Source organism: Vibrio owensii CAIM 1854 = LMG 25443 (assembly GCF_000817815.1).
Lineage (GTDB): Bacteria > Pseudomonadota > Gammaproteobacteria > Enterobacterales > Vibrionaceae > Vibrio > Vibrio owensii.
Window position 1 is genome coordinate 173,015 of the sequence record NZ_JPRD01000008.1, and the last position, 80,830, is coordinate 253,844.

General features: G+C 42.3%; 72 protein-coding genes and 9 pseudogenes (1 of these 81 only partly in view). 53 read left to right on the top strand and 28 right to left on the bottom strand.

The genetic code is table 11. The features are described 5' to 3' along the window. The 3 genes from gnd to H735_RS04415 form a co-directional block, all read left to right on the top strand. Positions 1–674, top strand: partial view of a decarboxylating NADP(+)-dependent phosphogluconate dehydrogenase gene (gene gnd / locus H735_RS04405; protein WP_005442184.1) — the 3' portion only. 775 nt of this gene lie to the left of the window's left edge; 674 of the gene's 1,449 nt are visible here — the last part of the coding sequence; its start codon lies off the left edge, out of view; it ends in the stop codon at positions 672–674. A 199-nt stretch (positions 675–873) separates the two neighbouring features. After that, positions 874–1,716 (top strand): hypothetical protein, encoded by an 843-nt coding sequence (locus H735_RS04410; RefSeq protein WP_020197502.1) that lies wholly within the window; start codon positions 874–876, stop codon positions 1,714–1,716. After that, on the top strand, positions 1,709–2,242 hold the full coding sequence (locus H735_RS04415) for a hypothetical protein (protein ID WP_020197503.1): 534 nt from the start codon (positions 1,709–1,711) through the stop codon (positions 2,240–2,242). Before H735_RS04410 ends, H735_RS04415 begins: the two co-directional genes overlap by 8 nt. A 14-nt stretch (positions 2,243–2,256) precedes the next feature. Here H735_RS04415 and H735_RS04420 read toward each other — a convergent pair whose 3' ends face one another. Continuing rightward, positions 2,257–2,463 (bottom strand): hypothetical protein, encoded by a 207-nt coding sequence (locus tag H735_RS04420; RefSeq protein ID WP_020197504.1) that lies wholly within the window; start codon positions 2,461–2,463, stop codon positions 2,257–2,259. Positions 2,464–2,734: 271 nt separating this feature from the next. Here H735_RS04420 and H735_RS04425 point away from each other — a divergent pair, with 271 nt between their 5' ends. Next, positions 2,735–4,255: a DUF1254 domain-containing protein gene (locus H735_RS04425; protein ID WP_020197505.1), complete on the top strand. Its 1,521-nt coding sequence runs from the start codon at positions 2,735–2,737 to the stop codon at positions 4,253–4,255. Positions 4,256–4,354: 99 nt separating this feature from the next. Here H735_RS04425 and H735_RS04430 read toward each other — a convergent pair whose 3' ends face one another. Next, the gene (locus tag H735_RS04430) at positions 4,355–5,257 is read right to left on the bottom strand and encodes a LysR family transcriptional regulator (protein WP_020197506.1); all 903 of its coding nucleotides are present in this window, start codon (positions 5,255–5,257) and stop codon (positions 4,355–4,357) included. Positions 5,258–5,599: 342 nt separating this feature from the next. On the opposite strand from H735_RS04430, the gene H735_RS31305 reads away from it, so the two are divergent. Beyond that, positions 5,600–5,737: a hypothetical protein gene (locus H735_RS31305; RefSeq protein ID WP_009704374.1), complete on the top strand. Its 138-nt coding sequence runs from the start codon at positions 5,600–5,602 to the stop codon at positions 5,735–5,737. 63 nt (positions 5,738–5,800) lie between these two features. Here H735_RS31305 and H735_RS04435 read toward each other — a convergent pair whose 3' ends face one another. After that, positions 5,801–7,564 carry a sigma-54-dependent Fis family transcriptional regulator gene (locus H735_RS04435; RefSeq protein WP_020197507.1) on the bottom strand — a complete coding sequence of 588 codons (1,764 nt, stop codon included), beginning with the start codon at positions 7,562–7,564 and terminating at the stop codon, positions 5,801–5,803. Between the two features lie 248 nt (positions 7,565–7,812). Here H735_RS04435 and exaC point away from each other — a divergent pair, with 248 nt between their 5' ends. Further along, positions 7,813–9,333, top strand: a complete 1,521-nt coding sequence (gene exaC, locus H735_RS04440; RefSeq protein ID WP_020197508.1) for an acetaldehyde dehydrogenase ExaC — start codon at positions 7,813–7,815, stop codon at positions 9,331–9,333. Positions 9,334–9,406: 73 nt separating this feature from the next. On the opposite strand, the gene H735_RS04445 is transcribed toward exaC, so the two are convergent. Continuing rightward, a complete protein-coding gene (locus H735_RS04445) occupies positions 9,407–10,507 on the bottom strand; it encodes an alkene reductase (RefSeq protein WP_020197509.1) in 1,101 nt (366 codons plus the stop codon). Positions 10,508–10,819: 312 nt separating this feature from the next. Between H735_RS04445 and H735_RS04450 the strand changes: the two genes are divergently transcribed. From H735_RS04450 to H735_RS04460, 3 genes are all read left to right on the top strand, one after another. After that, positions 10,820–11,590, top strand: coding sequence for an efflux RND transporter periplasmic adaptor subunit (locus H735_RS04450; RefSeq protein ID WP_020197510.1), 771 nt, complete (start codon positions 10,820–10,822; stop codon positions 11,588–11,590). Next, positions 11,587–14,634 (top strand): efflux RND transporter permease subunit, encoded by a 3,048-nt coding sequence (locus H735_RS04455; protein ID WP_020197511.1) that lies wholly within the window; start codon positions 11,587–11,589, stop codon positions 14,632–14,634. Before H735_RS04450 ends, H735_RS04455 begins: the two co-directional genes overlap by 4 nt. A gap of 213 nt (positions 14,635–14,847) precedes the next feature. Continuing rightward, positions 14,848–15,819 (top strand): TAXI family TRAP transporter solute-binding subunit, encoded by a 972-nt coding sequence (locus H735_RS04460; protein ID WP_009704380.1) that lies wholly within the window; start codon positions 14,848–14,850, stop codon positions 15,817–15,819. Positions 15,820–15,917: 98 nt separating this feature from the next. Here H735_RS04460 and H735_RS04465 read toward each other — a convergent pair whose 3' ends face one another. The 4 genes from H735_RS04465 to H735_RS04480 form a co-directional block, all read right to left on the bottom strand. After that, positions 15,918–16,688 (bottom strand): sulfite exporter TauE/SafE family protein, encoded by a 771-nt coding sequence (locus tag H735_RS04465; protein WP_020197512.1) that lies wholly within the window; start codon positions 16,686–16,688, stop codon positions 15,918–15,920. Between the two features lie 154 nt (positions 16,689–16,842). Beyond that, a complete protein-coding gene (locus H735_RS04470; RefSeq protein ID WP_020197513.1) occupies positions 16,843–18,369 on the bottom strand; it encodes a tripartite tricarboxylate transporter permease in 1,527 nt (508 codons plus the stop codon). Positions 18,370–18,389: 20 nt separating this feature from the next. Further along, positions 18,390–18,884: a tripartite tricarboxylate transporter TctB family protein gene (locus H735_RS04475; RefSeq protein WP_020197514.1), complete on the bottom strand. Its 495-nt coding sequence runs from the start codon at positions 18,882–18,884 to the stop codon at positions 18,390–18,392. Positions 18,885–19,114: 230 nt separating this feature from the next. Continuing rightward, on the bottom strand, positions 19,115–20,089 hold the full coding sequence (locus tag H735_RS04480; RefSeq protein WP_020197515.1) for a tripartite tricarboxylate transporter substrate binding protein: 975 nt from the start codon (positions 20,087–20,089) through the stop codon (positions 19,115–19,117). 284 nt (positions 20,090–20,373) lie between these two features. On the opposite strand from H735_RS04480, the pseudogene H735_RS31525 reads away from it, so the two are divergent. Both H735_RS31525 and H735_RS04485 read left to right on the top strand, forming a co-directional pair. Beyond that, a pseudogene (locus tag H735_RS31525) lies at positions 20,374–20,481 on the top strand (GFA family protein); the annotation flags it as partial. Between the two features lie 663 nt (positions 20,482–21,144). Continuing rightward, on the top strand, positions 21,145–21,918 hold the full coding sequence (locus H735_RS04485; RefSeq protein WP_020197516.1) for a DeoR/GlpR family DNA-binding transcription regulator: 774 nt from the start codon (positions 21,145–21,147) through the stop codon (positions 21,916–21,918). Here the strand turns inward: H735_RS04485 and H735_RS04490 are convergent. The 3 genes from H735_RS04490 to gatZ all read right to left on the bottom strand — a co-directional run bounded on the left by H735_RS04490 (position 21,915) and on the right by gatZ (position 24,701). Then, positions 21,915–22,574 (bottom strand): HAD-IA family hydrolase, encoded by a 660-nt coding sequence (locus H735_RS04490; RefSeq protein ID WP_020197517.1) that lies wholly within the window; start codon positions 22,572–22,574, stop codon positions 21,915–21,917. The two genes, H735_RS04485 and H735_RS04490, sit on opposite strands and share 4 nt — an antisense overlap. Positions 22,575–22,584: 10 nt before the next feature. Further along, positions 22,585–23,376 (bottom strand): DeoR/GlpR family DNA-binding transcription regulator, encoded by a 792-nt coding sequence (locus tag H735_RS04495; RefSeq protein WP_020197518.1) that lies wholly within the window; start codon positions 23,374–23,376, stop codon positions 22,585–22,587. Between the two features lie 65 nt (positions 23,377–23,441). Further along, a complete protein-coding gene (gatZ, locus tag H735_RS04500) occupies positions 23,442–24,701 on the bottom strand; it encodes a tagatose-bisphosphate aldolase subunit GatZ (RefSeq protein WP_020197519.1) in 1,260 nt (419 codons plus the stop codon). A gap of 209 nt (positions 24,702–24,910) precedes the next feature. On the opposite strand from gatZ, the gene gatA reads away from it, so the two are divergent. From gatA to gatY, 5 genes are all read left to right on the top strand, one after another. Then, entirely contained in the window at positions 24,911–25,375 is a 465-nt protein-coding gene (gene gatA / locus H735_RS04505) for a PTS galactitol transporter subunit IIA (protein WP_020197520.1), read from the top strand. 2 nt (positions 25,376–25,377) lie between these two features. Further along, the gene (gene gatB, locus H735_RS04510) at positions 25,378–25,659 is read left to right on the top strand and encodes a PTS galactitol transporter subunit IIB (protein WP_020197521.1); all 282 of its coding nucleotides are present in this window, start codon (positions 25,378–25,380) and stop codon (positions 25,657–25,659) included. A 60-nt stretch (positions 25,660–25,719) separates the two neighbouring features. Next, positions 25,720–27,090, top strand: a complete 1,371-nt coding sequence (locus tag H735_RS04515; protein WP_020197522.1) for a PTS galactitol transporter subunit IIC — start codon at positions 25,720–25,722, stop codon at positions 27,088–27,090. A 106-nt stretch (positions 27,091–27,196) separates the two neighbouring features. After that, positions 27,197–28,261 carry an alcohol dehydrogenase catalytic domain-containing protein gene (locus H735_RS04520; RefSeq protein WP_020197523.1) on the top strand — a complete coding sequence of 355 codons (1,065 nt, stop codon included), beginning with the start codon at positions 27,197–27,199 and terminating at the stop codon, positions 28,259–28,261. Then, the gene (gene gatY, locus H735_RS04525) at positions 28,254–29,111 is read left to right on the top strand and encodes a tagatose-bisphosphate aldolase subunit GatY (protein ID WP_027726815.1); all 858 of its coding nucleotides are present in this window, start codon (positions 28,254–28,256) and stop codon (positions 29,109–29,111) included. The genes H735_RS04520 and gatY overlap by 8 nt, the downstream gene beginning before the upstream one ends. 388 nt (positions 29,112–29,499) lie before the next feature. Here gatY and H735_RS04530 read toward each other — a convergent pair whose 3' ends face one another. Continuing rightward, entirely contained in the window at positions 29,500–30,048 is a 549-nt protein-coding gene (locus H735_RS04530) for a hypothetical protein (RefSeq protein ID WP_020197525.1), read from the bottom strand. 675 nt (positions 30,049–30,723) lie between these two features. Between H735_RS04530 and H735_RS04540 the strand changes: the two genes are divergently transcribed. Beyond that, the gene (locus H735_RS04540; RefSeq protein ID WP_020197527.1) at positions 30,724–31,392 is read left to right on the top strand and encodes an inovirus Gp2 family protein; all 669 of its coding nucleotides are present in this window, start codon (positions 30,724–30,726) and stop codon (positions 31,390–31,392) included. Between the two features lie 103 nt (positions 31,393–31,495). Here the strand turns inward: H735_RS04540 and H735_RS04545 are convergent, their stop codons facing one another. The 4 genes from H735_RS04545 to radC all read right to left on the bottom strand — a co-directional run bounded on the left by H735_RS04545 (position 31,496) and on the right by radC (position 34,486). Next, positions 31,496–32,650: a hypothetical protein gene (locus H735_RS04545; protein ID WP_020197528.1), complete on the bottom strand. Its 1,155-nt coding sequence runs from the start codon at positions 32,648–32,650 to the stop codon at positions 31,496–31,498. Next, a complete protein-coding gene (locus tag H735_RS04550; protein ID WP_020197529.1) occupies positions 32,647–33,471 on the bottom strand; it encodes a helix-turn-helix transcriptional regulator in 825 nt (274 codons plus the stop codon). Before H735_RS04550 ends, H735_RS04545 begins: the two co-directional genes overlap by 4 nt. A 113-nt stretch (positions 33,472–33,584) precedes the next feature. Continuing rightward, positions 33,585–34,016: a DUF2787 domain-containing protein gene (locus H735_RS04555; protein ID WP_027726864.1), complete on the bottom strand. Its 432-nt coding sequence runs from the start codon at positions 34,014–34,016 to the stop codon at positions 33,585–33,587. After that, positions 34,013–34,486 (bottom strand): RadC family protein, encoded by a 474-nt coding sequence (radC, locus tag H735_RS04560; protein ID WP_020198086.1) that lies wholly within the window; start codon positions 34,484–34,486, stop codon positions 34,013–34,015. Before radC ends, H735_RS04555 begins: the two co-directional genes overlap by 4 nt. A 145-nt stretch (positions 34,487–34,631) precedes the next feature. Between radC and H735_RS04565 the strand changes: the two genes are divergently transcribed. Together H735_RS04565 and H735_RS04570 are read left to right on the top strand one after the other, a co-directional pair. Then, positions 34,632–34,808 (top strand): AlpA family transcriptional regulator, encoded by a 177-nt coding sequence (locus tag H735_RS04565; RefSeq protein WP_020198138.1) that lies wholly within the window; start codon positions 34,632–34,634, stop codon positions 34,806–34,808. Between the two features lie 125 nt (positions 34,809–34,933). Beyond that, positions 34,934–36,036, top strand: a pseudogene (locus H735_RS04570) (IS256 family transposase). 301 nt (positions 36,037–36,337) lie between these two features. On the opposite strand, the gene H735_RS04575 reads toward H735_RS04570, so the two are convergent. Further along, the gene (locus H735_RS04575; protein WP_020197727.1) at positions 36,338–37,270 is read right to left on the bottom strand and encodes a LysR family transcriptional regulator; all 933 of its coding nucleotides are present in this window, start codon (positions 37,268–37,270) and stop codon (positions 36,338–36,340) included. 175 nt (positions 37,271–37,445) lie between these two features. Between H735_RS04575 and H735_RS04580 the strand changes: the two genes are divergently transcribed. From H735_RS04580 to H735_RS31530, 3 genes and pseudogenes are all read left to right on the top strand, one after another. After that, a complete protein-coding gene (locus H735_RS04580; RefSeq protein WP_020197726.1) occupies positions 37,446–38,678 on the top strand; it encodes an anaerobic sulfatase maturase in 1,233 nt (410 codons plus the stop codon). A 5-nt stretch (positions 38,679–38,683) separates the two neighbouring features. Further along, positions 38,684–41,053 (top strand): arylsulfatase, encoded by a 2,370-nt coding sequence (locus tag H735_RS04585; protein WP_020197725.1) that lies wholly within the window; start codon positions 38,684–38,686, stop codon positions 41,051–41,053. 505 nt (positions 41,054–41,558) lie between these two features. Then, positions 41,559–42,232: pseudogene (locus H735_RS31530) on the top strand (transposase); the annotation flags it as partial. Here H735_RS31530 and H735_RS29850 read toward each other — a convergent pair. Further along, a pseudogene (locus H735_RS29850) lies at positions 42,158–43,259 on the bottom strand (IS91 family transposase); the annotation flags it as partial. The pseudogenes H735_RS31530 and H735_RS29850 overlap by 75 nt on opposite strands. 188 nt (positions 43,260–43,447) lie before the next feature. Further along, positions 43,448–43,570: pseudogene (locus H735_RS30720) on the bottom strand (IS5/IS1182 family transposase); the annotation flags it as partial. A 460-nt stretch (positions 43,571–44,030) separates the two neighbouring features. Here H735_RS30720 and H735_RS04595 point away from each other — a divergent pair. The 10 genes from H735_RS04595 (at position 44,031) to H735_RS04640 (ending at position 52,864) form a co-directional block, all read left to right on the top strand. Next, positions 44,031–45,014 carry a 6-phosphofructokinase gene (locus tag H735_RS04595; protein WP_020197722.1) on the top strand — a complete coding sequence of 328 codons (984 nt, stop codon included), beginning with the start codon at positions 44,031–44,033 and terminating at the stop codon, positions 45,012–45,014. A 25-nt stretch (positions 45,015–45,039) separates the two neighbouring features. Further along, positions 45,040–45,339, top strand: a complete 300-nt coding sequence (locus tag H735_RS04600; protein WP_020197721.1) for a PTS sugar transporter subunit IIB — start codon at positions 45,040–45,042, stop codon at positions 45,337–45,339. A gap of 92 nt (positions 45,340–45,431) precedes the next feature. After that, a complete protein-coding gene (locus H735_RS04605) occupies positions 45,432–46,802 on the top strand; it encodes a PTS sugar transporter subunit IIC (protein WP_020197720.1) in 1,371 nt (456 codons plus the stop codon). Next, on the top strand, positions 46,789–47,634 hold the full coding sequence (locus H735_RS04610) for a class II fructose-bisphosphate aldolase (RefSeq protein ID WP_020197719.1): 846 nt from the start codon (positions 46,789–46,791) through the stop codon (positions 47,632–47,634). The genes H735_RS04605 and H735_RS04610 overlap by 14 nt, the downstream gene beginning before the upstream one ends. Positions 47,635–47,675: 41 nt before the next feature. Next, complete coding sequence (locus H735_RS04615; RefSeq protein WP_020197718.1) at positions 47,676–47,939, top strand: hypothetical protein; 264 nt, start codon at positions 47,676–47,678, stop codon at positions 47,937–47,939. A gap of 13 nt (positions 47,940–47,952) precedes the next feature. Beyond that, positions 47,953–48,390 carry a PTS sugar transporter subunit IIA gene (locus tag H735_RS04620; RefSeq protein WP_020197717.1) on the top strand — a complete coding sequence of 146 codons (438 nt, stop codon included), beginning with the start codon at positions 47,953–47,955 and terminating at the stop codon, positions 48,388–48,390. Beyond that, complete coding sequence (locus tag H735_RS04625) at positions 48,387–48,929, top strand: P-loop nucleotide/nucleoside kinase family protein (RefSeq protein WP_020197716.1); 543 nt, start codon at positions 48,387–48,389, stop codon at positions 48,927–48,929. Before H735_RS04620 ends, H735_RS04625 begins: the two co-directional genes overlap by 4 nt. Before the next feature lie 241 nt (positions 48,930–49,170). Then, complete coding sequence (gene pepT, locus H735_RS04630; RefSeq protein ID WP_020197715.1) at positions 49,171–50,406, top strand: peptidase T; 1,236 nt, start codon at positions 49,171–49,173, stop codon at positions 50,404–50,406. Continuing rightward, positions 50,406–51,770 (top strand): C4-dicarboxylate transporter DcuC, encoded by a 1,365-nt coding sequence (gene dcuC, locus H735_RS04635; protein ID WP_020197714.1) that lies wholly within the window; start codon positions 50,406–50,408, stop codon positions 51,768–51,770. Before pepT ends, dcuC begins: the two co-directional genes overlap by 1 nt. A gap of 218 nt (positions 51,771–51,988) precedes the next feature. Beyond that, positions 51,989–52,864 carry an endonuclease/exonuclease/phosphatase family protein gene (locus H735_RS04640; protein WP_020197713.1) on the top strand — a complete coding sequence of 292 codons (876 nt, stop codon included), beginning with the start codon at positions 51,989–51,991 and terminating at the stop codon, positions 52,862–52,864. Positions 52,865–52,928: 64 nt separating this feature from the next. On the opposite strand, the gene H735_RS04645 is transcribed toward H735_RS04640, so the two are convergent. The 3 genes from H735_RS04645 to H735_RS04660 all read right to left on the bottom strand — a co-directional run bounded on the left by H735_RS04645 (position 52,929) and on the right by H735_RS04660 (position 57,568). Beyond that, a complete protein-coding gene (locus H735_RS04645; RefSeq protein WP_020197712.1) occupies positions 52,929–53,696 on the bottom strand; it encodes a carboxylesterase family protein in 768 nt (255 codons plus the stop codon). Positions 53,697–54,834: 1,138 nt separating this feature from the next. Next, entirely contained in the window at positions 54,835–55,866 is a 1,032-nt protein-coding gene (locus H735_RS04655) for a LacI family DNA-binding transcriptional regulator (RefSeq protein ID WP_020197711.1), read from the bottom strand. After that, a complete protein-coding gene (locus H735_RS04660) occupies positions 55,838–57,568 on the bottom strand; it encodes a solute:sodium symporter family transporter (protein WP_020197710.1) in 1,731 nt (576 codons plus the stop codon). The genes H735_RS04655 and H735_RS04660 overlap by 29 nt, the downstream gene beginning before the upstream one ends. 227 nt (positions 57,569–57,795) lie before the next feature. Here H735_RS04660 and H735_RS04665 point away from each other — a divergent pair, with 227 nt between their 5' ends. From H735_RS04665 to tnpA, 10 genes and pseudogenes are all read left to right on the top strand, one after another. Then, positions 57,796–59,535 carry an IlvD/Edd family dehydratase gene (locus tag H735_RS04665; protein ID WP_227741566.1) on the top strand — a complete coding sequence of 580 codons (1,740 nt, stop codon included), beginning with the start codon at positions 57,796–57,798 and terminating at the stop codon, positions 59,533–59,535. 10 nt (positions 59,536–59,545) lie between these two features. Further along, entirely contained in the window at positions 59,546–60,337 is a 792-nt protein-coding gene (locus H735_RS04670) for an HpcH/HpaI aldolase family protein (RefSeq protein WP_020197708.1), read from the top strand. Then, complete coding sequence (locus H735_RS04675; RefSeq protein ID WP_020197707.1) at positions 60,337–61,233, top strand: aldose 1-epimerase; 897 nt, start codon at positions 60,337–60,339, stop codon at positions 61,231–61,233. Before H735_RS04670 ends, H735_RS04675 begins: the two co-directional genes overlap by 1 nt. Further along, positions 61,226–62,101, top strand: a complete 876-nt coding sequence (locus H735_RS04680) for an SMP-30/gluconolactonase/LRE family protein (protein WP_020197706.1) — start codon at positions 61,226–61,228, stop codon at positions 62,099–62,101. Before H735_RS04675 ends, H735_RS04680 begins: the two co-directional genes overlap by 8 nt. A 1-nt stretch (position 62,102) precedes the next feature. Next, positions 62,103–62,972 carry an NAD(P)-dependent oxidoreductase gene (locus H735_RS04685; RefSeq protein WP_020197705.1) on the top strand — a complete coding sequence of 290 codons (870 nt, stop codon included), beginning with the start codon at positions 62,103–62,105 and terminating at the stop codon, positions 62,970–62,972. A 55-nt stretch (positions 62,973–63,027) separates the two neighbouring features. After that, the gene (locus tag H735_RS04690; RefSeq protein WP_020197704.1) at positions 63,028–63,795 is read left to right on the top strand and encodes an SDR family NAD(P)-dependent oxidoreductase; all 768 of its coding nucleotides are present in this window, start codon (positions 63,028–63,030) and stop codon (positions 63,793–63,795) included. A 24-nt stretch (positions 63,796–63,819) separates the two neighbouring features. Continuing rightward, complete coding sequence (locus H735_RS04695; RefSeq protein ID WP_020197703.1) at positions 63,820–64,713, top strand: sulfite exporter TauE/SafE family protein; 894 nt, start codon at positions 63,820–63,822, stop codon at positions 64,711–64,713. A 654-nt stretch (positions 64,714–65,367) separates the two neighbouring features. Next, the gene (locus H735_RS04700) at positions 65,368–65,592 is read left to right on the top strand and encodes a hypothetical protein (RefSeq protein ID WP_020197702.1); all 225 of its coding nucleotides are present in this window, start codon (positions 65,368–65,370) and stop codon (positions 65,590–65,592) included. Between the two features lie 113 nt (positions 65,593–65,705). Further along, positions 65,706–66,188: a DUF2787 domain-containing protein gene (locus tag H735_RS04705; RefSeq protein ID WP_020197701.1), complete on the top strand. Its 483-nt coding sequence runs from the start codon at positions 65,706–65,708 to the stop codon at positions 66,186–66,188. 182 nt (positions 66,189–66,370) lie between these two features. After that, a pseudogene (tnpA, locus tag H735_RS29855) lies at positions 66,371–66,827 on the top strand (IS200/IS605 family transposase). A gap of 101 nt (positions 66,828–66,928) precedes the next feature. Here the strand turns inward: tnpA and H735_RS04710 are convergent. Next, complete coding sequence (locus tag H735_RS04710; protein ID WP_020197082.1) at positions 66,929–67,561, bottom strand: hypothetical protein; 633 nt, start codon at positions 67,559–67,561, stop codon at positions 66,929–66,931. Between the two features lie 323 nt (positions 67,562–67,884). On the opposite strand from H735_RS04710, the gene H735_RS04715 reads away from it, so the two are divergent. The 5 genes and pseudogenes from H735_RS04715 (at position 67,885) to H735_RS04730 (ending at position 73,816) form a co-directional block, all read left to right on the top strand. After that, positions 67,885–69,156, top strand: a complete 1,272-nt coding sequence (locus tag H735_RS04715; RefSeq protein ID WP_020197080.1) for an anaerobic sulfatase maturase — start codon at positions 67,885–67,887, stop codon at positions 69,154–69,156. 9 nt (positions 69,157–69,165) lie between these two features. Beyond that, positions 69,166–71,550 (top strand): arylsulfatase, encoded by a 2,385-nt coding sequence (locus H735_RS04720; RefSeq protein WP_020197079.1) that lies wholly within the window; start codon positions 69,166–69,168, stop codon positions 71,548–71,550. A gap of 83 nt (positions 71,551–71,633) precedes the next feature. Further along, positions 71,634–71,744: pseudogene (locus H735_RS31535) on the top strand (helix-turn-helix domain-containing protein); the annotation flags it as partial. A gap of 352 nt (positions 71,745–72,096) precedes the next feature. Further along, entirely contained in the window at positions 72,097–72,693 is a 597-nt protein-coding gene (locus H735_RS04725) for a DUF2913 family protein (protein ID WP_042979536.1), read from the top strand. Positions 72,694–73,156: 463 nt separating this feature from the next. Then, entirely contained in the window at positions 73,157–73,816 is a 660-nt protein-coding gene (locus H735_RS04730; RefSeq protein WP_020198094.1) for a hypothetical protein, read from the top strand. Positions 73,817–74,254: 438 nt separating this feature from the next. On the opposite strand, the pseudogene H735_RS32055 reads toward H735_RS04730, so the two are convergent. Next, positions 74,255–75,085: pseudogene (locus H735_RS32055) on the bottom strand (LysR family transcriptional regulator). Between the two features lie 337 nt (positions 75,086–75,422). Here H735_RS32055 and H735_RS04740 point away from each other — a divergent pair. Next, positions 75,423–76,283: a 2-keto-4-pentenoate hydratase gene (locus H735_RS04740; protein ID WP_020198097.1), complete on the top strand. Its 861-nt coding sequence runs from the start codon at positions 75,423–75,425 to the stop codon at positions 76,281–76,283. Between the two features lie 118 nt (positions 76,284–76,401). Continuing rightward, positions 76,402–77,284 (top strand): annotated as a pseudogene (locus H735_RS31990) (transposase). 17 nt (positions 77,285–77,301) lie between these two features. On the opposite strand, the gene H735_RS04750 reads toward H735_RS31990, so the two are convergent. Then, positions 77,302–77,547 (bottom strand): hypothetical protein, encoded by a 246-nt coding sequence (locus H735_RS04750; RefSeq protein ID WP_020198099.1) that lies wholly within the window; start codon positions 77,545–77,547, stop codon positions 77,302–77,304. Beyond that, a complete protein-coding gene (locus tag H735_RS04755; RefSeq protein WP_152447707.1) occupies positions 77,547–77,801 on the bottom strand; it encodes a hypothetical protein in 255 nt (84 codons plus the stop codon). The genes H735_RS04750 and H735_RS04755 overlap by 1 nt, the downstream gene beginning before the upstream one ends. A gap of 85 nt (positions 77,802–77,886) precedes the next feature. Between H735_RS04755 and H735_RS04760 the strand changes: the two genes are divergently transcribed. Continuing rightward, positions 77,887–78,066 (top strand): hypothetical protein, encoded by a 180-nt coding sequence (locus H735_RS04760; RefSeq protein WP_020198101.1) that lies wholly within the window; start codon positions 77,887–77,889, stop codon positions 78,064–78,066. A gap of 15 nt (positions 78,067–78,081) precedes the next feature. Here H735_RS04760 and H735_RS30725 read toward each other — a convergent pair whose 3' ends face one another. Next, on the bottom strand, positions 78,082–78,210 hold the full coding sequence (locus tag H735_RS30725) for a YHYH domain-containing protein (protein ID WP_020198102.1): 129 nt from the start codon (positions 78,208–78,210) through the stop codon (positions 78,082–78,084). Between the two features lie 163 nt (positions 78,211–78,373). Here H735_RS30725 and H735_RS04765 point away from each other — a divergent pair, with 163 nt between their 5' ends. From H735_RS04765 to H735_RS04775, 3 genes are all read left to right on the top strand, one after another. After that, entirely contained in the window at positions 78,374–78,997 is a 624-nt protein-coding gene (locus H735_RS04765) for a hypothetical protein (protein ID WP_020198103.1), read from the top strand. A gap of 78 nt (positions 78,998–79,075) precedes the next feature. Then, positions 79,076–79,672, top strand: coding sequence for a hypothetical protein (locus tag H735_RS29595; RefSeq protein ID WP_020198104.1), 597 nt, complete (start codon positions 79,076–79,078; stop codon positions 79,670–79,672). Further along, positions 79,672–80,016, top strand: a complete 345-nt coding sequence (locus H735_RS04775; protein ID WP_020198105.1) for a 5-methylcytosine restriction system specificity protein McrC — start codon at positions 79,672–79,674, stop codon at positions 80,014–80,016. The genes H735_RS29595 and H735_RS04775 overlap by 1 nt, the downstream gene beginning before the upstream one ends. A gap of 122 nt (positions 80,017–80,138) precedes the next feature. Here H735_RS04775 and H735_RS04780 read toward each other — a convergent pair. Continuing rightward, positions 80,139–80,830: tyrosine-type recombinase/integrase (locus H735_RS04780; RefSeq protein ID WP_042979565.1), on the bottom strand; the 692-nt coding region annotated here is incomplete at its 5' end.

An 80,830-nucleotide genomic window follows, 5' to 3' on the forward strand; every position in this document is an offset into this window, starting at 1 on the left:
AAAAAGGTACTGGTAAATGGACTGGTATCAACGCACTAGACCTAGGTATTCCACTAACGCTTATCTCTGAGTCTGTATTCTCTCGTTGTCTATCTGCACTGAAAGACCAACGTGTTGAAGCTGAGTCTCTATTCGGTAAGACAATCACTCCAGTTGAAGGCGACAAGCAAGAGTGGGTTGATGCACTACGTCAAGCGCTACTAGCTTCTAAGATCATCTCTTACGCTCAAGGCTTCATGCTAATGCGCGAAGCGTCTAACGAGAACGGTTGGGACCTAAACTACGGTAACGTAGCTCTAATGTGGCGTGGTGGTTGTATCATCCGTTCTGCGTTCCTAGGCAACATCCGTGATGCGTACGAAGCGAACCCAGATATCGCATTCCTAGGTTCTGATGAGTACTTCAAAAACATCCTACAAGGCAGCCTAGCAGCATGGCGTAAAGTAGCAGCGAAATCTCTAGAGTCTGGCATCCCAATGCCATGTACGATTTCTGCGCTATCTTTCCTAGACGGTTACACAACAGCTCGTCTACCAGCAAACCTGCTTCAAGCTCAACGTGACTACTTCGGTGCTCACACTTACGAGCGTATCGACCGTCCACGTGGTGAATTCTTCCACACTAACTGGACTGGTACAGGCGGCGACACAGCGTCTACAACTTACGACGTTTAATCCCCGGTCAGTAAGCTGATCAAAGCAAAAGGATGCCCAAGTGGCATCCTTTTTTATTACCTGCAATTCGTGAGAGAGATACTACTAAAACTAACAGTTTCACAATGGTTTGAAGTCAAACGCAGTTCTCACAAATGGAGAAGAACCTTTCAGCACTCTCCTTAAAATACTTCTCAACATCAGGTTTGGGAATAAGAGTATGGCAAGCGATAGATTTCAGTGTTTGAGCAAGAGAAACAAAAGTCAAAGAGATCAATGTCTAAAGTCTTTAGACATGCATGAAGTAGATATTTATGTACTAGACCAAAAGGGACTCGTCGATCTTTGGTTATTTGAAAAGAAAATGAAAGGGTTAAATGAACAGCAAATAACCGACTTAATAACGGGAATGGAGTTGGTAGAGGTTATCAGTGCAAAGGGAAGTTTAATACATGACTTATCTGCGTTTTATCTCTTAGCTGAGGACCTTAAGAAAGGTGGTTCAATACTAGGGAAGTATGAAATCACAAAGAAGGGAGCACAAAGTTATATTAGTTTTTCTGGCAACCATAAATTACGTAGTATTATCAAACAGTCAAGGTATTTATCCTCGAATGCAAAGATGCTGGCTTTGGGGATAGGAAAACTTGGCTTAAAGGCTGCTGCAAAAGGTGGTGTGATCTTAACGGTTATTTATTCTGTGCCTTTCAGAACACTAGAACTTGCTCTCAAAAAAGACTACTTACTGTCTAACTGGGTTGTAAATGTTTCAACTGATATTGTAATAGCCGCTATTTCTGGAGTACTGGGCTATTTCGCTGGTGTAATGATTTCTGCTGTGACAACTACGGTATTAGTGCCAATAGGATTCGGTATCGCTGTCGCAGCAATCTTCGGATTATTTTTAGAGTATTTGGAGGGCGAATACCTAGTTAAAAAGAGACTGATCGCTCAGTTAAACAGTTTTGTTGAGGCTCAAGTAAAACATGAAAGCGATATGAAGATTCAAAGATATAAATCAGCTCGAGCTATGAATCAGTTTCTAAGGTTTAACAATGGATGATACGCCAAGCATAAAAAAAGTTAGCCTGGTCGCTCTTGTTATCAGCTTGATTACCTGTGGCATTGCTTTTACGTTGCTCAGTGATCATTTCGAATCTCTAAGCTTACAGGTTCAATTAGCTAAGCAATATCAAATAATCTACATTAATACGCGCTATGTAATCGTTATTGGCGCTAGTATCACTATTCTTGTAAGTTGTGTTTATGCCATATACAAAGCAAAGATAGGCAAAGCCGTGTCGACGGCATTAAGTCGTTCGCTTGAAGTTATGTTGTTGTCAGCAATAGCTCTAGCGTGGCCCGCTTCTCTTATAGAGCAAGAAAGATTAATTTCACTCGCGACAGGTCAAGGCTACTATGAATGCCCGTTATTTTCTTTAGCATCGAGTAAGCCGAGCATTGAGGTAATGGTCAGAGAGCCTGAGTTATGTCGAGATGAGACGATGTTGACTATGACCGAAGACGGCAACTTATATCAACTTGATGAAATAAATGCTTATCTGAAGTCTAGGAGCATTGTTCATTAGTACTCAAAGAGCGCCTAAGCGCTCTTTTCTTTTACATTGCCTTTTGGGTGATGGCCGAATCTGTCATTCAAGTAGAGCAATCCACTGACGAAAAGTGCCACAACGGAAACCGTAAAGAGGGCATACATACTTAATACCCAAGCGAATGTGGCTGTCAGAAAGGCAATGAAGGAAAACATTCTGCTGAATGACATTACATGACCTAATTTTTTACTTTTCATAACGCCTCCCAGAGCTTAGTGGGTAGAGCCAGAGTACTTTCACTCCGCATTTGTATTGTCTCTTTTTTGCTCAGAAGATACCCAAAAAGTAGGCTAAATATTTCTCAAAAAAGATTAAATATTGACCTGGTAGACAGTTTTTAATAGCCAATTGTTGTGAGTTTCATTGCATAGCATTTTGGACAGCATTTTTGATTCTGTTGAGCGTCAAAAATGATTTTTATCTTTGACTAAAGTAAATGCATCCCAACTGAAAACGCAGGAAACTCTTATGTTAAAGACTCAACTTAAACGTGTCGCATTGATTACCAGCCTATTGGTTTCATCATCAGTGATGGCAAGCTCTGGCGCTTACAACACTGACATTCCATCAAGCATCATGACACCTGATAAGGTTGAAACCAGCATTGGTACTCTGAATTTCAAGGATGGCGTGCCAAGCCAACAAACCATGGATACGCTGTACGACAATCTCGATACCATGCGTGCGACAGAAGTGTTTATGAACGCGATTCCTATGGCCTCTATGGAAGCACTGAGAGTCGGGCATGAGAAGATGAGTCTAACCAGTTCAAATCAGGTGATGCTGTTTGATGATCTGATGGACTCAAACCCGCTATTTTTAACGGGTAACACAGACACGGTTTACGCATCGGCGTTTCTTGATTTAGAACGTGATGGTCCAACGGTTGTGGAAATCCCGCCGGGCATGGGGCCAACCACAGTCAATGATGCTTTCTTCCGTTTCGTGACCGATATGGGCGTTGTAGGCCCAGATAAAGGTAAGGGTGGCAAATACCTCATCTTGCCACCAAATTACGATGGTCCAGTACCTGAGGGTTACCATGTCTCCCAATCGACAAGTTATACCAACTGGTTTATTGCGCGTGGCTTCCTGAAAGATGGTAAGACGGATGCCGCGGTTAACTCATACCACACAGGTTTGAAGATTTACCCACTGGCGAAGAAAGGCGAACAACCGAAGATGGAATTCATCTCTGGTAGTGGTAAGTCTTTCAATACTATCCATGCGAACGACGACCATTTCTATGATGAAATCAAAACGGTGATCGACAAAGAGCCGATTGAATTCATCGACCCAGAAATGCGTGGTTTGATTGCGACCATCGGTATTCAGAAGGGCAAACCATTTGCACCGGATGCTCGCATGCAAAAGATCCTTGAAGATGGTGCTGCTATTGGTAATGCAACGGCACGTGCTCTGATGTTTAACCCACGCACCGAGAATGCATATATTTGGAACGACCGTAACTGGAAGACCGCATTTATTGGCAACGACTACCAGTGGTTAATTGAAGAAGGTAACGGTGGACGAAACTTAGACGCACGTACCTATTTCTTCTACATGGCAACGGTTAACACGCCTGCAATGGCATTGAAGATGGTTGGTAAAGGATCGAAATACGCGATTGTCGATAAGTCTGCACAAGGCGAGTACTTTGATGGCGGCAAGAATTACAAGCTGACGATTCCAGCCAATGTGCCAGCGAAGAACTTCTGGTCTGTGGTGGCTTACGATACGCAAACACGTTCGGAGCTACAAACGAGCCAACCGTTCCCAAGTAAGAACGACAAACGTGATGAGATGATTGCTAACTCAGATGGCTCGATAGATTTGTACTTTGGCCCGAAAGCACCAAAAGGCAAAGAAGCAAACTGGATTCAAACCGTACCCAATAAAGGTTGGTTCACCATCTTGCGTGTATATGGTCCACTAGAACCTTGGTACGACGGTACTTGGAAGCCAAGTGATATCACTGAGGTTAAATAAGATAAGAGCTTAAGTCCTAGAAGCTGAAGAAGTAAGCCGACCTGTTTATTGGTCGGCTTTTTTGTATTCGTTGACGATGTGGCAATTGAATTTAGTGGTTTATCTAAGTGCTTGTTTAATAAATACTTCTACTTGCGCGATGATTGGATGTTGGTAGAAGGCACGATGGTACTGAATGCCAACGTCAAACATCATGGGTTTACCTTCCAATTTCAAAGGCAATCGACGAATGCCTGCGGGTAGCTCTTGGTCATCGATATACATTCCAACAAATACATACGGGCTGACTTTGACACAATTTAGCGCAGCACTCATGGAGGAGACCGTCAGTTTTTGTTCTAGATTCACGCCAGTCAACTTACGCATTCGCTCGTAATAAGCGCTCACATCGAGCGATCCCATTGAGACGCGCACAGTATCTAGGTTCTCCATATCGCTCAGCTCAATTTCTTGTTGTTGACTGAGTGGGTGTTGATCATTGACGTAAGCGAAAATCGGCACTGAGCTGACTTTGCGTTCTACCATCCTTTCATTGAGTTCATTCGGAAAACCACCAATACCAATCGCGACAGCACCACGTTTGGGGTTTTCTATGCTTTCAATCGACCAATCAATAAAGGCGATCTTAGGCTTTTGCTCTTCTGTTGTGAGGGCGGTGACCAAAGGAATCGTCAACATGGCAGAAAGAGGATTGATAATGCTGAATAGGTATTCGTTCGCATGCTGATTCGCATTGTAGCTTTGTGCCATTTGCGGTATCTGCTCAAGTTGTTCTAACGGCTCGCTTATGGCTTCACATAGCTGCTGGCAAAGGAGAGTGGGGGTGTAGAATCCTTTCTCTGCATTGAACAGTTCGTTATCAAATCGCTGGCGACATTCGGCGAGCTGTCGAGTAAAAGTCGCTTTGCTGATGTCGAGGGTGTGACACACTTTTGCCTGCGTTTTCTGCTGGCTGAGCAGATAAAGAAAGCGATACAAATTTAAATCAATGGTATTTTTCACGAAGTAAGCGCCTCAAAACATTGAGCTTTAAGTATCAACGCCTCTCATCCTCTGTTCCAATAAAATCTGCATCATTTTTTTCTTTTGTGACATAGAGTTAGCTCGTAAGGGTATGGTGTATCAATACTGATATCGAAACTAAGATTACGTAAAAGATGAAAAACAGTGTTAGGTAAGCCCTTGATCTCCTCCTATAATTAGCTTGCATATGGAGGATGTTTAGTAGACAAACATACTCTATTTTTTGAAACCTACAACAAGGAACCGGCATAAGTCGTTTTTGCTGGTGTTGTTTACATTTACCAAGAAGGTGATTTAACACTATTAATTGAGGTTCTTACGATGACTCTTAACAAGTACTTTGTTTTCATTCCGGCAGATATGGATCAGGAAACGCACAAGGAACAGAAAGTGAATTCTGAAACGGAAACTCAACGTCAGGCATTAGTAAAACAGGCGCAGCAAGAAGGCGGACTGTAAGGCTAGGTTTCAAAATAAGAAGAGCACCCAAAGAGGTGCTCTTTTTTTATCTCTTACATTTCATTATTTCAGCATACCAAGGCTCTTGAGTTTGCGATAAATGGTATTGCGACTCAGACCCAGCATGCGCGAGGTTTTACTGATGTTGCCTTGGTTTGCTTGGTAGGTTTTCACCAACTTATCTTCCACAGTCGTACGCATGTCTCTGGTTTTTGACGTATCCACTTCTCCGATAACGCTTGCTTGGCTCAGCTTTTTGGCAAGATGGTTAGGTACGTGGCTAAGCTCGAGTTGCGCTTCTCCTTGCGCCATTAAGGCTGACACTTTGATTAAGCTGTCGAGCTCACGCAGATTCCCCGGCCAACCATAGCCCAACATTAATGACAGCAGGTGAGGGCAAATGCTTTGTTCAGACTCGGCGTGACGACGATGAATGTTTTCAATCAGTGCTTGTTTGTCGCTACGCTCTTGGAAACGAGGCAATTCGACGATGAGTCCGTTTAGGCGGTAATAAAGATCCTGACGAAACTCACCTTGTTCAACCAAGAGCTCTAAGTCTTTGTGTGTAGCGGCGATGATTTGTGTATCCACTTGGATGGTTTGGTTAGAGCCGACAGGCAACACGGTTTTGTCTTGGAGCACATGCAGCAGTCGGCTTTGCGCTTCTAATGGTAAGTCTGCGATTTCATCTAAGAACAAGATGCCTTTGTGCGCTTGACGGATCTTACCTTGGTAGCCTTTGTTGTTTGCTCCGGTGAATGCGCCTGCAACATAACCAAACAGTTCGGATTCGACCAAGTCTTTCGGCAGCGCACCGCAGTTCACGGAAACCAAGGGGCCGTTTTTTCTCTGGCTGTTTTTATGCAGAGCTTTAACAAACTCATTTTTACCTACGCCCGTTTCGCCAAGGATCAACAAGCTAATGTCTTTATCGATAACGCGATTGGCTTGCTGCCAACAGTGCTCGACGGTGGTATCGCCGTAATGCAGGTCATTCGAGGCAGAAATGGCACGGGATGATGTTTTTCGCTCCGATAGTGGCTGAGTTTTGAAGACTAAAGATTGGTTACTGGCAGAATCGTCAAGTATGGAGGCAAGTTGTTGTCCAACAACATTGGTTTGATCCAGCAGTTGTGAGGCAACTTGGTTATGAGCCAGAATCTGACCCTCTTCATTGGCGATGATGATGCCTTGCCAACCGCTATTCAGTAGACCTTGCTCACAAGCTAAATCAACTCGAATGTGCCCTTGAGGGATTTGGTTGAGTAGTTGGTTCTCCACTTGTTGAACCATGTTTTGCACTAAAACCTGTGTTGAAAAGTCATGCTTCTTTTGTTCACTGGTGATGTCCAGAACCCCAATTAAGTTACCCAAATGATCAAAGATAGGGCTTGCTGAACAACTGATGAAACGGTGATGTTGTATGAAGTGCTGGTCACCAATCACAGAGACCGGTTTTGCTTCCACTAATGCTGTACCAATGGCATTCGTACCTTTTAGCTTTTCTTGCCAGCATGCACCAGAACTGAGAGCAATCTCGGTCAACTTTTCGCGGAATTTAGGTTGTCCCCAGCTACCGATGATCACGCCATCTGCATCGGTCAAGATTAGGCGACTGTCGCTGTGCGCAAACAACTGGTTAAACAGGGGCAGAGCGAATTGTTTGACCGCATCGATTAGGAAATTTAGCTGGTGGCGTCTGTCTTCAAGAAACGCGGAAGTTACGCGAATATCGTCTGGCCGACGTCGCTGTTTTAAACCGGCTTGCTCACTTCTATCCCATGAAGTGGAAAGCCAATTGCTGTTGGTAATGTGTTGAAGTTCCATGACTGTACCATTTTGTCACAGTGAGGGTGTGCCATTTTGGAACACTTGAACACTGGTGTTCACACCATACATCCGCTCAAACGTCACTCACTTGGTTTGTTATCGCTTGGTAATCATAGTTTTACATTTAATTAACAACAAGACGCGCGTTGTTGGCATGTGACTTGAGTAATGAAGTGAACAAAACAACAGAGTTGAACACTCGGTTGTTTAAAACAAAAAACTGAACGAGAACAAAAGGAAGAGTTATGATTTATGCACAGCCAGGTAGTGAAAATGCCATCGTTAATTTCAAATCGCATTACGACAACTACATCGGTGGCGAATGGGTAAAACCAACGGGTGGTGAATACTTTGACAATACATCGCCAATCAATGGTCAAGCGTATTGTAAGGTGGCTCGTTCCGGAGAAGCAGACATCAACCTTGCACTGGATGCTGCACATGGCATAAGAGCGCAATGGGCGAAAACCAGTGTGACTGAACGTTCGAACATCCTACTTAAGATTGCAGATCGCATTGAGCAACACCTTGAAGAGTTGGCTGTGGCAGAAACATGGGAAAACGGCAAACCCGTCCGTGAAACGCTAGCAGCAGACTTGCCTTTGGTCGTCGACCATTTCCGCTACTTTGCAGGTTGTATCCGCGCTCAAGAAGGCAGTGCGGCTGAGTTAGATGAGCATACCGCAAGTTATCACTTCCCTGAGCCGATTGGGGTAGTTGGGCAGATCATCCCTTGGAACTTCCCAATGTTGATGGCGGCTTGGAAGTTGGCTCCAGCATTGGCTGCGGGCTGTTGTGTCGTGCTAAAACCTGCCGAACAAACGCCGACTTCGATTCTCGTTCTGATGGAGAAAATCGGTGATCTTCTGCCTGCTGGCGTAGTGAACGTAGTCAATGGCTTTGGCTCAGAAGCAGGGCAAGCACTAGCGACCAGTAACCGAATCGCTAAGTTGGCATTTACGGGTTCAACAGAAGTCGGTAACCATATTCTGAAATGTGCCGCAGAGAACCTTATTCCATCGACGGTTGAGCTTGGTGGTAAATCTCCAAATATCTACTTCCCAGATGTGTTTGATCATGAAGACGAATACCTAGATAAGTGTATTGAAGGCACTTTGCTTGCGTTCTTCAACCAAGGCGAGGTGTGTACCTGTCCATCACGTGTGTTAGTGCATGAGTCTGTGTACGACAAGTTTATCGCTAAAGTTGCGGAGCGCGCGCAGACAATCAAGCAGGGTAACCCACTCGATACCGATACTCAGGTTGGCGCTCAAGCCTCGCAAGAGCAGTTCGATAAGATCCTGAGTTACCTAGAAATCGGTCGTCAAGAAGGCGCGAAAGTCGTGTTTGGTGGCGATGTAGCGAAACAAGAAAACGACTTGGAGCAGGGCTACTACATTCAACCGACTTTGTTACAAGGTCACAACAAGATGCGCGTATTCCAAGAAGAGATCTTCGGCCCAGTCATCGCAGTGACCACCTTCAAAGATGAAGCGGAAGCACTAGCGATTGCCAATGACACGGAATATGGCTTGGGTGCAGGTGTGTGGACGCGAGACCAAAACCTCGCTTATCGCATGGGACGAAACATCGAAGCAGGGCGCATTTGGATTAACTGCTATCACGCATATCCTGCACATGCTGCGTTTGGTGGTTACAAGAAATCAGGTATCGGCCGTGAAACCCATAAGATGATGCTCGATCACTATCAGAATACGAAAAACCTACTCATTAGCTACGACGTCAACCCGCTAGGCTTCTTCTAAACAAAACGCCTTTTAAGGCAACAGAAAAAGCAGTAAAACAAAGCCCCGAATTTTCGGGGCTTTTTATGATCACTTATGCGGTCGCGCAAGGGTAATCGGTGTAACCTTTTTCATCACCGCCGTAGAAGGTGGAATGCGCATCGTAACCAACTGGCGTTAGCTCGATGCCGTTTTCCACGCGGTAGACGAAGTCTGGGTTAGTGATGAACGGTTGGCCGAACGCCACTAAATCCACTAAGCCAGACTCTAACAATGCTTGGCCTTTTTCTGCGGTGAGTTTACCTGCAACCATGATTGGGTTTGGGTACACCTCACGAACTTGTTTGCGGAAGACATCCGTTGCTTCAGTGTAGTTAGAGATATTCTCACTGAAGTGAATGTAAGCAAGGTTCATCGGTGCAAGCTTCTCTAGTGCCTTCACTGTTAACTCAACAATTTCGTCATCAACGATGTTTGAGCCTTCGGTAACGAAAGGAGACAGGCGGATAGCTGTTTTATCGCCGCCAATTTCCTTTGCGATCGCTTCGGTCACTTCCAACATAAAGCGCATGCGATTTTCTTGAGAGCCACCGTATTCGTCATCACGTTGGTTAGATGCTTTGCGCATAAACTGATCAAGTAAGTAACCATGAGCTCCGTGGATCTCAACACCATCAAAGCCAGCTTCCATCGCGTTTTTCGCCGCTTGCACAAAATCTGTAGTGGTTTGTTTGATGTCATCTTCACTTAATGCGCGCGGCATTGAGGTTTCGATCATACCAAACCCGCCTTCTGGAAGAGGGCCAAACACCATGTCTGGTTCTTTGATTGCAGAAGCCGATACAGGTTGTTCACCAGCGATTGTGTCGTGGCTACGACGACCTACATGCCAAAGTTGAATAAAGACTTTACCGCCAGCCTTATGTACCGCGTCGGTGGTCTTTTTCCAGCCTTCAATGTGTTCTTGAGTGTAAATACCCGGTGTCATTGAGTAGCCGCGACCTACTGCTGAAATTGGTGCGCCTTCAGTAATGATCAAACCTGCTGTGGCGCGTTGTTGGTAATAAGTTGCCATCATATCGTTTGGCACGTCGCCCGGTTGTGAAGTGCGTGAGCGAGTCATTGGTGCCATCGCGATGCGGTTGTTTACAGCAAAATCGCCGAATTGGAATGCGTTGAAAAGTGCGTTGCTCATAAGAAGCTCCTATTTCGAATTGCCCTCAGTCTACTCTTTTGATGATTTGCAATTAACGGCAGTAATGGCAAAAGGCTTTTGTTAAATCAACAAAAATAGAAAGGGTAATTGCAGCAATAGGGACTCACTTTTTTTCCACACCGCCGCTGATAATTTATATATCAAGCATCAATGAATAAATGCGTTAACTGTTGGCTTTGCTTTTGGTTAATGCCTTATTAAACATCAATGGCTTGTATGTTCAACTCAGTGGCTCCTTTCGGACAGAACAATTACACAAGTCATTGGGTTCATCGGAAATGAGATAACTAAATGAAAAAAAGATCCGTATTAATACCCTTGTTTCTCCTATCAAGTGCAGCTCATGCGGCGAGCGATTATGTCGTTGGTCAATTGATTCCTGAAAAAAGCGTCGTGGTAAAAAGTGAAGTCGTCGGCGTGGTGGATTCTTATCGCTACGATAACGGTGATGTTGTGACTCAAGGGCAGGAGCTTTTATCTTTATCCTCGGAAGATTACGCATTGAGTTTGGACTTAGCCCGTAACGAGTTAGAGGTGAGTCGTGCCGAGTTGGAGATTCAAGAGAAACAACTAAAACGTTATCAATCCCTTCTGACCAGCAATGGCGTCTCGGCAAGTGACGTGGACAACCAAATTCGCGTGACCAACATTGGTCGAGCTCAATTCAACGTAAGCAATACACACTACAAAATCGCCGCACGAACACTGGATAAAGCTTCTCCTGATGCGCCTTTTGATGGAGTAATCATCAATCGCTCTGTTGAGTTAGGGCAGTTGATTTCGGTGGGCGATGCGCTCTTTACCATCGCTGATATGAAGCGATTGAAAGTGCGATTCCGCCTGTTAGAAATTGATTTCAACAAGTTCAGCAAAGGCGAGCAGGTTAAGGTTGAAGTGCCTTCTGTTGAGCAAACACTAGATGGCACCATCACTTTGCTTTCTCCTGCTTTCCAAAACAGTGAGCCGGGCTTCCTTGTCGAAGTGACGGTCGATAACGCCAACGGCGAGCTTAATCCGGGCATGGAATCGTACGTGTATTTCAATGATCAGGAGGCACTGTGAATTTCTTCTTAGATTTGCTCTCTCATCGAAAGTTTGCGTCTAAAATCCTGACCATTTTGATCATCAGCATTGGTGCCCTTACTGCCTACAATCTTCCCCTTGTTGAGAAGCCTCGATTTGACTTAGGAAAAGGCGATATCGTCACGGTTTATCCTGGTGCCAGTGCGAAAGACATTGAAAGCAACATCACCAGTAAAATTGAGAAAGAACTGTTGTCTATTTCAGGCTTGAAAGAGTTCACCTCCACGTCGGAAACGGGCGTCTCAAACATCAGTGTGGTGTTGGACAGCAATGTCTCTGATCCGAATGCTGTTTACCAAGACATTCGAGATGCGTTGGCAAGGGTAACTGATTTACCCGCTGGTGTGACCGAAGCGCCAACGTTGTCGATCAAAAAATCGTACAGCTTGGATTTCATGGTGGCCGGTATCTCTGGCGATGTTGGTTATAAGGCACTGCGAGATAAAGCCAAAGACCTAGAGTTGGCCTTGCGACGTGTCGAAGGGATTGGTGAAGTTTACACTGTTGATTTACGTGCGCCAGAATTCTTAATCCAACTCGAACCAATTTCTTTGAGGCGCTACGGCTTAACATTGGATCAAGTGGCGGCATTGATTGCAGAGCGTAATACGCTGATCAGCGGTGGTCGTCTAGAAACCTTAAAGAACAACCCTGAACTGATGACCTCTGCCGAGCTGGATAGTATTGAAGAGCTGCGTGAAATGTTCATCTCATTCAGCCCAAATATTCAGCTTAAAGACGTTGCAGGTCTCATTGAGGATGGGTTTGAAAAAGGCGAGGTTTATGGCTCAATCAACGGTAACAAGAGCATTCTTTTTGACTTAAGAACCAATGAAAGTGCGGACGTTATTAGCACCTCTAACGCGGTGAAAGCTCTGATTGCAAATCAGCAAAAACTGCTCGGTGACAAATACACTATCGCCATCGGTTCTGACTTATCCGAAGACATCCAAGAGAAAGCGCGTATCGTGCAAGACAACGGCTTGGTTGGACTTGGTTTGGTGCTGATTACGTTGGCGCTTTTCCTTGATAGACGCATTGCATTTTGGGTCGCGGTTTCTATTCCTGTATGTATCTTTGGCACGCTGGCTTTGCTGCCTCCTTTCGGGCAGATTCTCGATGTGTTCACTATGTCCGCCTTAATTCTGATTGTCGGAATAATTGTCGATGATGCCGTGGTGGTGAGCGATAAAATCGTGGCATTAGTTGAAGAGGGTTATCCGGTTGATAAGGCCGTCACACAAGGGGTGAAGAGTGTATTCCCAGCGGTGTTGGCAAGCATTTTATCGACCATGATTGCCTTTATACCTTTGCTCTTCTTGCCGGGAAACAGCGGCAAATTGGTGTATGTGATTCCGCTTACGGTCATTATTGCGTTGTGCTTTTCGTTTATCGACGCGCTGTTCTTTATTCCTGCCCATTTAAAAGGCATTTTGAGCAAGAAGAGTCAGGTAAAGAAAAAGCCATTTTTAGATTTAAGCGCGCTGAATCGTTTGATTGAATTTGTCATTCGAAACAGCAAGGTCGCGTTGCCATGCATTACAGTCGTGATTCTGACTTTAGGAGCCATTTCATATAAGAGTTTGAGTTTCTTGTTCTTCCCAACAGACGGCGCGTATTTGATAGAAATCAGTGCTGAGTCGAATCCAGAGTTGGATTTGGATGACGTCTGGAAAGAAACACAACAGCTCGAAGCGCTGATCAAAAGCACTGAAGAGGTGAATTATTGGTATGGCGAAGTAAGCTCACCAAATAGCTATTGGGTGATTTCATTAACGCCACCAAACAGCCGAACAAGAACTGCAGAACAAATCGTCGAAGAGTGGGAAGAGAAAGCGACGCAAATTACTGGTTTGGCTCAAATTGAGTTCGATATTGATGGCGGCGGTCCTCCGGTAGGACGTCCGGTGGATTTGCGTGTCGTTGGCGGGACGGATGAAGGGCGAGAAAAGCTTGCTAATGATTTGACGGCGTACATTGAGTCATTGGAAGGGACGAGCCGAGTACGACGTGATTTAAATGCACCAGCACCACAAATTCAAGCTGAGCTGCAACATCATTGGCTCAAGTACTACGGCATCAGTGCCAACAAGGTCGGCGATATCATTAAGTTTGCGATTGACGGTCAACGCGTGACGCGGATCTTTAATGGTGAAGAAGAAGTGTATTTCCGAGTCGCGCTAGAAGAAGACGACAAATCCTTAAAAGAACTGGATAACATTTTAGTTCGTGCCAGTAATAACAAACTGGTGCCACTAAGTGAGCTGGTGCGCTGGAAAAATGCCGATGCAGAAGCGCAAATCAAACACTTCAATGGAGAGCGAGTGATTCGTGTGTCGTCAGGTGTCGATTCGACCGTGACCGATCCAGTTGCCGTTTTTGCTGCGGTTCAAGAAACCTTTGCCAATAAAGAATACGGCGGTGCTTCTATCATTGCGACAGGGCAGATCTTAGAAACACAAGAAGCGCAACAAGGCTTTATGATCGCGATTAGCGTGGCGTTTATTGGTATTGCGTTGCTTCTGATTCTTCTGTTTGACCGAATGCGTGAAACCTTGATTGTGTTAACGGTGATTCCATTTGGCATCGCAGGCGCGCTGTTCATTCTGTTCTTACACAATCAGGTGCTGAGCTTTTTCTCCATCATCGGGATGATTGCCTTGATTGGTATTATGGTTAACAACAGCTTGGTGCTGATTTGGCACTTCAAAGAACACGAAGCGGAATGTAACGATACCAACTTGCTAGATTTTGTCATTAGCGGAACGCAAAGCCGCGTAAGACCAATTACCTTAACCACAATCACAACGGTTGCAGGCCTTATTCCGCTTGCGTATGGCTTAGGTGGTTACGATAACTACATGTCACCGATGGCGCTGGTGGTCGGTTGGGGCTGTGTGATCTCAATGATCGTCACACTTACCGTGATTCCATCCATTTATCTATGGACACACAGGAAAGGGAATCAAAGTGCCTCCGCAACCAATGACAACGGTGAAGAGAAAACCTTAGCGCTCGATTAAGTACGCTTGAAACACCGAACAGCCCGCAGGCAAACTCTGCGGGCTTTTTTATTTGGAATAAAACTAAAGTCGTACACGGTTCATAATTGCTTACCGATCAAAGCCTTTTGCGGCGTGGTGATTATTCTCAGGATGTGATCTCGAACGTTATCAACTTGTTAACGGTTGCTATACTTATCTGGCCATAAACAAAGGAAAAAATAAGGACGTTCAATGTTAAAGCTCAAGCAAATTGCTGTCGCGGCTTCTCTGGCTGCACTAAGTGCAAGTTTTTCAGTTTCTGCTAAAGATACGTTCGTAACCATTGGTACGGGCGGTGTAACTGGCGTGTACTACCCAACGGGTGGTGCTATTTGTCGTTTGGTGAACAAATCACGTGCTGACCATGGCATCCGTTGTTCAGTAGAAAGTACCGGTGGTTCTATCTACAACATCAATACCATTCGGGCAGGTGAGTTGGATTTAGGTATCGCTCAGTCAGACTGGCAGTACCATGCTTATAACGGTACGAGCAAGTTTGAAGATAAAGGACCATTCAAAGAGCTTCGTGCTGTGTTCTCTGTTCACCCAGAACCGTTCACCGTTGTGGCTCGTAAAGACGCGAATATCACAACGTTTGATGACCTAAAAGGCAAGCGAGTGAACATTGGTAACCCAGGCTCTGGTCAGCGCGGTACAATGGAAGTGTTGATGAAAGAGTACGGCTGGACGAATGACGATTTCAAACTGGTGTCTGAGTTAAAAGCATCAGAGCAGTCGAAAGCATTGTGTGACAACAAGATCGACGCGATGATCTACACAGTAGGTCACCCAAGTGGTGCGATTAAAGAGGCGACTACCTCGTGTGATAGCAACATCGTAACGGTAGCTGGCCCACAAGTTGAGAAGTTGGTTTCTGATAACAGCTTCTACCGTATTGCAAACGTACCGGGTGGCATGTACCGCGGTTCAGAAAGCGATGTACAAACCTTTGGTGTGGGTGCGACGTTTGTTTCTTCAACGGCAGTGCCAGACGAAGTTGTTTACAACGTAGTGAAAGCGGTATTCGAAAACTTTGACGATTTCCGCCGTCTACACCCAGCATTCGCCAACTTGAAGAAAGAAGAAATGGTGAAAGATGGTCTATCTGCGCCGCTTCATCCAGGTGCTGAGAAGTACTACAAAGAAGTGGGTTTGATTAAGTAATTTCCACTTAGAACTAATAAAAACGCCATCGTAGTTTGCGATGGCGTTTTGGTTTGTGAGCAATGAGCGCTTGGCTTTGGTTATATCGTGGTATTGAGTTAGGCATAGACATCTACGAAGAAGTAAATGGTAATCGCGATAGAAGATAGGGCAACGAAGCCTTTTACATGACTAGGATTCAACCGGCGAGATACACGCGCTGCCAAGTAGCCGCCAACCAATGTGCCAACCATTACAACGCTGCCTTTGGTCCAATCGATTGAACCGTTAGCAACAAAGATCACGATGGCAATCAGAGAAACACAGGTCGAAACCAGCAGCTTAAGCCCGTTCATTAAGTTGATGTCTTGGTGCCCTGCAACCACTAAATAACTTAATACGATCACGCCTAGTCCGGCATTGAAGAAGCCGCCATAAGCAGAGACACCAATCAAAAGAAGACTTAATGCAATCACACCCAGAATGCCGGCGTGTTTGGTCTCTTTGGTCAGAAATTTAATCAACGCGGTCATGCGTGAGCCAGTTAAAAAGAGCACGGTTGCGAATAAAAGTAGCCATGGAATCGCTTCAAGAAAAACAGATTCCGGCGTATTTAGCAGAAGGTAAGCACCGACTGCACCACCAATCAAACTGAAAGAGATAGTGAAAGCGAGTTCTTGCTTGTTCTTCATGATTTCTTCGCGAAAACCGATTGCACCACTGATGTAACCTGCGCAAGAAGCATAAGTATTCGTCGCGTTCGCCATGATAGGAGGCACGCCAACCGCCATCAAGGCAGGGAAGGTTATGAAGCTACCACCACCGGCGACGGAGTTCATGATCCCACCCACGACGCCTGCGGCAAACAAGAGAGCAAATTCCAGCAGCATAAAAAATCCTTTTTTGTTCTTATAATTTTTGTTTCTGAACGGTTAACACTACGCAACTCACCCAAAGAAATAAAGTAGCGATTAGTCCAAGAAAAAAGCCACCGCAGAGGGTGGCTTGGTTTCAAAGGTCTATCTTGAGGGAGAGATAGAATGCTTATTGCTCAATTTTTACTGGTTGTGCTTTAAGCTTTTGAAAAAGTTTTACAAACAGCGGACTGCCAAGTACCAATACTGCAAGCACTGTGAATGTCAGTGTGATTGGGCGTTCCCATAAGAAGCTCAGTTCACCGTCGGAAATTATCAATGCACGACGCAGGTTCTCTTCCATTAATCCACCAAGGATAAAGCCAAGCAACAGCGGTGCGAGAGGGAAGTTTGCTAACCTTAGTGCGATGGCAGCCATTGCCACAAGTAGCATCACAAACACGTCCATGGTGTTGAAAGAAACCAGATACACACCCGTAATGGAGAAGAACAGAATCATCGGCAACAACACGGTTCTTGGTACTGCTAACAACTTCGAGATGTATGGGATCAGCGGTAGGTTAAGAATCACCAACACAATGTTGCCGAAGTACATGGAGATAATTACCGACCAGAACACATCTGGATGTTCAACAAACAGACGAGGACCTGGTTGAATACCGTAAGCGATTAATGCTCCTAGCATGATTGCGGTTGTACCAGAGCCCGGAATACCAAGGGTCAAAAGAGGAACGAAAGAACCACTTGATGCTGCGTTGTTCGCTGACTCCGGAGCCACCAAACCTCGGATGCTGCCTTTACCAAACTGCTCTTTTTTATCCTTTGGAGCAAGGTTACGTTCCATGCCGTAGCTTAAGAAGGCGGCGATGGTTGCACCTGCGCCCGGAAGAACACCTGTAAAGAAGCCAAGGATTGAAGAGCGAATAGAAACAGGCGCTACTTCTTTGATTTCTTCCTTGGTGACTTTCATCGAGCCAATGTTGCTCAGCTTATCTTGTTCCTCATCACGCGTATCTTCAGAAGGCTTCAAAATACCCATCAACGTTTCACCAAGCGCAAAGGTCGCCATCGCCAACAATAGGAAGCTAAAGCCATCCATCAAATCCGTTAGACCAAAGGTGAAGCGTTCGACACCGACGCCTTTATCAATGCCGACTGTAGACAACATCAAGCCTAGAATGGTCATCATCCATGCTTTTATTACTTGTCCTTTGCCAGCGAACGCAGCCACTGCGGATAAGCCAAGAAGCATTAGCGCAAAGTAGTCAGAAGATTGGAAGCTTAACGAGACGTTAGCCAATGCTGGTGCCGCTACAAGCAGCATTATTGCTGAAAGAGTGCCACCAGTGAAAGAAGAGTAAGCCGCCAGTGCAAGTGCTTTACCTGCTTGTCCTTTCTGCGCCATTGGGTAGCCATCAAACGCGGTAACTACGGTTGAAGAACAACCCGGTGCGTTGATAAGAATAGAGGAAGTTGAACCACCAAATACCGCACCATAGTAAACACCTGCCATCAGAATCAGACCCGAAGATGGATCCAAACCATAGGTGATAGGAATCATCAGAGCGATGGCAGAAATAGGACCAAGCCCCGGTAGCATGCCGATAAACGTACCAACAAAACAGCCAACAATCACCATCATGATGTTCATTGGCATCACGGCGGTGGATAAACCTTGTAGAATTCCATCTAACATAATTCAGTCCTTTCTTTTGACTACCAGATGGTGAAAATCAGACCAGGCTCAAGGTAGATATCCAGACCTTGAGTGAGCAACAAGTAAAACGCGATAACGAACGAGAATGAGGCTCCAAACAACACCGATTTACGTCGTTCGCCAAGAAGGTAAAAGCCCGCAAGCAGGAAGAATCCTGTCGCTAATACAAAGCCGATGTAAGTCAAACCCAGACCATAAAGCGCCATCAAAACTAAAAAGGCGATAAGCAATTTCCAGTTGAATGACATCACAGCGCCGCTTTGTTTATCGGGCTGACCAGTGACCAATAGCATTAGCGCTAAACCAATCCCGACGTAGGTCAGAATGGTCGGTAAAGTGCGAGCCGTGAAGGGTTCGTATTCATCCCCGGGAAAGAGAGGGATTTGCGTAGTTTGGTAGCCATAGCATAGGCAAAACAACAAAAAGATCATCGCGCCAACACGATCGCGGCACAGCAAGTTCTCTTTGGTAAAAATATTGGTTGAATGAGACATATCCAACTCCTAGAACAACAGGAAAAGACCGTATATGGGCGTTAATGAAGAAGGACCAAGTCATTAACAATTAAGCGCATCGCTGCTAGTCGAGTTACTTAGTGTTTACCAATCAATAAACAAAGGAGTTTTTACTTGTCGAATATCGACAATGCCCATATACGGTGAAATTAGAGTGCAAATACAACGGGGCTAGGGATAGCTAACCCCACAAACTCGGATGGGAGTTATTACTTTTTAAGGAAACCTAATTCGCGCATTAGATCGCCCATTTGCTGCTCTTGCTCTTCTAGGAACGCGAAGAACTCTTTATCCGCTTTGTAGTTGTCAATCCAACCATTACGGTCACGAACAACTTGCCATTCGTCCGTTTTGTACATCTTGGTCAGAGCTGCGTTCCATTCATCGAGCTTGGCTTGGCTCGTGCCAGGAGCGGCAAAGAAACCACGCCAGTTCGCGAACACAGTCTCATTGCCATATTCTTTCAGGGTAGGGATGTTTGGTGCAGCGTCTAGACGTTTTGGTGCCGTAATCGCCAGTACTTTTACCTGACCAGATTTCGACATCTCTAATACTTCGCCAAGACCGGTTGAAAGCAATTGTGTTTCGCCAGACAGAAGCGCTGCCATTGCTTTGCCGCCAGCGTCATACGCGATGTAGCGAACTTTACGCGCGTCAAAACCTTCGCCTTTAAATGCAGCTGCGACGACAAGGTGATCCATCGAGCCACGAGCAGAACCGCCGGCGATTTTTACTTTACGTGGGTTAGATTCGAAATCTTTGACCACATCTTCCCATGTGTTGTACTTCGAATCCGCGGAGGTCACGATAGCGCCGTAATCAGCAATCGTTGCGGCTACTGGTATGAGATCTCGGAAAGATTGCGGGAAGATACCCGTCAGTGAACGAACAACGATTGGGGTTGAGTTCACCATCAACGTATCAGGTTGGCGCTCAGCGGTTTCGATGAGGTGTGCAATGGCTTTACCACCACCGCCACCAGAGAGGTTTTGGAAAGAGACATTTTCAACGATGTCGGATTTAACCAGCACATCACCTGTACCACGAGCCGTCATATCCCAGCCACCACCAGCACCACCAGGGATTAGAAAGTGGATTTTTTCAACATCAGCAGCAAAAGCGTGGAAAGAAAATGAGGCTGCAATGATGGATGCGGCGAGCGTTGGTTTGAGTACCTTTAACATGTTTCACGTTCCTTATGTTGGTGACTCTCTTGTTTTGAAGAGTCTTATTATTTGTTCTCCTAACGAGGTAGGGAGACTCGCTAGTGATGAGCTAAAGGTTAATAAGGTGTTAACGTGATGTCTCTAATGCGTAGATAAAGAGAATATTGAGCATAAGCGACATTTTGTTCATAAAGTTCACGCAAACATGCCGGCCGGAGAATGTGGTGAAAGACTAGGTTGGTCACATCAATTAAGAGTCTAAAACCGTCATAATGATGGAGATTGAATAGGGAGGAACAGCGATGAAAGGAACATGTTTATGTGGCGCTATTGAAGTGACTGCACCTCAGCACAATGAAGTGAGCTTTTGTCATTGCGATATGTGTCGAAAATGGTCAAGTGGGCCGATGGATTGAGTTGTTAAATTATTGAAATATAAAGAATTAATTTTTAATATGTTGTTTGTGGGGTATCAGGTGGGGTATCAAAAGCACTAATTGTATTTCGAGGTATCAAACATATTTCGAACACGCTTATAACCACAACAGTTTCAATGTGAAGATCTTAACATTTTATTTTTGGTACTAAAATGTTAGTGCTTCTAAGCCACATTCGTTACCTTGATTGATGAAGCTCTTATTTAATCATAAAACAAGGTTTAACGATGATGGCCAACTTAGTTTGAATCTAACGTTGGCCTGATGAAATATTCTACTTTGCTGTTGTGGAGATTGAATATTGGACTTGGTATTGCAAGGTATATGAGAGTTGTCGAGAATGACGTGTTGTTCATTTTGATGTTTATCCATCTAACTCTGTTTTTGTTGAAGTGGCTTTAATTCGTTGGCTCCCTTCGAATACGAAAATGAACATAACTATAATTAAAAGTGTAAAACCAAATTGAAACTAGCTGATAACTAAGTTAATAGAGGCGTCTGTTATATCTGAACGAGTGCAATAAACCAGGTCGGGTAACAATAAGAACTCGCATGTATACAAGCCACAGCTTTCGTTATATTATCGAAGTTGAAAGTATACGAAAGTCCACTTGAAACAGACGATGAGAAGCAAAAATGAATCAGTTGGAACGGCGTGAACACATTCTTCAAGCTTTAGAACTTAATGGTCAGGTGCTGGTTAAAGAAATGTCCAGTTCTCTTGGAACATCGGAAGTTACTCTTCGCACTGACTTAAAAGCACTTGAAAAAGAGGGTAAATTAAAGCGTTTCTTTGGTGGAGCTCAATCAATTAAGCACTTACCTTTGCTGCAAGTTGATACGGAAGTACAAATTGATAAGCGCTACGAAATCAATAGTGAATCTAAACAACGTATCGCCAGTGCTGCGGCCAAGTTAGTTTCTCCCGCAGACACAATCATTTTGGACAGCGGTAGTACCACGCACTTAATTGCAGAACGGCTGGCTGAGACTGGCGGTAATACTGTCATTACCAACAATCTTGCTGCCTGTACCGCGCTAATGGAAGCAGAAGACACAGTCTTAGTTGTGATTGGCGGTACATACAGAAACAAAACCAAATCGCTGCATGGCTTTCGTGCAGAACAGTGTTTAGACGGCGTACAAGCGGATGTCCTTTTTGTCGGTGCTGATGGATTAGATCCAGAGAAGGGGATTACAACGTTTAACGAAGGCTACACAATCACGGGTATCATGGCTAATTGTGTAAAGAAAGTAGTAGCCGTCGTGGATTCGACTAAATTAGGCCGAATTGGATTCAATAAGGTTCTCGACATCTCTCGAATTGATACCCTAATCATTGACACTGGTATCACTGAAGAGCAGAAAGCCAAGTTTGAGATTGGTGGAATAGAAGTTATTGTCGTTTAGCGAAGGATCAACTGCCAATTGGTATCTGTTTCAGCAATATCTAGGTCGTTATACTTTGATATTATAGCTGAAACAGCCAATTGTTTGAATTTTTCGTGGTTGGTAATGGCAATAACCTGCGCCCTTGCTGATAAGCCAGACCAAATGCCTGCCAAAGCATCTTCAAATACAATACAATCTCGCACATCCAATTTAAGACGTTCAGCTCCCAGAAAGTAAGGCTCTGGATTCGGCTTACCATTTTTAATATCTTCTGCTGTAACTAACATGTCAGGTTGTGGAATTCCTCCTGCTAACATACGAGCTTTAGCTACGGACCTATTGCCGGACGTAACGATCCCCCACGGAATACCTTTTTCTTTGAGAAGTTGGATGAACTCAATAGCACCTTCAATTGCCACAATACCCTCCGTATCATTAGTTTCTCGTTCTTTGAGCCACTCAATTTCATGTTGGATAATAAGCTTCGGTTTATGACACAAGAACTCCTTGATGCACTCGCTTGCTGGCCGCCCATGGATAGACTTGAGTACAAGTTCTCTGTTTAATCCGTGACGTTCGGCTAGGCTTGTCCAAGCTCGGTTCACGGAAAGTATTGAGTCAACTAGGGTGCCATCTAGATCGAATAAACACCCACTAAAGTTAATACGTTTCACTATTGTTCCTCTATGCCAAAACAACTTGAGTACCGTTGTCCTCAAATCGTTTGATCACTTCTTCTGGAATATTTTTATCCGTAATGAGAATTTTGATTTGTTCGGGTAGAAGTACTTGATTGAAGCCTGCTCTCTTCAATTTTGATGAGTCAGCTAGCATGACTACTGATTTAGCACACTCAGCAATAACCTGAGTCACCCTATACCCCTCGTTGAAAGTAGTGCTGCCTTTTAGCGGGTCTAGTCCGTCAGCGCCAATAAACGCAATATCTGCACAAACCTCAGAAAAGAACTCTTCTGCCTTGTTTCCATGAATAGACTGAGACACTGAACGGTAAACTCCACCACATATTGCAAGTGTAATTGAGGTAACTCCGGCTAGTGTGGTCGCTGCAGCAAGGTTATTCGTGATGATGGTAAGGTTACCCTTTTGGGCGAGCTGTTTGGCGAGCAAATGTGTTGTACTTCCGCTATCGATAATAATCGTAGCGTTCTTTGATACCATTTCTGCCGCCTTCTTCGCAATATCAAGCTTGGCTACATCATTTATCTTATAGCGCTGTTTGACTGCCAACTCACTGTCCCAGTTAGACTTCTCGTTTTGAACATTTTTGATGAGTGAGGGAAGGGCTGCGCCACCGAAGAAACGCTCGAGCTTCCCGGCTTCTTCTAAGACAGAAAGATCGTGTCGGATGGTAACGTGAGAAGCCTCAAGCTCTTTGACTAAATTCTTGATCTCAACCGTGCCTTTTGTAGCCAAAAAAGTGAGAATCTTTTGTCGTCTTGCGTCTGCTTTCATCATGTTTATCTCTATGTCTACACGCAAACAAAGCGCTTAGAGCGCTTTGTTTGTCGTTCATTGCTTCATTACTTACACGCTGATGAATACTGTTCAACGACTTCTTGAATCTTGTCGATGATCAGCTCGCAAGGATTGGCTTCAATCAAGCCGTTGCTTACTTTGCAATACTGATTTGGCATGTACTGGCTAAGCATTGTTAGAGGAATGCTTACTTCATTTAAGTTATCTAACAAACGAGCCTGAGCAGTGTGTATGCGCTCGTCTGTCCAGTAATAACGAATACGGTCAGAGAAACTGAAATGCAGGTTATTCATGATGTCTGAGTGTTTGTCACCATAGTAAGACTTCCAGTACTGAGGACTATCTAGAAGAACGTTATCAATAACGGTTTTGAACTGGCTGCATTGCTCTGGCTTGATCAATTGACTTTCAATATCTGCCAACGCAAACAATGCTTCACGTAATGCAAATGTAAGGGCAGGGCCAACTTTCAAAATAGAATAATGCGTTTGGACTAGGTCTTTCAGGTGTTCTTGAGTTTGGTAGTCAGTTGAGTGCGCTTCATAAATCCAAGGCGTATTTTGTATATACGCTGAAATTTCGGCGGCATCTTCTTTGGCATAGCGAATAACGTTACTATGGTCAAACTCAACACCAGGTTGAACAACAATCCCAACAACGCGATCCAGCGCATCTCTTATGCCTAGAGCTTCAAAAGCGGTAACATGAGTATCAATAGTATTTCGAACATCTACCAGTTTGGTGACGTGAACCGTGTCGATCGCAGTTGCTTCACCACCTGGTACAGGCACTTCCGTACCAATGATGTAGGTCAGTTTTGCTCGGTTTTCATCCGAAACTGTTTCTTCTGCTACCTTGCACAGCTCAGCAGCCCGCTTGGCTACAATTTCTGGATCTAGTGGTACTGCGTCGTCTGCACAAGACATAGATGCATCTAAATGAATCTTGGTAAAACCAGCCTCAACATACTCTTTGATAAGCATACGTGATTTTTCCATAGCTTCAGCGGCGTTTTCTTTTTGCCAGCAATTCGGCCCTAAGTGGTCACCGCCTAAAATGATACGGTTTATTGGAAAGTTCACTTTACTTGCGATTTCGTAAATGTAACTTACGAAGTCTTTCGGCTTCATTCCGGTATAGCCACCAAACTGATTCACTTGGTTTGAAGTTGCTTCTATTACAACAAGTTGATCGGTTTTCAACTCATAGCGAAGCGTTGCTTCGATTACCATAGGGTGCGCAGAACACACGGAATAAATGCCTAAATCATTGTTTTCCTTATGCGCCTTTACAAATTTTTTCATCGTTAACCTCTACAAATCTTTTGTTACTCAAAGCCAAATAATAGCCATATGAAAGTGATTAAATCTTCGGCGAATATAACAATGAAACTACCGTATGTCTTCATTGGATTTCGTTTATTTTCGAATGATTTAAATTTGTGCACCAGATCTCTTTTGTATTCGAAAGCTTGGAGTATGATCATTTCGAAACAAAAGTAAGGGCATAAAGGATGATTGAAACTCAACTATTGGTTAATGCTGATATCGGATTTGATACCTGCGAAGAGGTTTTAGATCACATCAGCGAGTTACTGACGAAAGAAGGTTACGTGAAGGAAAGCTACCATGCCGCTATTCACGAACGCGAGTCAGTTTTCCCTACAGGTATCGACTTAGGTTTTGGCGCAGTAGCTATCCCACACTGTGATGCAACACATGCGAACAAACCTTGCGTTTACTTAATTAAACCGAATAAACCAGTTCCATTTGCACGTGCTGATGACGACGGAGAGCTGGAAGCAGAGTTAATCATTGCACTGGTAGTTACAGACCCTGCTGAGCAAATGCAACTTCTGCGAGCGCTGTTCACCTCTTTACAAAACGAAGAGTTTTTCAACGAGCTTAAAGGCGCAATAACAATTGACGGGTTAGCTGAGACATTCAGCAACACCATTTTGAAATCCAATGAGGAATAACTATGAAAAAAGTAATCGTGGCATGTGGTGGAGCTGTAGCAACATCAACAATGGCGGCTGAAGAAATTAAAGATCTATGCGAAGAAAACAACATAGAAATCGAAATAGTTCAGTGCCGTGTAAACGAAATAGACACTTACATTACTGATGAAGTGACACTTATATGCACAACAGCAAAAGTTGACCGTACTTTTGGCGAGCTACCTCTTTTTCATGGTATGCCATTTATTTCAGGTGTTGGTGCTGACGAGCTTAAAGAAAAAATGCTCGCTGTTCTTGCGTAAACATCTAGATTGCTTCGCCGCGCTGATACGCGGTGAGCACGAACTAAGGAATCCCTCATCATGTTGAATGAAATAATTAGATATGTGCTGGATCTGGGTCCAACAGTAATGTTGCCTATCGTTATTATGCTCTTCTCTATGGCTTTGGGCATGAAGCTTGGCGATGCTTTTAAATCTGGTCTGCATATTGGTATCGGTTTCGTAGGTATCGGGCTGGTCATTGGCTTAATGCTTGACTCTATCGGTCCTGCGGCTCAAGAAATGACAAAAAATTTCGGTATCCAGCTAAGCGTCATTGATTTAGGTTGGCCAGGTACCGCACCTATCACATGGGCAAGTGAAATGGCTCTTATCGCAATTCCAATTGCGATTGCTGTAAACATCCTGATGCTTTTAACCAAGATGACTCGCGTAGTGAACGTGGACATCTGGAACGTATGGCACATGACATTTACAGGTGCTCTAGTACACATGGCTACCGGTAGCTATGTGTTGGGTATTGTTGGTGTAGTGGTGCATGCAGCGTTTGCATACAAACTTGGTGATTGGTTTGCGAAAGACACTAAAGGTTACTTTGGCCTAGACGGTATTGCGGTTCCGCATGGTACATCGGCTTACTGTGGTCCAATCGCCGTAATGGTTGACGCAATCATAGAAAAAATCCCAGGGTTACGCGACATTCACTTTTCAACTGACGGCATCCAAAAGAAATTCGGTGCATTCGGTGAGCCAGTAGTTGTCGGCTTCCTAATGGGTATCGCTATCGGTGTCCTCGCAGGTTACGACCTTCAAAACATTCTCCATCTGGCAGTTAAAACTGCAGCAGTAATGCTATTGATGCCTCGCGTAATCAAACCAATCATGGATGGTCTGAACCCAATTGCTAAGCAAGCTCGTAGCCGCCTGCAAAGCAAATTCGGTGGTGAAGATTACCTAATCGGTCTTGACCCAGCATTATTACTTGGTCAAACAAACGTTGTATCAGCGAGCTTGTTATTCATCCCATTAACTATCTTTATCGCTGTTTTGCTACCAGGTAATGCGATTCTGCCGTTCGGTGACTTAGCAACAATCGGTTTCTTCGTAGCGATGGGTGTGGCTGTTCACAATGGTAACTTGTTCCGCGCGATTATCTCTGGCTCAGTGATCATGACAGGTACTTTGTGGATCGCTACTCAAACTATCCCTTATCTGACTCAACTTGGCCAAGCTACAGGTCATGTGTCTGGCGACAAGTTAATCGGCTCACTTGATCAAGGTGGTGCACCGATTACTTATATCCTTATCCAACTTTTCAAACTTGAAAATCTAGGTGGCTTAATTGTTATCGGCGGTATCTACGCAGTTGCTGTCGCGATGACTTGGGCTCGCGCTAAGAAATACGAAAAGAGTGTTAAGGAAGAAAAAAGTTTAGAAGAAGCTAAAGCTTAACTTTCAGGCTGGCAGGGGAGTGCTGCCAGCCGTCTCTTTCCTCGTTATTCAGTTATCTATTAACCATACACATTTACCAATGTGGGAGTCGTTGCGAGTAAATTATATGATTATTAATAACCATCATGTTGAAGTTATAGAAAATGAAAAACTTCAAGTCACGCCATATGACATGCCTAAATTGACAAGCGACGAAGTTCTTGTTGAGGTTCATTATTCAGGACTGTGTGGCTCTGATGTTCCACGTGTATTTAACAACGGTGCACACTTTTATCCAGTGACTTTAGGTCACGAGTTCTCAGGAAAAATCGTTGCTACCGGCGAGAATGCTGACAAATTCCATGAAGGTGACAAAGTCTGTTGTGCGCCACTGGTTCCTTGCTTAGATTGCGAAGTGTGTAGCAAGGGGCTTTATTCTCTTTGTAACAATTACTCATTCATCGGTTCTCGCCGCCAAGGAGGAAACGCTCGATTTGTAGCAATTCCTCAGAAGTGCTGTTTCAAACTTCCATCTTCAGTGTCTTTGGTTGAAGGCGCTTTTTTTGAGCCAATTACAGTAGGTTTACATCCAATTGTGATGGCTGGTGGCTGTAAAGACAAACATGTCATCGTTATCGGTGCAGGCACAATTGGTCTACTTACAATCCAAGTAGCAAAAGCGTTAGGTGCGGCATCTGTTACCGCGATCGATATCTGTGATGAAAAATTAAAAAGCGCGTTAGAACTAGGTGCAACTCGCGTTGTTAATTCTCTAAGTAAAGAGCAAGTGGCTGAGTTTAAGGAAGAATCTCAATCGACCTTAAAGCAAATGATCATTGAGATCGCAGGTGTTCCAGAAACATTCAAACTAAGTCTTGAAGTAGCCGGTCCTCGAGCCAGCGTATATCTCGTAGGAACAATCCATAAAGATTTCTCAATCGCCTTTAAAGAATATGAGCAGATTCTACGTAAAGAACTCTCCGTTGTTGGTAGCTGGATGAACTATTCGTTCCCTTACCCTGGTGAAGAGTGGGACATCGCCTGTCGTCTGTTCTCCGAAGGGAGGATCAATACAGACAAATTGCTAGATGGTATCTACTTACCTGATGGCTACATCGAACGTGTTACCAACCTTCCAAACGAGCCAATGGCTGGCAAAATTCTACTAAGCTGGGGTCAAGATGATGAATAACATTATTAACAGCAACTACTGGTTACAGCAGGCACGCAAAGACGGCTATGCCATTCCGGCGTTTAACTTTCATAATCTAGAAACTGTCCAAGTGATTTTAGATACGGCGAAAGAGCTTCAATCTCCAGTTATCTTAGCCGGCACCCCAGGGACATATGGCTACGGCGGCGCTCGTGAATTACTACACATGGTTAACGCGGCAGCAAATGAACGCAACATGCAGGTGGTTGTTCATCTTGATCACCACCACGATATTCCGGATATTCGACAAAAAGTAGAATTAGGCATCCGCTCTGCTATGATAGATGGAAGTGCACTGCCGCTTAAAGACAACATCGCAGTGACACAAGAGGTGATTCGTTTCTGTCACGCTTACGGTTGTTCAGTGGAAGCTGAGCTTGGTCAATTGGTAGGGCAGGAAGACGATTTGATCGTGGAATCTGTGAACGATCCGTATACAGACCCTGAAGATGCCCGCTTATTTGTTGAAAAGACTAGTGTGGATTCTTTAGCTATCGCGATAGGTACAGCTCATGGCATGTATAAAGAAGAGCCGAAACTAGACTTTGACCGTCTTGAAACAATCGCAGGTCTCGTAGACATCCCTCTAGTTCTTCATGGTGCATCGGGCGTCCCATGCGCTGACGTTCAACGCTGTATTGATTTGGGTATTGCGAAAGTAAATGTAGCTACCGAATTAAAAATCGCATACTCGGATGCGCTAAAAGAGGTACTGAAAACCAAACCTTCAGTGAACGACCCTCGCGTTTACAACGAGCAACCGAAACTTGCTATGGCGCAAGTAGTTAAAGACAAAATCTTGATGTGTCGCAGCGAGGGTAAGCTCTAAACATGCAGTCCCCCCCCTATTAGACTGCTCCTGAGACCAGAGGCTACTTGTTAGCCTCTTTTTTGTTAGGTCTAAACCACCTGCTTTAGTAGGTGGTAATTTACATGACATGGATTTGTATACTTTTTGATTTCAGTAAGAAATGCGTCGTTGAGTGCGGATGCGAATCAACTAACTAATGCTAGACTTGGTGGTTCAATTCTCGAGACGTTAGAAAGGTGATAATGTTCTGTCAATAGAACTCATACATTGACGTCACCGGAGAGAAGGTGCAACTGACAGATACCAGAGCGGATTCTGTCACCTCAGCTTAAACTCATTGGTATACTTCAAAAAATTTGTTAAGAGCTTGCGTTGCAATCACATCAAAAGAAACAAGATTTATGTTTCAATTAATGGATGAATTTTCTTTCTTAAACAACCTAGCATGCTCTTGATCAATAATTTTTTGTAGGGTAGTGCTGATATTGCTGTAGCTGTGGTTCACAATTTGGTCTAGATTATTCTTTGTCTCTGGTAGCATTGTCGTAGAAAAAGAAACCTTTCCATTGTTTCGATTTTTCTTGCTGCTCCATTTCTTGCTTATTTTCGAAATAATTGCTTGTTGTTCAAGATTCGAGATCAGTAGATCTAAAATTGCTTGAGATAACGTGGTTGGGTCATTAACTGTGCAGTGTTCAAAGATTGAAATTTCTTTATCTATATCATCTATTTTGATTAATTCATCATAGAAGAATTGACTTTTTCTTGTCGATTCTTCCTTGTTTTTAGCTTTGCTAATGAACTGTTTAAATTTATTTTTACCAAAAACTCGCAGCCATTCATTATGTAACTCTCTTAGATAAATGTCTATTACATAAAATAGTATACATTTATGGTTTATGAAATTAATTACTTGCTCTTGATGATTTTTGTAGATTATTTGGATTAATATCAAATAAATCTAGTACTTTGTCTCTTGTGTTATTCTTGATTAAAAAAGAATTAACTTCAGTGATTGTTGTTTTTTATCGTCTGGTAAACATTTATTGTATCGAATGAATTTATTCATGAATTTGTTTGAATCATCAACTAGAAGATTGACGGACTTATTTCTTCCTTCGCCAGTGTAAGAGTTACTTTTAATATAAATAAAATGTGTGGCATTAATAATATCGATGCTTTGCCTTATTTTTATCTCTTTAATTACCATGAGTCTTCTACCTTTTTGTTGGTGCAATGTTACAAAACGTGCTGGTTATAATGTGGTCATATGCGAAAGATAGTGCAAGTATTTGCTAGGTTTTTGCGCGGAATTTATGATGACTTTTCACAGATTTTTACGCTGCTTACAACTGGTTTACTTGGGTTTTAAAGGAGTATGTCATCACTTTCTATGACTCTAACTTCCGAGTTGATGAACAGTGTAAGCCCTTTTCATTTACTACCTTCACTGAAAGAAAACCTGTCGGTAATGTTTAATATATATCACTACCTATATCTACCTATCACTACTCATCTATATCCATCTATACCTATATCCATATCTACTATATCTCTAAGATAACAACTCATTGAGTATCTACTAAAAAATAACAGAGAACTCTCCTCTATGAACAAGAGGAGAACTCACATGATAAATCGTAAAAACAAACTACTTAAACAAAAAGAATTCAAAGGTATAAATCTAACGTCCAGAGAAAAGGAATTGTTAGAGGATAGAGTAAACAAGATTTATGAAGTGTTGAATCAAGCTACAAGCCGCTTTCCTAGAACGTTTGCTTTTAGAGTAGACCTCAGATTTCCTCATGGTTATAAGTTTGGTGAGACATTCCCTTATATGAAGAAATTCTTTGGTTCTTTAGAAAGTCAAATAGCAGAGGAATTAAAAAGAAGAAAAAGGAGGTTTAGCTCTGTTAGTGAAGAGAGGCTTCGATATATATGGTGTAAAGAAATCGATAAATCAGAGAATCCACACTATCATCTGGTGATTTTCCTCAACAAAGATAACTTCCAAAGTTTAGGCGATTTTAAACGTGTGATTAAAGATGAGTGTAAATGTAAGCACTTATACCAAATGTTATTATGTGTTTGGTCACGAGTATTAGGTATTGAACTTGAAGAGGCTCATAAAGCGGTACACATACCAGAAAATGCATCGTATAAAGTTCGCTCTTTTGAAGGGGAAGTGGTAGCGGGAAATGATGACTTCACAAAGTTGTTTAATCGTTCTATTTATTTAGCTAAAGCTCGTACTCAAGCGATAGGAGTATCTAGGATTTTTGGCAGAAGTAGTAAGTAATTTATCGTACATTATGACGAGTATGCATGCAGATGTGAATAATGACGTTTTGAGTAAAAAAAGAATAGGGAGCGTATGACTCCCTATTCTTTATATTACGTTGTTATTTACTTAACGTTACACATGCATTGTATGAAAAGTTAGCCGGTGATGGTGTTATAGTATTAACTGTAACGCAGTCATCGACATTACCTTCAAAGTTAACATCTGTTAGGCGGTATTCGAAACTAATACCATCTTCGCGCTGTTCAACAGATACGATTTCTCCGTATTTAAACTTGCCAGTATATTCGAATGTCATCGGGCGACCTTGATAATCCACAGCACTTGCGCCTACTGGATATACACTCCCGATAGAGTCTTTCGATACATCTACAGAGATTCCTGCTGTGTATTTAAACACAGGTAGGTCTTTGTTAGGCAGTACGCCGTCACCATCGCTATCAATGAAGTAATCGATGTGCGGAATATCAAACTCAAGAGTGTTATCAGCGAAATACTTTTGGGTGTTTTCATAAGCGTCAGTTTTATAGAGTGCAAGGTTATAGGTATTCAGTGCTTGTTTCATTTCCTCAAACTGGACCGACTCCGGTTCTAACAACACCTGACCAATTTCATCAATTTGCTCCTCTAACGTGAGTTTGTTGTCGGTAGCCATTTTTAAAGTACTGGCAGAGATAACCAGTAGTAACGTACTGGTATCGCCAGAGTTAGATAGGTTGGTGTTGTAGAAGTTAATATGATCTGACCACTGTTCAGGGGCATAGCTGTAAAGTTTCAGTAAGTCAGAAGTCGCTTTGTCTACCGCTTCGTTAAACTCAGTGCCAGCTTGTACTTGTGCCATGACAGATTGCTTCATCGCGGCAGTTGCAACGTTGAAGTTCACTTGTGTAGTTGCATTCATATCGACGAATGCACTCATACTCATCTGTTCGTCAGCATGGTTTGTTAGTTCGTTAAAGTAATAGCCGTGGGCAACGAGCTCAGTATACGGAGTGCTAAATCGCTCTTTCACGCTGTAGTTACCTTCATAATCTTCGATTTGAGTCGTGTAGCTGCGACCAGTTGGCTGGAGGTTTTGATTAAGCTCTTTGATAGTAACAACAGAGCCCGGCTGTAGAGGACCTTTCTGTACAGCACCACTAAATTGATACTGCTGACCAGAACCACTGTTATGTCCGTCTGATGAGCCTCCACACCCTGTTAAGGCGACAGGTACAACAAGCGCGGTGGCAAGTAAGGTTTTAGATAGGTTCATTCTATTTCTCCATAATGAGTGTAAGAGGGTGGTATCGTGTTGAGTTCAACGTGAATGTCAGTCACATCAAATAGTTGCTGAACGTCCAAAGACAGTAGCGTTGCGTCGGTTTGGAGATCGAAGCGAAAGCTCGACATCGTGGCTTCATGGATGCTGCTTAGGGCGAGGGTGTTTAGTTTGGTATGTGCGTGTTTACGCCAAACGAGATATGCGTTTCCGTGATGAAGTACAAGACCGACTGGTTGAACGTTAGCTAGATGTAGATGGTGGTCACCGTCGTTTATCTTTAGTGAGATAAGACGCTGCTGAAGCGTCGCTAAACAAACAATTTGGAACACACCAACGTTGATGTATAGCGGCTCACCGCTCATCGCAGTGTCAGTAACATGCACTTTGGATGACCAATGACTTTGGATGTCTTTTATGTTTTCAGGTGCAATACCTGAGAGAAAGTTATCCAGTAGAGGTGTAAGGCTGTTAGGCAGTTGATGCTTGGTTGACTCGATTAACCAATAGAGCAGCACTGCTTCATGAGCAGTGGTACTCAATGCAAGCGTTTCGGCTTTTTGGTAACCAAAAGGTTTATCGCGGTCATCTATCATGATATCTGGAAACATGGCACAAATAGCGGACAGATTGCGTTGGATAGTGCGTAAGGAGCGCTCTAAACCAAGCGGTGAAAGCTGAGCTTGGATTTGTTTCGCGGTGATTTTCTTATTGTATGGAATAAGGTTGTAAATCGCCAAGATAAGCTCAAGGTGGTATTGAGTTTGGTTAGGTTGCGTCATGGTAAGCTCAACGAGGTTCGTTCTGTTGGGCATGACGATATCAAAAAGGTGCGACAAAGCTTGTCGTATCAATGTCTTAGGCTAAATTGCTACGACGAACTCTATCGCACTTGCGCCATGATGTGTCGTAATGAAGGGGAAGAAGGTCACTTTCCAACGATAGATAAATGGATCTCATCAAAAACTACTTTTGAAAGGTGATGAGCGAACGTTTTCATCCATATCTGCAAAAGATCTAGAACCTCTGGATGATTGAGATTAGTTGAGCCAGTATCCGGTTGGTAACACCAACCATTTGCTAAATGGAAACAAAGCTCAGGCTCTACTGAGTGCGCACCTTCAAATGGGTAAGAAAAGCTCGCAAAGAAGACAACTTGCCAAGGCTCTGAACTTGAAGCGCGTTTGAACTGCACTTCAACAGGATGTACTCCTTGACCATTCCGATAATAGTTCAGTTGACGACAATTCAAGACTAGCCGCTTTGCCTCATCGGATAAGTTGTAACGCGTGAACAACGCTTCTAGTTGTTGATGAAGTTGAGGTACTAACGAAACGTCCCCATAAGTTGAATTGATCATAACCATCCCTTCTCTGCAAAAGAGACACTGCTTTCTCCAACCACAATGTGATCCAGAACCCTGACATCCACTAACGCTAAAGTATCGACAAGCTTACGTGTAATGCGTCGATCTGCCTGAGATGGCGATGGATCGCCTGATGGATGGTTGTGCGCCAGAATGACGGCGGCAGCGTTGGCCTCCAAGACGGTTTTGACAACCTCGCGTGGATAAATACTGGCTGAGTCAATCGTTCCGTTGAAGAGCGGCTTGAACTCAATGACGCGGTGCTGACTATCAAGCAGTAGTAGCGCGAATACTTCGTGTTCTGCGCTGGCTAATTTGAATTGAACATATTCTTTTGTTGCATCCGTATTACAAAGGGCATCGCCGCGGACATAGCGGTTAGCTAGGATTTCTGCAGCATGCTCTAGGATTTCATTTTCTTGGTATTTCTGTTGTTTTTGGTAGTGAAGGTTATCGGTCGACATAGGTCCTCCAAGAGTGAAACGATAGGAACTTCACTAAGAGGACATATATCTGAAAGTGATTGATTTGATGGGAGAGAAAGAGCTCTGAACGTTTTTTCTAACACACAGCGTTATCCCATGGGTAAAAGAAATAGGAGTAGTTCCCATGAGATTTTTAAAGCTGAAAGAAGTAATGGAAAAGACCGCCCTGAGCCGTTCGGCCATCTATAGAAAAATGAGCGAAGATGCGTTCCCTAAATCAGTCAATTTAGGTGACCGCGCGGTAGCGTGGGTAGAAAGTGAAGTCGACGATTGGATGGAGAGTATTGTCGAATTACGATAGTTTTTATAGGAGTCAACCTACTAAAACGAGCTATGCTGATTTCTGGTGTATGAAAGAGAAAGGAAGTTGCGGTGTAATCTGTTGATGCAGTTCTCCCAAGAACGATTAACAGAAAGGTGCACCGCATGACTGATAATACTATTGTTTCACTGAATACACCACAAGACCCGCTTACAGAACTGATACGTCAAGGGGCGAGAGATTTGATTGTACAAGCTGTTGAAGCTGAGCTTCAGTAGCTACTTGCCCAACATCAGAATGTAATGGTTGACGGCAAACAAGCCATTGTCCGCAACGGCTTCTTACCTGAGCGAACCTTACAGACTAGTATTGGAGATGTCGAAGTTCAGCTCCCTAAGGTTCGTGATTGCTCAGGTAATGGCGTCAAATTTAATAGCAACTTTATACCACCGTATCTCAAGCGAACAAAGAGTGTTGCAACACTGCTCCCGTTACTCTATCTCAAGGGGATATCTACGGGCGATATGTTACCTGCTCTGGAATCTTTACTTGGTAAGGGTGCGAAAGGCCTGTCGGCCAACAGTATCTGTCGTCTCAAAGAGCGTTGGTATGCTGAATACGAACAGTGGCACAAGTGTGACCTCAGTAGGCGTCGCTATGTTTACGTTTGGGCTGACGGTGTTTATTGTCACATTAGGATGGACGATAAGCTCTGCTTACTTGTCATTGTTGGTGTCGATGACACTGGACGCAAAGAAGTCCTTGGTGTTCTGGATGGTCATCGAGAGTCCTAAGCAAGTTGGACGGAACTCATTAAGCAACTACGAGCTTGGCTTCTGGAAAGCTGTGGTTAAGTTCTGGCCCAAAACGACTCAGCAACGGTGCTGGGTACATAAGATAGCGAATGTGCTTAACAAAGTGCCTAAAAGCGTACAACCACGAATGAAGGAAGCACTGCAAGATATCTGGATGGCAGAAACTAGAGATGATGCTTCTCAACCTTCCAAAAACGCTTTGAAGCCAAGTATCCCAAGGCAACCGACTGTTTGGTGAAAGATAAATCTGAAATGCTGGCGTTCTACCGAACAAGACAAAGAACTGTGGAAACAGAAAGACTACGTTGATGATGGCCTTCAAGTTAATGCGCAGTGCAGAGACGAAGTGGCGTCGTCTACGAGGTTTTGCACTTCTAGCGCATGTTGTGAAAGATGTTCGCTTCATCAATGGAGTAAAAGAAATGGAGACTCATCAACAGGCTACTGCATGATCTCCATACACCACATTTGACAATAGCTCTCCCAGAAAAAAGGATCGCTCAAATGTGTGTAGTCACTAGTTGGCTATCAAACTGTACTGGTTCCTGTACGTCTTACTTTTATATAATCCCCGAGTTAGTGAAATATAAATAGTCTCAAGAAATATAATAGATGATCTAGTCAAAAATATCTTAGTCATTACAGTTCTTAGAACCCAAAGCTCAATTTCAATTTACTACAGGTAAATAAAAAGCAATTCAACCCCAAAATGAACTGTGTCAAAGTTGAGGTTATCTAAGAAAATGTTAGAAATTAGACCAAGCATTCCTCGTTGATTTGTATAGTTCTGCGCATTAGGCTTGATACTTCATTGTGCAGCCAGTTGATCAATGGGTCATTACGTTTTGTATTGTCATACAAAAAACCGAATTCCTTTTGTCGCAACGCTTCAAAAGCGTGATCGTTAGAAGTTAAATAAGAGAAAGAAGGGCCGAGACTGTTGGCCAAATATTTAGAACAAGGGAATAGGAATTCACTGAACTTTAAAGCTTTTAGTAACACACTTAAATGTGCTGTGCGAAGTCCGATTTTAACTTCGATTCCTTTTTTTTTCAGGTGCTGTGAAAGATGGTCTTGGGTATCATTCCAGTATTTCATTGTATGTATAGCTAAAGGATACCGATTCACTTCTTCAGCAACAATATCTTTTCCTGCTAGAGGATGTAAACTATGGCAAGCAAGTACAAAACTATCTTTCTCTCCTCTTTTTTGAATAAGGTTTTTAGGCAAATCTAACGGGAAGTAATGAATGCCGTAATCAACGCGAGCATTGCTTATAGATTGAGGCGTCGTATCGTGCCAATCTTCTATTGAGAAACTTAAATTCGGAGCTTGTTTAGCGAGGTGTTCCAATAAAATTGGAGCAAACCATTGGGCAATAGATGCATTCATCGCTATTACGACGTGCCGATTTAACGTTAATGGATCAATTGAATTGTTTTGAGTGAGGCTTTCTAAATCCGCAACAAGATGAATTACTTTTTCACGTAATTCATCTCCTTTCGAAGTCAGTACCATTTGACCATTTTTTCTTATTAGCAAATCGTCCTTAAATATTTCTCGAAGACTTCTAAGTGTTCGGCTCACAGCTGAAGCACTTGTATTCAATTGAATCGCAGTGTTGTTGATACTTCGAGTTTCCAATAGACAACACAAAGGCTTAAGCAAATTGTAGTTGAAACTCATAAACAGTTTTGCCCTTAATTATCATATTTGATAGATCGAGCTTACCATTGTTGACAATTGTTGACAATTTTTAATGTTGTTAAGATTTCGCGATGTAATTACATATCAGTTTATGTTTTCAAACTGACGAATAAGAAAATGTCTATGTAATAGACAGACATAGATGGTGAAGCGAATGACAGGTATACACACGACGGTAAAGGTTATCGGATCAAAATGTAATTATGATTGCCAATATTGTTTTTATCTTGAAAAAGATATCGTACTTAATTCAAGAAAAATCATGAGTTTGGATGTTTTGGAAAGTTATATTAGAAACTATATTTCTGATCAAATGACACCAGTCGTCGAATTTGCTTGGCATGGTGGCGAGCCGACATTAGCTGGACTGGACTTTTTTAAACAAGCTGTAGCTCTGCAGAAGCAATATGCAGGCAATAAGCTCATCAAAAACACACTACAAACCAATGGTTCTAGGCTTGATACAGAGTGGTGTCTGTTCTTTAAAGAAAACAATTTTCTAATAGGACTCAGTTTTGATGGGCCCGAGTACTTACAAGCAACCTATCGCACCAAACAAGGTAAGAGCGTCTTTAAAGAAAACCTGCAGGCTCTCAAGCTCCTGCAAAAAATGAATGTGGAACACAATGTTCTGGCATGTGTTACACAAAGCTATACCAAATATGCTGCCGACATTTATGCTTTTTTCAAAAAACACAAAGTAAAACATCTTCAGTTTTCTCCAGTCGTAGAATCTTCACCTTCGGAGGCAGAACAATTCCGTGGACAACACTTTGCTGGAAATCTTATTTTTTCAACATCGGACGCAACGAAAGAACGCAAACCAATGCCATGGTCCGTTGAAAGTAAAGATTATGGTCAGTTCCTTGTTGATATTTTTAACCTTTGGGTCAAACACGATGTCGGCAATGTATTTATCTCGAATTTCGAACAAGCTCTAACTCAATATGTTGGTAACGAATCTCCCAACTGTATTCACGCCAAAGAATGCGGTTCATCTTATGCTGTTGAATCCAATGGCGACGTCTATTTTTGTGACCACGTTGCGTATCCAGAGTCTAACCTCGGCAATATCACGAAACAGACTCTGCTAGATATCAAACAAAACTCTGCTCGGTTTGATTTTAATAAGCAGACTCGCCTTTCAGCTCGTTGTAAACAGTGCCGATATTTAAAATTGTGTAATGGCGGTTGCCCTAAACACAGATACCTGACTTCTAGCGGTGAGCATGAAAATGTTCTCTGTGAAGGCTATTTCTACTTTTTCCAACAAATAGAAAAATATTTGCAAGCAATGATTGCGTTGTTAGCGAATGGCTATCCTGCAAGCTATATCATGCAAGCGTTGGATGGACCATTACTTCTGAAATCCTCAAACAAAAGGTAATTTATATGGATGTGTTTAAAACCACATTAACTGTCAGTAGCTTACTTGCGCCGTGTTTAACGTCGGCTCAAGCTATTGACAGAACTCAGCTTCCGGTTGCTGATATAGAACCTCAAACTTATGATCAACTTGATGTACGTGACGTTAAGCGCCCTGCAATTGTTCATCGAGTTTCTGCGCCAAATGATGCGCCCAACGTACTGGTTATTTTATTGGATGATGTTGGTTTTAGTCAGGCGTCATTGTTCGGTGGTGCTGTTGAGATGCCAACCTTAGATGCGCTTGCTGAACAAGGTCTGATATATAATCAGTTCCACACGACAGGTGTCAGTTCAGCCACTCGTACTGCGTTGTTAACAGGGCGAAATCATCACCAAAATAACATGGGTTCCATTGCTGAAACTTCAACAGCATTTCCGGGCAACACAGGGGCAAGACCAAACTATATTGCTGCACTACCTAAGATACTGAAATACAATGGCTATAGCACAGCCATGTTTGGCAAAAATCATGAGATCCCACCATGGGAGACCGGCTCAGCTGCCAACCAGCGCTTATGGCCGACACAAATTGGTTTCGACAAATTCTATGGTTTCTTTGGTGGTGAAACGGATCAGTTCCAACCAGTGTTAATTGATGGCAATACTCGCATAAAAACACCCAGAAAAGAAAACTATCACTTCACAACGGATATGACTAACCAAACTATCCAGTGGTTGAACATGCAACACAGTTACAACGCTGATAAGCCGTTTTTTGCATACTATGCTCCAGGTGCTGCTCATGCTCCTCACCAGGCACCAAAAGAATGGATTGATAAGTTTAAAGGCCAGTTCTCAATGGGGTGGGATAAGCTTCGTCAAGAGACTTTTGAAAGACAAAAGGCTTCAGGCATTATTCCAAAAGACACCATCTTGCCGCCAATGCCAGAGCGTGTGCCTCGCTGGGATTCTTTAACTAAAGATGAGAAACGTATATTTGAACGTCAAATGGAAGTTTATGCAGGCTTCCTAGCTCATACGGATCACGAGATCGGCCGAGTTATCGATACACTAAAGAAAAACGGTGAATTTGATAACACCTTAATTTTTTACATTGTTGGTGATAATGGTGCGAGTGGTGAAGGTAACCGTAATGGTAGCTTTAACTCTCTGGCTTTCTACAATGGTGTAGAAGAAGACCCTCAATATGTTTTGGATAATATTGATAAGCTTGGTGGTCCGGATAGTTTTGGTCATTATGCTGCGGGTTGGTCTATTGCCGGTGATACGCCATTCGTATGGATGAAAGGTATGGCTTCTGACTATGGCGGCACACGAAATGGTATGGTAGTAAGTTGGCCTAAAGGTATTAAGCAGGGGGAAAATAACATCCGTGAAGAGTGGTCGCATGTCATTGATATCACGCCAACAGTTCTGGATGCAGCGAAGCTTCCACAACCTAAAGTGGTCGACGGTATAAAGCAAATACCGATTTCAGGTGTGAGCTTCTCTAAAACGTTTACTAACTCAAACGCTACTGATCAACATCGTACTCAGTACTTTGAGCTTGGTGGTAACCGAGCGGTTTACCATGACGGTTGGTTAGCTCGCGTACTTCATTTCCCTGTGTGGGAGGACTCGAAAAAGTTCTCGACTTTGCAAGAAGATAAATGGGAGCTGTTTGATACCCGTAAAGACTGGTCACTCGCGACAGACTTAGCGAAATCAAATCCTAAAAAGCTTGAGGAGATGAAAAAGCTATTTGATAAAGAGGCTGAGGTTAACCATGTATATCCTATTGATGATCGCACTTTTGAGCGCATGAATGCTGAGATTGCAGGTCGTCCGGATGCATTGTTTGGTAAAAAGAGTTTAACGTTATACGAAGGCGCAAAAGGTATTCCTGAAAACTCATTCCTTAATATCAAAAATAAATCATTTGATATTGTTGCTAAAGTGTCAACTGATGATGTAGCGGATACTCATGGTGTCATTATCGCTCAAGGTGGTAACTTCGGGGGGTGGACGCTTTATGTAAAAGATGGCGTGCCAACCTTTGAATACAACTGGTTAACTTATGAATATACCAAGCTGACAGGCTCAAAACTGCAAGCAGGCGATAACGACATTACCGTGAAGTTCCGTTATGACGAAGATGGCGTTGGCGGTAAAGGTAATATCGCAGGCACGGGCAAAGGTGGTAATGCCTACCTGTACGTTAATGATAAGTTGGTCACCAAGAAAGTGATTCCAAACACCAATAGCCGCTTATATTCATTAGATGATGGTGTTGGCATTGGTGAAGATGAAGGTGGTGCTGTTAGCCGTGATTATCAGGCTCCATTTGAATTCAATCAGCATATTGAAAGTGTAACAACTTCCCTGATTGAGTAGTGTGTATGAAATTCCCTACTAACAAAGTTAGTAGGGAATTTTTTATTTTTGTTCAAGAATTGGTTTTGACACATGAAACCATCGAAGATGGAAAAAACGATGAGCCTGTATTCATTATCATTTAATTTAAATGGATAGGACAAGCTGTTTGATCAGAGCTACAACAAAATGAATCGTTTAAGGAAGAGTATCATTCTCTTGATCTAGTTCTCTCTTTCAAACTCCAGAATACTTCACTCGCGTTGCACTTAGTGTTCTAACAGACGTCTAGAAGGTGTTAAATGAGGCTCCTTTGCGACGACTTAGAAGAGTGAAGTGCAACAAAAGATATAACATTAAACCTAAACAGAATGGTGGAGGACGGTACTCTTTTTGTCGTCAGGTTCCGAACGTAATGTGTAAATGTTTGGATTCTTTTTCGAAAAAACAAACCTTATCCTCAGCTCCGTTTGGTAGGGCTTATGGCTTTTATGTTAAGAGTCTCATGAGATGCCGTCAATGAGCCATTAACTCTATTTTTAAGCTCGCCAACCACCGTTGTTATACCCTCATTATTCCTGCATTAGTTAACGTTGCATTCACAATAAAGACTAAAGAAACAACTCAACATCTAGCTACTAATGCTACTGAGTTGAAGGTTTATTGCGAAGGCGAGTGGTAAGTAAAAAACCAAAAAGCGTCGAGTCTGAAGAAAGTTAATATTATCGGTCGATACAAACATGCATTAAATCTTGTAACCGAATTAGGTTTTTCAAATGTCAGTGACGGAGAAGTATTTCTAAACTTACTCAAACAAAGCCACCGAAGAATCGTTGAAATATCTGGTGGCGGTGCCGACGATACCAATCTTTTTTGTGAGTTCATTTGCATAAAGTGAACTGTTGCGTTCATCCCTACGAGGGAGAATGCTGCGTTCTGGGAACAAGGCATCGTCCGCAATTTAGTAGCCTGTTACCAAAAGCTATATAGTTCAAATAAGCATTGGAAAAGTAAGTAGAGCTATCATAAACGCTCACTCTCAGATACGGTGATGTTCCATGCAAAATATTGCTCGGTGGCACACTAACCCAAAGAAATTACAATGCTGAGGTCGGCGAAACCTACGTCATGACCTGTAAAGCCTTTGTACTGTTTGGCATACGTGAGCAGCTCTTCCTTTTTCGAACTTGTCTTTTCTAGGGTTAAATACACCAGTGGAAGAAGACGCTCTCGCTTTCTGTTGGACAGAAAACTGTAGTAACGCACCACTTTAAAATGGTGCTGCGGGATACGGCTTACGTACCGTAATATCATCTCTTCTTGCGTTAACGTCTTCGTTTTGTGCTTTCCATCTAGATGATCGAGATATCTAAACACAATGGTGCCGCCACTGTCGCGGCGTGATCTCGACGGACGTTTCAGGTAACGGCCTAGGTATTTCACCGTTAGTTTTAGCTCTTGTGTTTTCCTTGCAAAGTGAATATTCCAGTAGTGTTGATATTGACGCTCTAAGAAGAAGTGCCATTGACGAGAGTCTTGGATGTGAAACGTGCTCGATGTTGATAAGTTGAGCTCGCTGTACTTCCGTCTGAGTAGCCCTATCAAGCACTGGCGCCAGTGATACTCCACATGCTTCTTTTTAAAGTAGATAGGTTGCCAAGCGTTGTGTTTATCTAAGCCGCCACGAGTGACGGATAAGTGAATGTGCGGGTGCCAGTTTAACCCTCTGCCATAGGTATGAAGGGCGTCGAACACCCCAATTTCTAGTCCGTGCTTTTTGCCCACTTAAGCAGCGTATCTGTTGCGAGTGAGAACAAACCATTAAGCAATGCTGGATTGGCTTCAAAGACTGGTCAAAGCTCGCTCGGTATGGTGAACGTGATGTGTTGATGCACACAGTCTGGTATAACATCAAGCTTAGCATTTATCCACTGCTCGGTGGATTTAGTGCCACAAGAGCTGCAAGCCTTCGTCTTGCAGCTTTGACAGATAACCTTAGTATGCGGGCAGTTCGGAGTGTCGCAGTCGTAGTGTTTGGCGCCCACTAGGTTACTGACACACGCGGGCATACGTTCTTCGCAAGTGATTTGCCAGAGGCTAAAAGTCTGAGCATGCATCCACAGTACCTTTTCCCAAACGTTGTCCTTTTCGAACAAGAGTTTGTGGCTCGAGGAACAAACTCTTTTGGCGTGTGTCGGCGACGCTTGCGATGGGAATATTGAACCAATGAAAGACCTAAATAGAAGAGAGGTGATAGAGTTAATTGTAGGTTGATAAGGAAAGGATAGCGCACAATGAATGATAGTAAAATCAATGACCTAATAGCGCCCTAACTCGATGTGCAGCATCGCTATCTTGTTCTTTGGCGATATATTTTGTCTTGTCACAGATTCAACATCGAGAATATGAATTGCCTTGTTTACTCTGCTTCCATTCGTGAATGGCTTCTTCATCAATCAAGAAGGTGAGTGAACCACGGTTGATTAGGGCTTTATTGTACTGCTTCCAGATAGTTGTTTTATTACGAGGTTTAGACATGAGGCTGCGACGATTAATGGGAGTAGTGGAGCAGAGCGTAGCTTCTTGATTTGGTTCCTTTGATTTAAGCAACAAGGCTTATTGCACTACCTTAAATTTAAAGATATACACAGAGCAAATATAAGTAACGTATATTTTATTTGCATTAATTATTAATATGATGCAGATTAAAAAAATTAGTTTGATAAACCTCACAAATATTCATTAATTAATAACTAATACATAGAGGTAAATTATTCTCAACCAATAAAAAACTAATTTTCTTTAAAGCCTTTACATATCTAGCTTTCTTTTTATTTTACCCTTAATAAATGCGTGACGCCTGTCACACGTATGAGGTGCCAAATCCATTATATCGAATGGCGATACTATATAATGCAGGTTCATTGTGTGATCTGTTACGCAAATTTATTTTTACAAAGGAGAATAATAATAATAAAAATAAAAAGGAGGCGCTAATATGCGAATAGGTATTGTATTAAGCGGTGGTGATGGAGTTGGAATAAACAACTTTGTTTATCAAATCGCCCGTTTATCACAAGCTAATATTGTCATCTATAACGGCGGCATTAACGGTTTATTATTAGATAAAAAAATCGAAATGTCATTTCGAGATCTAGCCGATTTCTCCACGTCTTCAATGCCAATCATTAGTTCAGGCCGTACAAGCCGAATGTTAGTTGAAGATGAATATTTAACGATAGCCACACGATTAAAACGGGCAAAGATTGATGTGCTAGTTTTGGCTGGTGGTGATGGTTCATTACAGTTTCTGGATAAACTCAGCCGTTATGATGTTAATTGCTTTGGCGTTGGCATGACAGTAGATAATGATATTTCCGGCTCAGAATACACTATTGGATTTTCCACAGCCTGTCAGCAGGTATTGAATGAGGTTGTCAAACTTCGCCAAACAGGACGAGCCTTGCCAAATCGTATCTTCATGATTGAAGTATTAGGGGCATATTCAGGCGAGTTAACGTTACAATCCGCGATCAAATCTAACGCAGATCTGGCGTTAATTCCAGAGAATCAACTAACGATTGAGGAAATTGCGCACCGCATTAACGAAAAGCTCACCTTACAAAACAGCGTTATCGTTCTCTGCGCAGAGAGCTACACCAAAGAATATATGTCCGGTTTTCAAGGTGCGATTAATACTCTCGCGTCTCAAATTGAGCCATTGCTTAACGGTAATCATATCCGCAAGACGATGTTGGGTTTTGGTCTACGCAGTGGTGAATTGACTACCGAAGAGATTTACCAAGGTACGGTTTTAGCGAATGAAATTGTTCGTTGTATTGATAGCAATATGAGAAATAAAGTTATTGTAGTCAATGCAAGCAATAAAGCGATACCTATCGATCTAGGCAGTATGTCTAGCCGAATAGTTGATACAGAAGGTCATTATTTCCAACTTGCAAAAAGACTTGGAATTATTTAATCAATCCAATATTAGGAGCAATAAAATGCTTAAAGTTTGGTGTGTTTGTGGTTGCGGTCTTGGTTCTAGCTTTGCTCTAGAAATGACAGCTAAACCCGTACTAAAAAAATTAGAACTCGATGCAGAAGTTGATCATACAACAGTGTCAGATGTTCTATCTAAAAAACCTGATTTAATCTTAACGTCATCCACTTTTGCAGAAGCAATTAAGTCTTCAGCATCAGAAAAGCAAGCAAAGAGAATTATAACCATTAATAAGTTTACAGATAAAAAAGAAATGGAAGAAAAAATCGCGGCTTTCGCTAAAGAGCACGGATTAATTTAAACAGCCTTACATAAAACAAAATAAATACAAATTGACTATCAATTTAGCTTGGTAGTCAAAAATCCCTACACCCCAAAAAAGTGGATCTTATTATGAATGCTTTATTTGAATTTATAGTTAAAGACCTTTTAGGCCAAGCATCTATATTAATTGCTTTTATCGCAATGCTCGGATTAATACTACAGAAAAAACCAACAGGCGCAATAGCCAAAGGGACGTTTAATACCATGCTTGGCTTTTTGGTCATGATGGCAGGCATCAACATCATCGTAGAAACTCTTACGTTTCTGAATGATATATTCACTCATGGCTTTGGAATGACGGGTTATATCACGGATGTAGCCGCCATCGCGGGCGTTGCTAACAAACAACTTGGTAGCGAAGTTGCTTTAACATTGATTGTTATTTTTGCAACAAACATTCTTATCGCTCGCTTCACGCCGTGGAAGTACATTTTCCTTACAGGCCAAGCGTTATTGTGGATGAGTACCATTGGTACCGTGATTGGTTATAAGGCGGGGTTAACTGGACTTCCTCTTATCCTTACTGGCGGTATTTTCGGGGGTATCATGGCGGTTTCTATGCCAGCTATTGCGCAACCCGTAGTTAGAAAAATCACAGGTAATGATGAAATTGCTTTGGGTCACTTCTGTACTATTGGTTATTTGGTTCAGGCCGCCGTTGCTAAAGTGGTCGGTAAAGACTCTAAATCAACAGAAGATATTGAACTCCCTAAAGGCTTTTCTTTTTTAAATGACACTTACATGTCTATGGCTGTCATTATGATCCCGATGTATCTGATCCCTGCTATCGCTGCGGGTTCAGATTACATAACCCAATACGCTAGCGGCATGAATTACTTAATGTACGCATTCATTCAAGCCATTACGTTTGTTGCGGGTGTTTACGTGCTCTATGCGGGAGTTCGTTTGTTGCTTCAAGAACTCGTTCCAGCATTCCAAGGCATTGCAATGCGCCTCGTTCCAAATGCGAAACCTGCACTTGATTGCCCTGTGTTGTTCCCTTACGCACCTAACGCTGTGATCATCGGCTTTCTAGCAACAACAGTAGGTTCAGTTATCGGTATGTTGGTATTTCCAATGTTCGGCATGGCTATGATCCTTCCTGGTCTATTAACCAACTTCTTCGCGGGTGGTACTGCGGGAATTTTTGGTAACGCTATCGGTGGGCGTCGCGGTGCAATGATCGGCGGTGTCGTGCACGGCCTGTTTATTACATTCCTTCCTGCAATCTTGATCCCACTGCTCGAAACATACGGCTTTGTTGGTGTGACGTTCAGTGATTCGGATGTTATCTCAACAGGCTTACTGCTTGGCAATGCGTTTAATGGCAACTGGCTATTCGTATTCGGGTTTGTCGCATTCATCGTCGCTATTACCACTTATGTTCATCGTTCTATAGACAAAGAGATTAACAAGGAAATTAACCATGAAACTGTATAATTTTAACGAATTGTTCCCCATTGCAGAAGTGCGAAAAATGAACGCGCTAGGTTCATTCAACGTGCACTGTATTGAAATGCTGATTGCTTACTTTGACGCTGCAAAGCAAGAAAACTCACCGCTCATGTTACAAATATCAACAGGAACAGCTAAGTATCTTGGTTATGAATTGCTCGTTGATTCAATCAAGTCATTAGCGGCTTCAACTGGAGTGCCAACGTGCCTACATTTAGATCATTGTTCTAATTTAGATGACATTCAACGTGCTATTGATGCTGGTTTTAGCAGTGTTATGTATGATGGCTCGCACCTGCCATTTGAAGAAAACCTAGCAAATACTCAAAAAGTGATCCAAATGGCTCATCCAGTCAGCGTAACTGTTGAAGCAGAACTTGGGGCAATCGGTGGATCTGAAGACGGTAAAGCGGTTGAGCTTGACAACGCTGCTTTTACGTCAGTCGATGAAGTGGCACGATTCGTTGATGGTGCACCAGTCGATCTCCTAGCTGTAAGCATTGGCTCTGTTCATGGCTCGTACACAGCCAAAACGGATATTCAACATGACCTACTTGCCCACATCAAAGAATGCTCTGGAAAAACGCGTCTAGTACTGCACGGTGGTACAGGCGTGAGTGACGAAGATATGAGGCTCGTCGTTCGTAACGGCATTGATAAGGTTAACGTTGGTACTGAAATGCTTGTCCGTTGGAATCAAGCTGTTAAATGCGCCTTTGATGAAAACAAAGAGAATGCATCTTGTCGTAACTTCTTCGTTGGTGGACGCGAAGCGGTGAAAAATGTAGTTGCTGGAAAAATCCGTTTGTTTAAATAACACAATAATCGCCCCGTTTCGGCGGGGCATTGGGGGCTAATATGGGCTTATTAGATTTTTTTAAAAACAAGAACGCGAGTACCATTAATGAAGAGGAAATTCTTGCGCTTGAATTAGAAATCGATGAATTAGAAGTTCGATTTGAACAAGAACCAGACGCTATTTACGTAAGGACCGCTTTATTAAGTGCTTTGTCAAAAGCAGCATCGACCTATTCTCAACACCCCAAGTGGCGTAATAAAGTGCCTAACATTATTGACCGTCTAAACGAACTAAGAGCGCAAGCGCGTTCAAACTTTCAATAATAGGAGTTCACTCATGTTAAAAGAAATACTCATGCAAGCAGACGCAATCCAATTGCAAGTTGAGCCGAACGACTGGGAAGATGCAATCGCATTCGCTGCTTTGCCGTTAGTCAAAAATGGCTTTATCGAAAAAAGCTACTTTGAGGCAATCGTTAATTCAACATTAGAGAACGGCGCTTATTATGTGTTTGAAGATGAACGTTTTGCCCTACCTCATGCCCGACCAGAAGACGGCGTAAACAAAGTTGGCTTTAGCCTTGTGACGTTTAAAAATCCAATCTCTATAAATGGCTCACCAGAGATCGATTTCATGATCATGTTGTGCGCCGTCGATAGCGATAGCCATATCAAAGAAGGTTTACAACCCATCATGGAAATGCTAAGCGACGAACAAACGCTCAATACCATCACAACCACTAATAAAATTGACGAGGTACTAGCGTTATTATGAAAACCGTCATTCTAGTTAATGGTATCCCTGCATCGGGTAAAAGTACACTGGCTCTTTTAATTGCCAATACGTTTAACTTTCCCTACCTATCCATTGACACGATTAAAGAACCGTTCATGGATATGCACGAAACCATCACCAGAGAATACAACCGTGAACTAGGTAAGGCTGCATATAAAGTCATTTGGGATACGGTGACTCAAGCACCTGAGAATTGTATTTATGTGATTGATGCATGGTTCGGTTTTCAACCTAAAGAGTTACTTCAATATTATTTAGAAATGGCTAATGTTGATAACATCATTGAAATTTGGAATCAAATATCACCTGAACTTGTAGTGAAACGCTATCAAGAAAGGCTAACTCAACGTAAGAAGGGGCACCCTAGCGCGGATTATCTTCCAGAACTCGCAGAGTTAGCAACCAAAGCCAAACCTATGTATGGTGCTCAATCTTATGTTGTTTCTCAAGATGAATTACTTGATGGAGAACAACTGTTGAAGCGGATCGAAGACCTCATTTCTCACGCAAGTTTCTAACTTGCACTATGCTCCCTCAGCATTTTGCCCCTTTATTATTTGGGGCTTTTTTATCTCTTTGGATACCATATAGGTATAGATGTTCGGTTATTATTTCAACGCCCAAGCATAGTTAATGTAAATGAATAATTGTTGGCGAAATTTTAGTTTTCATTAAAGATGATGAACTCTTTAACAAGGTTATCGTTTTTTATCTTTTATATTTAATATTCTTTTTCTTTTATCGAAGGTGAGTAGAAAAATGAATATTAGTGAACGTTTTATCAATTATACAAAAATAAATACAACAACAAATCCGGAGAAAGGTTCCTTAGGGATCATGCCATCATCTGATGGACAATGGATCCTCGCCAATAAGTTAAAAGATGAATTAGAATCGCTTAACGGAGTTTCAAATATTGAACTTAAAGAAAATGGAATTCTAACAGCAGAGATTCCTTCCAATACATCAAAAAAAGTTCCTACAATCGCATTCTTTGCTCATTTAGATACAAGCTCTGAACATACTAATGATACTAATGCGAGTTTAATTGACTACTTAGGTGGAGATATTCAACTAAAAAATGGTTTAAGTATCAGAGTATTGGAAAACCCTGAATTAAAAAATTATATAGGTGACAAAATATTTGTTACGGATGGAACTAGCCTGTTAGGTGCAGACGACAAAGCTGCAATCGCAGCAATCATGGAAATGCTAGAGTATTTCTCAAAAAACACAGAAGAAAAACATGGGACAATAAGAGTTGCATTTCTTCCGGACGAAGAACAAGGATTGTTAGGCGCGAAAGCGTTTAAATCTCCAAATTTCGCGGATTTTGGTTATACGCTTGATTGTTGTGGAATTGGGGAGTTTGTATGTGAAAACTGGAATGCAGGTAATGCTGTCGTTGAGTTTGTCGGTCAGTCTGCGCACCCTATGAATAGTAAAGGGAACTTGAAAAACTCAATTCTAATTGCTCAAAAATTTATGCAGTTATTTCCTAGTACGGAAACCCCGGAAGTGACGGAAGGGAAAGAAGGATATTACTGGATGAAAAAAATGTCTGGTAATAGCGCAAAGACATTATTGAATATTGATATCAGAGACTTTTCAGTACAGGGATACGAAAAACGAAAACAATTCATTAGAGATGCTGTACATTCATTTAAGTTATTGTATGGGCAAGAAACAATTAAATTGTCTATATCTGATAGATATAAGAATGTGGCAAGCTTTCTGAACGAGAGCGACGGTTCATCGACTCCAGTGAGTTTAGCTTTAGAGGCATATCGGGAAAATAACATAAAACCAAAATTGATACCGATGCGTGGCGGATACGATGGTGCTGTCCTTTCTGAATTTGGAATTCCATGTCCGAACATTTTTACGGGTGCTCATAACTTTCACTCCATATATGAGTATTTGCCATTAAAAAGCCTAATCTCAGCTTCAAGCGTTATTAAATCTATTGTTAAGAACAACGCGAGGGCTAAGTAATGCCCATCATTTGTGTTTTGATTACTGTTTTTATTACAGCAAAATTAATTTTGAAAGGATATAAAACAGAATTCATTTTACTAGCTTCTGGTTTGTTTTTGATGGCATTAACTTCGCTCTTCGGTTGGGGAGAAGTGTTACCTAACAATGTCAAAAGCACTAATGTCGTTATCTTCGACTTATTTAGATATATACAATGGCTGATGGGGTTAAGGGCAGGACAGCTAGGGCTTATGATCATGGCGCTGGTTGGATTTGCTGAATATATGAGCTTCATCGGCGCAGATAAAGTTATAGTCCAACAAGCAATTAGACCGTTGTCCAAAGTTAACAATAAGCACCTACTGGTGTTTCTTGCGTACATAATGGGAGCATCTCTTCAACTAGCGATCCCAAGCGCTACTGCTCTTGCTGTGCTTTTAATGGTGACTCTTTTCCCAATAATGATCGGTCTAGGAATATCTAGAGGAACTTCAGCTGCGGTAATTGCTTCTACATTAGCAACTACGTTTACACCAATAGGTGTCGATGCTATTCGAGCAAGTGCCGCTTTGAACATAGATCTGATGAATTATGTCATTAACTATCAAGCTCCAACATCGATCGTCGCAACGCTGACAATAGGAGTTTCGCATATGTTCTGGCAAAAGCATATGGACGCAAAAGGCGGTACTTCTACCGATAACTCACAATTGATGCAAAACAAGCAAGAAATTGGAGAGGACGCCCCAGGCGTGTACGTTATTTTACCATTACTCCCAATTATTTTTTCTGTGGTATTTAGTGGCTTGGCAATTAGTTTTGTAAAGCTAGATGTCACGACAATAGTACTTATATCTATGGCCATAGCTATGACTTTTGAAAAGTTTAGAGGACGTTCGTTGAAGGAGATCAGTGACGGTTTTAATGTCTTTATGAAAGGCATGGGGAATGCGTTTACTACTGTCGTGTTCTTGTTGGTTTCAGCAGGAGTATTTGCTTATGGGATTCAATCAACAGGCTCTATTGATTTGATGGTTGAAGGCGCTAAAGCTGCGGGCATGCCTTATGTATTGTTGACGTTATTGTTCTGTGTAGTTGTAGGAGTTGCATCTGTAGTTATGGGATCGGGTAATGCGGCATTTCTATCTTTTGTTGAGATAATCCCTTCAGTTGCGTCTTCTTTTGGCGTGAATCCGGCTTCTATGATGCTGCCAGTCCAACAGGTGAGCGCTATGGGACGAGCGGCCTCGCCAGTAGCTGCCTGTGTTATAGTATCGGCAAGCGGAGCGAAGTTGTCTGTTTTCGAAATTGTTAAACGTACAGCCCCTCCTGTTAGTATCGGCTTCATTGTTCACTTCATTGCCGTTCTTGCATTTGTATAATGTGAGAGTAAAAGTAAACTGATAATTTTCACTTCTTAACTTCAAGAATGCCGGGATGAGATATTCCCGGTTGTTTGCGTAACTGCCGTTTCCCTCTTTGTAAGAAAATTCTTATTTTTCCCGTTGCTGAACTTTATAAATAAAAATAAGTGGTATTTCACAAAAATAAATTATTTCATTGGCAAGATGTATTTCCGTTCAAAAATAAGGAGATATCCATGAAGTATATTACTTTTCTGTTGCTTTTTTTTCTTTGCAGACCTGCATTGTCTGCTGATACGATTCTTGCTCCAGAACTAGGTGGAGTTAAAAATATAACTTTTCATGATCCACAACCGGCCATTAAAGTTGCTACATATAACATTGCTGCTGCACGTGTTGGGAGTGTTGAAGAGCTAACAAAGGCTATTGCTAAAATAGATGCAGATGTTATTGCTCTACAAGAGGTAGATAAGTTTACTGAACGAAGTGGGAAAGTTGATCAACTTGCAAGGATTGCAGGGAAATTAAAAATGAAGTACTCGTTTGGAAAGGCAATCGACTTTCAAGGCGGAGAATATGGGGTAGGAATATTAACAAAGTTTCCTATTCTTAAGAAACAAGTCTTTGAACTGCCGTCAGGAAATGGAGAACAAAGAGTCTTATTGGCTGTAGAAGTTAAGCCAGAAGGTTTCACTTCTCCTATTGTTATCTTTTCGACCCATTTGGATTGGAAAGAGGACCCGCAGACTAGGATAGAACAAATTCGAGAAATTCAAAACATAACTATCGGGAATACTGAATCCGTTATCGAGGACATGCCATCGAAAATCAAAATTCTAGCGGGTGATTTTAATGATACTTCGAATAGCAGAGTTTTAAATGAACTTCAACGTTATTGGGATATGGTAACGTTAGAGAATCAAGACATGCGCACTTGGCCAGCAATAAACCCTGCACTTGATATCGACCACATTTTTACATTTAAAGGTCAAAAGTGGTCTGTGAACCAAATTAACATCCCCAACCAGAGTCAGCAGGTGAACAGCATTAACTGGCCAAAAACGAGCGATCATATTCCGGTTTTAGTGTCTATACGTTTAAATGAACAGTGATTGTTCGGTGTTATCCTTACCTTAGGCATTCGCACATTTGTGGGCGAATGCCTTTAATTTCACTTTATCGATGATGGCTGATTAACCACTTGTAAAGCTGCTCATCCTTAAACGCTGTCAGCCATGAATCAGCATGTTCTCCCGTTGGTATTTCGGTATAGCGAATTTCTTTAGTTGTTCCTCCCGCTCGGATTAGTGCGTCGATCATTTCGCGACTATAATCGACACTTGTTGTAGTATCTTCATCTCCATGAAATGCCCATATGGGTAACCCTATTAAACGATTTGCATCTGCTGGGCTACTAGAACCTGCAATTGGCACTATAGCTGCAAACAACTCAGGACGTTGTAGGGCCGCGTTCCAAACTCCTTGGCCTCCACGACTCAAACCTGTAATGTAAATTCGAGATGAATCTACATTTTTGTCTTTTTCAATTAGAGCATCAATTAAGCTTAGAAGAGCTGTCATTGATACTGTTGATTGTGTTGTAGAGTAGTCGTAAGGCTCAATACTTGTACTTGCCCAACGTATTTCGGCTGGAGTTTGTGGTGCGAGCACAATTGCTTTTTGAATTGCTTGTATTTTCGGGCTTGCGAAGTAGTCTGGTCCTATATTTTTTCCTTTATACAATTGCGCTTTGTTATCAATACCTGCTTCTCCCGTTCCATGTAAATGAATAATTAAAGGAAGTTTTTCTTTACTCTTGGGATGATATATTTGATAGGGTAAATTGAAGCTTTCATGAACATAATGCTGTTCTTCCCAAGAGGTTGCGTATGCTGACGCACTGAACATTGAAAATAATCCAAAAGAAATGATTAATGACTTCATACTCGAGAGTTCCTTGTTTATTGATATAAAAGTCGATTATCGCATTTTGAATTATATATATTGTGACCGAAGTAAGGTAATTGCAATGACTGACAATAATATGACTATAACTAAAGAGATAAGAATGATTACTATGTATTTTATCTTTATGAGTCCCAATTTTTCTATTTAAATATGCAAATAAAGCCATTTGTTAAGTTGAGTTGTTTTTTATATTTTTGGGGCCTAATTTAATTATAAATAATGCTTGAAGTAGCTAAAGAAGTTTAAGAATTAATGTTGTGATCTAGTCCTTGAGTAAAGTAAATCGCATTTCGTTCTTCATGCCAATACAACAATTCATTTCAACGGCTCAGAGGTGAGAGTGTGATGCATTGTCATTTTGTGATGGTAGAAGTGAGTTGATCTTGGTGATACATCAATAATTTATTAGTTCTAACATCAAAAGTATCTCATCTGACAGCTTATATTGATTATGTTTGTCATTCCTTAGGATGAACGAGTACAATTTCGAGAATGCAGTCAAGAGTTTCAGCACACGTAGTCAGCATGTATCTATGATGTCACCGATTGAGTTACTAGCGTGGTAGTACAACAGTATCAATCACTTTGAGGTTCATTCTAAAGAACCTTCCCTGGCTCTTAATCAACGCTGCTGATGACTTTGTTAAATTGATCTCGAAAAATTAGAGGTGGGATATCACAGCCGCAACCGACAGTAGGGGGGGATGATACTGCGGTCTTGGTTGCGAGGCCGAGATTTTGGGCACGGCGACTCACTTCTAATATACAGAAAATTAAGTTAATCAAGTGTTTACTGACTTAGCTTTCGATGAAATCGTGCTGCACTTTTGTGATTTCGCGAAGTACGAAGAGCTATTTTTCGGAATCCCACTTCATCTTAGGGTCTGGCTCTGTGTTAGAATAATCAACACCGTTTAAGGTGCTAAACTGTTTGCTCTATAGGCGTATAAATTAACGCTTTGAGTTGCGGGTTTTGTGAGTAACGACACGCGGCCGTTTGCGAAACTTTCGGTGTTTAACCATAAAAAACCGCTCTATTAGACCCTAGAGCGAATTTAACAAGGCAGGTATACCTATTAGAACAAGGTTAAGGACCTCCATGAGTATTGGAAAATTAGTATATTAATTTTGTTGAGCCTCTAGGGATGATGCTATAACCAGTGTCTATGTTTTTTTCTAATGGTGATGTGCTATCAAAACTTGCGAATGTTAATTCTGCCAACTTTTGTGCCATTTGTTCACTGTGTAGGTTTACGCTAGATAAAGTAATTGGTGCTAAGCATGCACTGATCGAAAAGTCACCAAAACCAATTACGCTCATTTGTTCAGGGATTTTTATACCTCGTTCATGCGCTTCGATCATAGAACCGATCCCTATAGCGTCGTTAGTTGCCACTATACCGTCAATACCTCTATGCTTAGCAAGAGCTTGAGATAAATGTCTGCGAGCGTCTTCATATGAGTTACGGCTATATGGAATATCAATGAGTATCGGGGTACACCCACCTTCGAAATTGCTTATAGCTTTACAATAACCGTTATAGCGCTTTTGAGCTCGGATATCATCCTCAAATCTAGTTGCAAAAAAAGCAATTTTTCTGCAGCCTGAATCTCTTAAATACTGCGTCGCATCAAAACCTGATTTTTCTTGGTCAAACCCTACTTGTAGAGAGAATGTGCCACCTAAATCCATCATTTGAATGACAGTAGAAGACGTATTGTTGAGCATTTTTTCCGAGCTTTCTGTATGCTCTTGTCCGGTGATAATCAGCGTAGAGGGCGACCATTCAAGCATAGAGCGAATTTGTTCTTCTTCTTTGATTAAGTTGTGATCATGAGACGCAATTTTCAATTGAAAACCTTTATTGCTAACGATTTCTTCAAGTCGTTGTAAAATGTCACTAAAAACTTCGTTAGAGATTGAAGGTACAATTATTGATATTGTCTTGCTTTTACTGCCAGTAAATTGACTCGCAATCTTGTTGTAGACATACCCAAGCTCGTCTATTGATTTCTGAATTTTATCGCCTGTTTTCTTAGAGACTTTTTCTGGTTTTCTTATATAAAGAGAAACCGTAGACGGAGATACTTTCGCATGAAGTGCAACATCATCAATCTTAACCGTTTGAGTGGCTTTTTTTCGCATAAGAACGTAAACCTGAAAACTTAACGAGTTTAACAATAATCACCATCGCACCAGTGACGATAGCAGCAACCAAATAAGGGTAGGAGGTTGGTAACCCATCAGGGTTAGCAATCCCAAGTGGCGATAGCGTAACATAAATTAGAATTAAAGCCGCAACCATAAAGACACTATAAGCTTCTGCGTAACGCCATTTCGACATAGGAATCTGAGGTTTGCTCATTTTCTCGACATAAGCATGACTTGGTGAGAAATGACCGATAAGCAACATAATCGAAATTTCCAGTACGAACAATATCCCCATTAGGTGGATGTAGTGAACGGTAATCACATCCTTGAAGATAAAGTTGTAAGCACTGTAAACAACGATATGGAAGGGTAGGATAAACTTCGCTGCTTTCGCTGGCACCTTAGTCGTTAAAAAGCCAACTAACACAATCGCGATAACTGGAATATTATAGAAGCCGGTGAATCGACGCAGCAGATCAAAGATACCGCTTGGGAACTCCAACAATAAAGGAGAGATAATAATAGAGATTAGCGCGAAACCGAGTGACGTCATTTTACCGACTCTAACCAGTTTCTTCTCATCATTGCACTTCATTAATGGGCTGTAGAAATCGAGCGCAAACAAGGTCGCACTTGCGTTCACAATACTATTAAAGTGGCTGATCACCGTACCAAACAAGGCTGCAGCAAATAGACCCGTTAACCACCAAGGAAGGATCAACTTCACCAGCGTTGGGTATGCTAAGTCAGGCAGTTCTAGAGTGTCACCGTAAATCTTAAAAGCGATCAGCCCTGGCAGCACCATAACGATAGGCACAATCAGTTTGATAGAGCCTGCGAATAACACGCCTTTTTGGCCTTCAGAAAGAGACTTAGCACCAAGGGTACGTTGAATGATCATCTGGTTGGTACACCAGTAGAATAAGTTCGCCGCAATCATGCCAGTAAAGATGGTTGAGAATGGGACGCTGCTATCTGCGTCACCAATGGCGTTGAGTTGTTCTGGGTTACTCTTTATTAGTTCTTCTATTCCAGTTAGCGCACTGCCATCCCCTAGCATCATTAAACCCAAAACAGGAATAAGCAGAGAGGCGAGTAGTAACAGAACTCCGTTAATCGTATCTGAAATTGCGACTGCTTTTAGCCCGCCAATTGCGGCATATAGCCCACCTACAGCACCCATGGCCAATGACAACCCGGCGATTACCCAGAAGTAATCGATATTGACCATCTCTTGTATGTGAAACATTTTCTCAATGGTGATTGAGCCGAGATAAAGACTCACCGGGTTGGCCATAATGACGTAGCCAATCAGACACATCATGCTGATCATACGGCGGGTGTGGGCGTCAAATCGTTCTTCCAAAAATTCAGGAATGGTGGTTAGCCCTCGCTTCAAGTACCTAGGAAGAAAGAACAGCGCCATGATGATAGTCGCGATGGCGGCTGTACTCTCCCAAGCCATACCACTGATATCAAATCGATATGCGTTGCCATTTAGCCCAATCAGTTGCTCGGCAGATAAATTAGACAGCAGCAATGAACCTACAATGAAATATGCAGATAACCCTCTACCAGCTAAGAAAAAACCGGATACGCCTTCTTCACTTACTCCCTTTGTTTTTTGGTAAGAATATAGCGCTACAATTGCTGTGAAGAGCAAAAAACTGAATGTAATAAAAAGTGAGTGACTCATTGAAAATACCAAATTGATAGCGTTTACGATGAAAATATCTTCATTTATGGGCTTTTTCATTCTGTTTTTGGTGGTAAATTGACTTGAAACAATAAAAACGCACTCACATTTAAGGTTTCTTGATAGAGATCTCATTATCGTTTTTTTGTCGTTGAGATCGTAGCGCTACGAAATTAGAGTCAGCTCTAAGAAATACGAATAACAAGTTGGAAAATATGTTTAATAGAGTGAATTTGAAGAAACGCGATATTTCGGAACTACGAAGCCAACGTTGGTACGCACCAGATACGATTCGAGCGTTTGCTCATCGTCAACGCAGCCAACAGATGGGCCTGAATCGCGAAGAGTTCATGGGTAAACCCGTTATTGGCATTATCAATACGTGGAGTGACCTAAGCCCTTGTCACTCTCACCTGAGAGAGCGCGCAGAAGCAGTTAAACGAGCAGTGTGGGCATCAGGTGGTTACCCAGTAGAACTCCCTGCGCTTTCGGTAGGTGAAGTACTGGTCAAACCAACGACGATGTTATACCGCAATTTCCTTGCGATGGAAGCAGAAGAATTACTGCGTCAACACCCGATTGATGGTGCTATTTTGATGGGTGGTTGTGATAAATCGACACCGGCTCTATTAATGGGCGCAATTTCAATGGATATTCCGATGTTGTTTTGCCCAGCAGGACCTATGTCTTCAGGTAAATGGCGCGGTACAACAACAGGTGCAGGTACTCACACTAAGAAATACTGGGACCAACTTCGTTTAGGTGCGATCACTCAACACGATTGGGTTGAGTTAGAGGGCGCAATGACTCGTTCAATCGGTACTTGTAACACTATGGGTACTGCATCAACGATGACTTCTATTGCTGATGCAATCGGCTTTATGATTCCAGGTGCTTCTTCTATTCCTGCTGCAGACTCCCGCCATACACAAATGGCTGCGCAGTGCGGTAAAACGATTGTCGACATGGTTTGGTATGACCATAAGCCGTCTTCTTGGCTAACTCGCGAAAACTTCCTGAACGGTATCGTTGCTTACATGGCTGTAGGTGGTTCAACAAACGCAGCCATTCACCTGATTGCGATGGCTAACCGAGCGAAAATTAAGATCACGCTTGATGATATGGAAGAAATTGCTCGTAAAGTACCTGTACTTGCGAACTTATTCCCATCGGGTGATCAGCTTATGGAAGAGTTTTTCTTTGCTGGCGGCCTAATGGCTCAACTGAAGAAAATCAGTCAATTCTTACACCTTGACGTAACGGGTGTGCTCAACACGCCAATGAGTAGCTGGCTCGAACACGCTGATTGTTACGATGACAACGTTATCCGTGACCTAGAAAACCCGGTAGTGCCACTCTCTCAAGGCTGCGCACTATCTGTTCTTAAAGGCAACTTATGCCCGAACGGTGCGGTAATGAAATCTTCAGCGGCACTGCCTGAACTGCGTAAGCACCGTGGTCGTGCGCTTGTGTTCGATAACCATCAAGATTTATCAGACACCATCGATCAACCAGACTTAGATGTGACTAAAGACACAGTCATCATCCTAAGAAACGCTGGGCCAGTTGGTGCTCCGGGTATGCCGGAATGGGGCAACCTTCCAATTCCTAAGAAACTTCTTAAAGAGGGCGTTACTGACATGGTTCGAATTACCGATGCACGCATGTCAGGCACACACTACGGCACTTGTATCTTACACGTTGCGCCAGAATCAGCAGTAGGTGGTCCACTCGCATTGGTGAAAACTGACGACATCATCGAGCTCGATATTGAAGCAGGCACACTGAACATGCTGGTGTCTGAAGAAGAGCTAGCAAATCGCCGTGAGAACCTGAAGCCAACACACAAAACATTCGAGCGTTCGTACGCTGCGCTATACCAGCAACACGTAACTCAAGCAGACGAAGGGTGTGATTTCGATTTCCTTCAAGCGGGCAGCGACGTTCCAGAACCACCAATTCACTAAGGTATAAACAATGAACAAATTTAAAAACGCAATTGAAGCTGGTGACGTACAGCTTGGTACTTGGATGATGACAGGCAGCGATACCGTTGCTGAAGCGATGGCGACAGTGGGCTTTGACTTCTTGGTTCTTGACCAAGAGCACGTGCCAGTAGACTCACTCGATGCAGTCCGCATTGACCGTGCTGTTCGCAACGCATCAAACAAAACAGTACCGCTTTACCGCCTAGCGTGGAATGACGTGGTGTTGATTAAGCGTGCTCTTGATGGTGGTGCAAACTCACTAATGGTGCCGTTCATTAACACAGCAGAAGAAGCAAAAGCGGCAGTAGAAGCGGCTTACTACCCACCACTAGGTAAACGTGGTTTTGCAGCTGTTCACCGCGCTTCTATGTACGGTTCAAACTCTGATTTCCTACGTGAAGCGAACGAAGAACTATGCTTCATTTTACAGATGGAAACACCAGAGGCAATCGACAATATGGAAGAGATTGCAGCGGTTGAAGGTGTGACTGGCTTCTTCATCGGCCCTGGTGATATGTCTGCGGCAATGGGTCATACGGGCAACCCCTCTCACCCTGAGGTACAAGCAAAAATCGCACAAGGTCTAGATAAAGCTAAAACACTGGGCCTACCTTGCGGGATTGTTGGCGGCACACCTGAACTGGCGAACAAATACCAAGAAATGGGCTTCTCATTCGTCGCGCTAGGTTCTGATATGAGCTACCTAATGGCTCGTGCAAAAGAGCAGCTAGCAGCTATCCGCGGTGAAGAAATCACAGTATCAGGCGGTGAGGTTTACTAATGCTTAATGTCGTCACTAAAACTCAAGGCGAACTTGTACTTAAAGTCGCTCCACAACTTGGCGGTGCAATCGCAGGCTTAACCTATCGAGGTATCGATATTTTAAGACCGTTACCCAATCAAGATGATGTGATTGTGAATCAGTCGGGCAGTTTTCCTCTTGTGCCTTACTCCAACCGAATCGGGCTGGGTAAATTTGAGTTTGGTGGCGAGCGTTATGAGCTAATTAAAAACTTTGGGGACCACCCACACTCCATTCATGGGAACGCTTGGAAAGGCGAATGGGTAGTGGCAGAAGAGTCTACGACAGGGTGTGTCCTCAAGTTTTTACATCAAGCTGATTTGAAAGAATACCACCACTGGCCTTGGCCTTATCAAGCAACTCAAACGTTTGAACTGCTTGAAAATGAACTGAGAGTAACACTGAAATATTTCAATCTAGCAGAGCGCACTGTGCCTGTTGGCCTTGGTTTCCACCCTTACTTTGCCAATGCTGACCGAAGCTTGATTCAACTTAACGCAGACAAGGTTTTACTCAACGATGAAAACACCTTGCCATGTGCCACCGTTGATGTGCCTAAAGAGTGGGATTTCAGTACTTTACGACGCCCTCAACCAGAGTCAGTCGATAACTGTTTCTCAGGTTGGGATGGTCACGCCAATGTGATTTGGCCTGAACAAGGTATCAGAGCGGAAATGAGTTCTCCGGATGCAAGTAATGTGATTGTGTTCGTGCCAGGAGCAGAGAAAAACTTTGTTGCTATCGAGCCAGTAACGAATGTGAACAACGCAATTAATGACCTCACCAGTGGTGAAAGTGACCAGGCAATGAAGCTAGTCGATGCTGGTCAGTCCGTATCAATGACAATGATTATTAAGGTTTCAGACTATGAGTAATCCAGAAGTCTTATTCGATTACATCGGGCATTTACCTGAATGCCCAACTTGGGATGCCAAGAACCAAACTCTGCTTTGGACAGACATTCTAGAACACGAGATCCATCGTTTCTGCCCTGCGAGCAAAGCTCACACTGTACTGAACTTCGATGAAGAAGTGGGTTGTTTTGCTCTACGTGAAAAAGGCGGCTTCATTGCAGCTATGCGTACAGGCATCTTCCTTACTGATGACAGCGGCAAGATCGAAAAGCAAGTATGTGAAAACCCAAACAACCCGTTTGTTGCGCGTTTCAATGACGGTGGTGTTGACCAAAATGGCCGCTTCTATGCGGGCACTTACTGGGGCCCAAGAACGTTTAACGGTGCAATGTTGATGCGTATTGATGCCTCGCTTACACCAAAGGTTGTGCAGTGCGACATTCTTGGTGCTAACGGCCTTGCATTCAGCCCTGACAAAAAGTGGATGTACACCACTGACACCCCTAACCATGTGATGTACCGAACCCCTCTACTGGCGGACGGTGAGCTGGGAATGCGTGAAGTGTTTAAGACTTTCCCTCAAGGCAATGGTCGTCCTGACGGTGCGGCAGTTGATGTGGAAGGTTGTTATTGGACGGCACTGTTTGATGGTCACCGTATCGCAAGAATCAGCCCTGAAGGCGAGCTCCTTGAAGAGTACCCACTGCCAGTGCGCTGCCCAACCATGGTCTGCTTTGGTGGTGACGATATGAAGACACTCTTCATTACAACTACTCGTGAAAACATGGAACAGGAAGAACTTGAAGAGCGCCCACTTTCCGGTGCGATCTTCACAATGAGAACCAACGTGGCCGGTATGGTCAAACCAACATTTTTAGAGAACGAATAATATGCAAACTATTGGATTTATTGGCCTAGGTCTTATGGGTGAAGCGATGTCAAAGAACATCGTTCAAAAACACGAAGGTAAAGTTTTTGTTTACGACCTAAACAAAGAGCAAGTCGCTAAGCTCGTGGACGCTGGCGCAACAGCAGCAGACAGCATCGCAGAAGTTGCGAAAAAAGCCGACGTTATCATCTCAATGGTACCGAAGTCAGTTCACGTACAAGCCGTTTACAAAGAGCTTATCCCTGAACTATCTGAGCGCCATATTACCATCGACATGTCGACTATCGATCCAAGCGTGTCTATCGAAGTATCGAAGCAAGTCGCTGAAACAGGCGCAATCATGCTAGATGCACCAGTAGTTAAATCAGTACCGGCAGCCATCGCTGCTGACTTAGGTATCTACATCGGTGGTGACAAAGCTGCATACGAAAAAGTAGAACACATCTTGGCAATGATGGGTTCAAACCAAATCCACCTTGGTGACAATGGCCGTGGTCTTGTGATGAAAATTCTTCACAACAACCTAGTTGGCGGCATTCAAAACGCGATGAACGAAATGGTTGCAGCCGCTGAGCACTACGGCATCGAAAAAGACGACTTTGGTACTGCATGTTCTTACGGTGGTGCGTCGAACTTTTACATGACAGGCAAGCTTCCTGCTGTCGCTAAGCAAGATTACACCACTGCGTTTTCTTTAGAGAACATGGCAAAAGACGTTCACATCATGAAATCAATGATGGAAGAGTCAGGCTTGATACTACCAGGTGTAGACATCGTTAAGGCAGTATACGACCAAGGTTTAGAAGCGGGTATCGGCGGTGAAGACTTCTGTGCCACTTACAAAGTTGTTCAACAAAATTCAAAAGCATAACTAATTTGACCTCCGGCTATCGGCTGGAGGTAATTTCCAATCGAGGCAAAAGAAAATGAATTACGCAGAAAATGTAAAATACGCATCTCTTGAAGGCAAAGTTGCTGTAATTACGGGGGGGGCAAGTGGCATCGGTGAAGAGCTGGTACGCAGCTTTGTAAGCCAAGGCTCTAAAGTTGCTTTCCTAGATTACGACAAAGAAGCAGGAGAGAAACTGGCTGAAGAACTTGGTTGCCTATTCCTGTTCTGTGATGTGACCAACACTGAACTGCTTCAAAACTGTTTCCAAGAAGTGTCTAAGCACTACGGCACGGTTGATATCCTGTTGAACAACGCTGGTTCTGATGACCACCACACTATCGATGATCTAACAGAAGAATACTTCGACAACCGCATCAACATGAACCTACGTCACCAGTTGTTTGCGATTCAAAGCGTTATTGATGGCATGACAGAAAAAGGCGCTGGCTCAATCATCAACATGGGTTCAATCAACTGGATGCGTGGCCGTCCAGGTCGTGTGTGTTACTCACTGTCTAAAGCGGCTATCCACGGTTTCACTCGTACTCTAGCTCAAGAACTAGGTGAGCGTGGTATTCGTGTGAACAGCCTTGTTCCAGGCGCAATTCGTACACCTAAGCAAGACGCAATGTGGGCAAAACTAGACCCATCAGCAGTAAACCAATTCGTAGAACTTCAAGCGCTTAAATTCCGCTTAGATGGAACTCACTGTGCTCGACTAGCGTTGTTCCTAGGTTCGGATGAATCTTGTGGTTGTACTGGCCAAGACTTCGTAGTGGATGCAGGTCTAACTCTTAACTAATTATAATTAAATGGATTTTTAGCAATGTCATTTTTTGATTTAACAACTCCAGATGGAGATGCACTAAGCGGTACAACGGTAATAACTGTTGTGGGTCTTATGTTCATGTACACATTTGTCGGCATTTGTGCGGGCTTTGGTGGCGGTTTAACGACGATGCCATTGGTATCAATGCTTTTACCAGTAAAAATGGCGGCACCGATGTCCGTTATGGTTGGTACCGCAACAGCTCTTTACGCGACATGGTTATCTCGTAAAGAGACTGACTGGAAATCAGCAATGGTTCTGATTGGTTTCTCTATCTTAGGTGTACCAGTAGGCATTTACGCACTGTCTTACCTACCAGACAGCATCATGAAAATGGGCCTAGGTATTTTCCTAATCGTGTACTCTTTCTACAGCCTATTTGTTCCACGTATACCGGTTTACGATAGAAACTGGATTGCAGCGCCAATGGGTGCAGTCGCGGGTGCGTTAGGTGCAGCGTTCTCTACGAATGGTCCACCGGTTGTTATCTACGGTATGCTTCGTAACCTTGGTCCCGCGGCTTTCCGTGGCACATTGAACGCGTTCTTTACTGCAAACAACCTAACGATCATTGGTGGTTTGGCAACAAGCGGTATTCTGACTGTTGATACAGTGAAGCTAGTAATGTTCGCTATCCCGACTATGATTCTAGGCTCTGTTGTTGGTCAGTACGTTCATAAACGCATTCCAACATCAGTGTTCCGCCTAATGGTATTTGTACTACTGATTGCTTCTGGTGCAATGCTAATTAAAGGTGCTGCTGACTTACCTGCTGCTCTTTGTCTAGGTGTTGCATTTGGTGCGCTTGCTATCTGCCAGCTTGCTTTCGGCAAGAAAGTAGCGGCTATCCGTAAAGCGGATGAAGAAGGAAAAGCTAAAGGTGCTGCATAGTCAGAGCTTAACAACTCCCTTTTGAGGTCGAATAAAAAGCCCTGTGCTATTACGGCTCTAAATAGTGCAGAGCTTTTGTTTTTGTTAGGTCATTTATAAATTAAGAAGTGTGTATCTGAAGCATTGTCGATTCAGGCTGAGTGTTACGAGTATTCTCAAGGACTTAGGGGCGCTACTTTTGTTTGATACTATATAGAGTGAATATATCAGTGGACCTTATACCTGTTTTCCAAAACAAAGCTAGGAAATCTCGAATAAGATCAAAAGCGCTTGTCTAAATAGGGAGAGATGAGCGTTCTTAGTTTATTGATCTATGTCTAGTCTATCCCGCGGATATTTAATTAGCTGTAGGTTATTTATAATCAGACATGTGGCTGTATTGATTAAACTTTCTTGTGACAGCTTATCTAGGTCAATGTTTTGACTGTTCTACTTGCTTTTAACTTCAAAGCTTATCGTTTTTTCTGTTCAAAAGTTAGCTTTGCATTTTTAGTATGAGAAAGCTTTTACTTTGATTTGAGCTGTTTACGAATATATATCATCTAGATGTGCAGGCTTCTCTTACAAGAAATAGAGAAGCTCAACATCATATTATTTCACAGAAGGGGTTGCCGATGGCAACCCCTTTTTACGCTCAATGGTAAAGGAGTTTTTATGTCATGGTATCAAACAGTTGGCAAAGCGGTTGCTGGAACAGCAAGCGTAGCAGGAGTGATCACCGCAGCCCCAGTATTTGGTGCAATTGGAACCATCACCGCTGGTGGTATTGTTGTGTCTGCTTTTGTTGGTACATCCGCAGCATTAATAGAACAAGCCGTGCAATCGACACGCACAGAACATCCCATGGTGACATCGAATGAATACTCTGACGAACAGTGAGAGGTTAAACCGTTACGTTATTAACCGTCTTTAGAAGAGACGGTTTTTCAACCTCACACCGTCATTTCAACTTTTCATGGCTTTCTATCTTACTACCAGTAGGAGGACTCATTATGTCCAAACAATCTTCAATCCGAACTCAAATCGGCTTCCTTACTCATCGTATTTCAGGCAAAGCGTTTTCAGTATCGGACCGCTTAGCGACATGCCTTGTCGAGACGATCGCATCTTATATCACGCTTAAGGTCGAAGTTTCAGAGTCGTTACTCTCTAGTCATCGCGTGGTATTTAATTTTCGTGATAAAAGCTACAGTGCTGAAGGAGGCGGCTTTCACCCTGTTGAAATTTGTTTGCTTCGAAGTGCTGATGGCGATTGGCAATACCAATACGTGACCGATTTTGCTTACATTGGAAATCATTATCCGGAGTTAGAAAAAGCACTGGATTTTGATTTCCACAGCTGCGGAGCGTATTCGTGCGGTATTCCTATGCGAAACCAACAAGAGGCAAATGAACTTTATCAATTGTGGGAGCATAACTTTTTGGCGTATTTGGAAATGGACGCTTACGACGATATCAGCATAACGCCAGCTTAAGTACTGGCTCTTTTTCATTGATTTAACCGTGACACAACGTCACGGTTTTTTGTATAGAGAAAACCCCTAGCTAGGCTGGGGGGACCGTAAAGCTTACAGTTATATACCTCCTTTCAATTTGAAAAAAACGTCTTGCGGTCTGGCAACTGCAAGAGTTAATTAAGAATTGAAAGGGGGTCCCAATGGGGGACGAAAAGAGCTTAGCGCATACGCGATGGAACTGTAAATATCATGTGGGTTTTGCACCGAAGTACTGAAGGCTGGTGTTCTATGGTGAGAAACGAAGGGCAGTAGGCGAGATACTTAGAAAACTATGTGAATGGAAGAACGCGAATATTATTGACGCGGAATGCTGTGCAGATCATGATCATCTAGAGATACCACCTAAGATGAGCGTTTCATCCTTTATGGGGTATTTGAAAGGAAAAAGTAGCCTGGTGCCTCTATAAGTGATTTGGAGATTTGAGGTTTAAGTACAGGAATCGAGAATTTTGCTGTCGAGGGTATTATGCCGATACGGTAGGAAAAAATGCCGGCAAGATACAAAGTTACATAAAGCACCAATTAGAGTAGGATAAAATGGGTGACCAATTGTTGGTCCCGTATTCAGGTAGCCCGTTTACGGGACGCAGGAAATAGCCCTATGCTGCTAGGGCACTGCCAGTAAGAGAGCCTTATAGGCGCATATGAAAAACCACCGGCTATGTCAGTCGATTATTTTTATTGTTTGAAAATATCGACTAATAACAATTTTTAATTATATTAAAAATAATTTTTATTAAAGGGTTGTGCTTTTCGGTTTGCCTGCAATAAAAAGAGTAAGCAATGTTAAAATTAACGCCATTTGGGTAAGGAATGATTTTAAAATTGTCATTTAAGTATCGTAATGGCAATTGAATTGCAATTTTTGATTTTTCTGCAATATCCAACGCTGATTTCAATTTGTCTACCCTAATTTTATACGAAATATCTCCTCGGCTTTCAGGTGGCAGTATTTCCTCAAAACGATAATTAAACTCATTCCAACTCGGTACATCAATGAAAACAAAAGGAATTTTCTTGAGCTCATCCCAAGTGTCTATGTGATGTTTACGATGGATCGCAGCAGAAATTTGATCGATTTTAAGTGTCGTCTGATAGATATCTTTCAGGATGCGTTCATTTTGTAAATGAATAGCGCAATCTACATTTCCTTGTAATAAACTCTCCAAACTGTCTTGGTTCCAAGTTGAGAGTTTTAATTTTGCTTTTGGAAATTGGTTTAGCAATTTGGGATAAATACAGTCGACAATTCGTTCATATTCTGCATCCGCAATCACTATATGAATGAGTTCTCGATATTCTAAAGGCTCAAACTCTATAGGTTTATTCACAACACGGACTAATTGTAAATAAGACGCCTCTAACTCAGGATAAATTTGCTCTAGATAATACGAAGGTTCAAAACCATTTTTCGTTTTAACAAAGAGTACTTCGGAAAATGCTTAACTTAGCGACATCTTTACTGATTGCACTTTCTGATTTGCCTAAGATCTTCGCAACAATTCGCATGCTTTTGTGCTTCTTCAACAAGATTAGCAAGTTAATCAAATTTAAGTTTACTCTGCTTTCCATTTTGTCATACCGCATATTCCGTGAATGATTAATTTTCACACTCTACACTACTTCGGTCTTCTTTACCTAGATGAGAACCGATATGACGTTAGAAAATGAGAACGTTACAGGTGTTTATTCACCACAACTACAACTTCCTAAGCTTACTCATGATGTTTATCGCTTCCATGCTGTATCGAAGCCAGCTGCATCACGTTGCAATTTAGATTGCACTTACTGCTTTTACCTACATAAAGCATCGTTATTGGAGCAAACCGATCAAGCTAAAATGAGTGATGAAACGCTAGAACGATATATCCAACAATACATTGAAGCGCAAACTGGTGATGAGGTCATATTCACCTGGCAAGGTGGCGAACCCACACTCATGGGATTGGATTTTTTTGAAAAAGTAATCGCACTGCAAAAGCGTTACAAAAAGCCGAAACAAACGATTCTCAATGATCTGCAAACAAATGGCATCTTACTTAACGAGACGTGGTGTAAATTTCTAAAAAAAAACCAATTCTTAGTGGGAATTTCTATTGATGGCCCAAAGCATCTTCACGATCAACACCGCTTAAGCCGTTCAGGAAAGTCTTCTTTTGGCAAGGTGATGACGGCAGTACGTTTATTAAAACAGTTTCAAATTGAGTTCAATGCGTTATGCGTGGTCAACCAAGACAACGGCGCTTTCCCATTAGATGTTTATCGATTTCTCCGTGATCACGTTCAACCCCGAGTCATTCAGTTTATTCCGTGTGTAGAACCAAAAGCTTTTACGCACACCGCACCAATAAAGTGGGGTAGAGAGACGCTCATTCAAATCGGCAATCCGGCACTGGCCCCCAAACAACTAGATGCTTACGTAACCGAATGGTCTGTAGGCGCAGGGCAATGGGGGACATTCTTAACAACCATCTGGGATGAATGGTTTCAGCATGACTTTGGGAAAGTATTCATCGACCAGTTCGAGAACGTGATTTCACAGATGTTTGGCTATGGTGCCCAAAAATGTGTTTCCGCTGAGTTTTGTGGCAAGGCCGTTGCTATTGAGCACAACGGCGATATCTATTCTTGCGACCATTTCGTCTACCCCGAATATAATCTTGGCAACATCGCCAACACTCACATGGGCGATTTGGTGTTTTCAAGCAAGCAACAAGCTTTTGGCACATTCAAAACCAACGACTTACCGTCCGATTGTCGTCAGTGTTTCTTTCTGTCTCTCTGTTTTGGCGAGTGTCCTAAAAACCGTTTTACCAAAACCACAAAAGGTGAACTAGGGCTTAATTATTTGTGTCCTGGCTTAAAAAAATTCTATAGCAAAGTGGTTAACCACCACGCTTCACTCCAACAACGTCTACAACTCTAAGGAACCTTTATGAAAACCAAAATAAAGCCCGTGGTCGCCCTCACCAGCCTGATTATGTCAGCTTCAGGTTATGCTGCGCCCCCGCATACGATTGATCGTACTGTGTTACCTATCCAACAAACAGCCGAATTCAATGGTCAAGTTGGTAAGTCCTTTGATCAATCCAAATCGGATTACCCACAACCTATTAAGGCTCCAGCAGGTGCACCTAACGTTGTGGTGATCATGTTAGATGACTTGGGCTTTGGTCAGGCAGGTCGATTTGGTGGCCTTATTCCAACACCAAATATCGATAAGCTAGCCGCGCGTGGTGTGACCTACAATAACTTCCACACCACTGGCATCAGCTCCCCAACTCGTGCTGCCTTACTCACTGGGCGTAACCACCACCAAGTTGGCTTTGGTACCATTTCAGAACTCTCGACGGGCTTTCCGGGTTACAATTCTATCTGGCCAAAATCAGTAACTAGCATTGCAGAAGTACTGAAAGTCAATGGCTATAGCACCAGCGCATTTGGTAAATGGCATAACACGCCAGACTGGGAAACCTCTCCAGCAGGACCATTTCAACAATGGCCGACAGGTCTTGGTTTCCAACATTTTTATGGGTTCCAAGGGGGTGAAACCAGTCAATGGGAACCTCAACTTTTCAACGATACAACGCCAGTTGAACCAAACAAAACCCCAAAAGATGGTTATCAGCTCAACGAAGATTTGGTCGATAATGCAATTAAGTGGATAGACCAACAAAAATCGATTGATCCTGATAAGCCCTACTTCACTTACTTTGCTCCGGGAGCAGTCCACGCTCCACTTCACGCACCAAAAGAGTGGATTGACAAGTTCAAGGGCAAATTCGACATGGGCTGGGATAAATACCGTGAAGAAGTCTTCGCACGTCAGAAAAAAATGGGCATCATTCCACAAGACACCCAACTTACCGCTCGACCAAAAGAAATCGAAGCATGGGATAGTCTAAGCTCAGACCAGAAAAAACTGTATGCGCGACACATGGAAGTCTTTGCGGGGTTCTTAGCCTATACCGATTACGAAGTGGGTCGACTTCTCGATAAAATAGAAAGTATGCCAGACGCTGACAACACCATGATCATGTACATTGTGGGTGATAATGGTGCAAGTGCCGAAGGTTCACCAACGGGAACAACCAACAACATGATGACTCAAAATGGTGTACCTGATACCGTCGAATCTCAGTTGAAATACATGAATGAACTCGGTAACGAAAAGCATGAAAACCATTACCCAGTTGGCTGGGCATGGGCAGGTTCAACACCATTCAAATGGATGAAACGCGTCCCTTCTCACTTTGGTGGCACTCGCAACGGCTTGGTGGTTTCATGGCCTGCGAAAATCAAAAATACGGGAACGATTCAGAGTCAGTTCCACCACGTTGTGGATATCACACCAACCATTCTTGAAGCAGCAAAACTGCCAGTACCCACAACGGTTAACGGCGTGAAGCAAAAACCAATGGTTGGCACTAGTATGATGTATACCTTCAATAATCCAGAAGTGAAATCACACCGTACTGTTCAGTACTTTGAAACCGGTGGTCACCGCGCAATTTACAAAGATGGATGGGTAGCCGCCTCATTCCACGGGGTTCCTTGGCAGCTTAGTGGTTCAAAAGGCTTTAAAGATTCTAAATGGGAGCTTTACAACGTTGAGAAAGACTTCTCAGAAGCCGTAGATCTCGCCGATAAAATGCCAGATAAGTTGCAAGAAATGATCAAGGAATTCGACAAACAAGCTGAGATCAATGAAGTCTACCCTCTTGATGACCGATTTGCAGAGCGTGTAGGAGACTCAGAGCGTCCATCGCTCACGAAAGGCAAGACCAAGTTCAGCTACACCGCAAATGTGACGCGTATCCCTGAAGGTTCTGCGCCGGATGTTTATCAACGAGACCACCGTATCGATGCATACGTTGATATTCCAAAAGGACAGCAAGCTAACGGTATTTTACTAGCCATGGGCGGCAGTTCTGCTGGTCTGTCATTCTATGCAGATAGCGGTAAGTTGGTGTATGGCTACAATTTCTTCGGTAAAGATTACTATACAGCTAAGTCCAACAAAGCCATTCCTACTGGTGAAGTAAAACTTTCTGCAGTGTACAAACAAGAACCATTTAGATTCTTGAAGGATGTAAACGGTGGTACGGTCGACTTGTACATCAACGATAAGAAAGTTGGTTCTGGTAAAATCGAGAAGGTTGCTCCTGCTCGCTTCTCTGCAACAGAAACTTTGGATATAGGTATCGATTTAGGCGCTCCTGTGATGTCTGCTTACACAGAAAAAGCTCCGTTCAAGTTTAATGGTGATATTAAGAAAGTGGATCTAGAGATCGCACCAACTCAACCAATCATTAAATAACGGATAAACAATGCCAACTCATCGAGAGTTGGCATTGAATTTTCATTAATGGTTACAATACAGCTATCTTGTATTCTTAATGTATAGACAAAATAGCCGTTGAATACAGGTCTTATACCAAAGCGCCGGAACAGTTGGGGTTAACACAACCTGCTATAAAAAGGTTAGGACAACTATCCAACAAAGAGCTATATCAATCACGAGTGGAAGATGCTACGTGCTTACTTAAAAAAATTGGATTACTTTGAGGTTCATCGTTGTGAGAAGAAAATAGAAAACTACGAGGACGTACTGTATTTTGCTTGAGGCCTTATTGTCTGTAATAAATCTCTTTTGAGACAAGTTCTAAATACATTATGATAAGTTATGCAAAAATTTAGATTATCAATGATATCAATTTTATTGATTTTATTAGTTGTTATTTTTTTGTCGAAATATGACTATTGTATCTACGTTTTACGCCGTCTATTGCTTGAATTGATTGCCCTTGAAATTCGAAAAGTTCTTCCCCATATGGTGGGTATCACTTACAGACTAAAAATATCCATGCAAATCAAACGAGATTTTGACTATTACTACAACCTACATCATGTGGTGCTCCACTCTTTGCTTCACTTGCTTTGTAAAGTCTCTGCGGCCGAGCGTCATGTTCCAGTGGCGAGTCGAAATGATATCCTCATTAAGTTCTTGAAGCCTAAGCTAATGGATAAATCGCTTGCCAATGTAAAGAAAGACATCAAATTGATGCTTAATGTGGCGAGAAGAAAAGGAGGGAACTTAGAAATGAAATTGCATGAACTTAACTCTCAAGCGAACAAAACGAAGCTCGTTGGGGCAGAAAAACTCTACAACTTACTGGTTTATCTCTACGATGCTGAAGGGATAGAATCCCGTTTATTCGATGAGGGGATGCAAGCGGAGGCGGGCATCCTATACATGCTTGATGAGCAGATAGAATACGGCTTTGATGAAAGCCATAAACAAGTCGCACCTATCTCTATGCTTATCGAGCTAGAAAGGGCGCCCGAGCTGATTGATGTGATTAACCAGCATGGTTTTTTTGTCGCAGAGATGAAAGAGTGGAATTTAGAAACACACCAAGCGCATATTTTGGTGCATCCAGAAAAAAGTGTTGAGCAATAGCAATCGAACTAAGGTAAGTGCGATTAAATTTTCACTATCGGAGTTGAGTATGGGATTGTATCGGTATGAAGGGGGGGACTATGAGTAGCCAAGGGTTTAATATATTAAAAACCTGCGTTGATTTTTGTTATAGTTGCAACGGAAACTCAAGGCCTTGTTAGAGAGCCGAACTTTCACATTTTTGATGCCATCGCGCAACTTGAGCATAGTCTGTTCAGTTAAAGAGTCAAAGTAGACTTGGCAATACCAAAAAAGGGAAAATCTAGGCAGAAACTCAAGCATGTCTCATAAATATAATAAATTAGCAGTCAAATCACTGCTGAGTGAATCTTTTACGAAATAGAAGTCGCAAAACACTTTGGTGTATCAATATCTACTTTAGGCAGAGCGTTAAAACAGTTCATTTTGAAGATAAACATTAAGGTAATACTACCATGCATATAACGTTCGCCACGGTCAATCGATGATCATTGTTACAGTTATTTTATTAGTTTTAGTAGGGCTTTTGTTCGGCTTTAATATTCAAGTGTCTGACTCATTAGTAAACATTATGGGTTCAATCGGTACTATGATCGGTGGGTTAGGTGCAGCAATTGCTGCCTTTATTTCATATCGCTCAATGGGACAATGGCGCACGGAATTTAACCATGCAAAGCTCTACGAGCTCGTTAATGAATTGGATGGTATATTACATGATGTGTTAGCTACACTACATGATACGGCATTCAGCGAATCAATTAATGTTAGAAACTTTCTTGGAGCTTTGCCTCGTTCGGTAAAACCATATAGCAAAGCCTACGATAAGACGTACGATGCTCTCAGGTTACTTCTAAAAGTGAATTCTACCTATAATGAACAAGCTCTTGTATTATTAGAGCAGTTAGCTTTGAATACCCTTTTAATTCAAATGCATGATCCTTTTATAAAATATCACGATAGTAAGAACAGAATAGATGCATATTTTGCTAAGTATCCAAACGAGCAAAGAGCACTTCATGAAATAGTAGAGATAAAAGAAGATATTGTTGTTACTTTTCAAATGATGAATCAGTTATCTCAACTTGATATGAATTATCGTAGAAATATGGCACAACTTAAGTCACTAATTCTTTTTCAGTTATAGTGATATGACTCTTTGTACAAAATTTAAGTGAGGTTCTATAGTCGAATTTTGATTTTAACGGAAGTCATATGGTGGTATGAGCCCTGTCAGTGTTGTTGGGTTTTTGATAGATTTCCGAGCTTTTTGCAGAATTGGGATAATCAACTTTGTGTTGATGATTGGACACCTAACATAAAGCATTGCCGCTACTTAACATTACTTTTGATATAGTGATTAATTATATAGAACAATGTCGTTGACTTTTTTATTTCTAAATCGAAGTAGTATGATTGGGTGATAATTAACGTAAATATTCCAATGATTCTTTCCTGCAGTTGAAATATTGTTATATGTTAAAGATGGGCGATATATTAGAATTTAGCCGTAATATCATGGCGGCAATGTCATCTTCCTTTTAAGCGCCTAAAATCCTATCGGTTTATAGGAACTGTATTAATTTTAATCTATTTGCTCCTTTATATTATTTCTTAAGCGCTGATGAATAAGGTTGTTTTCATCTATTTTATGATAAATAAACATATAAGGTATGTTATCAATTACTACAGGACTGTCCAGAATCTGTAGTTTCATGGTTTGACTCCATTTCATGACGAACGAAGGTGATATTAACCCGAAGCAATCTCTCTGCGCTACATGCATTGCCATACTTGCTAATGATGATGCCACAATCTCGATTTTTCGCTCTTATGTTGGTTCTTTGGCTAATTAATTGAACCCTGATGTATCGTTCCAGATACCTGAGAATATGCAATGCCTTTCTTGGTAATATTCTTCTTTACTTAACGAATTATGAATACGAGGGTGATTTTGACGAAAAGTTACTACCGAAGACTCTTCATAGGCACTTTCAATTACGAAAGAATTTTCTTTAGTAATTATCGTATCTATTAGTGAATCAACTTTTTGTTGTCGTATCTGTTCAAATAAGTCGCATTTCTCTGGTGGTGATTCTTGAAAAATCACTCCTTCAATTGGTTTTAAGCTATGGAGTATAGTTTCTGAACAACTAACTTTGAAAGCGTTTTTGTCGGAAATTGCATTGTCAACAATGTTGATGGCTTGTTGAAATTGAGGTACGAGTTGGTAAGCCATCGATGTAGGCTCTATTCCTCTTCTTTTTTTAACAAAAATTTGCTTTCCAATGACTTGTTCTAATCGTCGTAAAGATGCACTGACTGCGGGCTGTGTGAGTCCAAGGTGTTCTGCTGCTTTAGTAAATGATTTGTATTCAGTAACAACTAAAAATGTTTGGATTAAATTTAAGTCTATTGTCTAACCTATAAGTTTAATTTATGTAATAACGAAATTTGAACTTATTTATTCGTGATTGGATTAGGTTTATTTTGTAGAGGTCTCGGATTTCTCAACAAGACCGAGTAATCGTTTAGCATTGCTTGTTCATCATACTGATCAACAAAGAGAGTGGAAGTATGACCGAGAATCTGCATAAGGAAGTTATTCAGAGTGGGAGGGTATAAGTATAAAAAGAAGGAAGTATAACATCGATAATAGATAGCCCATGAATGCATAGTTGGTAAAATAATTATGTTAAATGCGGATGCTATCGTATTACAACTAAAACTTTAATGATAAAAGTGAGTCACGCATGAAAAGGTTAATGATAACTTTCGTATGTGTTTTGACGGCAATTACATCAAATGCTGCTGAACCGAATTTAATTAATGACGATTATGCTGTGAATGAAGCCGCATCCATGCTAATAGCCGCTCGGGTACAAAATAAACTCATAGAGCTACCAACTTCATTGAAACCTCGAACACTAGAAGATGGATATAAAATCCAAGATAAAATTATTCAAGATATCGCTATCAAACAAAAAGGTTGGAAAGTGGCTATTACTAGTAAAGAGCTTATGACAAGAGCTGGAGTGCAAGAGCCAATTTCAGGACCTTTATTTGAGCGATGGAGTTATCCTGAACCACATACAATCAATAATGGACCTCCTACCTTGTATGGCTTTGAGTTCGAGTTTGCATTTCAAATAGCGAAAGACTTACCTCCTAGAAAGCAACCTTATAACCGAGAAGAGGTTCTTGCCGCAGTGGGTAGTTTGCATCTGGCTATTGAGCCAGTCGGTAGCCGTTACATTCAAGGACCAGTAAAATCAGGTATTGCTCAGTTTGCGGCGGATCATGGAGGCAATTATGGTTTCGTTTATGGACCATCTATTTCTAATTGGCAGAGTATCAACCTATCCAAAATCACAGTGACAGGATACTTTAATAATAAAAAAATTGGTCAAGAGTCCGGAGTTAATGTTATGGGAGACCCTGTAAATTCACTGATTTGGCTAACGAACCATCTGCCTCAGAGAGGTCATTACCTAAAAGCGGGCCAATGGGTAACGACTGGGGCCGTTGTTGGTCCTGTATCTGCTAAACCACCGGTAAAAGTGCGTGGTGACTTTGGTCCTCTTGGTAATGTGCACGTTAATTTCGAAGGATGATATAGAGCGTTTAGTCGTAAAATATGGTTCATCGCGGATAAGCGGGAACTAAAAACAAAAACGGTAGTAAGTGACAGAGCTTTATCGCCAAATAAAACCTACACAAACTACTGTTTTCATGTCGAATCATACTTTCCTATCTTCATTCTGGGAAGGCTTTCATATAGTAAAGTCTCATCAGACTGCATCATTAACAAAGCTAACTCTCAACCCTAACTCTATTGCTAAGTGTCCGTGCGGGCTTAAAGCTCAAGCTATACATGAGTATCAATGGCGGAGTGTGAAGGAAGCCACTCTGCTAGGATCTCCTGTTGAACTGTCCATTCAAACCCGACGCATCAAGTGCAGTCACTGCGGCATTAAAACAGAACGGCTATCTTGGTTGGAACCTTATGCTCGTATCACTAACCGTCTACGAAGCTATATAGAACAGTTGTTACCTCTGCTACCAATTAAACATATAGCCCAAATGCCCGTATCGTTTACGACTTGTTCCACGTTGTTGCTAAGTTCGGTCGTGAAGTGATGGATAGAGTCAGGGTCGACCAGGCCTATAAGCTAAAACAAGATAAAAAAGCAAGGCAGCGGGTCAAGCGTTCGCGCTGGGTATTGTTGAAAAATAAGAATAATTTAAATACACAACAGGAAAGCTACCTCACAGAAATATTGAATATGAATCAGGACTTGATGACAACTTACTTACTGGGTGCGCGATTAAAGGAACTGTGACGTTGCGGCTCTGAACTTCAGGCTAAAAACTTATGGCAATATGGTTGGAGCAAGTGAATGAGATTGGAATTAAGTCACTTAAAGAGTTCGCTCGAAAGCTCCGTCCATATCTTCATGGGAGCACTGCTTAAGCAATCTATCCGCTGAATACCTGTACGCTTGAAGGGATAAATAACAAGATAAAGTTAATTAAGCGGATGGGATATGGCTATCGAGACACCGATTACTTCTTCTTAAAGATAAAAGCGGCGTTCCCCGGAAAGCCGCGATGAACCATCAAAAAGCCCCGTCACAAGGGCTTTATTTTTAAAAGAATATCTTCAATAGAGTTCGCCACACGTTCGCTTATTAAGACAAAAGTCACGCTTATTGCTGCGTCACACATAGCCCCAATTTCAGTCGGAATAAAGCGCAATTCATCATCAAACCAAAGCGCAATAAAAAGCGCGATCGCATGCATCCCAATTAACACCCAAACGCCATTTACATGGTAACGATGTTCTTCGCCAAACTCGACTACTTCAACGAACTTCATCAGATAGCATCCCCGCCAGAACTATTCCAAGCATCTAAAAAGCCAACGGCACTCACTGGCATTTTTTCAACCATTGCACCACGGTTAACAATTACAGCTTTCTTTGTACGGAATAGATCAGTCACATATTTCTTGGCCTTGTCGCTAAGTGGGGCCGCTCTTAAATATGGTGCGTCAGTGTCAGTCATGCATTGTGTGAACATCTTCACGTTAGCACCATTATTGTTTTCTATCTTGGCCATTATTGACTTCACTGTTCCTCCCTTGTTAGCGACAAACGTCATTGCCACATAACTTCCGCCACTTTGTTCCCACTTGGCCATGGAAAATGATGGCTCAATGTTTGTAGCTGGCTTTGCTGCCGGCTCTATTTTTGTTTGTGGTTTTATCGAAGGCGTTATTTTTGCCGGCTCTGTTGTTGTGGTAGCAGATGAACAACCAGAAGCCAGCATAAGAAAGATTAACGGTATTGATTTTATTTTTACTTTTATTTCTCCATTGAATAAAAAAACTTACTAGATAAGGGCCTTGCTATTAGTGACAGTGGCGGGTGCCGGTTGAGTGGTCGGTGTGACAACCGTTTGAATCTGTACCGCCAGAATGCGCCATTGCTGGAAGAGAAAAGGCCAAAGCCAAGCTGATGATTGCAATTACATTTTTCATGTTTTTATTCCTATGTTAAGTGCGTCGCATATTGTACAGGATATTTAACCATTTTAAATGTGTGGTTTTATACATGCAGTTTCTTTGGGCAGTCTTTTGAGCGTCTGAGTGGGATGACGCATAGATATAATTTCTTTGCATTCAACCTAGATAAAATAAGGCTATGACGCTAAATACTGACCTAGATCGAGTGGTCTTAGATTGTGATGGAGTTCAGGACGACTTTGATTTCACATTTACAATATTTGTCTCGAAAGACTTGGAAGTTTATCTGATAACCGACCCCGGCTCGTCAAAATTAGAATTAGGTTCTGATTATGAAGGTGTTGGTGATGACTTTTTATTTGGTGGGATAGTTCACACCAACGTTGTTTATTCAGACGTAAATCAATTGGAAATTGTTATAGCGCCAAGCTTGCTCCAAGAAAAATCATTTCGAAATCTTGATGAGTTCTTCCGGGACAGTCATGAAAACGCATTTGATTGCGTGTATATGATCCTTCAGCATTTTGGTTACCGTTTGAATAAAGTGCTAATCCACGGTGCTTTTGATATTTGGGTTTTTGAAAACAAGCAATCAAAAAATGTGCCTTATCCTGAAGCTGTGGCAAATGCCGCTTTTGTTTTGCAGCAAATCAAGGCAGCGCAAGAAGAGGCTAACTTTGTTGCGCCTTTAGATTGGGATGAGGTTGTTGCTCCGGGCGAACATACATACCCACTGAACGGGGCTGATCTTGAAAACGAAAAAGGTTATCGCGTTTTCTTGGGGAACACATCCGAACCATAGCGAACTGATCTAGATTATGTCGTCCACATCGACAAAGAAAACCCTACTAATTCAACGATTGAATTTATCGGCCCTGAAATGCCACTTGGTGAAATTTGGTGGGAAGTTTGCGCCACACGCGCGGTGGTCGTGGGAACTGTGCCATTCATGCTCTATGAGACAACATTAGATGCACAAACGGATCGCGTAAAACCAAACATTAAATTTGTTGACGCGATTGTTTCTGTCGACGGTGAACCCATCGCCAGAAAAGATTGGATTTGGGAACCTTCAATAAACGCAATTATTTTTGATGTGTCTTACCCGGTAGGAACAGTGGTCACGGCGCTATTAAACTTGCTTAGTGATTACGAAATCGAAAACCTGCTGAAAATTGTCGACCGTGACACGAGCGAGAATATTAAATCTCGCGTTGGTCAGATTGGTGAAGTTTGGGTTTCTTCTGGCTCTGGAACGATAACAAGCCCAAGTGGTGAGGGTACAAACATTGAACCTGATGATGGCGCAGAAGGTCCGCAAGGCATTCTGGACATACAAGGCTCACAGGGTGTCAAGGTATTGGCAGGCCTCTTTATCCTGAAGAGCAGGAGCGAATTTTCGGTGGAAAGCATAGACAACAATTGCTTAAGACTTTTTGAATATTACGCCATCTCAGTATCGAAGATTGCGCATTAATGATTCATATGCCCTATAGCGGAAAGCCTCAAGAGTGGTTTAGGCTCAAGCCTGATATTGTTGTTAGTGATAAAACTTCGCACGAGCCGCTTTATGTGGCCGATACACTTAACAAGAAGCAAGCTACAGCTAAACACAAGTATGGCATTAGTCAATCTGACATGTATCAGATGTTTGCTTATGGTCAAAGTTATTTAAATGGGGTAGGCGTGGTATATCTTATCTACCCAGCATATGAGAACTTTAATAAGCCTCTGCCACCATTTAAATTTGATGAAAAGTTGTCGGTTAGGGTAATCCCTTATGAACGATTAAAAGACGAATGTGAGCTTTTGGATAGATAGGAACCATTATTGTTGTCACTGCTGGAACGTTTACTTTCAATCTATTTGATCGTCATCTAAGTGAACTCATCAATTGGTGGCGGTACTTCATTAATTTTAACTTGATGAAGTACAGAACTAACTCAACTATTTCTTTGTGCTTGCGTCACATACTTACTCCACCAGCGCATGATTTCTTTCCTCTGCTCAAAAAAATCGGAGCGGTTGTAGCTAGCTCTTGTCTCATTCTGGTCTACATGAGATAAGCAAGCTTCGATATAAAGGGTATTAAAACCATGCTCATGAAGTGCAGTCGACGCAATTGCTCTTAAGCCGTGCGCTACTAGCTCTCCTTTAAATAATAAGCTCCGTTTAAACGCAGCGTTCGCTGTATAGACGCTGGCATGGCTGTCTGGATTACGCTCTCCCGGAAATACAATCTCTTTGTGCGCACTATAAGGCTTTAGCTCTTCTAATCTCTGGAGTGCCTCCTGTGTTAGGGGGACTCTGTGTTCACGCCTACGCTTCATTTCTTTGGCTGGTATTGTCCAACAGCACTTGTCAAAATCTATGTCTTCCCATCTTGTTCTGGCTGCTTCTCTAGGTCTTGCTATTGTGTGGAGTTGCCAAAGAATCAGTAGTTTGGTTTTATTATGAATCTTGTCATTGTTTGATAATCTAGATAGAAGCCCGCTGAGTAACTCTGGTCTGATAGTTGGCATATGTTCAACTTTATGCCTTTCGAAAGCGTTAATCATTTTTGTTAGAGGATTTGCTGTAATTGAATCATTCGCTACAGCGTACTCCATGATTTGATTTTCAACCCTAAACCACC

Bases quoted from the DNA above. Each gene is read 5' to 3' on its own strand.
- H735_RS29595 (WP_020198104.1), top strand. From the start codon at position 79,076: ATGCCACTTGGTGAAATTTGGTGGGAAGTTTGCGCCACACGCGCGGTG.
- H735_RS04600 (WP_020197721.1), top strand. From the start codon at position 45,040: ATGCTTAAAGTTTGGTGTGTTTGTGGTTGCGGTCTTGGTTCTAGCTTT.
- H735_RS04555 (WP_027726864.1), bottom strand. From the start codon at position 34,016: ATGATCAATTCAACTTATGGGGACGTTTCGTTAGTACCTCAACTTCAT.
- H735_RS04750 (WP_020198099.1), bottom strand. From the start codon at position 77,547: ATGAAGTTCGTTGAAGTAGTCGAGTTTGGCGAAGAACATCGTTACCAT.
- H735_RS04580 (WP_020197726.1), top strand. From the start codon at position 37,446: ATGACAGGTATACACACGACGGTAAAGGTTATCGGATCAAAATGTAAT.
- H735_RS04720 (WP_020197079.1), top strand. From the start codon at position 69,166: ATGAAAACCAAAATAAAGCCCGTGGTCGCCCTCACCAGCCTGATTATG.
- H735_RS04435 (WP_020197507.1), bottom strand. From the start codon at position 7,564: ATGGAACTTCAACACATTACCAACAGCAATTGGCTTTCCACTTCATGG.
- radC (WP_020198086.1), bottom strand. From the start codon at position 34,486: ATGTCGACCGATAACCTTCACTACCAAAAACAACAGAAATACCAAGAA.
- H735_RS04740 (WP_020198097.1), top strand. From the start codon at position 75,423: ATGAAAAGGTTAATGATAACTTTCGTATGTGTTTTGACGGCAATTACA.
- H735_RS04575 (WP_020197727.1), bottom strand. From the start codon at position 37,270: ATGAGTTTCAACTACAATTTGCTTAAGCCTTTGTGTTGTCTATTGGAA.
- H735_RS04460 (WP_009704380.1), top strand. From the start codon at position 14,848: ATGTTAAAGCTCAAGCAAATTGCTGTCGCGGCTTCTCTGGCTGCACTA.
- dcuC (WP_020197714.1), top strand. From the start codon at position 50,406: ATGCCCATCATTTGTGTTTTGATTACTGTTTTTATTACAGCAAAATTA.
- H735_RS04585 (WP_020197725.1), top strand. From the start codon at position 38,684: ATGGATGTGTTTAAAACCACATTAACTGTCAGTAGCTTACTTGCGCCG.
- H735_RS04680 (WP_020197706.1), top strand. From the start codon at position 61,226: ATGAGTAATCCAGAAGTCTTATTCGATTACATCGGGCATTTACCTGAA.
- H735_RS04765 (WP_020198103.1), top strand. From the start codon at position 78,374: ATGACGCTAAATACTGACCTAGATCGAGTGGTCTTAGATTGTGATGGA.
- H735_RS04605 (WP_020197720.1), top strand. From the start codon at position 45,432: ATGAATGCTTTATTTGAATTTATAGTTAAAGACCTTTTAGGCCAAGCA.
- H735_RS04470 (WP_020197513.1), bottom strand. From the start codon at position 18,369: ATGTTAGATGGAATTCTACAAGGTTTATCCACCGCCGTGATGCCAATG.
- H735_RS04700 (WP_020197702.1), top strand. From the start codon at position 65,368: ATGTCATGGTATCAAACAGTTGGCAAAGCGGTTGCTGGAACAGCAAGC.
- gatZ (WP_020197519.1), bottom strand. From the start codon at position 24,701: ATGAAAAAATTTGTAAAGGCGCATAAGGAAAACAATGATTTAGGCATT.
- H735_RS04775 (WP_020198105.1), top strand. From the start codon at position 79,672: ATGATTCATATGCCCTATAGCGGAAAGCCTCAAGAGTGGTTTAGGCTC.
- H735_RS04540 (WP_020197527.1), top strand. From the start codon at position 30,724: ATGATAAATCGTAAAAACAAACTACTTAAACAAAAAGAATTCAAAGGT.
- gatA (WP_020197520.1), top strand. From the start codon at position 24,911: ATGATTGAAACTCAACTATTGGTTAATGCTGATATCGGATTTGATACC.
- H735_RS04670 (WP_020197708.1), top strand. From the start codon at position 59,546: ATGAACAAATTTAAAAACGCAATTGAAGCTGGTGACGTACAGCTTGGT.
- H735_RS04705 (WP_020197701.1), top strand. From the start codon at position 65,706: ATGTCCAAACAATCTTCAATCCGAACTCAAATCGGCTTCCTTACTCAT.
- H735_RS04625 (WP_020197716.1), top strand. From the start codon at position 48,387: ATGAAAACCGTCATTCTAGTTAATGGTATCCCTGCATCGGGTAAAAGT.
- H735_RS04725 (WP_042979536.1), top strand. From the start codon at position 72,097: ATGCAAATCAAACGAGATTTTGACTATTACTACAACCTACATCATGTG.
- H735_RS31305 (WP_009704374.1), top strand. From the start codon at position 5,600: ATGACTCTTAACAAGTACTTTGTTTTCATTCCGGCAGATATGGATCAG.
- H735_RS04760 (WP_020198101.1), top strand. From the start codon at position 77,887: ATGTTTGTAGCTGGCTTTGCTGCCGGCTCTATTTTTGTTTGTGGTTTT.
- H735_RS04615 (WP_020197718.1), top strand. From the start codon at position 47,676: ATGGGCTTATTAGATTTTTTTAAAAACAAGAACGCGAGTACCATTAAT.
- H735_RS04485 (WP_020197516.1), top strand. From the start codon at position 21,145: ATGAATCAGTTGGAACGGCGTGAACACATTCTTCAAGCTTTAGAACTT.
- H735_RS04420 (WP_020197504.1), bottom strand. From the start codon at position 2,463: ATGAAAAGTAAAAAATTAGGTCATGTAATGTCATTCAGCAGAATGTTT.
- H735_RS04690 (WP_020197704.1), top strand. From the start codon at position 63,028: ATGAATTACGCAGAAAATGTAAAATACGCATCTCTTGAAGGCAAAGTT.
- H735_RS04410 (WP_020197502.1), top strand. From the start codon at position 874: ATGGCAAGCGATAGATTTCAGTGTTTGAGCAAGAGAAACAAAAGTCAA.
- H735_RS04645 (WP_020197712.1), bottom strand. From the start codon at position 53,696: ATGAAGTCATTAATCATTTCTTTTGGATTATTTTCAATGTTCAGTGCG.
- H735_RS04675 (WP_020197707.1), top strand. From the start codon at position 60,337: ATGCTTAATGTCGTCACTAAAACTCAAGGCGAACTTGTACTTAAAGTC.
- H735_RS30725 (WP_020198102.1), bottom strand. From the start codon at position 78,210: ATGAAAAATGTAATTGCAATCATCAGCTTGGCTTTGGCCTTTTCTCTT.
- H735_RS04565 (WP_020198138.1), top strand. From the start codon at position 34,632: ATGAGATTTTTAAAGCTGAAAGAAGTAATGGAAAAGACCGCCCTGAGC.
- H735_RS04655 (WP_020197711.1), bottom strand. From the start codon at position 55,866: ATGCGAAAAAAAGCCACTCAAACGGTTAAGATTGATGATGTTGCACTT.
- H735_RS04445 (WP_020197509.1), bottom strand. From the start codon at position 10,507: ATGAGCAACGCACTTTTCAACGCATTCCAATTCGGCGATTTTGCTGTA.
- H735_RS04465 (WP_020197512.1), bottom strand. From the start codon at position 16,688: ATGCTGCTGGAATTTGCTCTCTTGTTTGCCGCAGGCGTCGTGGGTGGG.
- H735_RS04695 (WP_020197703.1), top strand. From the start codon at position 63,820: ATGTCATTTTTTGATTTAACAACTCCAGATGGAGATGCACTAAGCGGT.
- H735_RS04520 (WP_020197523.1), top strand. From the start codon at position 27,197: ATGATTATTAATAACCATCATGTTGAAGTTATAGAAAATGAAAAACTT.
- H735_RS04450 (WP_020197510.1), top strand. From the start codon at position 10,820: ATGAAAAAAAGATCCGTATTAATACCCTTGTTTCTCCTATCAAGTGCA.
- gatY (WP_027726815.1), top strand. From the start codon at position 28,254: ATGAATAACATTATTAACAGCAACTACTGGTTACAGCAGGCACGCAAA.
- H735_RS04595 (WP_020197722.1), top strand. From the start codon at position 44,031: ATGCGAATAGGTATTGTATTAAGCGGTGGTGATGGAGTTGGAATAAAC.
- H735_RS04685 (WP_020197705.1), top strand. From the start codon at position 62,103: ATGCAAACTATTGGATTTATTGGCCTAGGTCTTATGGGTGAAGCGATG.
- H735_RS04660 (WP_020197710.1), bottom strand. From the start codon at position 57,568: ATGAGTCACTCACTTTTTATTACATTCAGTTTTTTGCTCTTCACAGCA.
- exaC (WP_020197508.1), top strand. From the start codon at position 7,813: ATGATTTATGCACAGCCAGGTAGTGAAAATGCCATCGTTAATTTCAAA.
- H735_RS04620 (WP_020197717.1), top strand. From the start codon at position 47,953: ATGTTAAAAGAAATACTCATGCAAGCAGACGCAATCCAATTGCAAGTT.
- H735_RS04610 (WP_020197719.1), top strand. From the start codon at position 46,789: ATGAAACTGTATAATTTTAACGAATTGTTCCCCATTGCAGAAGTGCGA.
- pepT (WP_020197715.1), top strand. From the start codon at position 49,171: ATGAATATTAGTGAACGTTTTATCAATTATACAAAAATAAATACAACA.
- H735_RS04480 (WP_020197515.1), bottom strand. From the start codon at position 20,089: ATGTTAAAGGTACTCAAACCAACGCTCGCCGCATCCATCATTGCAGCC.
- H735_RS04640 (WP_020197713.1), top strand. From the start codon at position 51,989: ATGAAGTATATTACTTTTCTGTTGCTTTTTTTTCTTTGCAGACCTGCA.
- H735_RS04495 (WP_020197518.1), bottom strand. From the start codon at position 23,376: ATGATGAAAGCAGACGCAAGACGACAAAAGATTCTCACTTTTTTGGCT.
- H735_RS04515 (WP_020197522.1), top strand. From the start codon at position 25,720: ATGTTGAATGAAATAATTAGATATGTGCTGGATCTGGGTCCAACAGTA.
- H735_RS04550 (WP_020197529.1), bottom strand. From the start codon at position 33,471: ATGCCCAACAGAACGAACCTCGTTGAGCTTACCATGACGCAACCTAAC.
- gatB (WP_020197521.1), top strand. From the start codon at position 25,378: ATGAAAAAAGTAATCGTGGCATGTGGTGGAGCTGTAGCAACATCAACA.
- H735_RS04415 (WP_020197503.1), top strand. From the start codon at position 1,709: ATGGATGATACGCCAAGCATAAAAAAAGTTAGCCTGGTCGCTCTTGTT.
- H735_RS04545 (WP_020197528.1), bottom strand. From the start codon at position 32,650: ATGAACCTATCTAAAACCTTACTTGCCACCGCGCTTGTTGTACCTGTC.
- H735_RS04425 (WP_020197505.1), top strand. From the start codon at position 2,735: ATGTTAAAGACTCAACTTAAACGTGTCGCATTGATTACCAGCCTATTG.
- H735_RS04730 (WP_020198094.1), top strand. From the start codon at position 73,157: ATGATCATTGTTACAGTTATTTTATTAGTTTTAGTAGGGCTTTTGTTC.
- H735_RS04715 (WP_020197080.1), top strand. From the start codon at position 67,885: ATGACGTTAGAAAATGAGAACGTTACAGGTGTTTATTCACCACAACTA.
- H735_RS04475 (WP_020197514.1), bottom strand. From the start codon at position 18,884: ATGTCTCATTCAACCAATATTTTTACCAAAGAGAACTTGCTGTGCCGC.